Origin of the sequence: Bradyrhizobium sp. AZCC 1588, assembly GCF_036924735.1 — a bacterium.
Classification (GTDB): Bacteria; Pseudomonadota; Alphaproteobacteria; order Rhizobiales; family Xanthobacteraceae; genus Bradyrhizobium.
In genome coordinates this window covers 7272810-7384637 of sequence record NZ_JAZHSC010000001.1, presented here as the reverse complement: position 1 = coordinate 7384637, position 111828 = coordinate 7272810, and the positions used below count along the sequence as shown (strand labels likewise).

Annotated in this window: 112 protein-coding genes and 2 pseudogenes; 63 read left to right on the top strand and 51 right to left on the bottom strand. The window is 62.5% G+C overall.

Annotated features, from left to right (window positions below):
• Positions 1-23: 23 nt before the first annotated feature.
• The 3 genes from V1277_RS34720 to V1277_RS34710 all read right to left on the bottom strand — a co-directional run bounded on the left by V1277_RS34720 (position 24) and on the right by V1277_RS34710 (position 2691).
• Positions 24-863, bottom strand: coding sequence for a substrate-binding periplasmic protein (locus tag V1277_RS34720; RefSeq protein ID WP_334367549.1), 840 nt, complete (start codon positions 861-863; stop codon positions 24-26).
• A 372-nt stretch (positions 864-1235) separates the two neighbouring features.
• Entirely contained in the window at positions 1236-1889 is a 654-nt protein-coding gene (locus V1277_RS34715; protein ID WP_334420211.1) for a glycerophosphodiester phosphodiesterase, read from the bottom strand.
• Positions 1890-2112: 223 nt separating this feature from the next.
• The gene (locus V1277_RS34710; RefSeq protein WP_334420210.1) at positions 2113-2691 is read right to left on the bottom strand and encodes a putative glycolipid-binding domain-containing protein; all 579 of its coding nucleotides are present in this window, start codon (positions 2689-2691) and stop codon (positions 2113-2115) included.
• Positions 2692-3527: 836 nt separating this feature from the next.
• Here V1277_RS34710 and V1277_RS34705 point away from each other — a divergent pair.
• Together V1277_RS34705 and V1277_RS34700 are read left to right on the top strand one after the other, a co-directional pair.
• Positions 3528-3878: a Lin0512 family protein gene (locus tag V1277_RS34705; RefSeq protein ID WP_065729811.1), complete on the top strand. Its 351-nt coding sequence runs from the start codon at positions 3528-3530 to the stop codon at positions 3876-3878.
• Between the two features lie 69 nt (positions 3879-3947).
• Positions 3948-5669 (top strand): dihydroxy-acid dehydratase domain-containing protein, encoded by a 1722-nt coding sequence (locus V1277_RS34700; protein WP_334420209.1) that lies wholly within the window; start codon positions 3948-3950, stop codon positions 5667-5669.
• 51 nt (positions 5670-5720) lie between these two features.
• Here the strand turns inward: V1277_RS34700 and V1277_RS34695 are convergent, their stop codons facing one another.
• Both V1277_RS34695 and V1277_RS34690 read right to left on the bottom strand, forming a co-directional pair.
• Complete coding sequence (locus V1277_RS34695) at positions 5721-6227, bottom strand: GNAT family N-acetyltransferase (protein WP_334420208.1); 507 nt, start codon at positions 6225-6227, stop codon at positions 5721-5723.
• 3 nt (positions 6228-6230) lie between these two features.
• On the bottom strand, positions 6231-6533 hold the full coding sequence (locus V1277_RS34690) for a type II toxin-antitoxin system TacA family antitoxin (protein ID WP_334420207.1): 303 nt from the start codon (positions 6531-6533) through the stop codon (positions 6231-6233).
• A gap of 115 nt (positions 6534-6648) precedes the next feature.
• Here V1277_RS34690 and V1277_RS34685 point away from each other — a divergent pair, with 115 nt between their 5' ends.
• Complete coding sequence (locus V1277_RS34685; protein WP_334420206.1) at positions 6649-7191, top strand: 2'-5' RNA ligase family protein; 543 nt, start codon at positions 6649-6651, stop codon at positions 7189-7191.
• Between the two features lie 41 nt (positions 7192-7232).
• On the opposite strand, the gene V1277_RS34680 is transcribed toward V1277_RS34685, so the two are convergent.
• The gene (locus V1277_RS34680; protein ID WP_334420205.1) at positions 7233-7868 is read right to left on the bottom strand and encodes an HAD hydrolase-like protein; all 636 of its coding nucleotides are present in this window, start codon (positions 7866-7868) and stop codon (positions 7233-7235) included.
• A gap of 21 nt (positions 7869-7889) precedes the next feature.
• Positions 7890-8762, bottom strand: a complete 873-nt coding sequence (locus tag V1277_RS34675; protein WP_334420204.1) for an SDR family oxidoreductase — start codon at positions 8760-8762, stop codon at positions 7890-7892.
• Between the two features lie 78 nt (positions 8763-8840).
• On the opposite strand from V1277_RS34675, the gene V1277_RS34670 reads away from it, so the two are divergent.
• Positions 8841-9545: a glutathione S-transferase family protein gene (locus V1277_RS34670; RefSeq protein WP_334420202.1), complete on the top strand. Its 705-nt coding sequence runs from the start codon at positions 8841-8843 to the stop codon at positions 9543-9545.
• Here V1277_RS34670 and V1277_RS34665 read toward each other — a convergent pair.
• Together V1277_RS34665 and V1277_RS34660 are read right to left on the bottom strand one after the other, a co-directional pair.
• Positions 9542-10099 (bottom strand): disulfide bond formation protein B, encoded by a 558-nt coding sequence (locus V1277_RS34665; protein ID WP_334420201.1) that lies wholly within the window; start codon positions 10097-10099, stop codon positions 9542-9544. The genes V1277_RS34670 and V1277_RS34665 overlap by 4 nt on opposite strands.
• A 7-nt stretch (positions 10100-10106) precedes the next feature.
• Positions 10107-10265 (bottom strand): DUF5993 family protein, encoded by a 159-nt coding sequence (locus tag V1277_RS34660; protein WP_334375878.1) that lies wholly within the window; start codon positions 10263-10265, stop codon positions 10107-10109.
• A gap of 110 nt (positions 10266-10375) precedes the next feature.
• Between V1277_RS34660 and V1277_RS34655 the strand changes: the two genes are divergently transcribed.
• Positions 10376-10747 carry an ArsC family reductase gene (locus tag V1277_RS34655; protein ID WP_334420200.1) on the top strand — a complete coding sequence of 124 codons (372 nt, stop codon included), beginning with the start codon at positions 10376-10378 and terminating at the stop codon, positions 10745-10747.
• Here the strand turns inward: V1277_RS34655 and V1277_RS34650 are convergent.
• On the bottom strand, positions 10744-11346 hold the full coding sequence (locus V1277_RS34650) for a PAS domain-containing protein (protein ID WP_334420199.1): 603 nt from the start codon (positions 11344-11346) through the stop codon (positions 10744-10746). The two genes, V1277_RS34655 and V1277_RS34650, sit on opposite strands and share 4 nt — an antisense overlap.
• A gap of 371 nt (positions 11347-11717) precedes the next feature.
• On the opposite strand from V1277_RS34650, the gene V1277_RS34645 reads away from it, so the two are divergent.
• The 7 genes from V1277_RS34645 (at position 11718) to V1277_RS34615 (ending at position 18227) form a co-directional block, all read left to right on the top strand.
• Complete coding sequence (locus V1277_RS34645) at positions 11718-12473, top strand: ABC transporter ATP-binding protein (RefSeq protein ID WP_334420198.1); 756 nt, start codon at positions 11718-11720, stop codon at positions 12471-12473.
• Positions 12466-13209, top strand: a complete 744-nt coding sequence (locus V1277_RS34640) for an ABC transporter ATP-binding protein (RefSeq protein ID WP_334420197.1) — start codon at positions 12466-12468, stop codon at positions 13207-13209. Before V1277_RS34645 ends, V1277_RS34640 begins: the two co-directional genes overlap by 8 nt.
• Positions 13210-13246: 37 nt before the next feature.
• Positions 13247-14464 carry an ABC transporter substrate-binding protein gene (locus tag V1277_RS34635; RefSeq protein WP_028346540.1) on the top strand — a complete coding sequence of 406 codons (1218 nt, stop codon included), beginning with the start codon at positions 13247-13249 and terminating at the stop codon, positions 14462-14464.
• Between the two features lie 87 nt (positions 14465-14551).
• Positions 14552-15439 (top strand): branched-chain amino acid ABC transporter permease, encoded by an 888-nt coding sequence (locus V1277_RS34630; RefSeq protein WP_334420196.1) that lies wholly within the window; start codon positions 14552-14554, stop codon positions 15437-15439.
• 1 nt (position 15440) lies between these two features.
• Complete coding sequence (locus tag V1277_RS34625; RefSeq protein ID WP_334420195.1) at positions 15441-16409, top strand: branched-chain amino acid ABC transporter permease; 969 nt, start codon at positions 15441-15443, stop codon at positions 16407-16409.
• Between the two features lie 153 nt (positions 16410-16562).
• On the top strand, positions 16563-17207 hold the full coding sequence (locus tag V1277_RS34620; protein WP_065745101.1) for a DUF47 domain-containing protein: 645 nt from the start codon (positions 16563-16565) through the stop codon (positions 17205-17207).
• Between the two features lie 15 nt (positions 17208-17222).
• Complete coding sequence (locus V1277_RS34615) at positions 17223-18227, top strand: inorganic phosphate transporter (protein ID WP_334420194.1); 1005 nt, start codon at positions 17223-17225, stop codon at positions 18225-18227.
• On the opposite strand, the gene sugE is transcribed toward V1277_RS34615, so the two are convergent.
• Positions 18228-18542: a quaternary ammonium compound efflux SMR transporter SugE gene (sugE, locus tag V1277_RS34610; protein WP_334375871.1), complete on the bottom strand. Its 315-nt coding sequence runs from the start codon at positions 18540-18542 to the stop codon at positions 18228-18230.
• Between the two features lie 156 nt (positions 18543-18698).
• On the opposite strand from sugE, the gene V1277_RS34605 reads away from it, so the two are divergent.
• From V1277_RS34605 to V1277_RS34575, 7 genes are all read left to right on the top strand, one after another.
• On the top strand, positions 18699-20318 hold the full coding sequence (locus V1277_RS34605; RefSeq protein WP_334420193.1) for a peptide chain release factor 3: 1620 nt from the start codon (positions 18699-18701) through the stop codon (positions 20316-20318).
• Between the two features lie 274 nt (positions 20319-20592).
• Positions 20593-21318, top strand: coding sequence for a crotonase/enoyl-CoA hydratase family protein (locus V1277_RS34600; protein ID WP_334420192.1), 726 nt, complete (start codon positions 20593-20595; stop codon positions 21316-21318).
• Positions 21319-21377: 59 nt separating this feature from the next.
• Entirely contained in the window at positions 21378-21935 is a 558-nt protein-coding gene (locus V1277_RS34595) for a TetR/AcrR family transcriptional regulator (RefSeq protein ID WP_197427482.1), read from the top strand.
• 72 nt (positions 21936-22007) lie between these two features.
• Entirely contained in the window at positions 22008-22610 is a 603-nt protein-coding gene (locus tag V1277_RS34590; RefSeq protein WP_334420191.1) for a hypothetical protein, read from the top strand.
• Positions 22611-22694: 84 nt separating this feature from the next.
• A complete protein-coding gene (locus V1277_RS34585) occupies positions 22695-23279 on the top strand; it encodes an NnrU family protein (protein WP_334420190.1) in 585 nt (194 codons plus the stop codon).
• 1 nt (position 23280) lies between these two features.
• Positions 23281-24102 (top strand): 3-methyl-2-oxobutanoate hydroxymethyltransferase, encoded by an 822-nt coding sequence (gene panB, locus V1277_RS34580; RefSeq protein ID WP_334420189.1) that lies wholly within the window; start codon positions 23281-23283, stop codon positions 24100-24102.
• A 15-nt stretch (positions 24103-24117) separates the two neighbouring features.
• Entirely contained in the window at positions 24118-25743 is a 1626-nt protein-coding gene (locus tag V1277_RS34575; RefSeq protein ID WP_334420188.1) for a class I adenylate-forming enzyme family protein, read from the top strand.
• On the opposite strand, the gene V1277_RS34570 is transcribed toward V1277_RS34575, so the two are convergent.
• Both V1277_RS34570 and V1277_RS34565 read right to left on the bottom strand, forming a co-directional pair.
• The gene (locus V1277_RS34570) at positions 25744-26043 is read right to left on the bottom strand and encodes a hypothetical protein (RefSeq protein WP_334420187.1); all 300 of its coding nucleotides are present in this window, start codon (positions 26041-26043) and stop codon (positions 25744-25746) included.
• A 144-nt stretch (positions 26044-26187) separates the two neighbouring features.
• Entirely contained in the window at positions 26188-27045 is an 858-nt protein-coding gene (locus V1277_RS34565; protein ID WP_334420185.1) for a hypothetical protein, read from the bottom strand.
• 243 nt (positions 27046-27288) lie between these two features.
• Between V1277_RS34565 and V1277_RS34560 the strand changes: the two genes are divergently transcribed.
• The 4 genes from V1277_RS34560 to V1277_RS34545 are packed head-to-tail and all read left to right on the top strand — an operon-like array spanning position 27289 to position 31172.
• The gene (locus V1277_RS34560) at positions 27289-27942 is read left to right on the top strand and encodes a tetratricopeptide repeat protein (RefSeq protein ID WP_334375862.1); all 654 of its coding nucleotides are present in this window, start codon (positions 27289-27291) and stop codon (positions 27940-27942) included.
• A 29-nt stretch (positions 27943-27971) separates the two neighbouring features.
• The gene (locus tag V1277_RS34555) at positions 27972-28490 is read left to right on the top strand and encodes a hypothetical protein (RefSeq protein WP_334420183.1); all 519 of its coding nucleotides are present in this window, start codon (positions 27972-27974) and stop codon (positions 28488-28490) included.
• 55 nt (positions 28491-28545) lie between these two features.
• Positions 28546-29928, top strand: coding sequence for a ribosome biogenesis GTPase Der (der, locus tag V1277_RS34550; RefSeq protein WP_334420182.1), 1383 nt, complete (start codon positions 28546-28548; stop codon positions 29926-29928).
• Positions 29925-31172 carry a TCR/Tet family MFS transporter gene (locus V1277_RS34545; protein WP_334420181.1) on the top strand — a complete coding sequence of 416 codons (1248 nt, stop codon included), beginning with the start codon at positions 29925-29927 and terminating at the stop codon, positions 31170-31172. Before der ends, V1277_RS34545 begins: the two co-directional genes overlap by 4 nt.
• 109 nt (positions 31173-31281) lie before the next feature.
• On the opposite strand, the gene V1277_RS34540 is transcribed toward V1277_RS34545, so the two are convergent.
• From V1277_RS34540 to V1277_RS34500, 9 genes are all read right to left on the bottom strand, one after another.
• On the bottom strand, positions 31282-32508 hold the full coding sequence (locus V1277_RS34540; RefSeq protein WP_334420179.1) for an ABC transporter substrate-binding protein: 1227 nt from the start codon (positions 32506-32508) through the stop codon (positions 31282-31284).
• 93 nt (positions 32509-32601) lie between these two features.
• Positions 32602-32859: a hypothetical protein gene (locus V1277_RS34535; RefSeq protein ID WP_442894614.1), complete on the bottom strand. Its 258-nt coding sequence runs from the start codon at positions 32857-32859 to the stop codon at positions 32602-32604.
• 36 nt (positions 32860-32895) lie between these two features.
• Positions 32896-33636, bottom strand: a complete 741-nt coding sequence (locus tag V1277_RS34530; RefSeq protein ID WP_334420178.1) for an SDR family NAD(P)-dependent oxidoreductase — start codon at positions 33634-33636, stop codon at positions 32896-32898.
• Positions 33637-33793: 157 nt separating this feature from the next.
• Positions 33794-35299, bottom strand: a complete 1506-nt coding sequence (gene purF / locus V1277_RS34525; protein WP_334420543.1) for an amidophosphoribosyltransferase — start codon at positions 35297-35299, stop codon at positions 33794-33796.
• Positions 35300-35330: 31 nt separating this feature from the next.
• Positions 35331-35960: a CvpA family protein gene (locus V1277_RS34520; RefSeq protein ID WP_057846388.1), complete on the bottom strand. Its 630-nt coding sequence runs from the start codon at positions 35958-35960 to the stop codon at positions 35331-35333.
• A 165-nt stretch (positions 35961-36125) separates the two neighbouring features.
• Positions 36126-37589 (bottom strand): DNA repair protein RadA, encoded by a 1464-nt coding sequence (gene radA / locus V1277_RS34515; RefSeq protein WP_334420176.1) that lies wholly within the window; start codon positions 37587-37589, stop codon positions 36126-36128.
• 95 nt (positions 37590-37684) lie between these two features.
• On the bottom strand, positions 37685-39079 hold the full coding sequence (locus V1277_RS34510) for an adenylate/guanylate cyclase domain-containing protein (RefSeq protein WP_334420542.1): 1395 nt from the start codon (positions 39077-39079) through the stop codon (positions 37685-37687).
• Positions 39080-39346: 267 nt separating this feature from the next.
• On the bottom strand, positions 39347-40069 hold the full coding sequence (locus V1277_RS34505; RefSeq protein ID WP_334420175.1) for a sulfite exporter TauE/SafE family protein: 723 nt from the start codon (positions 40067-40069) through the stop codon (positions 39347-39349).
• A gap of 144 nt (positions 40070-40213) precedes the next feature.
• Entirely contained in the window at positions 40214-40942 is a 729-nt protein-coding gene (locus tag V1277_RS34500) for an adenylate/guanylate cyclase domain-containing protein (protein ID WP_334420541.1), read from the bottom strand.
• Positions 40943-41100: 158 nt separating this feature from the next.
• Between V1277_RS34500 and V1277_RS34495 the strand changes: the two genes are divergently transcribed.
• A complete protein-coding gene (locus V1277_RS34495; protein ID WP_028346515.1) occupies positions 41101-41550 on the top strand; it encodes a cupin domain-containing protein in 450 nt (149 codons plus the stop codon).
• Positions 41551-41701: 151 nt separating this feature from the next.
• Positions 41702-43969 (top strand): spermidine synthase, encoded by a 2268-nt coding sequence (locus V1277_RS34490; protein ID WP_334420173.1) that lies wholly within the window; start codon positions 41702-41704, stop codon positions 43967-43969.
• 16 nt (positions 43970-43985) lie between these two features.
• On the opposite strand, the gene V1277_RS34485 is transcribed toward V1277_RS34490, so the two are convergent.
• Positions 43986-44753 (bottom strand): exodeoxyribonuclease III, encoded by a 768-nt coding sequence (locus tag V1277_RS34485; protein ID WP_334420171.1) that lies wholly within the window; start codon positions 44751-44753, stop codon positions 43986-43988.
• A 48-nt stretch (positions 44754-44801) separates the two neighbouring features.
• Here V1277_RS34485 and V1277_RS34480 point away from each other — a divergent pair, with 48 nt between their 5' ends.
• A complete protein-coding gene (locus V1277_RS34480; RefSeq protein WP_334420170.1) occupies positions 44802-45023 on the top strand; it encodes a cysteine rich repeat-containing protein in 222 nt (73 codons plus the stop codon).
• Between the two features lie 217 nt (positions 45024-45240).
• Here V1277_RS34480 and alr read toward each other — a convergent pair whose 3' ends face one another.
• Both alr and V1277_RS34470 read right to left on the bottom strand, forming a co-directional pair.
• Positions 45241-46476: an alanine racemase gene (gene alr, locus V1277_RS34475; protein ID WP_334420169.1), complete on the bottom strand. Its 1236-nt coding sequence runs from the start codon at positions 46474-46476 to the stop codon at positions 45241-45243.
• A gap of 53 nt (positions 46477-46529) precedes the next feature.
• Positions 46530-48032: a replicative DNA helicase gene (locus tag V1277_RS34470; RefSeq protein ID WP_334420168.1), complete on the bottom strand. Its 1503-nt coding sequence runs from the start codon at positions 48030-48032 to the stop codon at positions 46530-46532.
• A gap of 579 nt (positions 48033-48611) precedes the next feature.
• Between V1277_RS34470 and V1277_RS34465 the strand changes: the two genes are divergently transcribed.
• Entirely contained in the window at positions 48612-48818 is a 207-nt protein-coding gene (locus V1277_RS34465; RefSeq protein ID WP_334375841.1) for a transcriptional regulator, read from the top strand.
• 18 nt (positions 48819-48836) lie between these two features.
• Here V1277_RS34465 and V1277_RS34460 read toward each other — a convergent pair whose 3' ends face one another.
• Positions 48837-50087: a cyclopropane-fatty-acyl-phospholipid synthase family protein gene (locus V1277_RS34460; RefSeq protein WP_334420167.1), complete on the bottom strand. Its 1251-nt coding sequence runs from the start codon at positions 50085-50087 to the stop codon at positions 48837-48839.
• Between the two features lie 255 nt (positions 50088-50342).
• Here V1277_RS34460 and V1277_RS34455 point away from each other — a divergent pair, with 255 nt between their 5' ends.
• The 3 genes from V1277_RS34455 (at position 50343) to V1277_RS34445 (ending at position 52594) form a co-directional block, all read left to right on the top strand.
• Positions 50343-51434 carry a hypothetical protein gene (locus tag V1277_RS34455; RefSeq protein WP_334420166.1) on the top strand — a complete coding sequence of 364 codons (1092 nt, stop codon included), beginning with the start codon at positions 50343-50345 and terminating at the stop codon, positions 51432-51434.
• 93 nt (positions 51435-51527) lie between these two features.
• Positions 51528-52133: a TetR/AcrR family transcriptional regulator gene (locus tag V1277_RS34450; RefSeq protein WP_334420165.1), complete on the top strand. Its 606-nt coding sequence runs from the start codon at positions 51528-51530 to the stop codon at positions 52131-52133.
• On the top strand, positions 52130-52594 hold the full coding sequence (locus V1277_RS34445) for a PaaI family thioesterase (protein WP_334420164.1): 465 nt from the start codon (positions 52130-52132) through the stop codon (positions 52592-52594). Before V1277_RS34450 ends, V1277_RS34445 begins: the two co-directional genes overlap by 4 nt.
• Before the next feature lie 46 nt (positions 52595-52640).
• Here the strand turns inward: V1277_RS34445 and rplI are convergent, their stop codons facing one another.
• The 4 genes from rplI to V1277_RS34425 all read right to left on the bottom strand — a co-directional run bounded on the left by rplI (position 52641) and on the right by V1277_RS34425 (position 57506).
• Positions 52641-53240 (bottom strand): 50S ribosomal protein L9, encoded by a 600-nt coding sequence (rplI, locus tag V1277_RS34440; protein WP_334420163.1) that lies wholly within the window; start codon positions 53238-53240, stop codon positions 52641-52643.
• 54 nt (positions 53241-53294) lie between these two features.
• Positions 53295-54266 carry a hypothetical protein gene (locus V1277_RS34435; RefSeq protein WP_334420162.1) on the bottom strand — a complete coding sequence of 324 codons (972 nt, stop codon included), beginning with the start codon at positions 54264-54266 and terminating at the stop codon, positions 53295-53297.
• A 356-nt stretch (positions 54267-54622) separates the two neighbouring features.
• On the bottom strand, positions 54623-56509 hold the full coding sequence (locus V1277_RS34430) for a TRAP transporter permease (RefSeq protein ID WP_334375834.1): 1887 nt from the start codon (positions 56507-56509) through the stop codon (positions 54623-54625).
• A gap of 10 nt (positions 56510-56519) precedes the next feature.
• On the bottom strand, positions 56520-57506 hold the full coding sequence (locus tag V1277_RS34425) for a TAXI family TRAP transporter solute-binding subunit (RefSeq protein ID WP_334420161.1): 987 nt from the start codon (positions 57504-57506) through the stop codon (positions 56520-56522).
• Between the two features lie 510 nt (positions 57507-58016).
• On the opposite strand from V1277_RS34425, the gene V1277_RS34420 reads away from it, so the two are divergent.
• Positions 58017-59246 (top strand): DUF1624 domain-containing protein, encoded by a 1230-nt coding sequence (locus tag V1277_RS34420; RefSeq protein WP_334420160.1) that lies wholly within the window; start codon positions 58017-58019, stop codon positions 59244-59246.
• A gap of 80 nt (positions 59247-59326) precedes the next feature.
• On the opposite strand, the pseudogene V1277_RS34415 reads toward V1277_RS34420, so the two are convergent.
• The 3 genes and pseudogenes from V1277_RS34415 to rpsF all read right to left on the bottom strand — a co-directional run.
• Positions 59327-59533: pseudogene (locus V1277_RS34415) on the bottom strand (transposase); the annotation flags it as partial.
• A gap of 217 nt (positions 59534-59750) precedes the next feature.
• On the bottom strand, positions 59751-59990 hold the full coding sequence (gene rpsR, locus V1277_RS34410) for a 30S ribosomal protein S18 (RefSeq protein WP_002711478.1): 240 nt from the start codon (positions 59988-59990) through the stop codon (positions 59751-59753).
• A gap of 5 nt (positions 59991-59995) precedes the next feature.
• Positions 59996-60466 (bottom strand): 30S ribosomal protein S6, encoded by a 471-nt coding sequence (rpsF, locus tag V1277_RS34405; protein WP_028346501.1) that lies wholly within the window; start codon positions 60464-60466, stop codon positions 59996-59998.
• Positions 60467-60806: 340 nt separating this feature from the next.
• Here rpsF and V1277_RS34400 point away from each other — a divergent pair, with 340 nt between their 5' ends.
• The 10 genes from V1277_RS34400 (at position 60807) to gmk (ending at position 70029) form a co-directional block, all read left to right on the top strand.
• Positions 60807-61514 carry a TetR/AcrR family transcriptional regulator C-terminal domain-containing protein gene (locus V1277_RS34400; RefSeq protein ID WP_334420159.1) on the top strand — a complete coding sequence of 236 codons (708 nt, stop codon included), beginning with the start codon at positions 60807-60809 and terminating at the stop codon, positions 61512-61514.
• The gene (locus tag V1277_RS34395) at positions 61511-62536 is read left to right on the top strand and encodes a fatty acid desaturase family protein (RefSeq protein WP_334420158.1); all 1026 of its coding nucleotides are present in this window, start codon (positions 61511-61513) and stop codon (positions 62534-62536) included. The genes V1277_RS34400 and V1277_RS34395 overlap by 4 nt, the downstream gene beginning before the upstream one ends.
• A gap of 53 nt (positions 62537-62589) precedes the next feature.
• Complete coding sequence (locus V1277_RS34390) at positions 62590-63216, top strand: LysE family translocator (RefSeq protein ID WP_334420157.1); 627 nt, start codon at positions 62590-62592, stop codon at positions 63214-63216.
• A gap of 112 nt (positions 63217-63328) precedes the next feature.
• Positions 63329-64282, top strand: a complete 954-nt coding sequence (fabD, locus tag V1277_RS34385; RefSeq protein ID WP_334420156.1) for an ACP S-malonyltransferase — start codon at positions 63329-63331, stop codon at positions 64280-64282.
• A gap of 22 nt (positions 64283-64304) precedes the next feature.
• The gene (gene fabG, locus V1277_RS34380; protein ID WP_065745066.1) at positions 64305-65042 is read left to right on the top strand and encodes a 3-oxoacyl-[acyl-carrier-protein] reductase; all 738 of its coding nucleotides are present in this window, start codon (positions 64305-64307) and stop codon (positions 65040-65042) included.
• Between the two features lie 303 nt (positions 65043-65345).
• Entirely contained in the window at positions 65346-65585 is a 240-nt protein-coding gene (locus V1277_RS34375; RefSeq protein WP_008969609.1) for an acyl carrier protein, read from the top strand.
• Between the two features lie 96 nt (positions 65586-65681).
• Positions 65682-66947, top strand: a complete 1266-nt coding sequence (gene fabF / locus V1277_RS34370) for a beta-ketoacyl-ACP synthase II (RefSeq protein ID WP_334420155.1) — start codon at positions 65682-65684, stop codon at positions 66945-66947.
• Positions 66948-67073: 126 nt separating this feature from the next.
• Positions 67074-68357 carry an endolytic transglycosylase MltG gene (gene mltG / locus V1277_RS34365; RefSeq protein ID WP_334420154.1) on the top strand — a complete coding sequence of 428 codons (1284 nt, stop codon included), beginning with the start codon at positions 67074-67076 and terminating at the stop codon, positions 68355-68357.
• Positions 68358-68484: 127 nt separating this feature from the next.
• Positions 68485-69372 (top strand): YicC/YloC family endoribonuclease, encoded by an 888-nt coding sequence (locus V1277_RS34360; RefSeq protein WP_334420153.1) that lies wholly within the window; start codon positions 68485-68487, stop codon positions 69370-69372.
• 3 nt (positions 69373-69375) lie between these two features.
• Entirely contained in the window at positions 69376-70029 is a 654-nt protein-coding gene (gene gmk, locus V1277_RS34355) for a guanylate kinase (protein WP_334420151.1), read from the top strand.
• Between the two features lie 18 nt (positions 70030-70047).
• Here gmk and V1277_RS34350 read toward each other — a convergent pair whose 3' ends face one another.
• Complete coding sequence (locus tag V1277_RS34350) at positions 70048-71157, bottom strand: hypothetical protein (RefSeq protein ID WP_334420149.1); 1110 nt, start codon at positions 71155-71157, stop codon at positions 70048-70050.
• 154 nt (positions 71158-71311) lie between these two features.
• Here V1277_RS34350 and V1277_RS34345 point away from each other — a divergent pair, with 154 nt between their 5' ends.
• On the top strand, positions 71312-71839 hold the full coding sequence (locus tag V1277_RS34345) for a hypothetical protein (protein ID WP_334420147.1): 528 nt from the start codon (positions 71312-71314) through the stop codon (positions 71837-71839).
• Positions 71840-71896: 57 nt separating this feature from the next.
• On the opposite strand, the gene V1277_RS34340 is transcribed toward V1277_RS34345, so the two are convergent.
• The 4 genes from V1277_RS34340 to V1277_RS34325 all read right to left on the bottom strand — a co-directional run bounded on the left by V1277_RS34340 (position 71897) and on the right by V1277_RS34325 (position 75856).
• Positions 71897-72400: a hypothetical protein gene (locus V1277_RS34340; protein WP_334420146.1), complete on the bottom strand. Its 504-nt coding sequence runs from the start codon at positions 72398-72400 to the stop codon at positions 71897-71899.
• Between the two features lie 34 nt (positions 72401-72434).
• Positions 72435-73787 carry a caspase family protein gene (locus V1277_RS34335; protein ID WP_442894613.1) on the bottom strand — a complete coding sequence of 451 codons (1353 nt, stop codon included), beginning with the start codon at positions 73785-73787 and terminating at the stop codon, positions 72435-72437.
• 824 nt (positions 73788-74611) lie between these two features.
• A complete protein-coding gene (locus V1277_RS34330) occupies positions 74612-74965 on the bottom strand; it encodes a hypothetical protein (RefSeq protein ID WP_334420145.1) in 354 nt (117 codons plus the stop codon).
• 336 nt (positions 74966-75301) lie between these two features.
• The gene (locus tag V1277_RS34325; protein WP_334420144.1) at positions 75302-75856 is read right to left on the bottom strand and encodes a thioredoxin family protein; all 555 of its coding nucleotides are present in this window, start codon (positions 75854-75856) and stop codon (positions 75302-75304) included.
• 410 nt (positions 75857-76266) lie between these two features.
• Between V1277_RS34325 and V1277_RS34320 the strand changes: the two genes are divergently transcribed.
• From V1277_RS34320 to V1277_RS34305, 4 genes are all read left to right on the top strand, one after another.
• Positions 76267-76758, top strand: a complete 492-nt coding sequence (locus V1277_RS34320; RefSeq protein ID WP_334420143.1) for a peptidoglycan-binding domain-containing protein — start codon at positions 76267-76269, stop codon at positions 76756-76758.
• Positions 76759-77053: 295 nt separating this feature from the next.
• Positions 77054-77533: a DUF5680 domain-containing protein gene (locus V1277_RS34315; RefSeq protein ID WP_334420142.1), complete on the top strand. Its 480-nt coding sequence runs from the start codon at positions 77054-77056 to the stop codon at positions 77531-77533.
• 208 nt (positions 77534-77741) lie between these two features.
• Positions 77742-78386 (top strand): LysE family translocator, encoded by a 645-nt coding sequence (locus V1277_RS34310; RefSeq protein WP_334420141.1) that lies wholly within the window; start codon positions 77742-77744, stop codon positions 78384-78386.
• Positions 78387-78652: 266 nt separating this feature from the next.
• Positions 78653-79174, top strand: a complete 522-nt coding sequence (locus V1277_RS34305; RefSeq protein ID WP_334420139.1) for a hypothetical protein — start codon at positions 78653-78655, stop codon at positions 79172-79174.
• A 551-nt stretch (positions 79175-79725) separates the two neighbouring features.
• Here the strand turns inward: V1277_RS34305 and V1277_RS34300 are convergent.
• A complete protein-coding gene (locus V1277_RS34300) occupies positions 79726-79947 on the bottom strand; it encodes a hypothetical protein (protein WP_213286105.1) in 222 nt (73 codons plus the stop codon).
• Between the two features lie 172 nt (positions 79948-80119).
• Between V1277_RS34300 and V1277_RS34295 the strand changes: the two genes are divergently transcribed.
• Positions 80120-80308, top strand: coding sequence for a hypothetical protein (locus V1277_RS34295; protein WP_334420138.1), 189 nt, complete (start codon positions 80120-80122; stop codon positions 80306-80308).
• 35 nt (positions 80309-80343) lie between these two features.
• Here V1277_RS34295 and V1277_RS34290 read toward each other — a convergent pair whose 3' ends face one another.
• Positions 80344-81282 (bottom strand): AEC family transporter, encoded by a 939-nt coding sequence (locus V1277_RS34290; protein WP_334420137.1) that lies wholly within the window; start codon positions 81280-81282, stop codon positions 80344-80346.
• A gap of 496 nt (positions 81283-81778) precedes the next feature.
• Here V1277_RS34290 and V1277_RS34285 point away from each other — a divergent pair, with 496 nt between their 5' ends.
• Positions 81779-83575, top strand: coding sequence for a vanadium-dependent haloperoxidase (locus V1277_RS34285; RefSeq protein WP_334420136.1), 1797 nt, complete (start codon positions 81779-81781; stop codon positions 83573-83575).
• Positions 83576-83945: 370 nt separating this feature from the next.
• Positions 83946-84974 (top strand): fatty acid desaturase, encoded by a 1029-nt coding sequence (locus V1277_RS34280; protein WP_334420539.1) that lies wholly within the window; start codon positions 83946-83948, stop codon positions 84972-84974.
• Between the two features lie 732 nt (positions 84975-85706).
• Here V1277_RS34280 and V1277_RS34275 read toward each other — a convergent pair.
• Positions 85707-86072 carry a LysR substrate-binding domain-containing protein gene (locus V1277_RS34275; protein WP_334420135.1) on the bottom strand — a complete coding sequence of 122 codons (366 nt, stop codon included), beginning with the start codon at positions 86070-86072 and terminating at the stop codon, positions 85707-85709.
• A 20-nt stretch (positions 86073-86092) separates the two neighbouring features.
• Between V1277_RS34275 and V1277_RS34270 the strand changes: the two are divergent.
• Both V1277_RS34270 and V1277_RS34265 read left to right on the top strand, forming a co-directional pair.
• Positions 86093-86326 (top strand): annotated as a pseudogene (locus V1277_RS34270) (carboxymuconolactone decarboxylase family protein); the annotation flags it as partial.
• Between the two features lie 175 nt (positions 86327-86501).
• Positions 86502-86714, top strand: a complete 213-nt coding sequence (locus V1277_RS34265) for a hypothetical protein (RefSeq protein WP_065729736.1) — start codon at positions 86502-86504, stop codon at positions 86712-86714.
• Positions 86715-86777: 63 nt separating this feature from the next.
• Here V1277_RS34265 and V1277_RS34260 read toward each other — a convergent pair whose 3' ends face one another.
• From V1277_RS34260 to lptF, 7 genes are all read right to left on the bottom strand, one after another.
• Positions 86778-87836 carry an alcohol dehydrogenase gene (locus V1277_RS34260; protein WP_334420134.1) on the bottom strand — a complete coding sequence of 353 codons (1059 nt, stop codon included), beginning with the start codon at positions 87834-87836 and terminating at the stop codon, positions 86778-86780.
• Positions 87837-87871: 35 nt separating this feature from the next.
• Complete coding sequence (gene rsmA / locus V1277_RS34255; protein ID WP_334420133.1) at positions 87872-88729, bottom strand: 16S rRNA (adenine(1518)-N(6)/adenine(1519)-N(6))-dimethyltransferase RsmA; 858 nt, start codon at positions 88727-88729, stop codon at positions 87872-87874.
• Complete coding sequence (gene pdxA / locus V1277_RS34250; RefSeq protein ID WP_334420132.1) at positions 88726-89730, bottom strand: 4-hydroxythreonine-4-phosphate dehydrogenase PdxA; 1005 nt, start codon at positions 89728-89730, stop codon at positions 88726-88728. Before pdxA ends, rsmA begins: the two co-directional genes overlap by 4 nt.
• Before the next feature lie 3 nt (positions 89731-89733).
• Positions 89734-90675, bottom strand: coding sequence for a SurA N-terminal domain-containing protein (locus tag V1277_RS34245; protein ID WP_334420131.1), 942 nt, complete (start codon positions 90673-90675; stop codon positions 89734-89736).
• A gap of 72 nt (positions 90676-90747) precedes the next feature.
• On the bottom strand, positions 90748-93144 hold the full coding sequence (locus tag V1277_RS34240; protein ID WP_334420538.1) for an LPS-assembly protein LptD: 2397 nt from the start codon (positions 93142-93144) through the stop codon (positions 90748-90750).
• Between the two features lie 98 nt (positions 93145-93242).
• Positions 93243-94340, bottom strand: a complete 1098-nt coding sequence (gene lptG, locus V1277_RS34235; protein ID WP_334375806.1) for an LPS export ABC transporter permease LptG — start codon at positions 94338-94340, stop codon at positions 93243-93245.
• Positions 94337-95506, bottom strand: coding sequence for an LPS export ABC transporter permease LptF (lptF, locus tag V1277_RS34230; protein WP_334420130.1), 1170 nt, complete (start codon positions 95504-95506; stop codon positions 94337-94339). The genes lptG and lptF overlap by 4 nt, the downstream gene beginning before the upstream one ends.
• 349 nt (positions 95507-95855) lie before the next feature.
• Here lptF and V1277_RS34225 point away from each other — a divergent pair, with 349 nt between their 5' ends.
• The 3 genes from V1277_RS34225 to V1277_RS34215 all read left to right on the top strand — a co-directional run bounded on the left by V1277_RS34225 (position 95856) and on the right by V1277_RS34215 (position 98485).
• Entirely contained in the window at positions 95856-97358 is a 1503-nt protein-coding gene (locus V1277_RS34225) for a leucyl aminopeptidase (protein ID WP_334420129.1), read from the top strand.
• Between the two features lie 14 nt (positions 97359-97372).
• The gene (locus tag V1277_RS34220; protein ID WP_334375803.1) at positions 97373-97825 is read left to right on the top strand and encodes a DNA polymerase III subunit chi; all 453 of its coding nucleotides are present in this window, start codon (positions 97373-97375) and stop codon (positions 97823-97825) included.
• Positions 97826-97948: 123 nt separating this feature from the next.
• Entirely contained in the window at positions 97949-98485 is a 537-nt protein-coding gene (locus tag V1277_RS34215) for a hypothetical protein (RefSeq protein WP_334420128.1), read from the top strand.
• Between the two features lie 20 nt (positions 98486-98505).
• On the opposite strand, the gene V1277_RS34210 is transcribed toward V1277_RS34215, so the two are convergent.
• Positions 98506-100368, bottom strand: a complete 1863-nt coding sequence (locus V1277_RS34210) for an ABC-F family ATP-binding cassette domain-containing protein (RefSeq protein ID WP_334420127.1) — start codon at positions 100366-100368, stop codon at positions 98506-98508.
• A gap of 462 nt (positions 100369-100830) precedes the next feature.
• Positions 100831-101106 carry a sulfur globule protein precursor gene (locus V1277_RS34205; RefSeq protein WP_334420126.1) on the bottom strand — a complete coding sequence of 92 codons (276 nt, stop codon included), beginning with the start codon at positions 101104-101106 and terminating at the stop codon, positions 100831-100833.
• A 325-nt stretch (positions 101107-101431) separates the two neighbouring features.
• Here V1277_RS34205 and ndk point away from each other — a divergent pair, with 325 nt between their 5' ends.
• The 6 genes from ndk to V1277_RS34175 all read left to right on the top strand — a co-directional run bounded on the left by ndk (position 101432) and on the right by V1277_RS34175 (position 106729).
• Entirely contained in the window at positions 101432-101854 is a 423-nt protein-coding gene (gene ndk, locus V1277_RS34200) for a nucleoside-diphosphate kinase (protein WP_057846437.1), read from the top strand.
• Positions 101855-101917: 63 nt separating this feature from the next.
• Positions 101918-102754 carry a TerC family protein gene (locus V1277_RS34195; RefSeq protein ID WP_334420125.1) on the top strand — a complete coding sequence of 279 codons (837 nt, stop codon included), beginning with the start codon at positions 101918-101920 and terminating at the stop codon, positions 102752-102754.
• Positions 102755-103024: 270 nt separating this feature from the next.
• Positions 103025-105373, top strand: coding sequence for a xanthine dehydrogenase family protein molybdopterin-binding subunit (locus V1277_RS34190; protein WP_334420124.1), 2349 nt, complete (start codon positions 103025-103027; stop codon positions 105371-105373).
• A gap of 117 nt (positions 105374-105490) precedes the next feature.
• On the top strand, positions 105491-105805 hold the full coding sequence (locus V1277_RS34185; RefSeq protein WP_334375796.1) for an ArsR/SmtB family transcription factor: 315 nt from the start codon (positions 105491-105493) through the stop codon (positions 105803-105805).
• A 2-nt stretch (positions 105806-105807) separates the two neighbouring features.
• Positions 105808-106272: an SRPBCC family protein gene (locus V1277_RS34180; RefSeq protein WP_334420122.1), complete on the top strand. Its 465-nt coding sequence runs from the start codon at positions 105808-105810 to the stop codon at positions 106270-106272.
• Between the two features lie 40 nt (positions 106273-106312).
• Positions 106313-106729 (top strand): GFA family protein, encoded by a 417-nt coding sequence (locus tag V1277_RS34175; protein ID WP_334420121.1) that lies wholly within the window; start codon positions 106313-106315, stop codon positions 106727-106729.
• 41 nt (positions 106730-106770) lie between these two features.
• Here the strand turns inward: V1277_RS34175 and V1277_RS34170 are convergent, their stop codons facing one another.
• Positions 106771-107727, bottom strand: a complete 957-nt coding sequence (locus tag V1277_RS34170) for a LysR family transcriptional regulator (RefSeq protein ID WP_334420119.1) — start codon at positions 107725-107727, stop codon at positions 106771-106773.
• A gap of 124 nt (positions 107728-107851) precedes the next feature.
• Between V1277_RS34170 and V1277_RS34165 the strand changes: the two genes are divergently transcribed.
• The 3 genes from V1277_RS34165 (at position 107852) to V1277_RS34155 (ending at position 111095) form a co-directional block, all read left to right on the top strand.
• Positions 107852-108808 (top strand): hydroxymethylglutaryl-CoA lyase, encoded by a 957-nt coding sequence (locus V1277_RS34165; protein WP_334420117.1) that lies wholly within the window; start codon positions 107852-107854, stop codon positions 108806-108808.
• Complete coding sequence (locus V1277_RS34160) at positions 108805-110022, top strand: CaiB/BaiF CoA transferase family protein (protein ID WP_334420116.1); 1218 nt, start codon at positions 108805-108807, stop codon at positions 110020-110022. The genes V1277_RS34165 and V1277_RS34160 overlap by 4 nt, the downstream gene beginning before the upstream one ends.
• Before the next feature lie 77 nt (positions 110023-110099).
• Positions 110100-111095, top strand: coding sequence for a Bug family tripartite tricarboxylate transporter substrate binding protein (locus V1277_RS34155; RefSeq protein ID WP_334420115.1), 996 nt, complete (start codon positions 110100-110102; stop codon positions 111093-111095).
• Positions 111096-111828: the final 733 nt, after the last annotated feature.

Genomic DNA, 111828 nt, shown 5'->3' with positions numbered 1-111828 from the left:
AGTCGCACCAGGCTTTGCATCCCTTACTGGAGACCTGCGCCGGAAGGGGGTAGATAAGTAATGCCATACTTCGCGTAGATCTGCGCTGGTATCCGCTGCTCGACAACTCGTGACACCGCAGCATCCACGGCTCCAAGCAGCGCATCGTCCGCTCTGCGAAGCCCGACTGAAACACTCCAGCGCAGTGCCGGTTCTGGCTCGTATCCGTCGGGTATCCTTACTGCCGTGCTGGGGTGTTCGTGCCGATACCAGCCGACAATCACGGGGTTGGTGGCGCCGACTTCGATTTCGCCTGTCTCGATCGCGGCAATTATGTCTTCTTGAGAGGCGAAGACCGAAACGCGGAAGCCGTTTTTGGCCAGCCACTCGTGCTCGACGGTGCCAACCATGACGCCAATCTTCTGACCGTGCAAATCCTCAAGCCGACGAACCGAAGATCGAGATGAAATGACGAGGACAACACCGCTGTCTGCGTAAGGTCTCGAAAAGCGAAGAGGTAGATGCGTTGTCAGCGGCCCGGTAAGTCCCTCCCGATCGTAGCTTGCTGCGGAGGCGACGACGCCCATCAAGACATCGCAATCCGAGTTCTTAATATCACCGGCATTTCGAACCCAGGTCACACCGAGCTCAAATCCCATCTCGTGCGCCAACACTTCCGCGAGTTCGACTTTGAACCCGGCAAGACCGCCTCTATCGGTGAGGTTCGAATAAGGGAGTGCGGATGGGTTGGCGCAGAGGCGTAGGATACCATTCTGCCGCACCTCTGCTAGTGATGCAGCGTCCGCACGGTGTGTTGTGCCTTGGGCGATGAGCGTCGCGAGTATGGCGATAGCAGCACTGCCAGGGATCAGACCATGATGCATCAACGAGGCTCCAGATTCCAAAGCCGCGCGCCGAGGCAAGTATTCACCCACCTTAAATAGTAGCGGTGTCGTCAGGCGACAACCCGAGTACTGCCGCCTGCCGTCAACGCGATCAGTTGCCCCGCTCCTCACATCTGAGGTTCGCATCTAGGCGCGCTCGGAAGCGCGCTGCCTAGGTCGCCTTAGGGTCATTCGCGTCATCCTCACCGCCGGCGCATCACTTCCGGTCTACCCTGATAAACAGACATTCTGGTGTCTCTCAAAGGGGCCAGAAGGCGACGTCACCGATAGAGCCGGTTTCCCACGCCAGATCAGGCCGATTCGTCAGCTGCTTTCGAATAGTTCAGGGGCGACGAACGGGTTTGCGCCGGCCTAATCAGGTCTGGCGCTGCGGCCGATAGTGCGACCGACGTCGGCAACCACCCCGTAGAGGCGCTGCCGCGAGAGCCAATGAAGGTCGTCCATGCGTTGCACGATTCCTACCACAACCGGCACGTGGTGGCGTCGCGCAAGCTGCTCAAGTGAGAAAACGGACCACCAGGCGCGAAAAGCGACTCGCGTCCAAGCGCGCGCGTCCCAGCCGAGCAGGAGGACATCCGGCGCATACCTGCGCACCGCACGATTCAGGTTCCACGGGTACATGACGATGATGCCCAGGCGCACCGGTCGCGCACCCTCCCACGGAAAGGATCTTGCGACGGCGGCAAAGGCAAATACGACCGAGCGATGGGCCACGTTGCTGGCAACCAGCCTCTCGATGACTCTAGAGACAAGTCCCGTCTCCTTCACCTCCACAAACAGGTCAAGGTCAGTCGGCGAAAGAAGCGACAGTGCCGCATCGAGGGTAAGCGCATTCTCGACATGACGCGGCGGCTCGTGTGACACCACCAATGTGTCGGAATCCGCTGCAAGGCAGACGTCGAATTCGACGCCAGATATTCTGCTGTCTCGGGCGGCACGTGCGAATGCGACGAGCGAGTTTTCACCCGGACCCGCGGACCATCCACGGTGCGCAATAAGCTTCATGACGAGGTCCGTACAGCCAAGCTGCGCGCGCCATGCAATCTCCCCGCAGAGAGAAATGTCAATCCGCAGCCCCGACGTTGACCCATGATTGGCGTCGGGCCAAGAGGCGACGTCACCGACAGCCGGCTTTGGGGCAAAGGCGCCGTCCGGAAAGTCGGACAGTCGCTTCCAGCCTACCCCTACAAGCCGACAATCTCAGAGCGCACCGGACTTCGCATTCGGGTCAAGAACGACAAAGCTCAGGGTGCACGCGTTCGAAAAGATGCTGATAGCGAAGCACCAGACCCCGATCATCCACCTCGAGCTCCGCCTCAAAGCCTGCCGAGACGCCGAGATCTACGTAACGCAGCCGATCCGGACCGAGACGGTCGTATCGTTGACGGGAGCGCTGTATCGTCATGGCCGCACCGTCCACGAAACAGGTATCGAGCGTGCGACTCTGTCGGGCTCCGGCTGGTGTCCGGCGGATAGGGAAGGTGTTGCAGAAGGGGGTGACCGAAAGGTCGGGCTCTTCCGCACCGTCGAGATCGGGACGTCGTTGGCCGTTAACGCACCACCCGCCACCCGTCCGCTCAAGGGTGAGGTGAGCGTGGCCGCCCGGGCCCCATTGGTCTACGTCCAGCGATTGAGCTCGCCAGTCAGGCGTCAGTCTCCATCGGTGGTCGAGGCGAAAGCCGCCGTCCTCCACGCAGATCACGGTCGATTCTGCCAAGACCGCGTCAGCGGAAATATGGAGCATCAATCGCTCCAGCCCGGCGACGTCCGTTCGGCGCCAGAACAGAATTTCGGAGTCGCTTTGCAAGACTGATCCTCGAATTGGACCCCGACCGAAAACGATTTTGGCCGATATCGGTTCCGCACGAATTGTGCTGACACCCGATGCGGCAAATCAATTCTGATTTTCAGAAATCACGTCAAGCCCTGGAATCAAAAATATTCCGCTTCGCGCCAGACCCAAATCACCGGTAAAACTCTGGCCATCCCGTCCCGAAGAAGAGGGGCGTTGGCCATCGTCACGAACGTTGGGGCGGGTTGCGGTGGACGCGGCAGCGTCGGGCGCGTGGATGCGGTCGCAGGGCGGTTTTGCCGTGAGCGAACACAGCGCGCAGGACGTACGGCGCTTAAACGCCTCCGTTAGGTCTTCGGCTGACAAGCACTTGGCTGGTCGAAGTCTCTGGCAGAGGAAGCTGCGTACGGCAAAACCGTGTGGTCCTGGCACCCGTTGCTGGTGTCAAGCCGGCGGAGGTTCTTCGAAACCCGACCGGGTTCGATGAATCGCTAATCTGTCGGCGATGGAGGCAAGAGGAATTCGTCTCCAGGGAGAGCACGGCATAAGCCGTAAACCCATCGCGCAGGGAATGCCGGGCTGCTCCGGCTGTACCTGTATGCTCGTGTGCGCATTTCTTAAGTGCATTTGCACACGAGACCGCGGGTGCAGCAAAGCACCCGGCATTCCCTGCGCCCTCTCATTTCGGGGCGCCGAGATTTCCGCATAGCTCGGGCGAAATCGCGCCGCGAGATGCATGCGCATGTCCGTCGCGCACTTCTGCGCCGCGGCTTGACGCCGTGGCCGTAAGCGAGGATTGAGAGAGGGCTTCGCCGAAAACGACAACGCGACAAACGATAAGAGGAAACCCGATGGCACGCGTTCGCTGTATCACCGAAATGGGCATGGGCGTCGACGTTCACGGACGCGATGCGACCAAAGCCGCCAAGCGCGCCGTCTCGGACGCTATCCGCCACTCCAGCCTCGGCTTCTTCCGGATGCTGGGAAAGACCGCCAACGATATGTTCGTGGAGGTTACCGTCGCGGTTCCAGACCCGAGCGGGGTCGATACTGCAGCCGTTGCAAAGGAGCTGCCGTACGGCACGGTGAATGTGACGGCGGTGAGGGGCGGGCTGGAAATTCCTGCTGAGAGTGGAAGCGACTCCATCATCATCGCCAATGCTGCGGTGATTGTCAGTTTTGACGACGGCAAGACCGGCTAAATTTGTTTCAGTGCCAATCAGGCCGGACGCCGACGTCCGTGCGATCAATCAGAAGACCTGGAGCTCCCGATGACAACGCAGGACAGCAGCACCTATTGGAAGCGGTCGCGTGTCGAGTTGCGCGCTGCCGGATTCGATCCGGACTGCGTCGCGGAGACCAGTGCAGTGGTGACCATCGCCAGCGCCTGGACCAATGCCCATCGCTGCAACAACCGCGTTCGCGCCATCACCGATCTCCTGGTGGAAATTCTTGCCGAGCGCGGCGGGCAGGGGCTGGTCGTCGGGGCGCCGGCAGTGTCGGATGCGTTGACACAGGGCACGCCGACGGCGGGCTATAGCCTCGCATCGCGCGATGTCGTTGCCGACTGTTTCGAGATCGGTCATTACGCGCACCACGGCGATGCGATGATCGTGATCTCCGGCTGCGACAAGACGGGAGCTGCCGCGCTGATGCCGCTGGCGCGGACGAATGCTTTCGGCCTCGTGCTCTATCCCGGCACCAGCACGCCGGGCCGCGTTTCGTTCGGCGCATGGGCGAGCAAAGGTAACAATCTGACGATCATGGATTACGCCGAGGCGCGCGCCGCCAATGAGTCCGGCCGCCTCTCCGGCGAGGAGCTGCTGGAAGTCGAGCGCAACGTGATGCCGGGCAGCGGCACCTGTGGCGCGATGTTTACGGCCAACACCATGAGCACGATCGCGGAATCGATCGGCATGATGCTGCCGCGCGGCGCCTCGCATTCCGCTGACTATAACGCCGGCAGCGATATTCACGCCGATGTTCGCGTGCAGGCCCGCGCCTCGGTCGACGCGCTGTATCGGCTGATGCAAGCGGGCATCCGGCCACGCGACATCATGACCGAGCGCGCCTTCGAAAATGCGATCGCGACCGTCTATGCGATGGGCGGCTCGACCAACATGTACCTGCATCTGCTGGCGGTCGCGCGCGAGGCCCAGGTGCCGATCACGATCGAACACATCCAGCAAGTCGGCGAGCGCGTCCCGCTGCTCGCCAATTTGCAGCCGCACGGCCCGTTCGCGATGGGCAGCCTGCATGCGATCGGCGGCGTGCCTGTGGTCATGAAGGAGCTGCTCAGCGCGGGCCTTTTGCATGGCGACGTCATGACGGTGACTGGCAAGACGCTGGCCGAAAATCTCGCCGATGTTCTGTCGCTGGAGCAGATGCCGCCGCAGGAGATCGTTTTTCCGGTGTCGAAACCGATCGCGCCGGCGAACAATCACATCAGCGTCTTGACGGGCAATCTCGCACCGGAGAGCTGCCTGCTCAAATTATCGGGCAAGACCCTCGAGAAGGGGCAATTTCGCGGCACCGCGCGCGTATTCGAGTCCGAGGCCGATACGATGGCCGCGATCCGCGCCGGCGCGATCGTGCCGCGCAACGTCATCGTCGTGCGCAATGTCGGCCCGGTGGGCGGTCCCGGTATGCCGGAAATGGTAATGCTGACCATTCAGTTGCAGGGACAGGGTCTCGGTGAGGACGTAGCCCTGATCACCGACGGGCGCTTTTCCGGCGTCTCGCATGGCATACTGATCGGCCACGTCTCGCCGGAAGCCGCGCGTGGCGGCCCGATCGCTGCGGTGCGCGACGGTGACACGATAGTCATCGACCCAGGCGCCCGCACCGTGAATCTCGAAGTGTCAGCGGAAGAGATCGCCCGCCGCATGGCCGACTGGCGCGCGCCGGCCTCGTTGGCCGCGGTGCGACCGGGATCGGTGCACGACAAGTACATCCGCCTGGTGTCGTCGGCGCATTACGGGTGTGTGTTGTAAGGCGCTATGAGAAGGGTTTGCTACGTGAATGCTGATGATCAGTTTCCGGCGTCAATCTGCAGACCGGATCGACGCTTCTATGTCGGCGATCGACCTGACCAGGATCAGCGGATGATCCTTTGAGGGAACAAAACCGCGCCGCTTCCAGAAATCCGCGGCCTCGATGTCGACCGCATTGACGATGAGCGCTCGGCCGCCAATCAGGGCGGCCGCTGTTACGCAACGTTGCAGCGCATGCTTAAGCAACCCGGTACCAATTCCTTTGCTCGCGTAATTTTGATCCGCCGCAAGCTGTCCCAGCAACAGGCAAGGAACAGGGTCGGGCGGCTGACCGGTGCGGATCGATCGTGGCAGCGTAGCAGGAAGCACCGCCGTCGGCGCGAGGCCATAATAGCCGACGACTCGATTGGCTTCATGCACGACCATAACGGCCGTGAAACCCTTCTCTTGATTGGAGAGCGCGCGTGTTTTCAACCATCGATCCAGAGACGGCTTGCCACAGGAAAACTCGGAGGCATCGTGATCGGCGGCAATCGGTTCGGGAGCCGAAATGACCACCTTCTATTTCTCGGCTTTTGTGTCCCTGGATTCCCACGGAGCCTTGCGTTGCAACAATTCCACCATTTCAGGTACCGGGCGCGCAGGTTGCGAAAGAACTTCGACAAAAGCCTTGAAGCCCGCCGGACTCATCCGAATGGGAGCAGTTTCCATTAAAATATCCTCAGCAGCGCGGACCGCTGCCTCGCGCACGAAATCGGTGCGCGAACGGCCGCGCAACGTAGCCGCACGATCGATGATCGCGATGTCCGTTTCGGGCAGTCGCATCGACAGTGGATGGTCTTTCCGTTTTACGACGCGCGCCATCAGGAATCTCCAGAGAAGCAAACAGTAATCGTTTGTAGTGTATTTTACAATACACTGATTTTTTCGCTCGATGCCCTTGTTAAGGCTCCAGGTTCATGATCCGTTCTATTCTACCATGGACAAGTTTGCAAGCACTAGTAGTGCCCGATTATTTCTTGCAGTCGTTCCCGACGCGGGCACAGCAGCGCGAATTCACCGGCTGGCGGGCGTGCTCAAGCGCGCCCATTGCTTCAACGGCAACCTCATCGCGCCAGACCGGCTGCACGTTTCGCTATTCTCGCTGGGTGGGTTGCCGGAACGCCAGCTTTGTGCCGCCTGCGAGGCGGCCACGGAATTGCGGACCGAACCGTTCGAGGTCTCGTTCGATCGAACGGCAAGTTTCCGCGGGGGGCCGGGCAATCGTCCGTTTGTCCTGATTGGCGAGAAGGGATTGTGCCGGTTGCAGGCGTTTCGGCAAATGCTTGGTGTCGCGATGGCGCGCAGAGGGTTAGGGCGGCTCGCCAATACGAATTTCACGCCGCATGTAACGTTGCTGTATGACGCGCGCAGCGTGGATGAGTATCCGATCGAACCGGTTGTCTGGACTGTGACGGAGTTTGTGCTCGTGCACAGCCAGCGGGGCCATCAGCATCTCGCGCGATGGTGCCTGTGCGGATGATGGCCAACGGCCGCGAGAAACAGCGGAAGCTCCGAGCGGCGTTATTTCGTCGCCGCAAGCCGCTGCACCATCTCCTCGATCGAGTTGAACAAATGCGTTGGCCCCGCCGCTTGCAGCGCGGCGGGGATGGCATAGCCCCACGCCACCGCGCCCGAATCCATGCCGGCCGCCTTGGCGGCTTCGATGTCGCGGATCTCGTCGCCGATGCAGATCGTTTCCTCGGGCCTTGCTTCCAGCCGTCGCGCGACCCGTCGAAACTTCCAGTGCTTTCCGAACACCGCGGCGCCACAGTCAAAGCGGCTGATCAGTGCGGTGGCAGGACCGAGCACCTGCCGGACGGATGCCTCGCTGTCGGAACTTACGATCGCGGTCTTGACACCAAGGCGCTGAAAGTCGGCGAGCATTTCGGGGATGCCGGCAAACAGCGATGTTTCGTTCGCCGCCGTAAGCTTGCGCTTTCGCATGTCGTTCACAATGGCCGGAAGCTGCCACGTGGACACGCCAAGCCGCGCCATGATTTCGCGCGCGGACAGCCCGCGCATTCCTTCCAACTCTTCCGGGGTGACCGGTTTGAGATTGAAACGCGCGATCACGTCCTGAAAGGAGGCGCGAAACCAGTCGATCGTATCGGCAAGCGTGCCGTCAAAGTCGAAGATGGCGAGGCGATAGCGTGTCATAAGAATCCGGCTTTTACCGTGTCACTTGTCATCGCCGCCGAAATACGCCGGCTTGCCGGTGGTCCAGGTTTCGCCCCAGAGCTGACCGCCACCGTCAACGGTCAGCGTTTCGCCGGTGACGAATTTGGCCGAAGGACCAGCGAGAAAGACAGTGGCTTCGGCGACGTCCCAGGGCGAGCCTGTGCGCATCATCGGGTTCGAGCGCGGGTAGGCGGCGCGGGCCTCCGGCGAATACACGTTCCAGCCTTCGGTTTCGATCGCGCCGGGCGCCACGCAATTGACCCGGATGTTCAGCGGCGCCCATTCGACTGCGACGGCGCGCGAGAGCCCGATGACGCCGCTCCGTGCAGCAATCGTGTGCGCGATGCCGTAGAGCCCATGCGTCGTCACGACCACGATGTTGACGATGCTGCCGGGATGGTTGTGGTCGCGCCAGCGTTGCGCGGCGGCCTGCATCATGTACCAGGTGCCGTTCAAATTGGTGTTGATGACGGCATTCCAGCCCTTCACCGAAAAATCGATCGCGGCTTGGGGAAATTGCCCTCCGGCGCTGTTGATAAGGCTGTCGACGCGGCCTTGCGCAGCCCAGATCGTATCGAACAAGGCGTTGACCGCGTCGGGCTCCCTGATGTCGGCGACATGCGCAGATGCCTTGAGGCCTCGGCCCGTCAATTGGGTGACGAGCGCGTCGAGCTTGCCGCCGTCGCGCCCGACCACGGCGACATGCGCGCCCAGCCGCGCGAACAGCCAGGCGATCGCCCGCCCGATGCCGCCGGCGCCGCCCGTTACGACGACGACCTGATCCTTCAGCGCATCGGCCGCGAACAGGGTCGGATGACCCGCAAGCTCCTCATCAGTCAGGCCGAGCTTCGCCGGAGACGGTTGATCGGTCATGAACGGCGCGGACCCTTGTGATATGCGGCATCAGCCGTACATTAGCCGCGCAGCAACGACCATGCAAAACGAGTTTTGATGTCCGATCTTTCCGCCTTCCCGATCAACAAACGCTGGCCAGCCAAACATCCCGACCGCCTTCAGCTCTATTCGTTGCCGACGCCGAATGGCGTGAAGGTTTCGATCATGCTCGAAGAGATTGGCTTGCCCTACGAGGTGCATCTGGTCGACTTCAACAAGGACGACCAGAAGACGCCGGAATTCCTGTCGCTGAATCCGAACGGCAAGATACCGGCCATCCTCGATCCGGATGGTCCCGGCGGCAGACCGCTGCCGCTGTTCGAGTCCGGCGCGATCCTGCAATATCTCGCCGAGAAGACCGGCAAGCTTCTGCCGGCCGATCCGGCGCGGCGATACCAGACCATCCAGTGGCTGCACTTCCAGATGGGCGGCATCGGCCCGATGTTCGGGCAGGTCGGATTCTTCCACAAGTTCGCCGGCAAGGAATATGAGGACAGGCGGCCGCTCGAGCGTTACGTCGCCGAGTCGAGACGCCTCCTTGAGGTAGTGGAGACGCGGCTTGCCGGACGGCAATGGATCATGGACGATGAGTATACCATCGCCGACATTTCCATGCTCGGCTGGGTGCGCAACCTGATCGGCTTCTACGGTGCGCGCGATCTCGTTGCGTTCGATATGCTGAAGCAGGTGCCGGCATGGCTGGAACGCGGGCTCGCCCGGCCGGCGGTGCAGCGCGGGCTCGACATACCCAAGCGGCCTTAAGCGGCGTGCCTGAGCAGTTCGTACACCACCGGGTTATCGGCGCAGGCGCCGAAGCCGCATTCGAGCAGCGTGGTCACCACATTGGCTGCCGTGAGCGCGATCACGAGCCATACCGCGGTTTGCGCGAAGGCGCTGCCGGTGGCCGGCAGCACGGCGCGGTCTTCCTCGAACTGGCGGTCGAACAGCAGGATCGCCGCAAGCAGGACGATGGCCGTAGTGAAGCCGATCAGCGCCCAGGTATAATAGTGATAGCCGAGCAACGCCGAACCGTAGCCGGCGTCGCCGGGCATGATATGCAGCAGTACCTGCCGGGTCGACGCGACAGCGCCTGCCATCGCCGCCAGCAGCGACATCGCATAATGGCTGGGACGGGGGCCGAAGCGGATATTGAGGATCGGGCCGACAGCGAGAGCCGCGAACAGGATGCGCTGCAGCAGGCAGAGCGGGCAGGGCAGCTCATGAAGAATGAACTGCGCCGCATAGGCCGCCGCCAGCACCAGCGCCACCGCGTAGAGGCTGAGTGCATTCAGCGTAATGGCACGCGCCTGGGTCATGCGTCCCTCAAAACGACAATTTCAGCGTATCGGTCGCGTGATGCAGATAGGTGGCGATGCACGCGATCAGCACGGCCCCGAACAGGCCGAGCGCCAGCGGACGCCGACCGCGCCAGGCGATCAGCATCACAATGACTATGGACAGAAACAATACGGTGAATTCCATCGGTTGGTCCCGGCACGGAATGATGCATCAATCTATGATAGATTCGCCGATCTGCTTAACTCTAATCCGGTCCGGCAGGACCAATAACGACATTTCGGAATGCAACGACAATGCCCATCACCATCTACGGTATCAAGAACTGCGATACGATGAAGAAGGCGCGCGCCTGGCTCGACGATCACGGCGTGGCCTACGACTTTCACGACTACAAGCTTGCCGGCGTCGGGAAGGACAAGCTCAAGGAATGGTCCGACGATGTTGGCTGGGAAACGCTGCTCAACCGCGCCGGCACGACGTTCAAGAAGCTGCCCGACGGCGACAAGGAAGGCCTCAACGAGCGCAAGGCGTTGGCGCTGATGCTGGCGCAGCCCTCGATGATCAAGCGACCGGTGCTCGATCTCGGCGGAAAATTGCTGGTCGGGTTCAAGCCGGATATCTACGCGAGCGAGGTAGCGTCGAAGCCGCGCGGGCGGAAGGCCTAGTCGAATTCGAGTTCATCGCCGGATGGAATGCGGCCGGGCGCGCGATGGAAGAGATCGCGGTCGATGATGGCGCGAAGCCTCGGCACCGGCAGTTGGTCGTTTCCGCGCATCAGATTCCTGATCTCGAAGCCGCCATCCTCGCTGATGGTTTTCAGCGAAGCGATGATATGGGTGACGCTGCCGTCATCCGAGAACGGCAGCAACAGCCGCTCATAGGCGACGATCCGCCCGTAGAGGTCGTCGATATTGGCAATGGTATAGGCAGGAAGGCGGCGCGCGATGCATTCGTAATAGACGGGCATCACGATCGGAGCGAGCCTTGCGCCTAGATACTCGTCGAGATAGCGGCCCTTGCCGGTATTCCCATAAGCTGTTGACATCCGCGTGCCGTCGCTCTGGATGGTCAGGCGCGGCGGCTGGGTGCTGGTATCGACGGTGTAGAGTACCAGGTCGGGAAGTTCGTCCTCGATCCGCGCCGGCTGGTATTCCGCCGTGCGCGGCATCGATTGGTCGCGGGTGTATAGCCGCAGCCAGGTGTTCAGCAGGTCGCGCTGCTTGATAGATTTGATGACCGACGGTCCGGCGCTTTCAAATTTCAAGGCGGCAATTCCTACGCGATCTAAATCGCGAGATGATGCGCCCGAGGGGGAAATATTGTGTGAAAGCGCGCCCGATTGCAGCAAAACACCGTTAACGATGGCTTGCCGGCGCGATTTGCGGTTGAGCATGGCTCGTGGCCCGGCCGAGCCGCGCCGCCGGACCATTCGACTTATGGCGCATCCGGAACCGCAAGCGCGCGGTCGGGCGTGGCAGCATTCCGCCTTGCCTAATCCATCGCGTTGACGGCATATTCCGGCCGGAGGCGGCGGGCTCGGGACGGTTTCCAGGACGTCCAGGAGAACCTGCCCGAACAGGGAAAAACTGGCCGCGCGCGGGCGAACTCGCGGAGACGGCTGAGGGGGAAATTTGTTTGGCTGATGAGTTCATTCTCGAAACCCACGGATTGACCAAGGAATTCGCGGGTTTCTTCGCCGTTCGCGATGTCGCCCTCAAGGTACGGCGCGGCAGCATTCATGCGTTGATCGGGCCGAATGGCGCCGGCAAGACGACCTGCTTCAACTTGTTGACCAAGTTTCTGAGGCCGTCTGCAGGGCAGATCCTGTACAAGGGGCAGGACATCACCGCGATGGCGCCGGCCGATGTGGCTCGCCTCGGGCTGGTGCGTTCGTTCCAGATTTCGGCAGTGTTTCCGCACCTGACGGCGCTGGAAAACGTTCGTGTCGCGCTACAGCGCCAGCATGGAAGCTCGTTCGATTTCTGGCGCTCCAAGCGCGTGCTCGACCGATTCAACGGCCGCGCCCTCGACTTGCTGAACGACGTGGGCTTGATCGAGTTCGCCAATACACCGGCGGTCGAGATGCCCTATGGACGCAAGCGCGCGCTGGAGATTGCGACGACGCTGGCGCTCGACCCGGAAATGATGCTGCTCGACGAGCCGATGGCGGGCATGGGTCATGAAGACATCGACAAGATCGCAGCCCTGATCAAGCGTATCTCGGCGAGGCACACCATCCTGATGGTCGAACATAATCTCTCCGTGGTAGCCAACCTGTCCGACATCATCACGGTGCTGACGCGCGGTCAGGTATTGGCGCAAGGCAATTACGCCGAATTGTCCAAGGACGAGCGCGTCAAGGAAGCCTATCTGGGGGCCGGTCATGCCTGAGTTGAAAATGGCCGAAGCCACCGCCAAACCGGCAGGCGCGGAGATTCTTTCCGTTGCCGACCTGCAGGCCTGGTACGGCGAATCGCATATCCTTCACGGCGTCAACTTCAATGTGAAGGCGGGCGAGGTGGTCACGCTGCTCGGCCGCAACGGCGCCGGCAAGACCACGACGCTGAAGTCGGTGATGGGAATTATCGGCAAGCGTACTGGTTCGATCCGCTTTAACGGTCAGGACATCACGCGCGCCTCGTCCGACAGGATCGCGCGCCTGGGCATCGCATTCTGTCCCGAGGAGCGGGGCATTTTCGCAAGCCTCGACGTGCGCGAAAACCTGCTGCTGCCGCCGATCGTGCGCAGTGGCGGGCTGTCGCTCGACCAGATCTTCGAATTGTTTCCGAACCTGAAGGAGCGCCTCAACAGCCAGGGCACCAAGCTTTCGGGCGGCGAGCAGCAAATGCTCGCGATCGCAAGAATCCTGCGCACCGGCGCGCGGTTTCTGATGCTGGACGAGCCGACCGAAGGTTTGGCGCCCGTCATCATCCAGCAGATCGGTCACACCATCGCGCGGCTGAAGTCGGAAGGCTTTACCATCCTGCTCGTCGAACAGAATTTCCGCTTCGCCTCCACGGTGGCCGACCGCTACTACATCGTCGAGCACGGTAAGGTCATCGACGGTTTTGCGAATTCGGAGTTGTCGGCCAATATGGACAAGCTCCACACCTATCTCGGCGTTTAATCGGTACTTTGCTGCACTCTGGAATAATGGAGATACTATGAAACATCGGATTTCAGCGCTCTTCCTCGGCACCGCTCTGGCACTTGCCGCAGGCAGCGCCGTGGCGCAAGACAAGACGGTCAAGATCGGTGTGCTCACCGACAATTCCGGACTTTACTCCGACCTCGGCGGCGCCGGCTCCACGGTCGCCGCCCAGATGGCAGTGGAGGATTCCGGGCTTGCGGCCAAGGGCTGGAAGATCGACATCGTCTCCGCCGACCACCAGAACAAGCCCGACATCGGCACCACCGTCGCCCGTCAATGGATCGACGTCGACAAGGTCGACATCTTCGTGGATGTGCTGAACTCCGGCGTGGCGCTGGCGGTCAACAATCTGGTGAAGGAAAAGAACGCCATCATGATCAACACCGGCGCGGCGACGTCGGATCTCACCAATACGCAGTGTTCGCCGAACACCATTCACTGGGTTTACGACACCTACATGCTCGCCAACTCTACCGGCCAGGCGCTGGTGAAGGCCGGCGGCGACACCTGGTACTTCCTGACCGCGGACTACGCGTTCGGCCACGCGCTGGAACGCGACACCTCCGCGGTGGTGACGAAGTCGGGCGGCAAGGTTATCGGCACCGTCAGGCACCCCCTGAATTCGTCGGACTTCTCCTCGTTCCTGCTGCAGGCACAGGCATCCAAGGCCAAGATCATCGGCATGGCGAACGCCGGCGGCGACACCACCAATACCATCAAGCAGGCTGCGGAGTTCGGCATCGTCTCGGGCGGCCAGAAGCTCGCGGGACTGCTGCTGTTCATCAATGACGTCCACTCCCTCGGCCTCAAGGTGGCGCAGGGCCTGAACTTCACGGAAACCTTCTACTGGGATCTGAATGACGGCACCCGCGCGTTTTCGAAGCGTTTCTCCGAGCGCATGAAGAACAAGGCGATGCCGTCGATGGTGCAGGCCGGCGTGTATTCAGGCCTGATCCACTATTTCAAGACGATCGATGCAATGGGCGGCAATCCGCACGATGGCGTCAAGGTGGTGGCGAAAATGAAGGAAACGCCCACCGATGATCCGCTGTTTGGCAAGGGTACGATCCGTGCCGACGGGCGCAAGCTTCATCCGGCCTACCTGTTCGAGGTCAAGAAGCCCTCCGAATCCAAGGGGCCGTGGGACTATTACAAGCTGATCGGCACCACGCCGGGCGAGCAGGCCTTCCGGCCGCTTTCGGAAAGCGCCTGTCCACTGGTAAAGAAGTAACAACGATGGCCCGTCGGCGTCATGCCGGCGGGCCTTCCCTCGCGGCCCAAGCTAACCCGCATCATAACGAGATTGAGTGCGAAACCGATGCAAGCTCTCTACGCCCAGCTTTTGGTGGGATTGATCAACGGATCGTTCTACGCGCTGCTCAGTCTCGGGCTCGCCGTGATCTTCGGCATGCTCAACATCATCAATTTCGCCCATGGCGCGCTCTACATGATGGGCGCGTTCTGCGCATATTTTCTGCTGCATCTCACGGGGATTGGATACTGGTGGGCTCTGATCATCGCGCCGATTGTCGTCGGCATCTTCGGCATGATCCTCGAACGGACCATGCTGCAATGGCTGGCCGGTCTCGACCACCTCTACGGGCTGTTGTTGACGTTCGGCATCGCGCTGATCGTGCAGGGAGTGTTCCAGAACTACTTCGGCTCGTCCGGCCTGCCGTACGCGATTCCTGATTATCCGGAGGTCGGCGGGTTCCGCGGATTACAGGGCGGCATGAACCTCGGATTCATGTTCCTGCCGATCTACCGCGGCTGGGTCGTCGTGTTCTCGCTCGTGGTGTGCCTTGCCACCTGGTTCCTGATCGAGAAGACCCGGCTCGGCGCCAATCTGCGTGCGGCGACTGAAAACCCGACCCTGGTGCGCGCATTCGGCATCAACGTGCCCAGGATGATCACGCTGACCTACGGCCTCGGCGTCGGCTTGGCGGCGCTGGCCGGCGTATTGTCCGCCCCGATCAACCAGGTGCGGCCGTTGATGGGCGCGGACCTGATCATCGTCGTGTTCGCGGTGGTGGTGATCGGCGGCATGGGATCGATCATGGGATCGATCATCACCGGATTTGCGCTCGGCGTGATCGAGGGACTGACCAAGTATTTTTATCCCGAAGCTTCCAACACCGTGGTGTTCGTCCTGATGGTGCTGGTGTTGCTGGTGAAGCCAACGGGACTGACTGGACGGACTGCCTGACATGAGCGCATTGACTGACGACACACTGCCGGTAACGCCGCAAGCGATGCGCGACGAAATGATCGTGTTCGCCGGGATGGCGGTGCTGCTGGGGCTCGTACCCATGACGGGCATCTATCCGTTCTTCGTGATGCAGGCGCTGTGCTTCGCGCTGCTTGCTTGCGCTTTCAACCTCCTGATCGGCTATGGCGGCCTGCTGTCGTTCGGCCACGCCATGTTCCTGGGGACCGCGGGCTACTGCTCGGCGCATGCGCTCAAGGTCTGGGGTGTAACGCCGGAAGTCGGAATTCTGGTCGGCGTCGCCGGCGCCGCCGCGCTTTCAGTCGTCACCGGCTTCATCTCGATCCGCCGCCAGGGCATCTACTTTTCGATGATCACGCTGGCGCTCTCGCAGCTCCTGTATTTCATCTATCTGCAGGCGCCGTTCACACATGGCGAGGACGGCATCCAGGGCATTCCGCAGGGCTACCTGTTTGGAATATTCGATCTCTCCAAGCCGACGGTGCTTTACTACGTGGTGCTCGCCGGGTTCCTCGGCGGCTTCCTCCTGATCTACCGCACCATCAACTCGCCGTTCGGAGAGGTGCTGAAGTCGATCCGGGAGAACGAGCAGCGCGCAATCTCGCTGGGCTACAAGACTGACCAGTACAAGCTGGTCGCTTTCATCCTCTCTGGAACGATTGCGGGCTTTGCCGGCTCGCTGAAGGTGTTCGTGGCGCAGAACGCCTCGCTCACCGACGTGCACTGGACGATGTCGGGTGAAATCGTGCTGATGACGTTGGTCGGCGGCCTCGGCACGGTGTTCGGTCCGGTCGTCGGGGCCTTCGTTATCATCGCCATGCAGCAATATCTGGCCGGTTTCGGCCAATGGGTGACGGTGATCCAGGGCGTCATCTTCGTCGCCTGCGTGTTGACGTTCCGCCGGGGCATCATCGGCGAGATCGCGCATTATTTCCGCCGATCCCTCTAAAAACGGCGGGGTTTTGGCGCAGTTTTCGGCGCCACAAAGCGGTGGATGATCCGGTTCCCGGGGCCCGACGTCGCGCGCTTTTCCCTCGAATGGTCTATGACAGTTTTGTGACAGCACGCTCCGTGGCTGTTTCTGAACGACGGAAGAATGCCCATGCTGCGCTGGTTTCGTGCCTTTTTGCCCAAGGAGGAGCGGTTTTTTGACTTATTTGCCCGCCACGCCCAGACGGTCGTGCAGGGCGCGCTGGCGTTGCAGGACATGATGCGCGGCGGCGAGGAGACGCCGGTATTCTGCCAGCGAGTCAATCAGTTCGAACACGACGCCGACGGCATCACCCGCGAGGTCCTGACCGCGGTCCGCCGCACCTTCATTACCCCGTTCGACCGCGGCGACATCAAGAATCTGATCACGTCGATGGACGACGCGATCGACCAGATGCAGCAGACCGCGAAGGCGGTGGTGCTGTTCGAGGTCCGAACGTTCGAGCCTCCGATGCGCGAAATAGCCACGCTGTTGGTCGAGTGCGCCAATCTGGTCAGCCGCGCGCTTCCCCTGATGAAGTCGATCGGGAGTAACGTCGCAATGCTGACCGCCATTACCGAGGAAATCGGAAAGCTGGAGGGCCGTATCGACGATCTCCACGACATCGGGTTGAAGGAGCTGTTTCTCAAGCACCGCAACGGCAATTCGATGGATTTCGTCGTCGGCGCCGAGATCTACAAGCATCTCGAAAAGGTGTCCGATCGCTTCGACGACGTCGCCAACGAGATCAACTCGATCGTGATCGAACAGGTATAGGGCAGGGCCAATTCAGTGGACGCCACCCTGGCTTTTCCAATTCTGGTCTTCTTGATTGGCGTCGCGCTGTTGTTCGATTTCCTCAACGGTCTGCACGACGCCGCCAACTCGATCGCCACGATCGTATCGACCCGCGTGCTGCGGCCGCATTATGCGGTGGCTTGGGCGGCGTTCTTCAATTTCATTGCCTTCCTCGTCTTTGGCCTGCACGTTGCGAATACCATCGGCAAGGGGATCATCGAACCCGATGTCGTGGACGCGACCGTCATCTTCGCTGCGCTGGTCGGCGCGATTGTCTGGAACCTGATCACCTGGGGGCTCGGCATTCCATCGTCGAGTTCTCACGCGTTGATCGGCGGACTGGTCGGCGCCGGCATGGCCAAAGCCGGCATTTCCGCGGCGGTCTGGAGCGGGCTGTCCAAGACGCTCTTGGCGATCGTGTTGTCGCCGCTGGTCGGATTTCTGTTGGCGCTGGTGCTGGTCGCGATCGTGTCCTGGCTGTCGGTGCGATCGACGCCGTTTGCGGTCGATCGCGCCTTCCGCATTCTGCAATTCGTCTCGGCGTCGTTCTATTCGCTCGGCCATGGCGGCAACGACGCGCAGAAGACCATGGGCATCATCGCGGTGCTTTTGTATTCGCAAGGCCACCTCGGGGCGGATTTCGCCATCCCGTTCTGGGTCGTGATTTCCTGCCAGGCGGCGATGGGGCTCGGCACGTTGATGGGGGGCTGGCGGATCGTCCGCACCATGGGATTGCGGATCACGAAATTGACGCCGATGCAGGGCTTTTGCGCCGAAACCGGTGGAGCTGCGACCCTGTTCATGGCGACCTATCTCGGGGTTCCCGTATCCACGACCCACACCATTACCGGCTCCATTGTCGGCGTCGGCGCGGCGCGGCGGGTCTCGGCGGTGCGCTGGAACGTGGCGAGCTCGATCGTCTACGCCTGGGTAATCACCATTCCGGCTTCAGGGTTCGTCGCGGCGCTGACCTATTGGGCGGTGCTGTTGCTGCGCTGATCAGGTGACCAGCTTGAGCCCGACAATGCCGGCCACGATCAGTCCGATGCAGGCGAGGCGAGCCGCGGTCGCAGGTTCGCCGAACAGAGCGATACCAAGGATTGCCGTTCCGACCGCACCGATGCCGGTCCATATGGCATAGGCGGTTCCGATCGGCAGCGCTTTCAAGGCAAGGCCGAGCAGGACGATGCTGCCTGCCATGCAGGCGAGCGTCAGGACGGATGGAACAAGTCGCGTGAAACCCTCGGTATATTTGAGGCCGATCGCCCAGCCTATTTCCATGAGCCCGGCGACGAACAATACGATCCACGCCATGACAACCCTCCAAACCTGGCAGGGTCGTCCCCGCGGATGAGCCCTGCGAATTGGAAGGCCGTCCTTCCGCGACCGATATGGGACTGGCCAGCAGCGTCCGCAATCACCAAATGAGGCTTGATTAGCCCGGTTTTCCCTGCCAAACGCTCGAGCCTCATGTCCGACATTGCCGTCACTGCCGAATCGCCGTCCCGCTCGCCGCTCTCAGATGAAGTGGCGCGGCGGCGCACGTTTGCGATCATCTCCCACCCGGACGCCGGCAAGACCACGCTGACCGAAAAGCTGCTGCTGTTCGGCGGCGCCATCAACCTGGCGGGCCAGGTCAAGGCCAAGGGCGAGCGGCGCAATACCCGTTCCGACTGGATGAAGATCGAGCGCGAGCGCGGCATCTCGGTCGTGACCTCGGTGATGACGTTCGAATTCGAAGGCCTCGTCTTCAACCTGCTGGACACGCCGGGCCACGAAGACTTCTCGGAAGACACCTACCGGACGCTGACCGCGGTCGATTCCGCCGTCATGGTGATCGACGCCGCCAAGGGCATCGAGGCCCGGACGCGAAAGCTGTTCGAGGTGTGCCGGCTGCGCGACATTCCGATCATCACCTTCATCAACAAGATGGACCGGGAGAGCCGCGACACGTTCGAACTGCTGGACGAGATCGAAAAGACGCTGGCGCTCGACACCACGCCGATGACCTGGCCAGTCGGCCGCGGCCGCGACTTCCTCGGCACCTACGACGTCGTGAACGGCGGCGTGCGCCTGCTCGAAGGCGGTGGCGCCAAGACCGGCGCGACCGAGCAGATCGATATCGCCGATCTCGCCGGCCGCAATCCCAATCTCGACGTCGGCGAGATCAAGGATGAGCTCGCGCTGGTGTCGGAAGCCTGCAAGCCGTTCGAGCTGGACGCGTTTCGCGAAGGCCATCTCACGCCGGTCTATTTCGGCAGCGCGCTGCGCAATTTCGGCGTCGGCGACTTGCTGGAAGGTCTTGGCAAGTTCGCGCCGGCGCCCCGCGCGCAGGACAGCAATTTGCGCAAGGTCGAAGCAGCCGAGCCGCGCATGAGCGCCTTCGTGTTCAAGATCCAGGCCAATATGGATCCGAACCACCGCGACCGCATCGCGTTCGCGCGGCTGTGTTCCGGCAAGCTCAGCCGCGGCATGAAAGCGAAGCTGGTGCGGACCGGCAAAAACATGTCGCTGTCGTCGCCGCAGTTCTTCTTCGCGCAGGATCGCTCGGTGGCCGATGAAGCGTTTGCCGGCGACGTCGTCGGCATTCCGAACCACGGTACCTTGCGGATCGGTGACACGCTGACGGAAGGTGAGGACATCACCTTCGTCGGCGTCCCGAGTTTTGCGCCGGAAATCGTCCGCCGCGTGCGGCTCACCGACGCGATGAAGGCCAAGAAGCTGAAAGAGGCGCTGCAGCAGATGTCGGAAGAGGGCGTGGTGCAGGTGTTCCGGCCCCGCGACGGCGCACCGGCGCTGGTCGGCGTCGTCGGTCCGCTGCAGCTCGACGTGCTGAAGGCGCGGTTAGACGCGGAATACTCGCTGCCGGTGGAATTCGAGGTGTCGGAATTCCAGCTCGCCCGCTGGGTCTCGTCCGACGACCGCAAGAAGCTCGACGCCTTCATCGCGGCCAACAATTCCGGCATCGCCGACGACGTCGACGGCGATCCCGTGTTCATGGCCAAGAACGAGTTTTACCTGGGCTATACCAGGGAGCGCGCCGAAGGGGTCACCTTCTCCAACGTCAAGGACGTGAAGAAGAAAGCGTAAGCGGCCCACGCTTCCTGCACCAATCTCCGCCGTCGTCCTCCGCGAAAGCGGGGGACCCAGTACGCCGCGGCCTTTCCGTCTATCGCTATCGTCTCTGGAATACTGGGTCACCCGCCTTCGCGGGTGACGACGGTTGAGGATTTGGCCAAATCCTCAACCCAGTTTATGCATCCAGTGGATGCCTCTATGCATTCCAGGCCCGGATAAACCCCTTGCGTCAGCCGGGCTTCCGTAAAAGTATCCATTGGATGCTTTTTAAAAAGGGAGACCGCGCATGACTGATCTCGCAACCTATTCCCGTTCCGGCCCGGTCGGCACCATCATGATCGACGATGGCAAGGCCAATGTGATGTCGCTTGCCATGCTCAACGCCCTGCATGCGGCCTTCGACCGGGCGGAAAAGGACAAGACGGTGGTGATCCTGAAGGCCCGCGGCAAGCATTTTTCAGGAGGATTCGACCTCAACGTCTTCGCCAAGGGCGGCGCCCAGGACCAATATCTGATGGTGAAAGCGGGCGCGGAACTGGCCTTGCGCATCCTCTCGTTTCCGACGCCGGTGGTGGCGGCCTGCCAGGGCAACGCCTACCCGATGGGGGCTTTCCTCATCATGTCCAGCGACCACCGCATTGCCGCCGAGGGCGACTACCGGATCGGCATGAACGAGGTCGCGATCGGGCTCACGGTGCCGCGTTTTGCAATCGAAATCGCACGGCAGCGGCTGACGCCGGCCTATTTCAGCAGAGCGGTAGTGACCGCGGAAATGTTCGGCCCAACGGAGGCTGTCACCGCAGGCTTCTTTGACCGGGTCGTCCCGGCGGATGCGCTGGAGCCCTGCGCCGAGGAGACCGCACAGGCGCTCGCCACGCTCAACATGGCCGCCCATGCCGCCACCAAGGCGCGGGCGCGCGGAGATGTGATCAAGATGATCCGCGCCATGATCGACGAGGACATTACGCCGCAGTATGGCGAGGACCGCGTTGCCAAACGAGTATCGGCCTGACGGAAAGCTTCGGCCGCCCGGCAGTGGCGTTGCGTCTCATGCCTTTGTATGAAGGGGACATGACCGCAAAGCCGCGCCGGGCGACCTATCGCCATGGCAATCTGAAATCCGAAGCGCTGAAGGCCGCCACCCGCCTGGTGGCCGCGGCCGGCCATGAGCAATTGAGCCTGCGCGAGGTCGCGGAGGCCGTCGGCGTCGCGCATCGATCGCTGTACAATCATTTCGCTGACCGCGAAGCGCTGCTCGACGCGGTCGCGGCCGAGGCCTACACGCGGCTCGCCGCCATCCTCGTCAAGGCAGAGACGCCACAGGACTACACCGCGAAATATGTCCGCTTCGCGCTCGCCAACCGCGCGCTGTACGCCCTGATGACCAGCCGCCCGCACGCCACCATGAAGCACAATCCGCCGCTGCAGGCCGCGGTTCATAAGGTCATCGCCCAGGCCATGCGGATATTCTGTCAGGATATCGAGAGCCCGGCCGAGCGTCGCCGCGCGGTGATGAAGGTCTACATTACGCTCTATGGCGGCATCTCGCTCTATACCGCCGGCGTCCTCGACCAGCCCAGCGAGAAGGCCCTGATTGCGGAACTGTCCGCCATGAACGCAGGGATGTGAACATGGTCCGCCTTGCTACGGGACGAAGCGCGCATCAACTTAGTTGAGTCGCCTTTTAGGACTTAGGGCCGCATGTTCCGGAGCATCATCGTCTGCCTGATCACCACATTCGTCGGGATGAGCGCCGCCGACGCCCAGTCGAGGCGCCAGATCGACGCCACGCCGTTTTCGCACGCGCCCTGCAGCGTGCTCGACGGCCAGCCGTGCACGCCGTCATTTTGCAGCGTGTTCAACGAAGGTCCCTGTATTCCCGAGATCGATTATCCGTACGGCCAGAATCTGCAACTCACGATCGAAAGCGTGCCGCCACAGGATCAGGCCGCGAAATACCGGAAGCCGGATCATGATCTCGATACGATCGGCGACCTCTTTGCGGCGTTGCGCTCCTGTTGGTCGCCACCGCCTTCCGACATCGCGCGCCAGGGTATGCAGATGTCGATTCGGTTCAGCTTCAAGCGCTCGGGCGAGATCATCGCTACACCCCGCGTGACCTATGCCACGGCAGGCGTTCCGGCCGACACCCGCGCTACTTATTTGAAAGCGATCAACGCGTCGCTTGCAGGCTGCACGCCGCTCAAGTTCACGTCCGGGCTTGGCGGCGCCCTTGCCGGGCGGCCGATCGCGATCCGCTACGTCGACAACCGCGATCTAGGCAAGCAGGCGGAGAAGCCGTAACGGCCGCGTGGCGCATTGCGCACCAAGCCCTTAAAATGATACCCGGATAATCCGGAAAACCAGCCGCGCAACGGGAGGCACGTCATGGGACTGCTGGTGTTGATCCTGGGCCTGATCCTGTTCTTCGGCGTCCACACGCTCACCACGCAGCGCAAGCTGCGCGCGCAGGTGATCTCCGCGACGGGCGAGAGCGGCTACAAGATTGGCTATGCGCTGGCTTCGATCGCTGGTCTGGCGCTGATCATCTGGGGCTTTGCGCTTTATCGCGCGACGGGCTGGTACAACGTCTGGAACCCGCCAGTGGCGCTCAAGCACATCACCACGGCGCTGATGCTGCCCGCGGTCATCATGGTTGTCGCGTCCTACATCCGCGGCCGGATCTATACGACGCTGAAACATCCGATGCTGACGGGCATCAAGCTGTGGGCGGCGGCGCATCTGCTCGCCAATGGCGATCTCGGCTCGATCATCCTGTTCGGCTCGTTTCTCGCGTGGGCGGTGTATGATCGCATTTCGCTGAAATATCGTTCCGACGCCGGCGCCCCGCCGATTCCCGTCGGTGGTCCCGGCAACGATTTGATCGCGATCGCGGTCGGTCTCGTCGCCTATCTGGCGCTCGCCTTCGCGTTCCATCCGGTCGTGATCGGCGTCCCCGTGGTTGGAGCCTAATATGTCCGTGCAATCTGCCATCAAGCGCAAAACGGCGCCGGATATCCGTGCGCGCAAGAACGGCGAGCCGATCGTGATGCTGACGTCCTACCATGCGCATACCGCGGCGCTGGTCGATCGCCACTGCGACGTCATTCTGGTCGGCGATTCCCTCGGCAACGTCATGCACGGTTTCGAGACCACGGTGCCGGTGACGCTCGACATGATGATCCTGCAGGGCCATGCGGTGATGCGCGGCTCGAAACATGCCCTCGTCGTGGTGGACATGCCGTTCGGCTCCTATGAGGCCTCGAAGGAGCAGGCATTTCATTCCGCGGTGCGGATATTGAAGGAAACCCATTGCGGCGCGGTGAAGCTCGAAGGCGGCGCCCGGATGGCGGAAACCGTCGCGTTCCTGTCCGAGCGCGGCGTGCCGGTCATGGGCCACATCGGACTGACGCCGCAATCGATCAACACGCTCGGCTCGTTTCGCGCACAGGGCCGCGACGAGGGCAGTTGGGATCCGATCCTGAAAGACGCCCAGGCGATCTCGGACGCCGGAGCGTTTTCGGTCGTGGTCGAGGCGGTCGCCGAGCCGCTGGCGCGCAAGATCACGGAGACCATCTCCATTCCGACCATTGGCATCGGCGCCAGTGCGGCCTGCGACGGCCAGGTGCTGGTGCTCGAAGACATGCTGGGCTTGTCGCCGCGGACGCCGAAATTCGTGCGCCGCTATGGCAATCTCGGCCCCGCGATCGAAGCGGCGATCCAGGGCTACGCCAGCGACGTGCGCTCGCGCGCTTTCCCGGGACCCGAGCACGTCTACGAGATGAAGAAGAGCTAACGGGGCGCGCCATCCATGGACTGGTCGCAGCACTCTATCCCGGCGATGCGGCTCGAGCCGCGCTTTGGCGACCGAATCGTTCCGGTCTTTTGTGAACGGCCCAAGAGCATTCCGGCGATGGTGGCCGAAGCGGTTGCGACCAACCCGGACGGCGAGGCGCTGGTCTGCGGCTCCACGCAAATGACATGGCGAGAGGTCGCGCAGCAATCGGCGCAAATCGCAGCAGGATTTCAAAAACTCGGCCTGCAGCGCGGCGACCGCGTCGCGCTACTGCTCGGCAATAGAATCGAATTCGTGCTGACGATGCTGGGTGCGGCCCATGCCGGGCTGGTGACGGTGCTGCTTTCGATCCGCCAGCAAAAGCCCGAGATCGCCTATGTGCTCACCGATTGCGGCGCAAAGCTCTTGATCCACGAGGCCACGCTGGCCGACCGCGTGCCCGATGCGGGCGATATCCCTGAAGTCACGCATCGGATCGTAGTCGACGACGATCCGCGGCTCTCGCGCTTTACCGAGCTCTCGGAAAACGCGCCGCTGGCCGCACCAATCGACGTCGGCGAAGAGGACACTGCCATGATCCTCTATACGTCGGGCACCACGGGGCGGCCAAAGGGCGCGATGCTCGCCCATTGCACCATCATTCATTCGGCCATGGTGTTCGTCTCGTGCCTGAAGCTCACTGCCGTGGATCGCTCGATCGCCGCGGTGCCGCTCGGGCATGTCACCGGCGTGGTCGCCAATGTCATGACCATGGTCCGTTGCGCCGGCGCGCTGATCATCATGGCGGAGTTCAAGGCCGCGGAATATTTGAAGTTGGCGGCGCGCGAGCGGGTCACCTACACCGTGATGGTGCCGGCAATGTACAATCTCTGCCTGCTGCAGCCGGATTTCGACAGTTACGATCTGTCGAGCTGGCGGATCGGCGGCTTTGGTGGCGCGCCGATGCCAATCGCCACCATCGAGAAGTTGGCAGCGAAAATTCCGGGGCTGAGACTCGCCAATTGCTACGGCGCGACCGAGACCACTTCGCCGTCGACCATGATGCCTGCAGAATTCGTCGTGAGCCATATCGACAGTGTCGGTTTGCCCTGTCCCGGCGCGCAGATCGTCGTGGTGGATGCCGAGGGCCGCGAACTGCCGCGCGGCGAGATCGGCGAAATCTGGATTCACGGCGGGTCCGTCATCAAAGGCTACTGGAACAATCCGAAGGCGACGGCGGAGAGTTTTACCGCCGGCTTCTGGCATTCCGGCGATCTCGGCTCGATCGACGAAGAGAATTTCGTGCGCGTGTTCGATCGTCAGAAGGACATGATCAACCGTGGCGGGCTCAAGATCTATTCCGCCGAGGTCGAGTCGGTGCTTTCAGGCCATCCCGACGTGGTCGAGAGCGCGATCATCGCAAAGCCGTGCCCGGTGCTCGGCGAGCGCGTGCATGCCGTCGTCGTGACGCGGAATGCCGTCAGCGGCGAGGTGCTGCGCGCCTGGTGCGCCGAGCGGCTGTCGGACTACAAGGTGCCGGAAACCATGGATGTGCGCGCGGACCCGCTGCCGCGAAATGCCAACGGCAAGGTGATGAAGCGGCAGTTGCGCGAGGCTTCCGCTACGGACTCGGCTGCGGCGCAGGCATCGGCTAACCGCTAGTCAACCGACACGGCTGCCTACAAAGTCTTCCAGATAATCCGGGACTTTCTGCCCTTCGATATCGCAGCGGCACTGGATTTCGCGTGCGACATCTTTCGATAAGTCTTCGCTCCAATGTTCGAGCGTGTTGAAGGCGACGACCTCGATCGGGTCGCGGAATTGGCCCGACAAAAGGTCGGTAACGATCGTTTCGAAATCAGTCCGTTCGACCTTCCGGACGATGGCGTCCGGCCCCGCTTCGAGGACCAAATAGATGGTCTGATCGGCACCATACGGCACAATCGGCGGAAATCCGCGCATTGCCTGATCTCCACGTAACAGAGATTCAATTACAGCGCGGGGGAAAGGTTCCTGCTACGCGGCGACGTTTCAAAAAGGCCTGGCCGACGGCAACGATGAGCGCCGTGCCGTCCCAAATCGCCGCTCGCTGGCGCCGCGACAGGGCTAGAGTTTCGGCGCGCTGCCCTTGGGCATCGCGCTCTCGCTCAGCCCGGCCGCGAGTGCGGCGCTGTCGATCGCGGCGGCGCTGACGAGCTGCTTGACATCAAGCAGCGTGAATTGCGCGATGCCGACACGGTCGGCCAGCGTGCCCGGAACGAGCTGCACACTCAATACGCCATCGCAGTTCGCGCCCTTGGCCTCGGTCAGCATGGCGCTCGGTTCTTTCGCCTTGGTCTGGGCGCGCTTGACGACCGCCACGCAACTGCCGCGCACGGTGTCGCCGTTGAGCTTGACGGCGGCCCTCGGGTCGAGCGGCTTGCCGATTGCCTCGAGCGCAGTCGCTTCCTTGTACTTGCCGCCGACCGACATGATCGAGCCCTTGCGGTAGATGTAGTACAGATGCTGGTCGCCAACGATGGTCGGCACGCCGTATTTGCCCATGATCTCCTTGATCATGTCCGCCTTCGATGGCTGCTGGTCCGGTGCGAAGGTCAGGTTGCGGGCGACGAAATAGGCGCGGTTGGCGCTCGCGGGCGAGGAGAAGCTGGTCGAGAGCATCTCGCCGTTCTGTTTCGAACCGGCAGGAAGGCTGAAGTTCAAGGCGGCGACGTAGCTGGCACCGCCGAACTTGTGCTGCTGGATGTCGGTCTTGGTGTCGGTCCGGCTCTTGAACAGCGAATCAAAAATGGCGCGCGCGGATTCGGCGTTCGATTCGGTCGAGATACCCAAAATGTCGGGGCGCAGTTTGCCCGAGAATGCCGTCTCGGGCGCCTTCGGCTTGAAGTCGTCGGCCAGTGACGCTGCGGCCAGGGATACCAGGCCGAGGGCAAGCAGCATCGAAACCAGCGCGTGGCGAGGCATGAAACACCTGAAAAATCGGGTACGGATCGACAATGGAAGCGGCCGGGATTACGCCAAACTTTGAACCGCGATGTCAACATTGCCAGCCGATTTCGGAGGCGGTTGGGGGCCACTGTTAACGCTTTGATCCGCCTCGCTTTGCCTTGCCACCGCCATATCGATAGGCTACGCCCCGGCCATGCGGGATTGGGCGCGCGATACTGCCGCCGAAGCTGCGGTTCCCCGGGGATGGGATATCTTTAAGTGTCTGAATTATTTGATGAAGTAGACGAGGAGGTCCGTCGCGAGCAGCTCAAAAGGCTGTGGGACCGGTATTCGCTTCTGATCATCGCCGGCCTGATTTTAATCATCGCCGCCGTGGGTGGCTGGCGCGGCTACCAGTATCTGGAGTCCAAGAAGGCGGCCGAGGCGGGGGCGGCGTTCGACAAGGCGGTCGAGCTTTCGGAAGCCAACAAGCACGCCGAGGCCGAAGCGGCGTTCGCCGATCTCGTTGCGAAGGCGCCGTTCGGCTACCGCGTGCTGGCACGGTTGCGCATGGCGGCGGAAGTCGCCAACCGCGATCCGCAGGCTGCGGCAAAGCTGTTCGACGAGATTGCCGCTGACCGCAGCGTCGGTGTCGCCGAGCAGGATCTCGCGCGGATTCGCGCGGCCCAGTTGCTGTTGGAAAGCACCAGCTATCCCAACATGAAAGAACGCCTCGAAGCCGCTGCTGCGCCGGGCGCCACGTTCCGCCATAGCGCGCGCGAATTGCTGGCGCTGTCGGCCTGGCGTGCCAATGATGCCGCCGCGACGCGGCAATGGCTGGATACGATCGCCAATGACGGCGAGACGCCGCCGAGCCTGCGTTCGCGTGCCGAAGCGCTGCAGGCCTTGCTGCCGCCGGTCGCCAAGAGCTGACGCCAGCAAAACGAGTTGGGAAACCCGATATGCGCCGCCCGCAACGTTTGATCGCAACCGCCGTCCTCATCGCGCTTTCGGGCGCGCTGGCAGGCTGCGGCGGTGGCGGCTTGGGCAATTTCGATCCCACCGACATGCTCGACTTCCTCGACACCAAGAAGAAATTGCCCGGTGAGCGCAAGCCGGTGTTCCCCGAAGGTGTGCCGGGCCTTGAGCAGGGCGTGCCGAAGGATCTCTACAGGGGCGCCAATCAGCAAGTTGATGATCCTAACGCGGTCGCGGCTGCAGCACCTCTGCCCGAAGAGCCCAAGTCGAAGCGTGGCGCGAAATCCAAGGGCAAGCAGGCCGCCGCACCCGCCGCTGCGGACCCCGACGTCGCTCCCGAGGAGGAGGGCAGCACAGCCGCTGCGCCGCCTGCGCCCAAGCCGGCCAAGATCGTGCGCAAGCGCACCACGGCTCCACCGCCCGATCAATCGGCCGCGCCCGCGCAATCCTCGCAACAATCGGCTTTCCCGGCTCCGATGCCGAGCGGCAGTTTCTCGCGCTAATTTGTTGTTTTCGTTCGATTGACACGCCCTTCAAAAAAGGGCGTTTGGGTCATTTATGTCCTTTACGATCGCCATCATCGGCCGGCCCAACGTCGGCAAGTCGACGCTGTTCAACCGGCTGGTCGGGCAGAAGCTCGCGCTGGTGGACGACGAGCCCGGCGTCACCCGCGATCGCCGCGAGGGAAGCGCACGTCTAGGCGATCTCGAATTCACTGTGATCGACACCGCAGGCCTCGACGAGGGCGCCAAGGGCTCGCTCACGGCACGAATGCAGGAGCAGACCGAAGCCGCGATCGGCCTGGCCGATGCGCTGATGTTCGTGATCGACGCCCGTGCGGGCCTGACGCCGAACGATCGCGCCTTTGCCGATTTCGCGCGCCGCGCCAACAAGCCGGTGGTGCTGGTCGCCAACAAGAGCGAGGGCAAGCACGGCGAAATCGGCGCGATGGAATCCTACGCGCTGGGGCTCGGCGATCCCGTGCAGATTTCGGCCGAGCATGGCGAGGGCTTGACCGATCTCTACGACGCGCTCGCCGCACTGATGCCGGAGCCGGCTGAAGAGCGGGAAGAGTTCGACGACGACGATATCGTATCGGACGAGGATCTCGCCCAGCGTCCGATCCGCGTCGCCATCGTCGGCCGTCCCAATGCCGGCAAGTCGACGCTGATCAATCATCTGCTCGGCGAGGAGCGGCTGTTGACCAGCGCCGAAGCCGGCACCACGCGCGATTCCATTTCGGTGGAGATCACCTGGCAGGGACGCGATTTCCGCGTGTTCGATACTGCGGGCTTAAGGCGGCGATCGCGGATCGAGGAGAAGCTGGAAAAATTGTCGGTGGCGGACGCGCTGCGCGCCGTGCGCTTTGCCGAAGTCGTCGTGATGATGATGGATGCGCAGAACCGGTTCGAGGAACAGGATCTGCGCATCGCCGATCTGATCGAGCGCGAGGGGCGGGCGATCGTGCTCGCGGTCAACAAATGGGATTTGATGGAGCGCAAGCCCCATCTCATCTCGGCGCTGCGCAGCGATGCCGACCACTGGTTGCCGCAGGTGAAAGGTGCCCCCATCGTCGCCGTATCCGGCTTGCTGGGCGAGGGCATCGACCGCCTGATGACCGCAATCCAGGATGCCTACGCGGTCTGGAACAAGCGCGTGCCCACGGCCGCGCTCAATCGCTGGTTCGAGCAGGCAGTCGATGCCAACCCGCCGCCCGCAGTGTCGGGCCGCCGGCTGAAGCTGAACTATATCACGCAGACCAAGGGACGTCCGCCGAGCTTCGTGCTGTTCTGCTCGCGCGCGGACGCCGTGCCGCAATCCTACTTGCGCTATCTCACCAACAGCCTGCGCGAGGCTTTTGACCTGCCGGGCACGCCGATCCGCATCACGCTGCGCGAAAAGGCCAATCCGTTCGCGCATAAGCGCAAGCGGCCCTCATGAGCGAACAGGCGTCCACCGCTGCTGCCGACGATAGGCCGCCGGTGCGCAGCGGCGCGGCGGCCTTTATCTTCGTCACCATCCTGCTCGACATGCTCGCGCTCGGCCTGATCCTGCCGATCCTGCCCAAGATCGTGGAGAGCTTTGTCGACAACGACACCGCGACGGCGGCGCGGATCTTCGGCCTGTTCGGCACGGCCTGGGCGCTGATGCAGTTCCTGTTCTCGCCGATCCTTGGCGCGCTCTCGGACCGCTTCGGCCGCCGGCCGGTGGTGTTGCTGTCGAATTTCGGACTGGCGCTGGATTACGTGCTGATGGCGCTGGCGCCGTCGCTGACCTGGCTGTTCATCGGCCGGGTGATCTCAGGCATCACCTCGGCCAGCATTTCCACGGCCTTTGCCTATATCGCCGATGTGACGCCGCCGGAACGGCGGGCCGCGGTGTTCGGCAAGATCGGCGCGGCCTTTGGCGCCGGATTCATTCTCGGTCCCGCCATCGGCGGCCTGCTCGGCGGCATGGATCCGCGTCTGCCGTTCTGGGTCGCGGCGGGCCTGAGCTTTGCGAACGCGCTATACGGCTGGCTGATCCTCCCCGAGTCGCTGCCGCAGGATCGGCGCGCGCCGTTCCACTGGAAGAGCGCCAGTCCACTCGGCGCATTGCATCTGTTGCGCTCGAGCCGGATTCTCGCTGGCCTGTCGCTGGCGAATTTCTTTGGCCAGGTCGCGCATGTGGTGCTGCCTTCCACCTTCGTGCTCTACGCCACCTATCGGTACGGCTGGGACACGACAACAGTTGGGCTCACGCTGGCTCTGGTGGGCGTGTGCGCCATGGTGGTGCAGGGCTTGGGCGTCGGGCCGATCGTCACGCGTCTCGGCGAACGCCGCGCGCTGCTGCTCGGGCTCGCTTGTGGAGCGCTGGGATTTTTCATCTATGGCGCGGCGCCGACCGGACCACTGTTCTGGACCGGCATTCCGGTCATGGCGCTGTGGGGCGTGGCAGGCGCGGCGATCCAGGCCCTGACGACGCAGCTCGTTGCGCCGGATCAGCAGGGCCAGTTGCAGGGCGCGACCAACAGCGTCAACAGCATCGCGCAGATGGCGGGGCCGTTCCTGTTCACGCTGACCTTTGCCTATTTCATTAGCGATCAGGCGCCGGCGAAATTGCCGGGCGCGCCGTTCCTGCTGGCGGCGGCGCTGCTGGGGCTCGCGCTGCTGATTGCGTGGCGCACGCTGAAAAAGACAAAGTAGAAGGAGTAGGGTGGGCAAAGCGCAGCGTGCCCACCATTCATGAGGATAATGCGGAGAGATGGTGGGCACGGCGCAAGTGCGCCTTTGCCCACCCTACGGCCCTACGCCGTCACTTCTTCACCAGCGGACACTCGCTGGCTTCGAGCGGCTTGGCGGCGTCTTCCGCCGAGATCGTAGCGATCTGCTTGTAGTAGTCCCACGGTCCCTTCGACTCTTCCGGCTTCTTCACTTCGAACAGATAAGCCGGAATGAGACGGCGGCCATCGGCACGCAGTGGGCCCTTGCCGAACAGCGGATCGTCGGTCGGCAATTCCTTCATCTTGGCGACCACCTTGGCGCCGTCATGCGGATTGCCGCCCATCGTGTCGAGCGTCTTGAGATAGTGCAGCACCACTGCATAAACCCCGGCCACCGTCATCGAGGGCATCGTGCCTTTCGGTGACACTTTCTGGAAGCGCTTGGACCATTCGCGCGTCTTGTCGTTCAGGTCCCAGTAAAACGATTCCGTGAACGTCAGACCTTGCGCGGTCTTCAAGCCCAACGAGTGAACGTCGTTAATGAAGAGCAGGAGCGCCGCAAGCTTCTGGCCGCCCGCAACGATGCCGAATTCGGACGCCTGCTTGATCGCATTGGTGGTGTCGCCGCCAGCGTTGGCAAGGCCAACCACCTTTGCCTTCGAGGACTGCGCCTGCAACAGGAACGACGAGAAGTCCGACGTATTCAGCGGATGCCTGACTCCGCCCAGCACCTTGCCGCCGCTGGCGGTGACGACCGCCGAGGTATCGCGCTCCAGCGCATGTCCGAACGCGTAGTCTGCGGTCAGGAAGAACCAGCTATCGCCACCGGCCTTTGTCAGCGCCTTGCCGGTTCCGTTGGCTAGCATGTAGGTGTCGTAGGTGAAGGAAATCGTGTTCGGCGTGCAGGCCTTGCCGGTGAGATCGGCTGTGGCTGCGCCCGAATTGAGCAGGACGACGTTCTTGTCCTTGACGAGGTTGCTCACCGCGAGCGCGACGCCGGAGTTCGGCGTGTCGGCGATGACGTCGACCTTGTCGTTGTCGATCCACTGCCTGGCGATGTTGACGCCAACGTCAGGCTTGTTCTGGTGATCGCCACTGACCAGATCGATCTTCCAACCCTTGGCGGCGAGGCCGGAATCTTCAATCGCCATCTTCGCTGCAGCCACCGAATTGGGGCCGCCAATGTCGGCATAGAGGCTCGACATGTCGTTCAGTACGCCGATCTTGACGGTCTTGTCCTGGGCCAGTGCTGGCGTCGCCAGCCCGAATGCGGCAAGCACCACGGAAGCGGCGAAGCGCCGCGCAATTCTCGTCGTCATGGGTATTCCTCCAGAAATGTTGTTCGCCGGCTCTCTTTTCGGAACCTGCCAGCGGTCCTGCGATAGTCCTTCTCGAAACCGCGGGCAATGCACCTATCGTCGCGCGCCCGACGTCAGCTCGGGCCAGATCGCGATGTCCCACACCGCACCGTTGCCCCGGGTATTCTTTTCGTAAAACCATTCCTTAACGAAGGTTCCATTTTTTCTGAGCACGCGGTTGTTCGCGCGATCGCAGACATAGAGCAACCCGTCATTGGCGAGCTTCACGCAAGGCACGGGGTTGGCGAATTCATGTCTCGACAAGCGACGAAATGGATTGCTTTCCGCCTTCGCTAAAGCTTCGGCGGACAAGTCGCTGCGCTTACAATGAGAGAGCTCGTAAGATGCTCAAGCCGGCGGATGAAAACTCATCAGTGTGCGAGTCTTGTAGTCATAGAGCTTGCCGGTCTCGGTCCATTCCGGCGCGCACATCGGCACGATGAATTCCGCGGCCTGTTCCGGCGTATCCAGCGTCATCGGGTCTTCGCCGGGAAAGACGCTGGCGCGCATGCGGGTGCGGATCGGGCCGGGGCTGAACAGGTTGACGCGCAATTTCGTGCTCACGGTCTCGTTGGCCCAGGAGCGCACCAGCGTGTCCAGCGCCGCTTTCGAGGCCGCGTAGGGCCCCTGATAGGCGTTCGCCTTGCTGGCGGCGCCGGAGGTCACGAAGACGGCGCGGCCGGCGTCCGAGACCTTGAGCAGCGGATCCATGCAGCGGATGAGCTGGAAGTTCGCGGTGACGTTTACGGCGAACACGTCGTTCCACGGCTTCAGCTCGATATGCCCGAGCGGCGAGGAGGGGCCGGCAACCCCGGCATTGCCGACGAGAATGTCGAGCTTGCCGTGGCGTTCATGCAGCGCCGCGCCAAGCCGCGCGATGCCGTCGAAATCGGTGAGGTTGAGCGGCACCAGCGTGGCGCTGCCGCCGTCGTTCCTGATCTCGTCGTCGAGTTCCTCCAACCCGCCTTGTGTGCGCGCGACGGCGACGATGTGCGCGCCGGCCTTTGCCAGCGCGAGCGCCGTGGCATAGCCGATGCCGCGCGAGGCGCCAGTCACGAGCGCAATGCGGGAGGCGAGTGGTTTGGTCATTGAACTAGCTCGATCATCGTCGTCCCTGCGAAAGCAGGGACCCATACGCCGCGGCGCTCATGAGGTGAGGAGGTGTCAATAACTGATGGCATCCGGAAAAACGAAGGCCTGTGGTTATGGGTCCCTGCTTTCGCAGGGACGACACCGTTGAGTGTTCTCAGCTCGCTTCCGCCAAGAGCGAGAGCTGGCGCGGCTGCGGTTCGACCTGAGTCTGGTCAGTAAGGTGCGTCGGATAGGCACCCGTGAAGCAATGGTCGGAGAATTTCGGATTGGCCGGGTCGCGCCCCGGTTCGCCCATCGCGCGGTACAGGCCGTCGATCGACAGGAACGCCAGCGAATCCGCGCCGATGATGTCGCGCATCTCTTCCAGCGAATGGGTGGCCGCAAGAAGTCCGCCGCGGTCCGGCAGGTCGATGCCGTAATAGTCGGGATAGAGGATCGGCGGCGAAGCGAGCCGGAAATGGACCTCGCGCGCACCGGCGTCGCGCATCATGCGCACGATCTTCTTCGACGTGGTGCCGCGCACCAGTGAATCGTCGATCAGGATGATCCGCTTGCCTTCGATCGCGGCGCGATTGGCCGAGTGCTTCATGCGCACGCCGAGCTCGCGCACGCTCTGCGTCGGCTGGATGAAGGTGCGGCCGACATAGTGGTTGCGGATGATGCCGAGTTCGAACGGCACGCCGGAGTGCTGGCTGTAGCCGACCGCCGCCGGCACGCCGGAATCCGGCACCGGCACCACGACGTCGACCTCGACATGGCTTTCGCGGGCGAGCTGCGCGCCGAAGGCCTTTCGGACCTCATAAACCGAACGGCCGCCGACGATCGAATCCGGCCGTGAGAAGTAGATGTATTCGAAGATGCAGGGCCGCGGCGGTTTCGGCGGAAACGGCTTGTGGCTGTTGGCGCCCTTCTCATCGAACACGATGATCTCGCCGGGCTCGACGTCGCGGACATATTTGGCGCCGATCATGTCGAGCGCGCAGGTCTCCGAGGTCAGGATCGGACAGCCGTCGAGATCGCCGAGCACCAGCGGTCGGATGCCGAGCGGATCGCGCGCGCCGATCAGTTTCTTGTTGGTCAGGGACACCAGCGAGTAGGCGCCCTCGATCGCACGCAGCGCCTCGACGAAACGATCGATGAAACGGTTGCGCTTGGACTGCGCGACCAGATGCAGGATGACCTCGGTATCGGTGGTCGACTGCATCATGGCGCCGCCCTTGACCAGTTCGCGGCGCAACGTCAGCCCGTTGGTGAGGTTGCCGTTGTGGCCGACGGCGAAGCCGCCGGCATTGAGTTCGGCGAACAGCGGCTGCACGTTGCGCAGGATGGTGGCGCCGGTGGTGGAATAACGGACGTGGCCGACCGCCATGCTGCCGGGCAGGCGCTCGATCACCTCGCGGCGGGAGAAGGTATCGCCGACGAGGCCAAGGCGGCGTTCGGAATGGAAGCGGCTGCCATCGAAGGAGACGATGCCGGCGGCCTCCTGGCCGCGATGCTGGAGGGCGTGTAGTCCGAGCGCCGTGATGGCAGCGGCCTCGGGGTGGCCGAAGATGCCGAACACGCCGCACTCCTCGCGTAACGTGTCGCCTTCGAGATCGTCCTGCAACTCGATGCCACGGTTTAGATCGAGTTGCCCGGCGGGATCGGAAGGGTTTTGCATCGCGTCCATCGCCTCTCTATTTTGGCCAGAATTAGCGGCCCGCGGGTTTTTCGATCAGCTTTTTAAGGCTGTCGCGGGCAGGTTTGCTGTAGCCATCGCCGGACGCAGGGGCTGCCTGGTCGGCGTCAGTTTGATCGTCTTCCGGTTTATTCTTCTTGAATCTCTTTAAAATGGTGTTCTCGGGGTCGTCCGGCAAGAGCGACATTAACCAATCCCCGGTTCCCTGCAGCACCACCCGCGATTTTGCACCGGTGATCCAGTCCGGCCGCTGCTTGTCCGGGACCAGCCAGCTAAAGAACAGGAAGGCGACCACCACGATCAAAAGGCCGCGACCCAACCCAAACAGGAATCCAAGCGTGCGATCCAGCGCGCCGATCCGGGAATCCAGGATCATATCCGAAATCCGCACCGTGATCACGGAGACCACGATCAGTGTGCCGATGAAGGTGCCGGCCACCACCGCCACGGCTGCCACGGTATCATTGTTGAAATAGGCCTTGGCGGTCGGCAGCAGCTTCGAGAAGGCATAAAGCGTCACCAGAGCCGCCGCGCCCCAGGCCGCGATCGACAGGATCTCGCGCATGAAGCCACGCACCATGGCGAGCAGCCCCGAAATCAGCATCACTCCGAGCAGGACGAGATCGAGTATCGTTATCGGCATCGGCTGGTCAGGTCCGCTCGTAAGTCCTTTAGGCAGCGAATCGGCGGCTCAGGGTCACCCCAAGTGAGGGGCAGACGGCGTATCCCGCAAGGCCGGATATCGTGCCATCCCGCCCGCCTTTCGCGCGCGTTGTATAGCGGCGAGGGGCGGGCGCGTCACGCCGCTTTAGCTGTTTTCACGACGGAATCGCGTTGGTGTGGCATTTTTCTCTGCCGCACCCTCGCGACTGGTGTCGCGGTTGCCTCTCGGGCTGCCGCGCGCCGCGATTTCGGCCACCAGGCTGGTTAGTCCACCGATGCTGTTCAGCGCAAGCCCGCCATCGCCGCCGACCTCGCCGCGCGCCGATTCGGGCAAAACGGCGCGGCCAAAGCCCAGTTTCGCGGCCTCCTTCAATCGGGCGGCGGTCTGCGCCACCGGCCGGACCGCGCCCGAGAGCGAAATCTCGCCGAAATAGACCGCGTCTGTCGGTAACGGCGCGTTCACCAACGAGGACACCAGGGCGGCGGCCGCCGCGAGGTCGGCCGCGGGCTCCTGGATCCGCAGGCCTCCCGCCACGTTCAGATAGACGTCGTAGCCGGACAATTTGACCCCGCAATGGGCCTCCAGCACCGCCAACACCATCGACAGCCGGCTCGGATCCCAACCCACCACGGCCCGCCGGGGGGTGCCGAGCGTGGTCGGCGCGACCAATGCCTGCAATTCCACCAGCACCGGGCGGGTGCCTTCGATCCCGGCGAAAACTGCGGTTCCCGGGCTGCCCAGATCGCGTTCCGAGAGGAACAATTCCGAGGGGTTGGAGACCTCGCGAAGGCCTAGCCCCGTCATCTCGAACACGCCGATTTCATCGGTCGGGCCAAAACGATTCTTCATCGCGCGCAAAATGCGGAAATGCTGCGAGCCTTCGCCCTCGAACGACAGTACCGCGTCGACCATGTGCTCGACCACGCGAGGGCCTGCGATCTGGCCATCTTTGGTGACGTGCCCGACCAGAATGATCGCAGCACCGGTTTTCTTGGCGAAACGAATGAGCGCCTGCGCCGAGGCGCGGACCTGCGTCACCGTTCCCGGCGCCGACTCCACCGTGTCGGTCCACATGGTCTGGATCGAATCGATCACGATCAGGCGCGGCACCGCGCCCTCCGACAGGGTCGAGACGATGTCCTCGACCGAGGTTTCGGCGGCGAGCTGCACCGGCGCGTCCGCCAATCCGAGCCGCTCGGCACGCAGCCGCACCTGCGCCACTGCCTCTTCGCCCGAAATATAGACCGCGCGGTGGCCCGCACGCGCCAGCATGCTGGTGGCCTGCGTGAGCAGCGTCGATTTGCCGATGCCGGGATCGCCGCCGACCAACAGCACCGAGCCGCGGACAAAACCGCCGCCGGTGACACGATCGAGCTCAGTCATCCCGGAAGGCAGGCGGGGGGCGTCGTTGCTTTTTCCTGTCAGCGATTCCAGCGCAAACGTTCGGCCCTTGCGCCGGGAGCGGACCGAGACCGGCATCGAGGTCGCGCCGGTCGTGTCTTCCTCGGCAAGCGTGTTCCACTCGCCGCAGGAATCGCATTTGCCCTGCCAGCGGTTATACGCCGCCCCGCAGTTCTGGCAGACGAAGGAGAGCGTGGATTTGGCCATGATCGGGAAATTGCAGACTCGATGGAATGGGCAGGGCTTCTTAGCATGAAAAGAAGCCGTGGGGGCGCGATGCATTCATCGCGTGCTTCAGGGTATCAGGAAACGACGTCGGCGCACGTCCAGATGCCCACCGGTTGCTCGAGACCACGAATGATCTGCGCCGGCTGCTCGACAAGCAATGCGAAGTCGGCGCTCGAATGGCTCGATTCCGCCCGGGCCTGCCGCACCAGGTCGTCACTGACGACGATGGCGCATCCGAATTCGCGGGTGAGAGCCTCGAGGCGGCTCGCCGCATTGACGGTGGTGCCTATCACGGCGAATTCGAGCCGATTGAGGCCGATATCTCCCAGCACGACCTGACCATAGTGCAATCCGACACTGACCTGGATCGGCGGCTCGTTGCGGTCCTGCCGTTCTCTGTTCAACTCGGCAATCGAGGCGATCATACCGCGCGCGCAACGCAAGGCGTTCAGCGCGTCGGAATCGCCGGCGAACGGCGTGCCGAACGTCGCCATCAAACCATCGCCGAGGTATTTGTCGAGTGTTCCGCCGTGCTGGAACACTTGTCTTTCCATTTGTTCATGGAATTGCCGCAGCGTGTCGATGACCTCTTTCGGGTCTCGTCCATCGGCGTAGGCGGTGAATCCCACGATATCGGCGAACAACACCGCGACGTCTTGCGTGCGAACCCGCGTGAGCGGCTCGTCGTTGCCGGAGAGTTCATTGACGACATTGGGTGAAAAATAACGCGCCAAATTGGCGCGCTCGCGTTCGATCCCGGCGTGGCTGATCAGAAGCGCATTCGAACGGCGCACCGCTAGCGCCAGGATCGCGGCCACGATGATGAACACCGTCACTTCCTGGAAACGGGCGCCGAAGCCGATCGACGAAGGATCGATGATCTCGAACATGCGGATATCTGCGCCAACAGCTTCCCTGACGCGCTGCGACAGCGCGGCATGGGTTTCGGGCTGCAGATAGGCCCAACCGACGGCAATGGCCCACAGGGCAGTGGTCCATCCGCCCATCGCGACAACCGTTCGCCACGAATAGGCGAGTGTGGCGGTGGCAAGGAAAATGAAGAAATAGATGAAACTGTCGAACCGGAATTGCATTCCGATTGGCCAGTGCTCGGTGCTCCAGGGATTGGGTACGACGCTGAGGAAGGTCAGCAGCGCGAGGTCGCAAATGATCAGGAAAACCTCGAGCGGGGAACGTCCGACCTTGCCGACTTTGAGCTGGGCCCAGCCGATCAGGGCAAACAAGCCCAGCATCAGGACGTAATAGATCACGTCCCAATTCGGATTGATGATCGGCAGCGTAACGGCAGTGATGGCCAGCGCGACCCAGCGCGCCCGGACGGCGAGCAGCAGGCCTTCGCGCTTGCTCTCGACAAGGGCAGCTTCCGCAAACTTCAGGGTGTCTTGCCGGGCTTCGGTTCGTCCGGGTCGCTGGTCTCCGATATCGGCGAGATCAGCCGTTTCCGTCATCACACTCAAGACACATTCTCCCATGTCGAGAATCAGATCGCGCAAGGAGCACGCTAATCACCGACCAAATTGGCACGCCTGAAGGCCAACGGCTACATGGATGCGGAGCGCATTGCTCCGATGGGGATTGTAGCAGAAAGAAACTGGCCGGAAGCGCGTTTCTGCGCTTCGGAAATCCAGACGGCGCCGCGCAATACGTGCGCGGGCGTCGCCCTTCTGAATTTGCGATAGTTATGGGGAATGGTTCAGGCGGCGCGTGCCGAATGCTTACGAAAATGCCGTCCATAGCAGGGTGAGACCGGCGGCCAGCATGATGCCGTCCATCAACAGCCGAAAGACATCGGGCTGAAGACGCAGCACGAAGCCTTTGGCGATGAAGGCGCCAAACATGAGGGAACAGCCCGCAATCAGGCCTTTCAGAGCGATATCCGGCGTCAGGGCGCCGAAGCGTTCGAACGTGACCGACTTGCTCAGATAGAGCCCGAGCGAGCTTGCGGCCTCGGTGGCGAGGAAGGCACCTTTCGTCAGTCCGTAAAACAGAAACAGCGGCACGCTGAGCGGTCCGGTCGAAACCACGATGCCGGTGAGAAAGCCGATAACGGCGCCGCCGACCGCCAGATGCCAGAGGCGTGCCGTTAGCTGATGTCGGGCCAGCCAATGCCGAACCGGCACCATCGCGATGAGAAACAGGCCGATCGCGATGTCGACGGCACGTGAGGGCAGGGCGAGCAACGTCCGCGCGCCGAGGGCTGCGGCCGGGATGCCCGTAACCGAATAGGCGATGCAGGCGCGCCAGTCGACCTCGCGCCACCAGGCGAGAATGCGCGACAGGTTCGCCATCACCGCCGCGACCGCCATGATCGGCACCGCTTCTTTCGGCCCGTATTGATAGACCAACACCGGCATCAGCATGATCGACGAGCCCGTGCCGACAATGCCTGAGATGGTGCCGGCGAGCAGGCCGACAATGAGGACAAAAAGGAAGCCCACGCTGCAGTCTTTCGCGATTCCCTGATGCCGACATCATGGTGCCGGCAGCCTCGGGTTACGAGGCCAAAATATCACTCCGAAGGAGCCGATCGTGCCGAAGGGAAGCTGCTATGCGATGACAGCAGAGCCGCCAGCTCACTCACGCTAGGCGACGTACAGCTCAATCGGGACGTCAAATCCCTTGAGCTGGAATGCCTTTGATTGGCTGTCTTTCATGTCCGGTTGGGCGCGCTCGAAGACGGCTTTAGTCACGAGTATCTGGTCGGCTTCGGCGACCGACTGGGCCCGGGAAGCGGTGTTGACGACGGTACCGATCGCCGTCAGGTCGCGATGCGAGTGACCGAATTCGCCAAAGCTGAGTTCGCCGGAATGGATGCCGATGCCGATCCCCAGTTGGTCCGCGGTGAGGCCATGCGCTTCAACAAGAGTTTCACGCCGCTCGCGCCAGTTCGTCTGAATTTGTCGCGCCGCGAGGACGGCGTTTTTGGCATGCTCCTCCCGCTGCAGGGGAAAGTTGAAGACGGCCATGACGGCGTCGCCGATCGTCTTGTTGAGGAGCCCGTCATGCTCCCAGATCGCGTTGGCGCATTCATCGTAGAATGCATCGAGCAGTCCTGAGACGGCATCGGCTGACTGCGACTGCGACAGGCTGGTGTAGCCGCGCAGATCGGCAAACATGATGGTTGCGTCGATGGTGATCTTGCGGGCCCGCATCACCTTCGTGAACATCAGCTCGCAGATGGTGCAGGTATTGGGATTCATCCGGCTCGGACGAATGCCGAACGCGCGGAATGGCGCCGAGATCACGCCGCGAAGCGGCACCGGAACATGCATCTGCTCCCAGCACCCCTTGCAGATTCTTGCCTGTTGCAGAGCCGCCATTATTCATCCGTCCATTGCGTTCGGCTGGCCGGTCGATCCTACAGTTGGCCGCAGGTGCGGGCAAGGACGCCGCAGCGCACACCGGCCGTCTGGCGGCCCAAGACAAAGCTGCTAGGATCGCGTCAAAATAAGCAGAACGGAGGATCGCCATGGACGCTGCGACGCCGGCAAATGCGCAGACTGCAGACACGCATTCCCATCTGGTTCGACCCGACAGCATGGAATGGCAGAAGACCCGCTTTCCCGGCTGCGAGGCCAAGACGCTGCTGTTCGATCGCAAGACCGGCCTGATGACCGCGCTGATGCGGTTCGCGCCGGGTGCGGTGCTCCCCGACCACGAACACGTCAACATCGAGCAGACCTATGTGCTCGAAGGCTCGCTCGTCGACAAGGAAGGTCCGGCGCAGGGCATCGAATGCAAGGCCGGCGAATTCATCTGGCGCGAAGAGGGCAGCCGGCACGTCGCGTGGTGTCCACAAGGCGGGCTGATGCTCGCAATCTTCCAGGTGCCGAACAAGTTCTTCGAGGCCGATGGCCGCGTCATCGATGCTGCGGGCGAAGACTGGGACGCGGCGTGGGGTCACACGCGAAAGGGCTGATATCCGTTATTAACCTGAGGCGGAGATCAAGAGGGCGTTTACCATGGCGCATGTCTGCCGTTTTCGACGATAAGATGATGATAAGATTAAGCCTTGCTTAGGTGTCGCTGGCTACCGTGCAACCCAAAATTGACGGTGCCAGGGAATATCAATGTCGCTCTTCAATGCTTCGGATCGGGTATCGCCGGTCATCGATCAGCAAGCAGTGGCCGCTCGACTGACGCCATGGCTTTATGCCGCGACCCTGTTTGTCTCGGCGCTGCTTCTGTTCTCGATCCAGCCGATGTTTGCGAAGATGGTGCTTCCGAAACTCGGAGGCGCGCCGGCGGTCTGGTCCGTCGCGATGGTGTTCTTTCAGACCACATTGCTGGCTGGTTATGTCTACGCCCATCTGTTGAACCGTGTGTTGCGCCCCCGGTGGGCGGTCATGTCCCATCTCCTGTTGGTCGGTATCACCGCGATGCTGCTGCCGATCGCGATTGCGCCGGGATGGGGTGCCTCGCCACTGGATGGAACAGCGCTTTGGCTGTTCGGCCTATTCGCGGCTTCCATCGGCCTACCGTTCTTCACCCTGTCAGCCAGCGCGCCATTGCTGCAAAGCTGGTTTGCCGTGAGCGGACACAGACAGGCGAGCAATCCATATGTGCTCTATGCCGCATCCAATCTTGGTTCGTTCGCCGCGCTGTTCACCTATCCCGTCATCATCGAGCCGATCCTGACCCTGAAGACGCAGACGTCGATTTGGTCCGTCGGATTTGCCCTCCTGGCCGTTCTGTTGAGCTTCGTCGGACTGTTCGCGGTGCGCGCGGTACCTGCCGTCGCCGTGCAGACCGAGCTTCAGGATGATGTTCGCGTGAATGCCGGTGAGCGGCTGCGATGGATCGCGCTTTCGGCGCTTCCGTCGGGCCTGGTCATCGCGGTCACCGCCTATCTGGCGACGGATGTCGCCGCGGCGCCGTTCCTGTGGGTGGTTCCACTGGCGATTTACCTGCTCACTTTCGTGGCCGTTTTTCGCGAGCGACCATGGATCGCGCATGCCAGTGTGGTTCGGTTTGTCCCGTTTGCGGTCGCGCCGCTCGCGGTGAGCCTGATCGGCGGGGAAAAGGTCTTTTTGCTGACGACGATTGCGCTCAATCTCGTGGCGTTCGCGCTGTTGACGCTGATGTGCCACGGCGAGCTCTATGCGCACCGTCCGAGGCCGTCGCGGCTGACGGAGTTTTACCTTTGCACCTCGTTTGGCGGGGTGATCGGTGGCGCCTTTGCAGGGCTCATCGCACCGCAAATATTCAACGGCAATTACGAATATCCGATCCTGGTCGCCCTGGCGCTGCTGGGCAGTCCCGGCCTTTTCGCCGGAGGCATACGCAAAGCGTCGATGGCAGTGTTACCATGGCTCCTGCTCAGCGCAACGCTGGCGCTGATCTGGTACATTACCCGCTTTCAGCCGCCGGCTACACTGGAGCTGCCGTTCCAGGTGCTGCTGGCCCTGATGGCGGCCACGATGCTGTTTCAACGACAGCGGCCGATGCGTTTCTTCGGCCTTGTCGTCCTGAGTTTTACAGTGACGGCTCTGTGGCGACCCGGAATAGCGCCGATCGAAACGGCACGCAGTTTCTTTGGCGTCCATAAGGTCGCCGAGGTTGCTGACGGCAAAGCCCGCGTCCTCTATCATGGCACCACGGTTCACGGCGCGCAGCGGCTACGAAACGATGATGGCACGCCGGTCAGTGGCCCCCTGCTGCCGCAGACCTACTACTATCCGGGCGGTCCATACGCGGAAGCCATCGACGCCGCCCGTGCCGCCCATGGTGGCCGCCTGGATCGCGTCGCAGTCGTCGGGCTTGGTACCGGCACGCTTGCCTGTCATCGCAAAGCCCAGGAGCTGTGGACGTTCTTCGAGATCGACCCGGAAGTGATCCGCATCGCGCGTGATCCGCATCGCTTCGAATTCCTGTCAAGGTGCGCGCCCGAAGCGCCGGTTGTCGCCGGAGACGCGCGGCTCACCCTGGAAGGCTCACCCGATCGCTACGATATGATTGTGCTGGATGCGTTTTCGTCCGATAGCATTCCAGTGCATTTGCTTACGCGCGAGGCCTTTGCGGGTTATCTCTCGAAACTTTCGCCGCATGGTGTGATCCTCGCGCACATCTCCAACCGGTACCTCGACCTCGCGCCCGTTGTCGCAAATGTCGCTCAGTCGCATTCGCTGGCAGCGTTCCTGCGGGAGGACGACAGCGCCGGCGATCTCATGACGACACTCAAGGCCAATGCCCGCCTCGTGGTGCTGGCGCGCGAGCCGGGCGACGCCGGAAGCGTCGCGCGCAATTGGATGGCGCTACGTCCGGACTCGAGCACATCGTGGACCGACGACTACTCCAACATTCTGGGTGTCATGCTGCGCAAGAAATTCGGTGGGTAGGAGACCTGCGGCCGCGTTAGCGCAACACGATCCACGCCGGCGCATGATCGCTGGCGCCTTCTTCCCCACGGATCTTTCGATCGACGCCGGCCTTGATCAGGCGCGGCGCAATGGTGGGGCTGAGCAACAGATGATCGAGCCGCAGCCCGGCATCGCGTGGCCAGCGGTTGCGCTTGTAGTCCCAGAACGTGAACATCGGTTTAGACGGATAAAGCGTCCGGATCGCGTCGGTCCAGCCTTGATCCACCAGCGCCTTGAACGCGGCGCGGCTCTTCGGCTGGATCAGCGCGTCCTTGTCCCAGGACTTTGTCGGGTAGATATCGAACTCGGTCGGCGCGACATTGTAATCGCCGGCCAGCACCACGGGGATGTCCTGCTTTAGCAGCTTGCCGGCGTGGGACCGCAGTCGTTTGAACCAGTCGAGCTTGTAATCGAATTTGGGTCCCGGCTGCGGATTGCCGTTCGGGAGATAGATGCTGGTGACGAGGATGCCGTTAATTGCGGCTTCGATATAGCGGGCCTCGACATCCCCATCGCCGGGGAGCGCGGTCCGGGTCAATACCGGCTCGGCATTCCACGCCAGGATGGCGACGCCATTCCAAGTTTTTTGTCCGCGCCACACCGCGCCGTAGCCGGCTTTCTCGATTGCCAGAATCGGGAACTCGGCGTCGGTCGATTTCAATTCCTGCAAGGCAACGACGTCGGGCTTCGCCGCGCGCAGCCAGCGCAGCAGGTTCGGCAGGCGGCGGTTGACATTATTAATGTTGAAGGTCGCGATCTTCATGTAGAGCTGGCTGGCATCACTGTGCTTCGCCCGACACTTGGAGAATCCATGTCGAAACTACGCTTCGCCTTTCTCGTGCTCGCCATCGGATACTCCGGATCCGCAGTCGCTCAAGCCACCGACCAGCGCGGCGCCTGCAAGGCCGACTATGACAAATATTGCGCCGGCACGCTGCCCGGCGGCGGCCGTGTCGTCGCATGTCTGAACAAGCAGCATCACCAACTCAGCGACGCCTGCAAGCAAGTGTTGGCTAGCCGGAAGAAACAGTAGGACCGGGCAACGCTCCAGCGTCGGATTTCGCCGTTATGCTTTGATGGTCGCGTCCTCGGCAACTTGCGGCCTCCAAGTCTGACTTCGGCAAATCGTTCGGCGGCCCGGTACTGTCCGCCGAACGGCGTTTTGTGAATTGTCGGATCAGCGACGCCTGAAAAAGGCCGCGGATGGCATCGACAGGAAACGCCGCGAAGGAGCACTCGGAACGAAGACTTTAAGTGGGTGAGGCGGCCACCTCCGCTGGAGGCGGAGCAGAGGGCTCTGCAGTGGCATTGCCGCCCTTGTAAACCCGCGCGTAGCGCTTGCCGAGGCTGGTGAGCACTTCGTAGCCGATGGTGCCGAAATGATGGGCGAGTTCGTCGGCTGTGATGCCTTCGCCCATCAGCGTCGCCCAATGGCCGCGCCGCACCGCATTCTTGTCGAGATCGGTGACGTCGACCGCCGTCAGGTCCATCGAAATCCGTCCTGCGATCGGGCACCGCTTGCCGGCGACTATCACCTCGGCGCCTCGGGTGCCGTCATTGGCGCTGGCCGCGCGGAAATAGCCGTCGGCATAGCCCGCGGAAACGACCGCTATTCTGGTTGGACGCCGCGCCGTCCAGGTGCCGCCATAGCCGACGGTATCGCCGCGCTCGACGTTGCGGATCTGCACGATGCGCGCCTTCAGCTCGACGACCGGCTGCATCGGGTTGTCGGCTTCGGGCGTCGGGTTGATGCCATAGAGGGCGCAGCCCGGCCGCACCAGATCGAACTGGAACTGGGCGCCCAGGAAGATGCCGGACGAGTTTGCCAGCGAGGCCGGGACGCCGGAGAACAGGCTCGCGATCTCGCGGAAGGCCGCGAGTTGTCTGGCGTTGGCGGGATTGTTGAGCATTTCCGCGGAGGCGAGATGGCTCATCACGAGCGTGATGCCGTGATCTCCGGCATTGATGCGCGGGATGATGCCCTGCGCCTCGGTGACGGTGAGGCCGAGCCGGTTCATGCCAGTGTCGATGTGAATGGCGGCGCCGCCGGACCAGCCGGAACGGCGACAGAACACGTCCCATTCGGCGAGTTCGTTGAGGTCGCCGATGACGGGCTTGCAATCAAACTTGGCGTAGGCGTCGCCGGTGTTCTGGAAGAAGCCGCCGAGCACGTAGATCGCGGCGGCAGGCGCCGCGGCGCGAACCACGCGGGCCTCGTCGAGGGTGGCGACGAAGAACGTCTTGCAGCCGGCGCTCGCGAGGGCACGCGAGACCTGTTCGGCGCCGCAGCCATAGCCGTCTGCCTTGACGACGGCCGCGCATTCGGCCGGCACGGCCGTCTTCTCGAGCTTGCGCCAGTTGGCGATAATGGCGTCGAGATCGACCGTCAGCACGCCGGTTGCGGTCGCGAGCGCGGCAGCCTTGTTCGCCTCGGGCGAGAGCAGGGTGCCTTGCGGGATGGACTTGGGATCAGGGGCCACGTTCATGCCACAGTTCTACGCGGCGGAACGCCGCGGTTCAACTGCGCTGAAAGCCAGAATTACGGCACGCGGTAGGGCAAGTTGTCCTCTTCCGTGAAATCACTGAATCGAGTGTATTGCCCTTCAAATTGTAGTGGCACCGTACCCGTTGGTCCGTGGCGCTGCTTGGCGATGATGACCTCGGCCTTGCCGTGCGCGAGCTCCATGTCGAGTTTCCACTTCTCGTGCTCGGGCGTGCCGAGCTTGGGTTCCTTGTTCTGCAGATAATATTCTTCGCGGTACACGAACAGCACGACGTCTGCGTCCTGCTCGATCGAACCGGACTCACGCAGGTCCGACAATTGCGGATGCTTATCGTCGCGATTCTCGACTTGACGTGAAAGTTGTGAAAGCGCGATCACGGGAACATTGAGCTCTTTCGCGAGCGCCTTCAGGCTGGTGGTGATTTCTGTGACTTCCTGGACGCGGTTGTCGTTGCCGCGCTTGCCCGAGCCTTGAAGCAGCTGGATGTAGTCGACCACAATGACGTCGAGGCCCTTCTGGCGCTTTAGCCGCCGGGCGCGCGCCGTCAATTGCGAAATTGAAAGGCCACCGGTCTCGTCAACATATAGCGGTAAGTGCTCCAGCTCGACCGTGTAGTCGCGAATCTTGTCGAACTCTTCCTGGTTGATGCCGCCGCGGCGGATCATGCTTGAGGCGATGCGGGTTTGCTCTGCGAGAATTCGGGTGGCGAGCTGTTCTGCCGACATTTCGCAAGAGTAGAAGCCGACAACGCCGCCATTGACGGCCGTCGTGGTGCCGTCGGCCTTGGTTTCCGGTTGGTATGCTTTAGCAATATTGTAAGCAATATTGGTTGCAAGCGAGGTCTTGCCCATGCCGGGACGACCGGCCAGGATGATCAAATCGGATCGCTGCAGGCCGCCCATCTTCGAGTCCAGATCACGTAGGCCAGTCGAGATACCGGACAGCTTACCGTCGCGTTGGTACGCATTGGCAGCCATGTCGAGAGCGATTTTCATCGCCTGCGCAAAGCGCTGGAAGCCGCCGTCATAGCGGCCGGATTCGGCGAGTTCATAGAGCTGGCGCTCGGCGTCCTCGATCTGCGCGCGCGGTGCAAAATCCACCGGCGCATCGAAGGCGACGTTGACCATGTCCTCGCCGATCCGGATCAGGTCGCGGCGCAGCGACATGTCGTAGACCGTGCGGCCATAGTCCTGCGCATTGATGATCGTGGTGGCCTCGGCCGCGAGACGCGCGAGGTACTGACCAACCGTCATGCCGCCGATATCGGTATCGGCCGGCAGGAAGGTCTTCAACGTCACGGGCGTTGCGACCTTGCCCATCCGGATCAGGCTGCCGGCGGTCTCGAAAATGGTCTGGTGGATCGGCTCGAAGAAGTGCTTCGGTTCCAGGAAGTCGGAAACCCGGTAGAACGCGTCATTGTTGACTAGAATTGCGCCCAGCAAACTCTGTTCCGCCTCGATATTGTGCGGCGCGCTCCGGTAGGCCGGAGTTCCCGGGTCCGGGGCGAGCTTGAGGACATTCGAATCAGTCAGAGCCATAGTTTGTAATGTTCTTTAGGTTTTTGGTTTTTGTCAGATCGCTTGCGGAAGTGGGGGCAGCGATAAAGCGCCACGTGCAGGCGATCCGAAAGTCCGACTAGGCCTTATGCCCGATTCACACAATGCCATGTGTGAATCCTGAGCTGGCCCCTTGACGGATTTGGACCAAAAAGCAGCCCGCCGTCCGGCGGTACCGGAGTGGCTTTTGTGAAAATGCCAGGCAAGAACTTAGGGGAATCTGAACCTTGCCGCGACTTGCGCCGACATATCCGAAGGCAGGAGGCGTTTTTGCGCCCTGATCTTAAGCGTTGATCAAACCAGCATCAGATAGACGAACGCGAACAGGGCGGCAGCTACGCCGATTGCGATCAAGGCGTAGTCGATCCTGATGTCGGAATCGAACGGGGCTGGGTAGGTCTGCCGGCTCATGGGTGGAGATGTACGACGGGCCGCCGAGGGGCTCTGTGAAGTAGATCACATCGGATGTGATTTTCTTCGCTCAGGATGGATTGGTTACGAAATCGGGAACGGGCCGGCGATTTTCGAGTTGCCAGTTGCACCGACCAAAAGGAACAGGCGATGGGTCAGCAACTCCAGGGATGGCGATCGGCAAGCGCCCAGCGTTTGTGGCTGTCGATGCTGATCGACGCCATGGAAGAGATTTCGCGCCCGGAACGGCGTGATGAACCCTGTGATGCCCAGTTGCTTGCCGCGCTGCGAGCCCAACTCGCCCGCCCGGCATCGGCCCGCACGCCTTACGCCTCGGCCTATAGCCTGAGAAACTGACTCCACCGCCTTTGCGGCCTATTCGCCGGCCAACTGCAGCCGCGGCTGTTTTCCGATTTCCATCCCGCGCAGCCTTGCTTCTTCCCGGGTGATGTAATCGCGCGTCATCGGCACAATTCCCTGGCGCCTGGTGAGCTGGATCTGGAAATTCATCAGGTTCTGCTTCCGGAACGACATTTCCGACGCCGCCAGATAAAATTCCCACATCCGGGCAAAACGCTCGTCATAGAGGCGCACCGCCTCTTCGCGCCGCGCCATGAAGCGCTCCCGCCAGGCCTTCAGCGTTTCCGCATAATGCAGCCGCAGGATTTCGATGTCGCAAACCAGAAGGCCGGCTTTCTCGATCGCGGGGATGACCTCTGACAGGGCGGGGATATAGCCGCCCGGGAAGATGTATTTCGTGATCCATGGGCTCGTCACATCAGGCCCCGTGGAGCGGCCGATCGAGTGCAGCACCATGATGCCGTCGTCGCTGAGGAGTTCGGCGCAGCGCCGGAAGTAGGTTTCATAGAAGTCGATGCCGACATGCTCGAACATGCCGACGGACACGATCCGATCGAACGGGCCGGCAATATCGCGGTAGTCGCTCAGCAGGAATCTTGCCGAACCCGTCAGGTTCTTCTCGGTGGCGCGGGCATTCGAGGCCTGCAATTGTTCCGACGACAGCGTGATTCCGGTGACATTGGCGTCCGTCATTTCGGCCAGGTAGAGGCCAAGGCCACCCCAGCCTGAGCCGATGTCGAGCACGCGGTCGCCGGGCCCAACGAGAAGCTTGGCAGCAAGGTGACGCTTTTTGGCGAGCTGGGCGTCGTCGAGCGTCATATCCAGCGCTTCGAAATACGCGCAGCTATATTGCCGGTCGGCGTCGAGGAAGAGGGAATAGAGCCGACCGTCCAGATCATAGTGGTGGGCGACATTGTTTTTCGCCCGGCCCCGCCAATTGAATTGTCTCGCGTGCCTGCTGAAATAGCGCAGCCACCATTGCAGCTTGGCCCAGCGTGGCAGCATTTCGGGCTGGCCGAGCAGGATTTCCAGCGCGTCGGCGATCGAGCCGTCCTCGACCACGAACGAGCCGTCCATATAGGCTTCGCCAAGCGCCAGTTCGGGGTTGAGGAGAATCCGGAGTTGCGTCCGCTTACTCAGGAACCGCGCCGACACCGGGCGGCCGGTTCCGTCCCCGCAGATAAATCTCGCCCCACTGGCGGTCGTGAAATTCATCGTGCCGCGGCGAATGAACTGACCCAGGAAATAACGCAACAAACGATCCATCGAAGCACCAATGGAACGACCAGCCCGTTACACCAATGCACCGCGGAACAGAGAGTTCCATGTGCACCAGGAACATCGTAAGTATGATGATGCCGCAGTGCTACTGCGTTGGCGTGAAAGTGGATATTCTCAAATGTCACAGTCACGCAGATGCGTAGTAAGCCCGCTTCCATTCGCGTCATAATCGGCTAAAAGGTGACCCCTCCGTCAGCGACGTTGTGCGTCGCAGGCAGATTCCACGTGGAGAAGTAGGGAATGTTGAGCCGAGCGCTCAGTTTAGCGACGGTGACGCTCCTGATCGGCTGCCTCACAGCAGACGTGGTGTGGGCGGTAGAAAATCTCGACGCCGGCAAGAGCCCTTCCCAGATATTTTCGAGCACCTGCAGCGCCTGCCACAGGAGCCCGCGTGGCCTGTTGAAGAACACGCCGGCTTCATCGTTGCCGGGCTTTCTGCGTCAGCATTATACCACCGGCTCCTCCATGGCCTCGGTGCTTTCTTCCTACTTGATATCCAATGGGGCTGCAGATCCCCGGTATCAAGCTAAGGATCAGTCCAAACAGAAGGACGCCAAGCAGGATGGAAGGTCGGATCAGCCCGACCGATTCGGTCGCCGGCAGCCGTCCGCCGCACCGGCCCAGGAGGCTTCCCGGCCGGATGCCGATGGCGCACCGTCGCAAGGCGAGGGCGCGCGCCCGGGCCGCGACGCGAAGCGGCTCGCACGGCCGCACACGGCGCCCGAGGCTGCTAAGCCCGCAGATGATGGGCCGGCCGCTACCGACAGCAAATCGGGTGTCAGGCAGAAGCAGGGCAGGCGTGGCAGGCCCGCCGCCGAAGAACCGCCGAAAGCCGACCAGGCCCGCGGCGACGCCGCAAAGGAAGATGCGTCTCGGGATGCAGCCAAATCCGAAGCTGCGAAGCCCGGAACTGCCGAGCCTGATCTTGCCAAGCCTGATCCTACCAAGCCTGATCCCACCAAAACCGATTCTGGCGGGCCCGATCCTGCCAAGCCTGATACCGACAGGACCGACTCCGCCAAGGGTGAGGCTGACAAGCCGGCCACGGAGGCCGCGAAGCCGGCCGGCGAGTCGGAAAAGCCGGCCAGCGAGGGCGGGTCCGAAAGCGCCAAGGTCAATGCGCCCAAGGAGAGCGCCGACAGCGAGCCGACCGCGCCCCGGCCCGACCCGGTGACGCCTGCGCCGCCAGCTCCCGCCGCGACTGCCCCTGAGCCGGCCGCGAGCCCCCAGGCGGAGGCACCCGCCACGTCTCCGCCGGTGACAGCTACTGCGGCGCCCGCAACGCCGCCGGCCGGGCCCGTCGGCCCTCCCGCGCCACCCATCTCGCGATAGGATGCAGATTTCCAAATGCCTGCCGGCGACGCGCTTGACCGTTTCTAGAGTAACACTCTAGAGTGACGATCTAATGGACCGAAGGGCGCGCAGGTGGCTACGGCACGGGACGATCTGCTGGCGGCGGGGTTGGCGGTGTTCGATCGCGACGGTTTCGAGGGCGCCACGGTGGCCGCCATCAGAACTCGCGCGCGAGCGTCCAACGGCAGCTTCTTCCATTTCTTCGGATCGAAGAAGGAACTGGCCGGCGCGCTGTTCCTGGAAATCCTCGCCCGCTATCACGCTGCCGTCGTAGCGGCGGTCGATGAATCCTGCGGCGCCCGGGAAGGCGTGGCGCGGCTGATCCGCGCGCATCTGGACTGGGTCGTCAATTCCCGGCGCGAGGCGCGCTATCTCTTCGAGATTTCCCGCAGTGAATGGACCGAGGCGATCCGCGGCGCGCAGCGCGCGCAGAATTCGCGCCTTGCGGAAGCCGTCGAACGATGGCGCGCGCCGCTGGTTGAGCGCGGCGAATTGCTGCCTATGACTTCGTCGGTTTTCTTCAGCCAGATCATCGGACCGGCGCAGATTTTTTGCCGCGCATGGCTGTCGGGCCGCGACCGCGCCGATCCGCGAGAACAGGCCGAAATCATGATCGCCTGTGCCATCCGCGCGGTGGTCGCGCCCGATATGATCCACAAGCCCGGAGAAACAGTATGAGTGCGAACAACGATGCCGACTTCGCGCCGATCGCGACCCGCATCCGCGACAATGTCGGCCGCCAGGGCTTCATGACCCATATCGGTGCAGAACTATCCGAGCTGACGCGCGGCGCGTGTACGCTTGCGGTCGACCGCCGGCCGGAACTGTTGCAGCAACATGGCTTGTTTCACGGCGGCGTCACGGCCTTTCTCGTCGACAACGCCACCACGATCGCGGCCGCGACATCGCGCGGGCAACCGGCGCTGACGGCGGAATACAAATTGAATCTGCTGTCGCCGGCGATCGGTGAGCGATTGATCTGCCGGGCGCGCGTGATCAAGCCCGGACGTCAGGTCGCCGTGGTTGCGGCCGACGTGTTTTGCGTAACCGATGGCGTCGAGAAGCATACCGCAACCGCGCTGGCCTCAATCGCAATGCTCGACGAGAAGGCGGCCGCTAGAATCCCAAGCCCGGCCTGATTGAGGCCGGGCTTGAAGGTCGTCAAAGCGTTTGGAACGAAGCGCCTTACTTTTCGGTCGCAGCCGGCGCCGGCGCGGCTTCCTCGTGCTGGGCTTCCGGATCGAAGAATTCGCCGGCGGCGGCGAGCGCCTCGGCGGCGGCGTCCTGGTCTTCCTGACGGGTCGAGATGTCCTCGCCGCGGTTGATGCGCTCGGCTTCATCGGCGCTGCGCGCGACGGTGACGCTGACGCTGACTTCGACTTCCGGGTGCACGGCGATGTTGATCTCGTGCTTGCCGATGGTCTTGATCGGCGCGTCCAGCATGACCTGGCTGCGGCTGATGATGACGCCATCGGCTTCGAACGAGGCAATGATATCGCGCACGCTTACCGATCCGAACAACTGCCCGGATTCTGACGCCTGGCGCAGCACGACCACGTTACGGCCGTTGATCTTCTCGGCGACCTTGGTTGCTTCACCCTTGGCCTTGAGGTTGTTGGCCTCGAGCTCGGCCTTCATGCCGTCGAACTTGGCGCGGTTGTCGGCGGTGGCGCGCAGTGCCTTGCCGCGCTTGAGCAGAAAGTTGCGGGCATACCCGTCCCTGACGCGGACGACTTCGCCCATCTGACCAAGCTTGGCAACGCGTTCCAGCAAGATGACTTCCATTTTCGTTCTCCTTATTTCGTGTTCGGTCTCGAGTTTAGGTGAATGGTTGGATTTTCAGGCTGCGGGCAAAGGCGGCGGCTTTCCGCGCAGATAACGTTGGCGCAATCCGAAAATTGCGTCCGTAAGGCCGAGGGCGATCATCAGAACGACCGTCCATGGCAACAACACCAGGATCCCGTAGGTGCAACTCAGCAAAAACGCGCGGCTCTTCAACGCCAGTGTCAGCGTGTGAACGGCGGCAAGGCCGACGAGCGCGTAAGCCATGAAGAGCGCGGCTGTCATGATCTGCGCCGCTATCGAAAACGCTCCGCCAGCGAAACAAAATGCCAAGGTCCCGCAGAGTGCTACGAGTGTCATCGGCGGCAACGCTGTGCTCTTCAAGTCTGGCCAGGGGCGGCGCAGCCGGCCCGACATCGCTGAAATCTTCGCGGCAAGCCAGAGGTTGAGCGTAAGAGTCGTCACGACGAGCATTGCCGACAAGCCGCGAAAGATCGTTACGAGCGCGTCAGCCAACCTCTCGATGTCGCCAGACGATAGCCCTTCACGGTCAGAAAGAACCTTCGTCAGCCCGCTTCGCAGGGCCGCAGCGATGGCGTCGGCATCCTTGCCGAAGACCAGCCACGACGCGAGGGAAGACAGGATGGCAAAGCCGGCGATCCAAAGCAGGATCCGTCCAGTCGGATACCACTCGAGATTCTCTGCCGTAGGATTCGTGCTGTTGTCGGTTTCGACAGTAGCCGTTGACCGTCCCAGCAACGCGAGATGGCCAAGCCACCAGGCCGGCAGCGCCACCGAAACCGCAAAAGCGAGGCAGAAGCGCAGACCGAAAATTGCACCGAAGGCGGAAGCCGCCGCGATGCCGCCAATGGTTGCGCTGAGTGGTCCCCAACTGAGCGCCGTCACCATCAGCGGTAGCGGCGCCAACAGAGACAGCACCAACGAGATTGGCGCGCCCGAGACGATCGAGACGAACATCAGCGCCGACGCGCAGCCGGCCGCAAGACCAATGAGGATAATCGCGATCATAAGCTGTCCCGCTCCTTTCGAGCGGTTAGATAGAGGTCAGCAAAAATGCCGCCTTTACCAACTAGTTAGAGATCCGAGGGCTTATCGGTACCAAGGTACCGAGCGCAGTTAGGCCCTCAAACGTTCACGGCCCCGCCGGGGGGCCGTGATGACTGGCGGCCTTTTAGATCAGGAGCCTCACCCGATCAAGGGTGTTTGGCCGAAGCCTGCCAGCACAAGTTCCCGGCGTTTCCTGCCATAGGGGCGTGATGTGACGCCCCGCCTGGCTTAGGCGTATATCCGCAAAACACCGAAAGCCACGGTGCCAACGAGGAGGGCGGCAGCGATAAGCGTCAACGCGGCGAACTGTGTGCGGGTCATGTGCTGGTTTCCGGCGCTATCGTTGGTCGTATCGTCCATACCTTCTGCACCAACAGGCCGATGGCAAGCAGGCCCAAGCCGATGACGTCGGTGATGGCATTGGGGTCAATCAGCAGCATTGCGGCCACAAAGAACAGCGCCCGCTCGAACCACGTAGCAACACGCAGGAAGTAGCCTTCAAGACTGGCTGCGAGCGCAATCACTCCGATCGTGCCGGTCAGCACCGCGCGAAGGATGTCGGGCCATGGGCCCTCGAACAGCAGCGCAGGGTTGTAGATAAAGAAGAACGGCACGATGAAGCCGGCGGCGGCAAACTTCATCGCCTGCACGCCCGAAGCCCAGAGGCCGGCCCCGCCGATTGACGCCGCAGCATACACCGCCAGCGCCACGGGCGGCGTCACTGCCGACAGGCAGGAGAAGTAGAACGCGAACATATGCGCCGCCATCGGCTCCACACCGAGCTTCATGATCGCGGGCACGAGCAGCGCCGCCTGCATGATGTAGGCGGGAGTGGTCGGCATGCCCATGCCGAGAATGACGCCGGCGACCATCGTGATGAGCAGTGCGGGCAGCAATGAGCCATAGGTGAAGTCGATGAGAAAGGCCGTGAACCGCAGCGCCAGCCCGGTTTGCAGCACGATTCCGATCACGATACCGGCGGACGCACAGGCCATCGCCACCGGCACGGTTTGCACCGCCCCGTCGCGCAAGCCCTCAAGGCACGCGCGCCAACCCAACGCCGTGGAAGGACGAAGCCACGAGATGGCGACCAGCGCGAAAGTGGCGATGATCGCGCCATAGGTCGGCGTGAAGCCGAATAGAAGCAGCGCCAGAAGCACGATGACCGGCAGGAACAGGTGCCCCTGGCGCAGCATGATGTGGCCCAGGACGGGCAGTTCTTCGCGCGGCAAGCCCTTGAGCCCCGAGCGCACGGCGTTGAAGTGGATCGCAGCGAACAGCGCCCCATAGTAGAAGAGCGCGGGTATCGCCGCCGCGATCATCACCTGCGTGTAGCTGACGCCCTGAAACTCGGCCATCACGAACGCCGCCGCGCCCATGATCGGCGGCATGATCTGCCCGCCGGTGGAGGCAACCGCCTCGATGGCCGCTGCCGCCTCCGGCTTGAAGCCGGTCTTCTTCATCATCGGAATCGTCAGCCAGCCGTCGACCATGACGTTGGCGACCGCGGAGCCGGAGATCGTGCCGAACAGGCTGGAGGAGACGACCGAAACCTTGCCGGGACCGCCGCGCGCGCCGCCGGCGATCGCGTTTGCGAAGTTCATGAAGAACTGACCTGCCCCGGATTTCTCGAGGAACGTGCCGAAGATGATGAAAAGAATGACGTAGGTCGCGGCCACCGTCATCGGCACTCCGAAAATGCCCTCCGTGGTGAAATAGGTCTGATCAATGGTGAGCTCGAGGCTGAGACCTCTGTGGTAAAGCCAGCCATACAGCCATGGGCCCGCGAACCCGTAGAGCAGGAAGACGATTGCCACGATCGGCAGCGACGCGCCGATTGTGCGTCGCGTCGCCTCCAGAACCAGCAGGGTGGCGGTAATTCCAACCGCCATGTCCATTCGGGTCAGGGAATCGGCGGTGGGAAAACGGTTTACGATGTAGTCGTAGTTCGCGAACATGTAGCCAATGCAGGCGAGCGAAAGACCTGCCAGCGCGAGATCTTCCCACGGCACGCGACCGAGTGTCGCGTTCTTGCTGCGAGGCCACAACAGGAACGACAGCACCAGGCTGAAGGCGAGCGTTATGTAGAGCAGGGCCTGCTGATCGGGAGCGTATACCGTCAGCCGCGCGTAGACGTGGTACACGGACATTGCGACCGCAACCACTCCGACGACCAGGCCCGCGTAGCCGGAGAGTTTGCGCACGGCACGCCCTCTACTGTTTGAGCAATCCAGCTTCGCGGTAGTACTTCTCCGCGCCGGGGTGATACGGCATGCCCAGGCTCTCAGCCATGTCGGACGCCTTCACGCCTTTCATGTCGCTGGTGACGTTACCGAACTCCTCGCGCCCTTCGACAATGGCCTTGGTGATCTTGTAGATCACGTCGGGAGACGTCTTGGAGGACGCAATGAGCACGGTGGGCGACTGGAAGGTTTGAACGGCCTCGGTCACGCCCTGGTCCTTGTAGATGCCGGCCTTGATGGTGTAGCGCACAAAGCCCGCATTGAGCTTGCGCAGTGCGGCGAACTCCTCGTCGGTGACCGGAAGCACCCGCAGCGGCATTGCTGAGCCAAGGTCCAGGACGAAAGATGCCGGCACCACGGTGAACCATCCGGCCGCCATCGCCTGCCGGTTCTTCACGGCCTCGGCATTGGACGACACCGGACCGTAGCTCTTCGCGCCCAAGTCATTCAGCGTCATGCCGTTCACCTTGAGCAGGTACTCCCAGCCGGCCGCCAGGCTGGTGTTGCCGCGTGCCGGCAGCGCCACTGGCTGCCCCTTCAGATCCTTGACGCTCTTGATGTCGCTGTTCGCGGGCACCACCAACTGCCAGACGTTGGGATAGAAGTTGGCTACGAAAAGGCCCTTGTCGGTCGCCTTGCCGGCGAACTGACCTTCGCCCTTCTGCGCATCGGCCATGACGGTCGTCATCGACCAGCCGATATCTGCCTTGTCGTTGCGGATCTTCTCCATGTTGACGAGGGCGGCACCCGGCTCAACCTGCACGTTCAGCTCGGGATATCGCTTGTTCACGACCTGCGACGCTGCTGCCGCCATCGGCGTCCAACTGCCGCCCGTCGGGCCGGCACTGAAGATGACATCGGTTTTCTGGGCATGGGCTGCGCCTGCTGCAGCGGCGGTCAGTGCTGAAATAACGGCCAGACGTACAATTCGCCGTAGACCACGGATGTGGACGGACATCGTTTGCACTCCCTTTGGCGGTTGCGCTCGTTGGCGCCGCTTATTGGGGCTCGTGTCCGCACGTAATCGGCGGCAACTTCGATACCCGTAGCATGCGGGAATTTGGCATCCGTCCTGCTATCGGGCAGCGTACGTGCCCGCCGCAGCGATTGTCAACGAGGTGTGCTCCCTTCATGTGCAGGGAGCGGCGGTTAGGTAGTAAGGTGCGGGCGAGGATTTATCAGGGGGAGGGCGCACCGGTTACGTACTAGTACCGCTGCACAGGGACTATGACAGGTTGAACCGGGGATCAAAGTAGCTCTGGCAGGTGTTTCGGATCAACGAGCAGTTCGATGCTGCGGGGGCTGCGCGGTTGCCTTTTGATGAATCCCTCGCGCTCGAGCGTTAACACCATCGGCGTTCACTACCTGAAGATCCCGGTGAAGCTGGCGAGCTGAGGCGCCGGCGCGGCAGCCGGACTGAAACTCCCGCAGCACCTTTGCCGTACTTGTGCGCTGGGAGGATCAAATCATGAATGCGAGCCTCGAAGCCGGGCAACGGGGAGGCCTGTCCTGGACCGGCCAGGCGAGGAACGGAATCGCCGGGCAGACGGCGGCGCGCACGCGCATCGATTCCATCGACCTCGTGCGCGGCCTCGTGATGGTATTGATGGCGCTCGACCATGTGCGCGATTTCTTCGCCCCGGGTGGATTCAACCCGCGCGACGTGACCGATCCCGCGCTGTTCATGACGCGCTGGATCACGCATTTCTGTGCACCCGCCTTCGTCTTTCTCGCAGGTGTGTCGGCATTCCTCTACGGTGAGCGCGGCCGCAGCACGCGGCAGCTCAGCCGCTTCCTGCTCACGCGCGGGATTTGGCTCGTACTGATCGAGCTCACGCTCGTCCGCCTTGCATGGACCTTCAGCTTCGATCTCGGCTACTTCTTCAGCCAGGTCATCTTCGCTATCGGCGCGTCGATGATTGCGCTCTCAGTGCTGGTCTTTCTGCCGCGCAGTGCGGTCGCGGCCATCGCGCTCGTCTTGATCGCCTGGCACAATCTACTCGATCCCATCGAGGCAGAGGCCTTCGGCCCGGCCGCGCCGATCTGGAATTTCCTGCATGAGCCGGCCTTGCTGCAGTTCGGCGTCACCGTGAAGTGGTTCGCGGTCTACCCGTTGATCCCATGGATCGGCGTGATGGCGGCGGGCTACGCGCTCGGTCCGGTCTTCACGCTCGATCGTGCGAAGCGGACGCGCTGGCTCGTTGGATGGGGCACCGTCGCGGTGGTCGGTTTCGTCCTGCTGCGGGCGAGCAACGTCTACGGCGACCCCGCGCCCTGGAGCGTTCAAGCCGGTGCAATTGCGACGTTGCTGTCCTTCATTAACTGCGAAAAATATCCGCCATCGCTGCTGTATCTGGCCATGACGATCGGGCCGGCATTGCTGCTGCTTGCTGCGGTTGAGAACGCGCGCGGCCGGTTCGCGGCGTGGGTCACCACCTTCGGCCGCGTTCCATTCTTCTATTATGTGGTTCATGTTTTTGTCATCCACGCGCTCGCGGTGATCTTCGCGTGGGCGAGCGGTGCGGAGACCGGCTGGCTGTTTGGTCCATTCCCTGCCGACAAGCCGAACGGATACGGCGTCGGCCTCCTGGGCGTCTTTTCCGTCTGGCTTGCGGTTGTGGTGGCGCTCTATCCGCTTTGCAACTGGTTTGCCGGCATCAAAAAACGTCGCAGCGACTGGTGGCTATCCTACCTCTAGTATCGCTGCACGGTGATTATGACTCATTGGCCGAGGGCGTTTGTGGGCCGCCTGCCAAGGGGTAGGCGCGGCCCATTTTGGCGCGAGCTTTCGCGGTTGTGAACATCGGCGAGTTCGCGCATGCAGGCAGCGAAGTCCACTGCGGCACGGCTGTCGGTGACTTTGACCCTGCGCCAGGGCCGATGGACGTCGAGGAAGATGAACAGGTTGGCCGTGCCATTGCGCTTATACTCGCAGTCGTAGCGCTCGATCTGTCCCGGCTCGGCCGGGATCGGCTGGCGGACTTCATCCCTGTGCAGCGGTACTAGAACTAAAGGCGTACCGGAAAGCCGTACACGATGCGAACAGGCGGCATCGGACGCATTGAAATGGGAGAAAAAAACTTGCGGGTTCGACAGCCGGCCAGAGGTTGTTTCGACCAACCATCGGCGACCAGAGCCTTATGAAGAATAACGACCGGTGAAGAATAACGACCGGCGGCGCGGACGCCGCCGGTCGAAGATATTAGCGAATGACGTAGGGCAGCAGGCCGAGGAAACGCGAGCGCTTGATGGCGCGCGCGAGTTCACGCTGCTTCTTGGCGGAGACCGCGGTGATGCGGCTCGGCACGATCTTGCCGCGCTCGGAGACGTAACGCATCAACAGCTTGGAATCCTTATAGTCGATCTTCGGCGCATTCGGACCCGTGAACGGGCAGGTCTTGCGGCGACGGAAAAACGGACGGCGTGCACCAGCTTCAGCCATAATTCTTACTCCTCTACCGCTGCAGCTTCGTCTTCACGCGGACGGCGCGGGCCACGGTCGCCGCGGAAGCCGCCGCCTTCACGATCGCCACGGAAGCCGCCTTCGCGGTCGCCGCGGAAACCGCCGCCGCGATCGTCGCGCTCGCGGTCACGATCGGCCTTGCGCATCATCGCCGAGGGACCTTCCTCGTGCTCTTCGACGCGGACGGTGAGATAGCGGATGACGTCTTCAGAGATCCGCTCCTGCCGCTCGATCTCGGTGACCGCAGCAGACGGCGCATCGATGTTCATCAGCACGAAATGTGCTTTGCGATTCTTGTTCATGCGATAGGTGAGGGAGCGTACGCCCCAGTTCTCGGTCTTGGTGACCTTGCCGCCGAGCCCTTCGACGATGCCCGTCATCTGGGTGGTCAGCTCTTCGACCTGCTGGGTGCTCGCATCCTGACGCGCGAGAAAAACATGCTCGTAAAGAGGCATGGGTGTCCTTTCCTAGTGTTGGCGCGGTCCCCGGCGGCAAGCCCTTCGAGGCCTTCGGAAAGGACTCGGGGATAAGCTCAGAAGGCGGAAGCACGGGACGACGGGCCGACTGGCCCTGCCACATCAATAACGCCTGCAAAGGTGAGATTGCTGAGACCGTCCGTTCAGCTCCCGGCCGGGATCCACGGATGCGCGGTTTATAAGGATTTTCAGCGTGCTGGCAAGGCTTCTTGAGCAGGCCTGAAAGGGTCCTGGCGTCAGCACGGGGAGGCGGTAGGCCCAATGAATGGTTGACGTATTTGTTTGTACGTCATACAAATAACGGATCGGAGGGCAAGCGATGGCTCCAAAGTCCGTCCAGACAGCGCCAAAAACGCCCAGCGATCCCAAGCACGCCGCCCGCGCCACGCGTACGGCCGGGCGCCAGATGCGCTCGCGGCTGCTCGACGGCGCCAGCCGGCTGTTCAAGGAGCAGGGCCTCGCCGGAACGTCGATCTCGGACATCGCGGCGGCGGCCGACGCCTTTCCGAGCCAAATCACCTACTACTTCCGCACCAAGGAAGCCCTGTTCGTCGAAGCTGCCTGCCGCGATATGCTGTACGTGGCGCGTGCGGCCGAGGAGGCCGCGTTGCAGGCCCGTACGCCGCGCGACTACACGCGCGCGCTGGTCGAGACCGTCACGGCGACGGATTCGGTCGCCTTCTTCACCGAAGCCCTGACGCTCACCCGCCGCCGCCAGGATCTCGCGCCGCTGGTGGAACGCACCATCGAGCGGCTGCACGGCGAGGGGATGCGCGCCTATGCCGGCCAGATCGAGCGGCACGGCTGGAAAAGCCTGCGCGATCCCGACGCGAGCTCACGGCGATTCTGGGCGCTGGCCATCGGCGTGATGGTGGAGGGCTACGCCATGGGCCGTTCGGCCGAGGAATTGTGCAGCGAGATGCTGCGCGTGCTGGGCGATCAGGCCACGACAACATCCGCGGCCGACAGCGCTAGGCTGCGCCTGGTTGCCGACAACGATAAACCCGACGGGGAGACATCAGCATGACCGCGCTTCGCATGCGTGCCCGCGACTTTCTGACCGAAGATCAACTGGTCGCCGTGCGCCAGCGTGTGACGTGGAAGGGGGCAGCCCTGATCGCACATGCGTGGGCGCTGATATTGGGTTCGATTGCGCTGGTGGCGTGGTGGCCCAATCCACTGACCTTTCTGCTAGCGGTCGGCATCATCGGCTCGCGCCAGCTCGGGCTTGCGATCCTGATGCATGACGGGGCGCATGGATGCCTGTCGGCCAACGAGAAAATCAACCTGACGCTCAGCCAATGGTTCTGCGCCTATCCGATCTTCGCCGAGACCCGCGCCTATCGGCGTTATCATCTGCAACATCATGCGCGCACCCAGCAGGACGACGATCCCGACCTGATTTTGTCGGCGCCATTCCCGATCACCAAGATGAGCTACCGCCGCAAATTCTTCCGCGATATCACTGGGCAGACCGGCTATCAGCAGCGCAAGGCGCAATTGTTGAACGCGCTTGGCCCAAAGGAATGGCCGCTTGCGCAACGCGCCGCGCATTTCTGGGAAAAGCTCGGCCCGCAATTTGCGGCCAACGCGGTGTTGTTTGCCGGCCTCGCCGCCGCCGGCATATGGTGGGCCTATCCGCTATTGTGGCTATTGCCGCTGCTCACCTGGCAGATGGTCATCACCCGCATTCGCAACATCGCTGAACACGCCGTCGTTCCCGATTCAAGCGATCCCTTGCGCAACACCCGCACGACGCGCGCGGGTTTTCTCGAGCGGTTGTTCATTGCACCGTATTACGTCAACTACCACCTCGAGCATCATCTGTTGTTCTACGTGCCCTGCTACAACCTGCCGCGCGTCCACCGCATCCTTTCTGAAAGCCGATATGCGGATCGGATGGAAGTACAGCCGAGCTACGCCGCCGTGCTGCGGCTCGCGACCGCCAGGCCCGACCACGAGGACCGGCCCGGCAAGCTTGTCAGCAGCGTACGCCGCGCGCGGGCCGGCGCCGAAGTCGGTGGCGACCAGGCGGCGGGCGGCTTCTAGTGCGGTGATCGACCGTGGTGTAGCTTCCGTCGGCGACCAAGCGGAGCCAACCAATGATCGATCCGGCCACATTGATTACGTATGTTGCGGTTGTGCTTGGCTTTGTGTTCATTCCGGGCCCCGCGACGCTTCTCACGGTTGCGCGGGCAACGAGTTCGGGCACGACGGTCGGCATCGCCACGGGTGCCGGGATCGCGGCCGGCGACATGATTCACACCTTTATGGCGATCGTCGGCATCTCGGCGATCATTGCCGCTTCGGCAATGCTGTTCAGCATCATCAAGTACCTCGGCGCGGCCTATCTGGTTTACCTCGGCATCCGCGCCGTCCTCGAAAGGACGCCAGCAAATCTCGCGACCGGCGCACTGCCGATTTCAGCAGGAAAGGCATTTCGGCAAGCGATTTTGGCCGAGGTGCTAAACCCGAAGACGGCGCTTTTCTTCCTCGCGTTTCTCCCCCAGTTCGTACGGCCCGAAAATGGTTCGGTCATGCTTCAGCTCACGGTTCTGGGAATCATCTTCGTTTTATTGGGGTTCGTCAGTACGGCGGTTTTTGCAGTAGGCGCCGGAGGTCTCGGGGCCTTCCTCCGCCGCAATCCTGCTGTTCTGAAATGGCAGGGGAAGGCAATCGGCGGTCTCTACTGCGCTTTGGGTATCCGGCTGGCGCTGCAAGAACGCTGATCCGCTCTTGCCCATTGATGACCCCGGCAACGGCCTGGCGATACCGCACCGCGGCTTGACATCCCGGCCCGCGTCAGTGTCTTACGGCCCCAATCTTACGAGGGAGCACCGGATGACGGCTGCATTTACATTTCCGGGGCAGGGTTCCCAGGCGGTCGGCATGGGCAAGGCCCTGGCGGAGGCCTTTCCGGCCGCGCGGGCGGTGTTCGACGAGGTTGATTCGGCGCTCGGCGAAAAGCTGACCGCGATCATCTGGGATGGCCCGGCCGAAACCCTCCAGCTCACTGAAAATGCCCAGCCGGCCCTGATGGCGGTTTCGATTGCCACGCTGCGCGTGCTGGAGACCGAAGCGGGCTTTTCCGTCGGGCGGGATGCGGCCTTTGTCGCCGGCCATTCGCTCGGCGAATATTCCGCGCTGGCCGCGGCCGGCAGCCTCAGCATCAGCGATACCGCCCGCCTGCTGCGCACCCGTGGTCTTGCAATGCAAAAGGCGGTGCCGGTCGGCGCCGGCGCGATGGCGGCACTGCTCGGGCTCGACTATGAGGCGGCAATGGCCGTCGCCAACGAAGCCGCGCAAGGGCAGGTCTGCCAGGCCGCCAACGACAATGGCGGCGGGCAGGTGGTGGTGTCCGGCGACAAGGCGGCTGTCGACCGCGCCGTGGAAATCGCCAAAGCCAAAGGCGCCAAGCGTGCAATGCTGCTGCCGGTCTCCGCGCCATTCCATTGCAAGCTGATGCAGCCCGCCGCCGATGCGATGGCAGAGGCGCTTGCAGGTGTGACGATCAAGGCGCCGGCCTCGCCGCTGGTGGCGAACGTGCTGGCCGCGCCGATCACCGATCCCGACGAGATTCGCCGCCGCCTGATCGAGCAGGTCACCGGCACCGTGCGCTGGCGCGAGTCGGTGGCCTACATGGCAGCGCACGGCGTCACGCGGTTCTTCGAAATCGGTGCCGGCAAGGTGCTGAGCGGGCTGGTCAAGCGGATCGCCGACGGCGCGGTCGGCGTGGCGATCGGGGGACCCAACGATATTGCCGCCGCGAAGGACGCATTGGCGGCGTCGGCCTAAAAGCTCCCGGAAGGAGACATTGATGTTCGATTTAACTGGCAGGACGGCGCTGGTGACCGGCGCGACCGGCGGCATCGGCGGTGCGATCGCGCAGGCGTTGCATGGTCAGGGCGCGACGGTCGCAATTTCCGGCACGCGTCGAGAGGTGCTGGATTCGTTTGCCGGCAAGCTTGGCGAACGCGTCCACGTGCTGCCGTGCAACCTTTCCGACAGCGCGGAGGTCGAGGCGCTGGTGCCGGCGGCGGAAGCCGCGATGGGGCAGGTCGATATCCTGATCGCCAATGCGGGCATTACGCGCGACAATCTTTTCGTCCAGTTGCGTGACGAGGATTGGGACGACGTCATCAACGTCAACCTGACTGCGACCTTCCGTCTTGCCCGCGCCGCAACCAAACTGATGATGCGCAAACGCTTCGGCCGGATCATAGCGATCACCTCGATCGTCGGCGTGACCGGCAACCCCGGCCAGGCCAACTACACCGCGTCAAAGGCTGGAATCATCGGCCTGATCAAGACGCTGGGCGCGGAGTACGCCAAGCGCAACGTGACCGCCAATTGCATCGCGCCGGGATTTATCAAGACGCCGATGACCGACGCGCTCAACGACAAGCAGCGCGAGACCATCCTGGCGAAGGTTCCTGCGGCGCGGCTGGGGACACCGGAGGACATCGCGGCGGCAGCCGTCTATCTCGCCTCCAACGAGGCGGCCTATGTCACCGGCCAGACGATTCACGTCAACGGTGGAATGGCCATGATTTGAGCGAGTTATTGCCCCGATCTATGCGGCCAAAGGCCGTTGTCCGGGGCGGGTGAGGCTTGTAGTCAAGGCTTGGGAAGTATGGTAACCGAACCCCCGACGGATGGGCAAACAAGGCCATTGCAGGATTTTGAAACCCTGTATATTGGCGTGGCGACGCCTGCCGTTCGCCGGGGCTTTGTCGGCTACCACCGGGCCGAATCAAGACTATGCGCGATAGCGAAGGAAGTTTAACGACCACGATAGCTCGTAGCGTCTCTGTAGCGTCTTGGGGTCGGGTCCAATAGAACAAGCACGAGGTTAAAGATGAGTGAGATTGGCGAGCGGGTTAAGAAGATTGTGGTCGAACACCTCGGTGTTGAACCCGATAAGGTTGTCGACAACGCAAGTTTCATCGACGACCTCGGCGCCGACAGCCTCGACACCGTCGAGCTTGTGATGGCATTTGAAGAAGAGTTCGGCTGTGAGATCCCCGATGACGCCGCTGAGACGATTTTGACCGTCGGCGACGCGACGAAGTTTCTCGAGAAGAACGCTAAAAGCTGACGTCCCGGGCGGGTAGAGACAGAGCCGGACGGGCCGTCATCAAACGGTCCCCCGGTTTCTTGTTTTGGGCCATCGGTTTCGGGCTGGAGTTTTGACATGAGACGGGTTGTCGTCACGGGGCTGGGCATGGTTACGCCGCTCGGCTGCGGCGTTGACACAACGTGGGCGCGTATCATCAACGGCCAGAGCGGCGCCAAGAAGATCGACACGTTCGAAGTCGCTGATCTCGCCAGCCAGATCGCCTGTGTGATTCCGCGTGGCGACGGTTCTGATGGTACTTTCAATCCCGACCAGTGGATGGAGCCAAAGGAACAGCGCAAGGTCGACGACTTCATCATCTTTGCGATGGCTGCGGCACGCCAGGCGCTCGACGACGCCAACTGGCATCCGGCGACCGAAGAAGACAAATGCGCCAGCGGCACCCTGATCGGTTCGGGGATCGGGGGCCTGTCCGGCATCGCCGAGACGTCGCTGCTGCTAAAGGAACGCGGGCCGCGCAGGGTGTCGCCGTTCTTCATTCCGGGGCGGCTGATCAATCTCGCTTCCGGTTATGTATCGATCGAGCATGGCCTCAAGGGCCCCAATCATTCCGTGGTCACGGCCTGTTCGACCGGCGCGCATGCGATCGGCGATGGTGCCCGCCTCATTGCGCTCGGCGACGCCGACGTGATGGTCGCGGGCGGCACGGAATCGCCGATCTGCCGGCTGGGGATGGCCGGATTCTGCGCGGCGCGCGCGCTCTCGACCGGCTTCAACGACGCGCCGCAAAAGGCCTCGCGGCCCTACGACAAGGACCGCGACGGATTCGTGATGGGCGAAGGCGCCGGCGTCGTGGTGCTCGAGGAATATGAGCACGCGAAAAAGCGCGGTGCGCGAATCTATTGCGAAGTGATCGGCTATGGCCTGTCGGGCGACGCCTATCACATCACCTCGCCGTCGCCGGATGGCGATGGCGGCTTCCGCAGTATGAGCGCGGCGCTCAAGCGCGCCGGCATCGCCGTATCGGATATCGACTACATCAACGCCCACGGAACTTCGACGCAGATCGGCGACGAGATCGAACTCGGTGCGGTGGAGCGGCTGCTCGGCAACGCCGCCTCCAAGGTGTCGATGTCGTCGACCAAGTCGTCGACCGGGCACCTGCTCGGCGCTGCCGGTGCGATCGAGGCCATTTTCAGTATTCTTGCGATTCGCGATAACATTGCTCCACCCACCATCAATTTGGAAAATCCGTCGGTGCAAACGGCGATCGATCTGGTGCCGCAGACCGCGCGCAAGCGCGAGATTAACGTCGCGCTGTCGAATTCCTTCGGTTTCGGGGGGACCAACGCCTCCGTGATCGTTCGGCGGCTGGCCGACTAACAAGTGTTTAGAACGACTCCACCGTTTTGCCGTATTCGGCGATGATTTCTACATGCGGGCGTATGCTATCGGCTGGGCAAGGGATTGCCGAGTCGCGATTGAACCGACAGGATTCAGGTTGCATCGATGAGTGAGAGGCCGCCCATTTCACCACGAAGCCCGCGCGCTGCGTTGGAGCCCGAGCAGGTGCCGCCGCCGCCGAAGCGGTCGGAGCGCGCCCGCAATCCATTCGTGGTGGTCGGCAATGCCATCTTCACTCTCCTGATCATTCTGATGATCGGGGTGGGAGCGGTGTACTATTACGGCAGACAAATCCTGGAGACGCCCGGCCCGCTGAAGGAAGACAAGATCGTCAACATTCCCTCGCGTGCCGGAAAGCGCGACATCGCCGACGCGCTGCTGCGCGAAGGTGTGATCAACGTCAATCCCTGGGTATTCATCGGCGGCGTATTTGCGCTGAAGGCGAGCTCCGACCTCAAGCCCGGCGAATATTCCTTCCAGAAGAGCGCCAGCCTGCGCGACGTCATCGCCACCATCGTCGAGGGCAAGGTGGTGCAGCACGCCGTCACGATTCCGGAGGGTCTGACCTCCGAGCAAATCGTGACGCGACTCCTCGACAACGACATCTTCGCCGGCTCGGTGCGGGAAATACCTCGCGAAGGCACGTTGCTGCCCGAAACCTACAAGTTTCCGCGCGGCACCACGCGCGAGCAGGTGATCCAGCGCATGCAGCAGACCCAGAAGCGGGTGCTCGGGGAAATCTGGGAGCGCCGCAATCCGGACGTCCCGGTCAGGTCGTTGGATCAGCTCATCACGCTGGCCTCCATCATCGAGAAGGAAACCGGCCGGGCCGACGAGCGCAGCCGCGTGGCGGCGGTATTCGCCAATCGCCTGCGGCAAAGAATCAAGCTGCAGTCGGATCCGACGATCATCTACGGCCTGGTCGGCGGCAAGGGAACGCTGGGCCGGCCTATCAAGCGCTCCGAGATTACGCAGCCGTCGCCCTACAACACCTATGTGGTCGATGGTTTGCCGCCCGGGCCGATCGCCAATCCGGGCCGTGCGTCGCTCGAAGCTGCCGCCAACCCGGCACGCACGCGCGACCTGTTCTTCGTGGCTGATGGAACGGGTGGGCACGCCTTTACCGAGACCTACGACCAGCACCAGAAGAACGTCGCCAAGCTGCGTGCGCTGGAAAAACAGATTCAGAACGACACTGTCGAACCATCGGAGGACCTGCCGCCGCCGACGGCGGCCGGAGCACCGGCCGATACCAATCCAACCGCGACGACGCCGCGGCCGGCAGCGCCGGCTAAAAGGCCGCCGGCCCGTCCTCCGGCACCTGCAACCGCGCCGGCCCGCCAGGGCGCCGCGCAATCGACCACGACGCCGCCGGTGGTTCAGCGCTGACGCCCGCCGGTCGAGAAGGCGTTCCAGGCTGCAGCCGGAACGCAATTCCACTTTGGCGGAAATCGGCTTATGGTCCCGCCGTTCATTTCGAGTCTCGAAATCCCTGTCTTTTGGAGAGTGTTACGCGATGGCGCTATCGAGCATGACCGGTTTTGCCCGGAGCCACGGCGCCAGCGGCCCCTACACGTTCGAATGGGAACTGAAGTCCGTCAACGCCAAGGGCTTTGACCTGCGTCTGCGCCTGCCGCCCGGTTGGGACGAACTCGAGGCCTTTGCCAAGAAACGCGCCGGCGAGGTGCTGTCGCGGGGCACGGTGTACGCCAACCTCAACGTCAAGCGCGCCAACGCGGTCTCGACCGTGCGCATCAATGAAGACGTGCTCTCCTCGATCGTGAAGGTCGCGGGCGTGCTCGCCGGCAAGATCGACGCGGTGGCGCCCAGCATCGACGGACTGCTCGGCATCAAGGGCGTCATCGAGGTGGTCGAACCCGAAAGCGACGAGGCGGAGGACAAGGCGGCAAAGGATGCGGCGGCGGCCGCCTTCGAGCAGGCGCTTGGCCATCTCGTCGAGATGCGCCGCCGCGAGGGCGTGACGCTCGGGAAAATCCTGATCCAGCGCATGGACGAAATCGAGAGGTTGACGAAAAAGGCCGAGGCCGCGCCCGGCCGCAAGCCGGAGGCGATCAGGGCGCGGCTGGCCGAACAGATCACAGCGCTGCTGGAAACGTCCGAACGCTTCGATCCTGACCGGCTCAATCAGGAAGCCATTCTGATTGCGACCAAGGCCGACATTCGCGAAGAGCTCGACCGCATCGCCTCGCATGTCGCGCAGGCGCGCGAGATGATCGGCAAGGGCGGACCGGTCGGGCGGCGGCTCGACTTCCTCGCCCAGGAATTCAACCGCGAGGTCAACACCTGCTGCTCCAAATCGAACGATCTGGAATTGACCCAGACCGGGCTCGAGATGAAAAACGTGGTCGAGCAATTCCGCGAGCAGGTCCAGAATCTGGAGTGACCGATGACGGCTGGTGGTTTCGACGGAGTTGAACGGCGCGGGCTGATGTTCGTGCTCTCCTCGCCCTCGGGCGCGGGCAAAACCACGCTGTCGCGCCTTCTGATCGAGCGGATGCCGGGTTTGAAAATGTCGGTATCCGCCACCACGCGGCCGATGCGGCCGGGTGAAGTCGATGGCCGTGATTATTTCTTCGTCGACAAGCCCAGGTTCGAAGCGATGGTCGCGCAGGGCGAATTGCTGGAGTGGGCGACCGTGTTCGACAACCGCTACGGCACGCCGCGTGCGCTGGTCGAGGCCGCCTTGTCGGCCGGGCAGGACGTGCTGTTCGACATTGACTGGCAGGGCACGCAGCAATTGCGGGAAAAGGCCCGCGCCGACGTCGTCAGCGTATTTATCCTGCCACCCTCGGCAGCCGACCTCGAGAAACGGCTGCACACGCGTGCGCAGGATTCCGACGAGGTCATTCGCGGGCGCATGAGCCGCGCCACCCATGAACTCAGTCACTGGGCGGAATACGACTATATCGTCGTCAACCAGAACGTCGATGACGCGTTCGCCGAAGTGCAGTCGATCCTCAAGGCCGAGCGGCTCAAGCGCGAGCGCCGCACCGGCCTGACCGAGTTCGTTCGCAAGCTGCAGCGCCAGTTGGAAAAATAACTGCCGCGTAGGCTTCGGTTACGTCTGCGCGCTGCGGGCGAGCCGGGCCAGCATTTCCGTAACCTGCTGATCGCGCTCTCGCTCCTGAGGGACGTGTGCTCGTTCCTGCGGTGCCCGCACTTGCTCCTGGGGTACGCGCACTCGTTCTTGCGGCACGCGTACGCGTTCCTGGGGTACACGGGCGCGCTCTTGCGGCACGCGGGGCCGCTCCTTGGGCACGCGGGTATGCTGCACAGCGCCGGTGCGCCGCAGCCGGGCGTCTTCATCGTGGAACACCGGCGGCGCGGGACGTTTGGTGCGGGCGGCATCCCACATCGCGCGCCGTTTGCGGCGCATGGCGCGGCGCGCCCGCATGCGCCCGATCCTGACGATCGCGCTGACCGTGAGGCCGGCCAGCGCGAGCGCGGCCGCCATCACCAAAAGCAGCTTCTGCAGTGAGGCCGTCGGCTTTACCGCCGCCGGTTCTGCCGCGAGAGGCGCAACCTGATCTGCTGCGGGCTGCTGCACTTCATCAGCCTGCGGCGGCTGGTTTGCGGGCGTGGCGGCGGCAGCGACTTGGAGATTGGCCGGATTGGTCGAAGCGCTCGCGGCGGGCGCGTCGTTCCACCGCATCGTCGCCAGCGGCGCTGGTGCCAGCACGTTCGGCATGGTTGCGCGTGGGCCGTTCTGATCGGCGGACGCAGGCCCTGCGCCAGCCGTTCGCGACTCGGCTTTGGCGGGCGGATTTGGTTCGGCGCGGTTTTGCTGGGCAACCCATTCGGCGCGCGCGTCGTCGAACGACTTGCGCGTCTCGGTTTGCTGCGGCACTTCGGCCGAAGACCCCGCCGGCGCCGACTGCGGCGGCGCGGCACGCGCGAACTTGTCGTCGGCCTTCTCGTTCTCCTCGCGCAGATACCAGCATTGACGTTTTGTCGTGCGGTCGATGCGATAGTACCAATGGCTGCCCGAGGGGGTGGCCCCCTTCGGCGCGGATAGGCAGTTGTCTGCCGCGGCCTGGTTCGCTCGCGTGCCGGCTTCCGCTACCTGCTCGGCCGACCGCGCCCGGAGATCCGTCACGGTGGCCAGATTTGTACCTGCCACAATGCTGGCAAGGAGAGCCGGGGCGAATTTCACGGAACGGTACGACATCTACATCCCCGGCAACGCTACGCTACACGACGCTTGATGCCCCCAATCTGGTCAGAGACTTGGGTCGCAATGAGCCGCAATTTCGGAGCGGATGGGGTATAATTGCGGCTTGCGCGCCGCCTCACATGTGGCGGGCTAACCTCATGAAAAATATGTGGAAAACAACGGCCTTTCTGCTGGCGGGAAGCGTTATTGTTTAGAAGCTGTCCAGCGTCCGGTGCATCCGTCAGATCGGACGAATGAACCGGAGCCGCTGCGGCCTGAAAAACGGCCGGTGCTGGTCCAACTCAAACCCTGGACCGATCCGCCGCTCCGCGTGGAGCCATTGGGGCTGACTGACCCGGAGCTCAGGTCGCCCGAAATCCTGCCGCCGGAGATGACAAATCTCTCGGTGCTGCTGCCGCAAGGCGTGCCCACGGCGACGGCAACCCATGAGCCATCGAAGTCGCCGCCGCCACCTCCGCCGTTTTTTCGCGACGCGCGGCGCGGCTCTTCCGCTTCAGGCTTGTTGCGTCGCGCAGGCTTTGAAGATTCGACCGCGCGCGGCGTCTCGCGTGAACCGGACAGCGACTTCTCGTCATTGCCGATGCTGCCTCCGGCGCTGCCGGACTGCGCCACGGCCGCGCCGCTTGTGACGGCCGAGATCGCGAGCGAGAGGAGGCCAATTCCGATCGAATGTTGAGCCGGGTACTTCATAATCAAGTCTTCCAATATTTCCCGGCTGTGGTGAGCAGCCGCGCTATTGCTTCGACGCCGTCCATGTCCCGGTGCAGCCATCCGATTGCCGGAACGTCCCGCCGCCGCTGCGACCGGACAGGCGGCCCGTGGTGATGACCGTAATGCCGTTGCCGCTCGAGGTGCCGTACACCCGGCCCTCGGGACTGACGGTGCCTCGGGCGTTCTGACCGATGATCTTGCCGCTGGTGACGATGACCGCGTTGCTGCTGGTGCCCTGACAGGTGACGCCGCGGGAGTGGACGACCCAGGCGCCATCAAAACTGTTGCCGCCGCCTCCGCCGCTCTTGCGTCCGGCGCGGCGCGGCTCATCTGTATCGGATTGGTTACGTCGCGAGGATTCAGCCTGTCGCGGCGCTTCGCGCGAACCGGACAGCGATTTTTCATCGTTGCCGATGCTGCCGCCGGCACTACCGGATTGCGCGTGCGCGAGGCCATGCCCGAACGCGAGCGTGATCAATATCGCGAGGAAGACGGTCCGGTTCAAACGTCGGGCGGCGTTTAGCATCAGCAGGTTAATCCAATATCGCGAACAACAAATTTCAGCGGCCCGAGCCATCGGCACAGACCGCACCAATAATCCGGCAAGATTTGCCAGTCTTGCCGCACTCGGCAAGCGCGGCCTCCCTGGCGCGCTGAACGGTATCGCGCTGGACCAGCGACCAGGATTTTCCCGAGATCGCAAACGCGCCGCAGCGCGAGCCGTAGAAGCTCAACTCGATCGGACATTTGCTGCTGCCGCAATTCTGGAGCGCGTCGTCGATCGCCGCCCGCCGCGAAGAATGATTCCAGGACATTCCCCATTTGTCGCTCTCGGGTCCGTAGACGATCGAGCCCCACGGCTTCAAGTCTTCCATCTTGCGCAGCCGCGTCAGCACGCCTTCGGTGGCTTCACCGGTCGGCGTCATCCTGGCCTTCTCCTGAAACTTGCTGATCGCGAGCCGCATGCCGTTCTTGCTGTCGAGCGGCTCCGGATCGTAATTGAGCTCGAACAGGCGGTCGCTCAATTCGCGCAGCAGCATGGGATCCTTGATCGGAATGCGATCGGGATCGCGGCGCAGCGTCGAGGCCAGCGGTTCGGGCTGCGGCGCGACCGCGACCTGTTGCGGTGCCGGGGCAGGGGGCACGAAATAGAAATTGCCGTCGATCGGCGAGGACGACACCCAGGGCTGTTGCGATCCGCCGGTCTGGCGTTTCACGGCGAGGCCGACCTGGTTGAAGGTCTGGAAGATGTCGAGCCCGGCCTGCTTGATCGTCGCGGCCAGCGCCTTGGTATAGGGGCTGTGGCCGTCGGTGCCGTCCTGCGCAATATTGCCGGGCTGCGTCGCGTAGGAGATCAGCGTCCCCTCCGGCGCGCGCATCTGCGCGAGACCACCGTCGGAGGCGCGCAATCCGCGCGCGCCGAACGGATTGTTTCGGCAGGCATCGAGGATCACCATGTTGAGGCGCGTGCCCGAGCCTTGCATCTGGCGCAGCACGAGGTTGACGTCCACCATCTGGAAATCGACGTCGGCCTCGCGCGTCGGATTGGCGCTGACCGGAACGAGATAGTTCGAGCCGGAGACCTGCACGCCATGCCCCGCGTAATAGAACAGCGCGACGTCGGCGCCCTGCACTTGGCGGCCGAAATTCTGCACGGCGATGTCCATCGCCGGCTTGTCGAGATCGAGCTGGGCGCGGCCACCGATCAGCGTGAAGCCGAGGCTTGCGAGCGTCTCGGCCATTAGCGCCGCATCGTTGCGCGGGTTCTCGAGCCGGGTGACATTTTGATAGGTGGAGTTGCCGATCACAAGCGCGACGCGCTTTTCGGCGGCGGCAGGCGCGGTCTGGGTGAGCGCCAGCAATGACGCCAGCGCTGCGATTTTCCAGATCTTCCCGCCCAAAGCCCCGCACATCATTAATAAAAACCCATAATGAAATGACGGCAGATTATCAGGCAGCGCGCGCTGCGAAAAGCGGTCCGGCGTCGCAAGCAGGGGCAGGGAGGGCCGCGTTACGCCGGTGCTCGGATACGTATGGTTGTATTCGACAGAGGCGGCCAACGCTGGATGTGACATTGCGATCTCGCGGCGCGCAGCGCCCGAAGTTATGCGATCTGCGATGCCCTCTTAAGATAGAGGGCGCAGGGAAAGCCGGGTGCCCATGACACCCGCAGTCGTGCGCAAGAATGCACACGGTGGACCGCAGGTGCGCCGGATCACCCGGCTTTCCCTGCGCAGTGGTTTTAACGGCTTATGCCGCGATCTCCCCGGAGCCGAATTCCTCTGGCCTCCGTCGCCGACGGATTGGCGATTGATCGAAGGCCCGGTTGGGCCCGACAATCTCCATCGGCTTGACACCAGCAACGGGTGCCAGGACCGCGCGGTTTTGCCGTCCGCAGCTTCCTCGGCCGAAGCGCTTCAACCGGCCCGTATGCTGCCGGAAGAAGTTTTGGCCGAGGCGCTTAAGCGCCGGTCGTCTGCGCGCCGTGTGGTCGCTCACGAGGCAAAGCCCGCCCTGCAATCACGAAGCGCGCCTGACGCTGCTGCGTCCACCGCATTCCATGCCCAACGTCCGTGACGTTCGCGATACGCCCCTCTTGGCGGGCCGGAACGGGCGAAGTTGTACGGCTGATTTGGGGGCGGCGAGAAGCGGAATATTTTTGATTCCTGGGCTTGACACGATTTCGGAAAATCAGAAGTGATTTGCCTGTCGCGACCGGTTGGTCGCAGCCAGCTTATCAGCCGCAATTCCAGATCGGCCCGATCGGCGTGCGCGTCCAGCAAGGGCCGAAGCTGCCGCCATTGTAGCGACCGCCGAAAAAGCCGGGCCGACCGAAATAGTGCCAGTCGCCATCGTACCCGTAATAACGCGGGACAGGATCGATATACCAAGGGCGCCGGTTGGAACGCGCCATGCGCGAAATCGAATCTTTCCGAGTGTAAGCTGGAAGGCTGTTGTTCGGCGGCTGTTGATAGCCCGGCAGGAAGCCGTAGCCGTGCCAGCGTGGCGCCGGCCGTTTATGAGGTGGCGCAGCCGCCGCGACGACGGGCAGCAGCGATAGGATGATAGCGATCGAAACGAGGCGCAACATAAGCACACCATAGACGGCCAGTTCGGGCGTGTACTCATTAAGCGACTGACTGATGTCCGCTCAACTGTCAACAGCGGCCGAATAGCGGACATAGCCCGATGTCGCAGAAGGGCCAGTTCCGGACTCATGCATTGCAGCAAAGAGCCTCATTCGATCACGCGATCGGCGCGTGCGAGCAACCTAACCTCCTCGCTGAATGGATTGCAAAGTATGCACCAGTTGCTTCCGAGCCTGTCGCCATTGCGACTGTCGCCTTCAAATCCCAGCGCGAGCGAGATGCTTTTGACTGGGTTTCCAACCGCGTAGCTGGTGGGACGCTAGGACAACGGCTCGGCCTTATGCGTCCTTCCATTTGATCGAGCAGCCGATAGACGCCTTTTGGTCAGCCGGCGCCACACCGGTGGTCGCAATCGCACGCATGGCCTCGACAAGCTCTCGGGACGCCCCCGCGCGAGGCGGATTTGTGCGGCCTTCGTCGAGTCGGCCGCGATACTTGAGCTTGCGGTCGGCATTGTAACCGAAGAAGTCCGGCGTACAGACCGCCCCATACGCCCCAGCGACTGTCTGGGTCTCGTCGTGGAGATATGGAAACGGGAAATCATGAGCCTTCGCGAAACGCTTCATATTCTCAAATGAGTCTTCGGGATAGCTCGCCGCATCGTTCGAGCAAATCGCCGCAAAGCCTATGCTCTCCGACATCAGCACGCGGGCGTCCGAAACCATGCGGTCGATCACCGCTTTAACATAGGGACAATGGTTGCAGATGAAGACGACGACGGTACCTTTTTCGCCCGCAACGTCGTCCAGTGCGTAAGTCTTGCCGTCGGTGGCCGGGAGTCGAAACTCCGCCGCAGGCGTATCAAGAACGACTTGGGTAGCTGTTGTCGCCATATCGCACCTCCTTGTGTCCAAATATATGCTGACAACGGCCTGCCGGGGCACATTTTCCAAAGCCTGCTCGCCAGTTGCGTCGTTTTGGCCATACGTCAGGCATTTCCGGTCGACCCTTAACAGCCGACATTTGGACGAGCGCGGGATTTCGTCGGTGTGGGCCAGAAGCTGACCTCGGCGGCGCTTGCTCTAGACGTCTCTAAGCTCCAAGGGCGATGCGCCGATCCCATGCCCCCGCGTGCAATGCGGCGTAGCAATCGGCGCGAGGCTAGGGAACCGTGTGCCGCGGGCAACAGTTACCCCTGCGACGAAGCGAGTGGCGCCGTCGGACGTTGATAGTTCAGGACGGCGCGGTGTATCTTTACTTTCTAGACCGAACCATCGGCAGACTTGAGGGCGAAGGAAGGGCCATGCGCGCCTTGATCCTAGCATTGTGTGTCCTAGCGATCGTCGACAGCGCGCACTTTGCTAAGGCTGGTCTGAGCAGCACGCCTCGCGAAACGTTGGCACCCGCCGAAACGGCAATCGCTACCGACGAAGCGACTCAGGAGACCGAGGAGCAGATCGGCCTCACCAAGGCAAAGCGTCGTGGAGTGCAACGTGGGCTAACCAAGCTCGGGTTCAAGACCAAGGTCAATGGGAAGTTCGACGAATCGACTCGCGCCGTCATCGCGCGCTGGCAGGAGGAGCATGGCTACCCTACGACTGGCTTCCTCAACGCCGCCCAGCACAGGGTACTAACGGACGCCGCGGCAGAGGCTAGCAAATCTGGCCATCAAGACCGTCGTCGCGCTGGGAGCCGTACTCGCCATTCGCGTGGTGTCGGCGGTCCAATCGGCGCGATCGGCGGTGCGGTGCACGGCGTTGTGGGGGGTGTGGTGGGCGGGCTATTCCGCAGGTGACTCGTCCAGCCTCAAGATAGTTGGAAATGCGCCTGCGCAGCCTAGCACTTTGTTGGACGGCTGTGACGATCGAATCGCCTCGGGCGAACTCAGGGCATGCGCGTGGCTAGAGGCCGGAGGGTGATGTCGGAGATGGGTCGAAAGCGTCGTTTTCACCGTCCGACGAAGACTTCCGGTATACCCCGGTGAACGGACATCGCCAGGGCCGGTTGGCATGTCTCAAAAGGGCAAGTAAGGGACATTGAGAGATTCGGCGCTCCTAGTTAATAATAGGCCCAAACTACTGGGGCGGAGCATGTCGAGTGAGTTGGACGACCTTGCTGCATTTCTGTTGGAGGCTAAACGGCGCACATACGCCGGTTTGGATGACGACGCGAGTGTGACAGCACCATTGCTCAATGGGTCTAAGCAGCTAGAACACCAAGCATGTCCGTATGCATATCGAGACATTTATTTCGGTATGGGGTTCTTCGTTGGACAAGAGACGGTGTCGAAGGATGGCAAAGTCGTTTGGTCAATGTGTTACAGTGGCGGCGTCGATCCGGATATCGGGGATCGAGATACTCTTCTAGTGATCTACAATTTCCTTCGTCGAGCCTTGCTCGCGGGACGCATTGATATGCCATATCGCGGCCCCGCTTCATTCGAGGTCGATGACATGAGCTATCGCAATAGCGTCGATGGAACCTTGGCACGCTTTCATGGTGTAGAAGAAATCTCGCGGCGCGGCGAGACGCTGTACGAGTTGCGCTACAGCGGCGGACTGCTGCTGTAGGCGCGTCCGCGGAGGGCCCGAAATGGGTCAAGATCGGCGGTCTAGGTCTTTTGCAAGGCGCTCCCAATCTAGACCCGACAGCGACCTTGGACGATCGTCAAGTCTCGGAGATGCGGGCTACGCAGGGTCGATATATCAGCGCACGAGTGGTCGCAGAACCAGAAATGTGCAGTATCAAGGTTTCGCATATCCCTCTCAGGTTGCTGGCATGATTGACACGGAAGTTCTCTGGCGGTTCTTTGTTCTTTGGCTTGTGACGGTGCCTACTCCGGGCGCTAATTCACTGATGGTAACGCACCTGTCACTGACGCGTCCCGCGAAACATGTTGGTTTCGCGCTCATCGGCCACATTGTTGCAGTGATGCTGCTCGCTCTCTGTGCACTGCTTGGCTGGGCTGCACTGCTCGAGCTGTTCCCGAGCTTACGCACCATAGTGGGTGTGCTCGGAGGCGCTTACCTGATCTATTGTGGCTGGCTACTGTCGAGGCGGGCTCGTTCAGCCAATATCGCGCCTTCCCTAGCGCGCGATGACACCGACAACAACGGGACGGAGCCTTCCAAAGCTTTTTTTGTCGGCTTCGCCACGGCGCTTTCGAACGCCCAAGCGATTTTGTTTATCACGAGTATCTTTGCCGTCACGGGAGTGCTCACCGCAAACCTGCCGACAGCGGGTTCGGTGCTCGGCATCATCATCGTGTGCAATTTGAGCTATCTCAGTTTCCTCGGGTGGATATTTCGCCGTCCAACCATTCGAGCCGGGTACCAACGTTTTCGGCATTGCATCGAGGGAGTAGTTGGGGCGTTGTTCGTGGTTTTCGGTCTACGGTTGATCATACGGGAAGTGTGGCGCTGAAACGCTCGCATTGATCCGTGCGGGTTCTCTTGTGTTGCCCGAGATCACTGGCGGCGACCAACAAAACGTCTGGTCCGGGTCAGCAGGCGAAGAACTCAACCTGAGCAAATCTAGTCCGCTATGCCCCACGGAGCAGATCTCAATGAGAGCTGCGGCCACTTCGCTGATGGGCCATGAACAGATATCAAAGGCTCTGGCACAAATAAAGGGACCGTTAGAGATGTTGGATTAGCGTAAGCCCGTGTCGCCTGAACCGGGCGCAGCTCATGGGCGAAGCTAAAATGAAGGTGATACTTGCAACTATTGTAATTCTCATCTCGGCGGCAGATCAGCCCTGCCGAGCGTATTCTTTAGAACCCAGAAATGCATCGTTTTATTGTAGGGTCGAATTCTCAGGCGGGATCAGTATCAACGAAATATCGAAAAGATGGGATTCGGTTCACTTTGTGCCTGTTCAAAGGTTTACCTTAAAGCTTCAGTTCATCTCCAGCGATGTTCGGAAAGACGGTCAAGGCAACGACGAAAGCGTAACAAATTTCAAGGCGACAATCATCAGGGACGATCCATCACACATGCCCGCTAGTTGGTTCCCGAGCGGATGCGAAACCAACATCACCGTCAAGTTAGATGACCCGTGGTTTTCTTGTTCGTCGGGTGTATCAAGCTACAATATAAACTTAGGCCTATACCGCTTCCTTTCATCGTACATGGCGGGGTACGTCGACGGCTCTGAAACCAATGATGCCAAGCCGTCCATGTCTGGCGGGACGTGCTATCCAATCGAATGATGTGAAGCCGGCGAAGGAGGCGAAGGGGAAATGCCCGCTGAAAAAATCCGCCGGCCTGTAGAGCCCGCGCTAAAGACCGAATCCAGATTTTAGAGAAACCGCTTGGCTGTCGTGCAGGCACTCTGCGGCAATTGATGTCTGTTTCGGGTCAAGAACGACAAAGCTCAGGGTGAGCATAATAGGTCCGCTTTCGGGTGCATAGCGTCCGACCCGCTCCTTGGCAGGGCACATTGAGCCGGACTTTGCTGGCATCTGGCGCAAAGAAAATTCTATCCGAAGATTATCCCTAAATCGCGGAAGGCTCGCCCACGTCTTGCAACGATTGCGTTCTGCAACCGCCATCACGAAGATTTTCGGCAGAGTGTGCGATGCTTGATCTCGACTGACAGTATCCAAGAAACGCAAGAAGGGCTTCAGCGGCGCTGAGGCCCTCCTTTTGCGGGAACGGTGTCGCAGGCGAGATGCGACACCGCACCAATTTCTCAGTTACCGATCGGTCCAGCGTCCCAGCCGGACCCTGATCTGATCGTCGCTAACCGTCGATTGCGTGTTTAGTCGCAGATGCGCTCGCGGATCCTGACGCGTTCACCAAAGCGGTTGGTGCGTTCGCGGATCACGATCCGGCAGTCATCTCTGTAATCACGGTAGTAGGGGCGATCATAGCCGGGACCAACGTAAACGCCGCCAGGCCCGACGCCAAACTCGATAGCGTTGGCCGAAGCGATGGTTCCGACCGTAAGCAGTGTCGCAATCGCCAAGACAGATAGCTTCATAGATACCTCCTCTTGTCGATCAAAACCAAAGGCTTCGGACGGCATTCGTTCCGCTCTGCGGAGATTTTGATAGCGCGCTCATCTTGGGTTCCGCCAGGAACTTGACGCCTTTCCGAATGGTTGATCGAGTTGTTCTACGGCTCCTCCAGTTCCGTACTCGGGCGAGGACACCATGACTTCACTTGCGAAACTTCTCACTCAAAAGGAACAACTGCTAGGCAGGCTGGAGGAGAACCCAGGGCCCAACGAGCGCGCCGAACTGGAACGCCTTTTGGAGAAAGTCGATGCAGCGTTGAGTTCGCTGGAGCCTGCGCTCGGCGACATGGCCGAGGATCCTGACCGCCGTTCGAAACCGACTTGATCTTGTTCGCCCGACCGCTTGTCCTCTTGGCGCTTTTAGCCCGCCTGTGCAGCGAGGGCGTAGAGCCAGCCCATCAGCGTCGCTACCGACACCAGCGTTGTGATCGAGACTGTGGCCGCGACCAGAGGTTCTTCCACCTTGTACTCGCCTGCCAGGATATACACCGTCTTGGCGGTCGGCACGGCGGCACAGATGACGGCGGCGATCGTGTAGAGCGGATTGAGGCCCGACGCCAAACAAAGCCCGTAGACGATCAGCGGCATGATTACGAGCTTCACGACCGCGAGGGCGACGGATGCCATGACGTTCGAGCGTATTGCTTCAACTGACAGGCTTAGCCCAATGGCGAAGAGCGCGCACGGCGTTAGAGCAGCCGCCAAGATGTTCATATAGGCCGCGAGTAAGGCCGGCATTGGCAGGCCTGTGGTCGACCACGCAAGACCGATCAGAGTCGATAGTACCATCGGATTGAGAACGATCTGCTTCACCAGCATTACCAAACCTGCCGTCCTCGCGTGCGCGCCGCGTCCCTCGCTTTCCAGGAGAATAACCGTCGCGGGGAACATCACCCCCGCCACGAACAAGGTTGCGATGGCGGCGGGCAGAACGGCAGGCTGTCCGTAGATGGAGTGCAGGATTGGCAGCGCTACGAATCCAGTATTGGTCATCGCCGCGGCCATTCCATAGAGCGTGCTGCTGGCGCGGTCGCGTCCCCACCGGAGGTGGACTGTCAGAAAGACCACCGCGAAGCACAAAATGGAGCCACCGCCGAACGCCAGCAGAAAGCGCCATTCGAGAAGATTACGCGCCGGCTCCTGCGCGATGGTGACGAATAGCAGCGCCGGCATCGCGACGTTATAGGCGAAGTGCACAAGCCCGTCGGCCAACGACCGCGAAATGTAGCCGAGCCAACCGGCCAGCCAACCCGTGACGATAATCGCAAACACAGGAAGGACCAGGTCGGCGACTGCCATCTTGCTTTCCCCTTGACGGTCCTTTGATCAGGCGCGTTGTGAACACATGGCAAGGCAGAGTCGCGCCAAGTTAAGCTGATTGGCCACGGAAGCCAATTGACCGAATGGCCGCTTCTGGTTGAGACATGCCCGCCTATTCTGAGAATGTCCGCTGAAGGGGTAGACCGAAGCGGCTGGCAGATCGTCAAACCGACGCGAATGAACCCAAAGCGGAAGTCGTCCAAAGATCAGACGTCTTTTCAGGACGCACGAGATCGTGTACTCTTTGAATAGCTGTCGTCGCAGGCGGGAAATGCCGAATTCCTCGCGGGACTGAACGGACAGCAGTCGTGCCATCGGCAAGCATTGCACTCAAATCACCGACTCCCTTTTTCGCCGGTCCTTCAGCATTCGCATTCCAACGCGGGTGCGCGTAAGCGCGCCCGGATGCCATTTGAATCCTGTGAATCCTGAAAGCGCGGGCCCCGGAGCGGTGCCTGCGAGGGAGGAGATCTCCATGGCTGACCACCCCACCATTTCGACTGAATCTGACCTGGCATCGCCGGCCCTGCCGGCCACCGCGGTCACGCGCCGCTCGCTGCTCGGCGGGGCCAGCATCGCAGTTGGCGCCGCCGTGCTTGCGTCGCCGCCGGGCATGCCCGGAGTAACCCCGGCCGCGGCGCAGACTGTGGGCGTGAGCGTGGACGTGCGACCGCTCGACGCGGCGTTCAAGCGCCGCGCCTTCGAAGTCCGAGAGGCCTGCGCGAGAAACAACGAGAAAATTCCCATCCCGCCCCACCCGGCGAATGGCGATGAGGCGCGCTACACCAACAAGATCGGTTCGGATTCACGGGGCCTGCCGCACGATAAACGCGGCGAGGTAGAGCAAGCGGCATGGCAGGCTTTCTCTACCGCTTGCCAGTCGGGCGATCCCGCTGATTTCGAGAAAATCCCGCTTGGCGGCACGCGCAAGCTGGTCAATCCCGTAGGCACACAAGCCGTCAGTCTCAGCGGCTTGAATGCTACTCAGATTGCGATACCGCCGGCACCGGCCCTTGCAAGTGCGGAGCGCGGCGGCGAGGCTGTCGAGGTATATTGGCAATCGCTGCTTCGTGATGTTCCGCTTACCGAGTTACGTGACGACACCTCCAATCGCGACGTGCTTGCAGCTACCGAGGAACTCAACAAGCTCGCCGATTTCCGGGGGCCGAAGTCTGGTGGGCGGGTCACACCCGGTACGCTGTTCCGTGCCAATGCGCTTTATTTCGACCCAACTGACCCGAAGGGCCGCTCCGTCACGCCTCCAGGCGTTCTGGACGGCCCGCTGATCTCGCAATTCCTGCTCCGGGACGTGCCCTACGCCTCACAGTGGATCAGTGCTCAAATTCGCACCGCGTTGCCCGCGAGCGAATTCCTGACCGAATACGAGGAGTGGCTGGCGATCCAGAACGGCGCCGCAGCGAAACGCCGGTTGCAGTTCGACGCGACACTGCGATACATCACGACAGGAAGAGATCTTGCGGAGTATGTCCGCGCTGGTCCCGCACTCGGGTGGGCGGCAGCGCTGATGCTTGCAACCCCCGGCGGTGGAACGGATCAGCGGTACTCCGGGATGTATCCACTGGCGGAGCCCATATCCTACCCGTCTAACCCGTATCGGAAATCGAAAACACAGGGACCTGCGGGTGCCACCTTCGGATTGGCCTATGTGCAGGCACTACTCACCACGGGGATCAGCAACTCCGTCCGCGCGGCCTACTGGCAGAAGTATTTCGTGCACCGGGCTGTGCGACCTGAAGCCTACGGCGGTCTGGCGCACCATCGCCTCGCCAATGGCGTGAGCGACTACCCGTTGCACGATAGCTTCCTGAAATCGGAAGCGCTTGATCGCAGTAAAGCCAAATACGGCACCTATCTTTTGTCGCAAACCTATCCGGAGGCCGCGCCCCTTCACTCCACCTATCCCGGCGGCGCCACGGGCGTTGGTGCCGTCACGGCTACCATCTTGAAAGCGTTTTTCGACGAGAGCCGCGTCATCATCAACCCGGTACAGCCCGATCCGGCCGACCCGACTAGGCTCGTGCCCTATACCGGGCCGCCGCTCACGGTTGGTGGAGAGTTGAACAAGCTCGCGGTGAATTTCGGTTTCGGACGGAATTGGGCGGGCATCCACTGGCGTTCCGACGCTTCTGCCTCAATGGCGATCGGCGAAGAAGTGGCTATCGGCATGTTGCGGGACGAGCGCATTGCCCTCCGCGAACCCTTCGACGGCTTCTCCTTCACGCGCTTCGACGGCAGCCGCGTGACGATCTGACAGCAGCCGGGCGACGCCCCTGCCGTGGGGCGCCGGCCCGTGTCCGTTTCCTGCGGAAGACCGGAAGTAGTCGGCCGACGACCAAATTGACGCGATTGGACCCATGGGGCACGGGTAACGCGGAGCTGCGGTCCTTGACGTTCCCCCAATTTGTGTCCATATGCGGGTCAATCGACACTTGGCCGAACGACTGGGCCCGCTTTGCCTCGCTGCTGACAGGCACGCACGTTTCAGACCCTTCTCCAAAAATCGATCAACGGACGTAGGTGCCGATCCATCGGTGCCTCGATCTTACGTGCACTGTCAGAAGGGGATATCTGTGCATAAGAGAACTGTGCAGGGGTCTAATGGGCCAAAAGACTTTGGCTTCATTCAGACTCCCATTGGCAGCGATGACGTCCCCGACGCTCGGCGTTGGAAGCGCATTTTGGGCAACTACAGCACCCCAAGTCGGCCGCGGAGCCTGGCCGAGTTAGCGATCACGGCTTTGCCGCTCGTCATGCTGTGGACCGCGGCCTGGTTCACGTTCTCCCTTGGCTATGCCTGGGCTTCATTGCTTATCGCGGTTCCGGCCGCTGGCTTTCTCTTACGCCTGTTCATGATCCAGCACGACTGCGGCCATGGCACCTTTTTTGCCGGCCGCCTGGCGAATGACTGGGTCGGCCGCGTCATTGGCGTGCTCACGCTCACGCCTTACGACTATTGGCGCCGCACGCATGCGATTCATCACGCCACCACCGGCAACATCGATCGCCGCGGCATCGGCGATGTCGATACGCTGACTGTGCGCGAATACCGGGCCCTTTCCTGGTGGGGTCGTCTGAAATACCGTCTTTATCGCCACCCGCTGATCATGTTCGGGCTCGGACCGGCCTATCTGTTTCTTTTGCAACAGAGGATTCCGGTCGGCCTCATGCGCCATGGTTGGCAGCCTTGGGCCAGCACAATGGCAACCAATCTCGCGATTGCCGTCATCGTCGCTGTGCTCACATGGTTTATCGGGATCAAGGCGTTCCTGCTCGTGCATCTTCCGATTACGCTGCTGGCCGCCACGGCCGGCGTATGGCTGTTCTACGTGCAGCATCAATTTGAGCACACGACGTGGGATCGGGACGAGAGCTGGAACCTGCATCAAGCCGCGCTGTACGGCAGCTCGCATTACGAACTGCCGGCGCTGCTGCGCTGGTTCACAGCCAACATCGGTATTCACCACGTGCATCACCTCTCCAGCCGAATTCCCTATTACCGGCTGCCGCACGTGCTGCGTGACCACCCGGAGCTGCGCGATGTCGGCCACATAACGCTCCTGCGGAGCTTTCGGTGTGTACGACTTGTGTTATGGGACGAGGCGCAGCGCCGTTTGGTGTCGTTCCGGGAAATCAGAGCCCGGGACTTTTAGGAAGCAGCGCCAACTCTCGCAGCACCATCGCTACAGCGGTCGCGGCTTCTCGATCCGGACAGCCGCCATAGGCGTACCAGTGTCGATGGGAGGTCACGGGGTCCGACGTCGCCCTTTGGCCAGCGCGGACTGCGGCAAGCCGCCATTGGGCGACTGCGTTCAAGCTTGCGAAGCTTGAAAAAACTGACATTGATCCCGGGATACAGGTACGCGCAGAGCGGCGGGAATGGCGGATCAACTTGCACTTGCTAGGCTTCATCGGGGCGGCAGCACCAGTCCTTTGAAACAGGAGAGGTACACATTTGACTTTGTCGTCAATGGAGCATCCCTCTTCAAGGCTACTCAGGCGTCCAGCCTTGATATGTGCGGGTGCCTTTCGGACCCGCGATTAGAGCCTGAGGTGGCCGGTCGCCTCAACGGTGGAATAGCAAGCATATTGACCTCGGATGTCCCCGTCGGCGGAGGTCACCGTGTGTCTCTGTTTGTTTGCCCCGAGTGTGGCGATCTCGCTTGTGGAGCTATCACCGTTCTTGTCTCGCGGAACGACCTTGTCGTGCAATGGTCTGACTTCGCATATGATAACGGATACGAGGCCGGAACCAAGCTTACGCATGTGGGGCCCTTTGAGTTCGAGTGGGCCGCGTACTTGGCAGCAATCAGACGGGCCGATGCCGACAGAGTCGGCTTTTGAGCATTGCGGTGATCGCATTGTCACCCTAAGTCAGTACTCGTTCATCTAAATGGAGGACCCAGCTCGCCCTCGCGGGGCGCGTTTCGGCAGGTCGGCGATGCGTGCTTTGAGGGCGGTAGCGCGAAGTCCAGGAACGCGCGCAACTTGACCGGCATGAAGCGATTGGGCGGATAGACAAGGCTGACGGGTATCGGCGGCGGCTCGAAATCCTGCAGCAGCAACGCAAGCTCTCCGGATTTGACCGATTCTGCGACTTGATAGGAGAACACCGTTGCGATGCCCATGCCGCAGCGCGCGGCTTCGCACGTCGATTCAAGATGGTTCAACACCAGCCGCGACCGCACCGGCACGACATAATCGGTCTGGTCTTTCTTGAACGTCCATTCGGCTGGTGACTGCAACGGCACGAAACTGATGCAGTCGCGCTTACCCGCGAATTTCCCAGATCAACAACTGCGCCTATTGCCTCGACATGCACACGCGCGACCTGCTGACGCGCGTCGCCGATACCGGCGTGCCTGATCAAGCATGTCAGGCCGCCCGCGCCGTGTTCGAGGAGCGCGACCTCGTGGACCTCACGATCGCGATCGGCCTGATGAACGCCTACAACCGCATGGCAATCAGCTTTCGCAACACTCCGCAGGCGGCGCTCGGGAAGTAGGCATTAGGCATGCCATGGCCGTGATCGTCCCGAGAAGTTTGCAGGAGACGGCGCGTCGCCTCCCGGCGAGGTGCCATCCTCTATTCCGCTTTTTCCCGAAAGTGCTATCATTCAATGATCGCTGTACTCGGAAGGGAATGTCGGTTGGCTTTGTTCACCCCGGGGAGGTGACGTCGTGGCTAAATTGGATGACCGCACGATTGCAAACATGGAAGTTGCGCTGGAAAAAGCCTGCCGCCGTTTTCCCAACGGCGGCGATCATGAAAGCCGCAAGTATGTCGCCCGAAAGCTGATGCAGAGTGCGGAGGAGGGAAACACCACCTTGGGCGGATTGGACGTTGTCGCGCACCGGGCGGTTCAAGAACTGTCGAAGCCAAAGTCGGCATAACGATCGCGTCGCGAGCGGTGCTGCCTCAGCGCAGCAATGCCGCCGATAGCCGCGCGTGCTGCCTCAGTTCTTCAGCACGATACGCCCCACGACCTTGCCGGCGCGCAGCTGGTCGATCCATTTCTGGACGTCGGCCATCGGCTCTTCCTTCATCGGCGTCGGCTTGATCTTGCCGGCGCGGGCGAGGGCCATCAATTCCATGGCCTCGGCGAGTATGCCGACCATGAAGCCCTCGATGGTCATGCGCTTGTAGACCCATTGCACCATCGGCAGGCTGAAATTGCCGCCCATCAGCCCGGACACCACGATCTTGCCGCCGCGTGCGACGGTTGCAACGGCGAACGCCATCGATTTCTCATTGCCTGCAAAATCGACGACGCCGTCGAAGCCGCCTTCGGTCTCTTTCAGGATGCGCCTGATAACCTCGGGCTCGGCCGGATCGTAGGCAACCGCTGCGCCGTTCTGCAGCGCAGTCTCGCGCGCGGCAGGAGAGAGGTCGGCGACCGTGATGTTCTGCTTGAACATCGCCTGCGCGAACGAAAGCCCCATCATGCCGACGCCGCCGAGCCCGATCAGCAAAAGGTTGCGCTGCCGCGGACGGTCGACCAGCCGCTTCAGCGCGCCATAGGCGGTGACGCCCGAGCACATCAGCGTCGCCGCCTGATTGACCGGCAGCGGATCGTAATCCAGCAGATATTTGGCGTCGGGCACCAGCACGTGAGTGGCAAAGCCGCCATCGATGGAGACGCCGAGGAAGCGCTGCTTGACGCAGAGGTTTTCGTCGCCATTGGCGCAGTCGCGGCACTGGCCGCAGCCGATCCAGGGGAATACCGCCTGCTTCCTTCCGATCAGCTCTTTCGAGACATCGGGACCGACTTCATCGACGACGCCGGCAATCTCGTGCCCGAGCGTGAACGGCAGCGTCATGCCGCGCGTGGTGTCGAGCCTTTTGCCGCCGCCGAGATCGGCGTAGCCGTCCTGGATGTGCAGGTCGGAATGGCAGAGACCGCAGCGCTCGATGCGGACGAGGACTTCGCTGCCTTTCGGCTTCGGCGTGTCGACGATGGTTTCGCACAACGGCGCATCGAACTTGACCAGCGACTGGCGACGCATCAGCGCCATGGCATCATCTCCTCGAGCAGTTTCTTCGGGGCGTTTTAAGTTTTTATGCTTCGTATATCGGTCAATTCGCGGGCCATGGCAACAAAGCCGGAGATTGGAATGGTTTCGGCGCGCCTGGTCGCGTCGATATGCGCGGCTTCGGCCAGCCGGGCGGGATCGACCGAGAGCGATTTGAGGCTCTGCCGCAGCATTTTGCGGCGCTGGCCGAAGGCCGCGGCCGCCACCTGTTCGAGGGCGCGGCGGTCACACGGCTCGGGCGCCTCACGCGGCACCAGTCGCACCACCGAGGAGGTCACTTTCGGCTGCGGCACGAACGCGGCGGGGGAAATGTCGAACAGGATTTTGGTCTCCGAGCGCCAGTTGGCGAGCACCGCGAGCCGGCCGTAGGCCTCGTCGTTCTCCTTGGCGACGATCCGCTCGGCGACCTCGCGCTGAAACATCAGCACCATCATGTCGTACCAGGGCGGCCATGGCTCGATCGAGAGCCAGTCCACCAGAAGCGCGGTTGCGATATTGTAGGGCAGGTTGGCGACGATTTTTGCCCGCTCGCCGCCCAGCATCGGGCGGGGATCGAAGCGCTGCGCGTCGGCGTGAACGATCTCCAGCCGGCCAGGATAGCGCTTGGCGATGTAATCGAGCGGCGCCAGCGCGCGCTCGTCGCGCTCGACCGCGATGACGCGTTTGGCGCCGAGCGCCAGCAGCGCGCGCGTCAGGCCGCCGGGGCCGGGACCGACCTCGATGATGGTGGCGCCTTCGAGCGGGCCAGCGGCGCGTGCAATCCGCGCGGTGAGGTTGAGGTCGAGCAGAAAATTCTGGCCGAGCGATTTACGGGCCGACAGGGAATGTTCGCGGATGACCTCGCGCAGCGGCGGCAGATCGTCGATCGCGCTCATGCAGGTTTCGTCGCCGCCATGCGCGCGGCGAGCCGCAACGCCGCGGCGAGACTCGACGGGTTGGCCTTGCCGGTGCCGGCAATGTCGAAGGCGGTGCCGTGGTCCGGCGAAGTGCGGATGAAGGGCAATCCGAGCGTGACGTTGACGGCGTCGTCGAACGCAATGGTCTTGATCGGGATCAGCGCCTGGTCGTGATACATGCAGATCGCGCAGTCATAGGTCTTGCGCGCCGCGGGGTGGAACATGGTGTCCGCCGGCAGCGGGCCCCGGGCATCGATGCCTTCCTTGCGCAGCATTTCGACGGCGGGTGCTACGATGTCGATGTCTTCGCTGCCGAGCGAGCCGTCTTCGCCGGCATGCGGATTGAGGCCCGATATCGCAAGGCGTGGCTGAGCAAGGCCGAAATGCGCTTTCAGATCCGCAACTGCAATCCGGGCTGTCGTGACGATCAGCTCGGCTGAGAGCTGGGCCAGCGCCTCGCGCAGCGAAAGATGGATGGTCACGGGAACGACGGCGAGCGCCGGCGACCACAGCATCATCACCGGCTGCGGCACGCGGCCGCCATCGGCGGCAAGCTCGGCGAGATACTCGGTATGGCCGGGATGGCGGAATCCGGCGCGGTAGAGCACGCTCTTGGCGATCGGGTTGGTGACGACGGCGCCGGCGCGTCCGGCCCTGACGTGGTCGACCGCATGGCGAATCGAGGCAAGCGCCGCGGTCGCGCTGGTCTGGTCGGGCTGTCCGGGGGGCGCGGTCGCGACGTCGCCGGTCGTGACCACGGGCAGGGCCTTCGCAAATGCCGCGCTCGCTTCCTCGGGCACGGCGTCGGCGAGGTCGATCGACAATCCCAGGATTTTCGCGCGCTCGGCGAAGAACGCGCGATCGCCGAGCAGATAGAACGGCGGGAGGTCCAGCTCACCGCGCCGCCGCCACGCTTCAAGGGCGATGTCGGGGCCGATGCCCGCAGGTTCGCCCGATGTCAGCGCGAGGGGCTTTGCCATGCATCAACGATATTCGATCATCGCAGCTTTGCGGATGTCGGCCAGGTAAGCCTTCGACTTTGCCTCGTACTTCTGCGCGTACATCTTTTCCCGGATCTCCCGCTTCTTCGGCGTATCGATCTTGGTCGGCTTGCGGTCGCACAACGCCACCATCTCGACGCCCTGTTTGGTGATTTCGGGCGGGGTCAGGCGACCGACCGGCGTCTTGTCCAGGAGCTCGCGAAGCGGGCCGGGTATGTCGGCCGAAGTCTTGGTGACGATGCCGCGGATCGCGGCATTCTGCATCGACTTGAAGTAGGAGTTGGCCTGCTCGCAACTCTGCACGCGCTCGCGCAAGGACTCTGCCTCCTTGCGCCGCAAGTCGATCGCGCTTTGCGCCGAGCCGCGCGGCACGATCAGCACGATTGGCTGCAGCCTGTATTCGAACGCGTCGGCCTGGGTCGCTTCGCCGCTTTGCTGGGCGGCGTCGGCAACGTCCTTCTCGCCGACCTGGAGGCTCTCCTTGAAACGGCCGCGCACCAGGCTGCCCCAGACCATCTCGGCCTTGAGGCGGGCCTTCAGCGTTTCCGGCCGGACCCCCTGGCTCTCCAGGGACTTGGTCAACTGTTCGGGCGAGATACGCATCCGCTGGCTCATTCCCGCATAGGCCTGATCCATATCGCTTGCGCTAGGATCGACGCCGAACCGCTTGCCCTCCTTGATCTTCACCTTTTCGTCGATCAGTTCCTCGATCACCTCCTTCCGCGGCATCTGCTTCCGCGTGGTCAGGAAGTTGAGCTTGGTGCGCTGCTCGATATCGAGAGTGGTGATGGGCTCACCGTTCACCATCACCGCTACGGACTGCGCTTGCAGCGGTGAAGCGCCGCCGGCCAGCACGGCAAGCGCAACGGCGCCGCCGGCGATCAGGGACCAAAATCGGCGAGGAAAGAACGTAATGGTCGTCATGGTCATATCAGTCGTATCAGCCAATTCGTACCGCGCAGCGCTGTGTACTCTCCGGCAAGGTCGGGCCTCACGCTACTGAATGCCACTGCTGCCAGACGACGAGGACGTATTCGCAATGGTCCGTAGGCCGATCTGCACCATGAAAGCGTGATTGAGCACCGGCGGCGTCGTCCCGGCGGAGTAGGTATAGGACGTGACGTAGTTGGCGGCCAGCACGAAGCAATCGTCCACATAGCCGGCGCCGATGATGTACTGGTTCAGCTTGTTGGCTTCAAGATCCCAGCGAGCGGCTCCCGAAACGACCCAGTTCGACGCCACCTTGATGGATGCGCTGCCGAGCAAGCCTTCGCGCCGGGTCAGGTACCCGAGTTCCGGCTGGGCGGCATAGTTGCCATACATCATGCTGACCGACCAGCGGTCGAACGAGGCGCGTCCTTCGGCTTCGAAGCGGTTGACGTTCGCCGTTGCTTCGTCCATGCGCGAGCGCACGCTGAACGTATAGGTCCGGTTCGGCGAATAGTTGACGCGGGCGACGTAGTCGGAGCGGGTGTTCTGCAGGCCGGAATTCAGCGCCGAGTTGGTCGGGTCCGCCACGGCGAACGAGTTCAGGCCGAACAACTGGTAGGATTGGCCGAACAGCACATTGACGCTGCCGCCGCGATCGAACTGCGTGGTCGCCTGCACGCCGACATTGGCGCGGCCGCCGCCCTCGACGCGGTCGTAGCCGGAGAACTTGTCGATCGCGAACAGGTTGCTGGCGTCGAACACCATGCTCTGCGCGTCTTCGTTCGGCAGCCGGCCGGCGAAGGTCTCGTTCGGACGAGCGATGATCTGCGCAATCGGCTCGATCGTGGTGGTGCCCCAGGGCTGAACGTTGATGAAGGGGTAGCGATATTCGAGGCCGACCGTCGGCATCAGGCGGACCGCCTGCGTGTCGCCCACGGGCAGGAAGTTCGAAACGCCCGGCTGGTTCGAGATCGAGGCGTCGATGGCGTCGGCGCGCATGATCGCAAACGGCGTCCAGATCTGACCGATCGGATCGGTGTACGAGCGCCGCCACTGCGCTTCGGCCGTCAGCCGTGTGTAGGTGCCGGGCATGCCGCGCAGCAGGCACTGCGAGGGAATCCGGGCCAGCGGATCGGCCGATGCGTTGAGGCACAGGCCGTTGGTGTTGGCCAGCGTCGTAATCGGGTCGAACGCCGCGGTCGTGCGCGACAGGCTGGTGAAGTTCGTCTTGTAGCTGACCTCACCGCCGAGGATCGGGTGGTTGATCACGTTGGAATAGTCGACGACCGGATGGATCACCGGGACCTTGTCCTGGTTCCCGGAGAAGGAGAGGTAATGGATCGTGCGCGCATCGAAGAAGCTGCGATTGCCAACACCGGTCAGATAGAGCTGCGAAATCGCTTCCGTCGGCAGGCTCAGGAACGAGCCCAGCGGATCCTTGTATTGGGCCAGCCGGTAGTCAGAGAAGAAGTAGTAGTCCGACAGCAGGACACCGTCCCATCCCCAGACCCATTTGTCGTTGATGGCGAACTGGCCCTTGGTGTCGACGCCGCCGCGGAAGTCACGATCGCCGGGCAGGCCGGCGAACGCGCCGGGATCGAGCTGATTGATGCCGTAGCCGCGGATCTGGTACGAGCCGTTGATCAGGCGCTGGCGGAATTCGCCCTGGAACAGCACGCCTTGCCGCGTCGTGAAGCGCGGACTGAACGTCGCGTCATAGTCCGGCGCGATCGCCCAGTAGAACGGGGTCTCGACGGCGTAGCCATAAGTCGAGTTGTTGCTGTAGGCGGGCATCAGGAAGCCCGTCTTGCGCTTGACGGTCGGATCGGGCGTCGAAAAATACGGCAGATACGCCATCGGCACGCCGAAGAATTCGAGCTGCGCGTTCTCAAAGTACAGCATCTTGTCGGTCTGGTCGTGGATGATGCGCGCACCCTTGACCTGCCACAGCGGCGGCTTCTTCGGATTGTCCTTGCACGGCGCGCAGGCGGTATAGACGCCGTTTTCGAACACGGTGTAATTGCCGGCGGAACGGTCGGCGCGCGTCGCCGCCATGCGCGTATCGTCAGCCGTATCGACGCGCAGCGAATCGACGAAACCGTCACGGTAGTCGTCGCTCAGATCCATAATGTTGGCGTAGGTGACTTTGCCTTCCGCATCCGTCAGGCGGATGTTGCCTTCCGCATGCAGCCGCTTGGTCTTCTGGTCGTAAATGACCTTGTCGGCCTCCACGCTGGTGCCGTTGTAGAACATCTGCACGTTGCCGACCGCCGACACGCGCTGGTTGTTATAGTCGTAATCCACCTCGACGGCTTGCACGAGCATCTTGCCGTCGTTGTTGGTGGGCCGTGGCGGCGGCTTGGGCGGCCGCGGATTATAGGTGAAGCTTTGCGCCGCGGCGGGAGCCGTCAGGGCAAGCTCGATCATGCCGCCGAAAACCAGTCCGGCGAGCAGGGCAAACATAGGTACGCCAACGGCGGCCAAGCGGGCTCGATAGCGGCGCACGGTGGTGCGCCGCCTGAACGCAGGCGACCTCAACTGGCGGGCGGCGACAACGGCCACTACCCGTCCTCCTGGTACAGCAAGGCTAAGAAGCCGGTGAGGCCGCCCACACAGACAGGCAACCACGCCGCAGCGATGGGATGCATCAACTCAGCCTTGCTCAAATCCTCAGTAACTTTCGATAGAACGTAGAGCAGAAACCCTGCGCCCACGCCACTTAAAACCATCTTTTGCACGCCGCCCATCCGGAAGAAGCGAAGGCTGACGGAAGCCGCCAACATCACCATTGCAGCCAGCAAAAATGGCTGTGCGATGAGCTTATGGTACTGCAGACGGTAGCCTGCGGTCGCGAAGCCGGAGCTTTCGGAAGAGCGGATATAGCCGGGCAGTTGCCAAAAAGACACGGTTTCGGGGGTCGAGAAACTGTTGCGAACCTGGGCCGGGGTCAGGGTGGTTGAGAGGTAGTAGGTCTCCTGATCAACCGGAGGTTTATCCAGGGAGTATCGACGTACCGATTTGAAGGCCCAGCGGCCCTCTTCGAGTGAGGCTTCGCGCGCCTCGATTCGCTCCTTGAACTGGAGATCTGTATCGAACCGGAACACGGTCAGCCCCGTCAGCCGGACACCCTGCTGCTCGCTGCGCGCCGCATTGATGATCGACTGGCCGTCGCTGTTGATCTGGTTGAGCCAGAAGCCGGATGCATCCTGAATGCCGCCGCCGGGCGCCGAGCCGAACAGTTCGGCCTCCATCCGCTTGGACAGTTCGCGCAGGTTCGCCGACATCGGGTTGTAGGCAACCGTTGCCAGGGTGCCGAGGATGATCGAGCTTGCCAGTGCCGGTGAAATGAACTGCCAGGCGGATACGCCGGCCGCGCGTGCCACCACCAGCTCAAGCCGCCGCGATAGCGCGAGATAGCAGGTCATCGCGCCGATCAAGACGCAGAACGGCATCAGCTTTTCGAGCAGTTGCGGCACCCGGTACAGCGACGTCTGCGCCACCGTGATCGCCGATGCCGATACCAGCCCGGAGGTCTTGCGGACCATTTCGATGTAGTCGACCAGCACGAGCAGCACGAAAATGCTCGCAAACACGCCCACCGCCGAGATCAGGAAGCGGCCGGCAAAGTATCGCCCGAGCGTGTTGGTCATCATGCTCATGCGGTGGCGGGCCGTCCAAAGAGCCGAGCGAGGCGTGCGTTCGACCTGTTGATGGCCTCCATCAGCGCGGCCGGCGGCTCCACCACGATGCCGCCGATGATCATCCACAGCCCGACGCCGATCGCGCCGAACAGCATCGAATACTGCACGAGAGCCATGCTTGGTGTTTTCACCGTCATTACCGAGCAGGCGAATCCCGCCATGCGCAGGCCAAACACCGCCAGGATCGACCCGCCGATCGAAAAATTGCGGCTTTGGCGCGTGGTGCGCGGCGTGCCGAGGAAGGCAAACGTCAGCACTGCGAAGGCGAAGGGATAGACCGGCGCCAGGAAGCGGTCATGCAGCTCGGCGTGAAACTGCCCGGAAAGCTGCTTGAAAACCGGATCGTCCCCCGAGGGCGAGATCAGCTCCCAAAGATAGCGTTCGCGAATCCCCAGTGCGACGTCGCGGCCGCGATTGGAGAATTTCGACATGTCGAAAGCGTAACGAACGAACGCCACAAAGGCCGGATCGCGCTTTCCCGTCTCGAAACGTTCGAGATTGCCGTCTTCGAGCACCAGATAGGAGCCGTTCTCGTTCTTCAGTACCGTGCCGTGGTCGGCGATGATGGTGACACGCTCCTTGGGATCGCGGCGGTCGTCGACGAAAATGCCGGCGAGCACGCCGCCCGGCTGGCGCTCGCGGATCCGAATCGTCAGGTTCTGGTCGAGCTGGGCGAAGCGGCCGGGCTGCAGGATATTGGTCAGCACGTCGGCCGTGATTTCGGCATCCCATTGCTTGATCCGGCGCATGCCGTCGGGCGCGAGATAGGAGCCGATGAAGGCAACCATCAGCGCCACCACGCAGGTGGCATAGAAAAATGGGCGGAACAGCCGGAAAGGCGAGAAGCCGGCGGCGTTCATCACGATGATTTCAGAATCGGTGGCGAGCTTGTTCAGCGTGTGGGAGATCGCGATCATCAACGCGATCGGGGCGATGATCAAAACCAGCGCCGGAATCACCAGGCTGGTGATGCCGAGAAAGGTGATGATGGTCTGGCCCTGGCTGGTCATCAGGTCGATGCCGCGCAACGCCTGCGTAATCCAGATCACGCCGGTGAGGCTGACCAGGACCAGCGCAAACGACGCGAGCGTCGTGCGGAAAATGTACCTGTCGATCGACCCCATCGTTACCGCACGATCCCACCCTTGCACGCCCAAAGGGCAGCTTCCGACCAATCCCTGTTTGAGGGTTCCCCATTGGTCGGGCCGCCAATCGTCAGCCGTCTACATTCTCACTACCATCCCTTTGATCCGTCAACAAAATGGCCGGGCCGTGGCGTCCCCTCGACACGGTTATTAATTCGCCTCATGTGGCGTTCCAGCCACTGCGGCGCTTGGCAGTGGCGCGGCAGACAGGCCATAGTGCCGAAAACATCAGGTCCCGAGCGATTTGGGCCGTTACCGAAGAGAACATTCCATAATGCGGACCGATTCTGGCCGCGCAAGACAGCCCTGAATTCTGGAGGATTTACCTATGACCGACGCCGTCAAGGTCGGCTTTGTCGCTTTTTCCACTGCCCCCCGCGCCGTTCTCGTGGTGTTTTGCGACGAGGCATTGAAGTTCGGCGAGGCGACGCGGAAGGCGCTGGGGAAGGCTGCCGATACGGTCAAGCGGGCGGCGGCGGCCAATCAGTTCAAGGGCAAGAGCGGATCGACGCTCGACATCCCGGCGCCGGATGGAATCAAGGCAGAGCGCCTGATCGTCGTTGGTGTCGGCAAGCCGGCCGATATCAAGGAGAAGGATTTTCTCAAGTTCGGCGGGGTGACGGCGGGCAGGCTCAACACCGCCAGCACAGCGGTCACCGTGATCGCCGAACTGCCTGAGGGGGCGATGCAGCCCGATTCGGCCGCCGCGATCGCGTCGGGCATCCGGCTGCGCGCGTATAAGTTCGACCGCTACAAGACCAAGAAGAAGGACGGCGAGAACGGCGCGCTTCGCGCCGACGTTTCGATTGCCGTTGACGATGTCGCCGCCGCGCGAAAGGCGCTCGCGATCGCGTCCCATGTCGTCGACGGCGTGATCATTGCGCGCGAACTCGTCAACGAACCGCCGAACGTACTCTACCCCGTGGAATTCGCGCGCCGTGCGAGCCAGCTCAAGAAGCTCGGCGTCGATGTCGAGGTGCTCGACGTCAAGGCGATGAAGAAGCTCGGCATGGGCGCCTTGCTCGGCGTCGCACAGGGCTCGACCCAGCCCGGCCGCACCGTGATCATGCGCTGGAACGGCGGCAAGAAGGGCGATCAGCCCGTTGCTTTCGTCGGCAAGGGCGTCTGCTTCGATACCGGCGGCATCTCCATCAAGGGCGCCGCCAGCATGGAGGACATGAAGGGCGACATGGGAGGCGCGGCCTGCGTGGTCGGGCTGATGCATGCGCTCGCGGCACGCAAAGCGAAGGTCAACGCGGTCGGCGCCATCGGCCTGGTCGAGAACATGCCCGACGGCAACGCCCAACGCCCCGGCGATATCGTCACCTCGATGTCAGGGCAGACCATCGAAATCATCAACACTGATGCCGAAGGCCGGCTCGTATTGGCCGACGTGCTCTGGCACGTGGCGAAGAAGTTCAAACCCAAATTCATGGTCGATCTCGCAACGCTCACCGGCGCGATCATGGTCGCGCTCGGAACCGAGTATTCCGGCATGTTCTCCAACAATGACGAACTGGCGGAACGGCTGAGCAAGATCGGAAATGAAACCGGCGAGCGCGTCTGGCGCATGCCGCTTGGTCCTGAATACGACAAGCTGATCGATTCGCAGTTTGCCGACATGAAGAATACCGGCGGGCGCCACGGCGGCTCGATCACCGCCGCACAGTTCCTGCAGCGATTCGTCGACAACACGCCGTGGGCGCATCTCGACGTCGCGGGAACCGCGATGGGCGCGCCGAAAACCGACATCAACCACAGTTGGGGATCCGGCTACGGCGTTCGCCTGCTGGACCGGCTGGTCGCGGAATATTACGAAGCCACGAAATAGTTCGGTTGCAGGCGATGACGGAAGTCCTGTTCTACCATTTGCAGGCCATGTCGCTCGAAAGCGTATTGCCGCCGCTGTTGGAAAAATCGCTCGAGCGAGGCTGGCGCGTGGTCGTGCAATCGACATCGCCGGAGCGCACCGAGGCGCTCGATGCGCATTTGTGGACCTACAGCGACGATTCGTTCCTGCCGCACGCCACATGGCGCGCCGGCGATGCCCACGACCAGCCCATCATTCTCTCGATCGAGGAGAACAATCCGAACGGGGCCAATGTCAGGTTCCTGATCGACAACGCGGCGTTGCCGGCCGACTGCGACAGCTACGAGCGGGTGGTGCTGGTCTTCAACGGCGACGATGCCGATGCGCTAACGGCTGCGCGCGGGGCCTGGGCGGATTGCAAGGCGCGGGGATTCGAGGTGACCTACTGGCAGGCCGACGAGCGGGGCCGGTGGCAGCGGCGGCAATAGCGATCCACAGGAATTAATGATAATCAGCGGTTTCTGCGCCGGACCTTGCGGGCAGCCATGGTCGTGCCGCAAAGTGATGGTCGGACAAATGGTTACAGTAAGGGTGGGGGCCTGGGGTTTAGCGTGCGACGCGGAACAATCGATCGAAAGCCACTGCTGACGTTGTTGCTGCTCGGACCTGCGCTTGCGGGCTGCTCGGGTGGAGCAGACCTGCTGTCGAAGGATGCGGACTGGTTTTCGCGCTCCGGACGCGTGTTCATCCGTAATGTCTCGATCGAAACGCCTCCGCTCACCCCGACCAAAGCGGTGACGCCGGATGAACTCGTCAGTGCCGACGGCGCTTGTCCCGGAATGGCAGCGCCGGGCACCGACGCCAATGCGCTGGCGAATGGCGCTGCAGGCGGCCCGCCTCCATCGACGACGGGAACGGTGGCGCTGGGCCATACCGAATGCGACGTCGTGCGCGGCATCGGTGCGCCCGACAATGTCGGCCTTTCCAACAACCCGCGCGGCGATCGCGTGGCGGTCGTCAGCTATTCGCGCGGCCAGCGGGCCGGCATCTACACCTTCACCGCCGGACGCCTGACGTCGATCGAGCGTGCACCGGAGCCGGCGGCGCCGGCAAAGGGCGCCAAGCCGAAGAAGAAGCCGGCGGCGTAAGCCCGCGACAAAAGCTGTTTTCAGCCCGTCGCTTCGTCAAATTGCGAACTGGCCTCCAGCCAGTCTTCCTCGGCGCGGCGCAGCGCGCTTTCGGCGCCGGCGCGCGCCTTGCTGAGCTGGGCGGCCTGCTTGGGATCGCGCGTGAACAGATCCGGCAAGGCAAGCGCAGTGTCGATCTTGGCGATGATGCCGCTGATGCGCTCGATTTCGGCCTCGGCTTCGACGATCCGCTGCTTCAGCGGCGTTCGCCTTTCGCTCCTGGCGCGCTCGGGCTTCACGCTTTCCCTGACACGCTCGCTGCCGCGCTCGCGCTTATCCCCGATCGACAATACCATTCGCCTGTAATCGTCGAGGTCGCCGTCGTAGGTCGTTACCGTCTTGTTGGCGACGACCCACAATTGATCGGCGCAGGCTTCGATCAAGTAGCGGTCGTGCGAGACCATGATGACGGCGCCGGGGAAATCGTTGATCGCTTCGGCCAGCGCCGCGCGGCTGTCGATGTCGAGGTGGTTGGTCGGCTCGTCGAGGATGATCATATTCGGGCCGAAGAAGGTGGCGAGCCCGAGCAGCAGCCGCGCCTTCTCGCCGCCTGACAGGCTCTTTACCAGGGTATCGCCGGCCTTTCCGGAAAATCCGATCGCGCCGGTGCGCCCGCGCACCTTGGTTTCCGGCGCATCGAGCATCAGCCTGCGGACATGGTCGTAGGGCGAGGCATCGAGGTTGAGCTCGTCGACCTGATGCTGCGCGAAATAGCCGACCGAGAGCTTTTCCGCCCGTGTGATCCGGCCCGAGAAAGGTTGCAGCTTGTTTGCCAACAGCTTGACCAGCGTCGACTTGCCGTTGCCGTTGGAGCCGAGCAGGGCGATGCGGTCGTCGGTGTCGACGCGCAGCGTGACGCGGTTGAGCACCGGCTTTTTCGCGTCGTAGCCGACCGAGACGTCGTCGACGGCGATGATCGGCGGCGACAGCATCTTCTCCGGCGTCGGGAAGGTGATTTCACGCACATCCTGGGTCACCAGCGCGGTAACCGGCTTCATCCGTTCCAGCATCTTGACGCGGGATTGCGCCTGTCGGGCTTTCGAGGCTTTTGCCTTGAAGCGATCGACGAAGGCCTGCAGCCGCTTGCGCTCGTCGGCCTGGCGCTTGGCGTGCTTGGCGTCCAGCATCTCGCGCATGGCGCGCTGTTCCTCGAAGGAGGAGTAGGTCCCCTTGTAGAGGGTCAGCTTGCCGCGATCGAGGTGCAGGATCTGGTCGACCGAAGTGTCGAGCAGGTCACGGTCGTGGCTGATGACGATGACGGTGCGTGGATAGTTCGCAAGATGGTCTTCCAGCCACAGCGTGCCTTCGAGGTCGAGATAGTTGGTCGGTTCGTCCAGCAGCAGCAAATCCGGCGCCGAGAACAGCGTCGCCGCCAGCGCCACCCGCATGCGCCAGCCCCCGGAGAATTCCGAGCACGGCCGCGCCTGATCCGCGGCGGAAAATCCGAGGCCGCTAAGGATTGCCGCGGCGCGCGCCGGCGCGGAGTGCGCGTCGATGTCGACCAGCCGGGTCTGGATTTCGGCGATGCGGTGCGGATCGGTGGCAGTTTCGGCCTCACGGAGCAGCGCATCGCGCTCCAGATCGGCCTTCAGTACGACATTGATGAGACTCTCCGGGCCGTCCGGCGCCTCCTGCGCCAGGCTGCCGACGCGCCAGCGCGGCGGTAGCGTAATGCTGCCGGACTCGGTCGGCAGGTCGCCCCGGATCGCATGAAACAGCGTCGATTTGCCGACGCCGTTGCGTCCGACAAAACCGACGCGAGCACCCGGCACGATCTGCACCGTGCTGTCGTCGATCAGGAGGCGCCCGGCAATCCGGATCGAAATATCTGTGATGGAAAGCATGCGGCGTTGTCACCGGAGCCGGTGCCAAACGCAACTCATTTATCGGTAAGATCAGCTACCCATCGGCCCTCAATGCAACTCGTTGTCGCGGCGGCGCAACTCGTTGACGAGTTCTCGTAGACGCGGTGGGAGTTCAGTTTCGGGGCGCAAGTTTTGCTGAAGCCGTTCGCCGATGGCGTCGCAGATCCATACGCACGTCTTGTGATCGAGTTGTTCGAAATCTCTAATGATTCGGCCATCCATCGGCGGTCTCTTCGCGAGTTCCACCTCGCGGCGTTCGCAAGGCTTGAGTGATAACAATGATGATAGATCAAGTCACAACCGCGAAATTTGTTTCCCGTGCAGAGCCCCATGCGTTCGCGTGCAAGTGGTCTGGTCGAATCACCACTGGCTGTTCGCTTCCGCACAAAAAAGCCCCGGCGCGGCGGCCGGGGCGTCAGTCAGGGAGAAGCTCAAATCAGCTCAGTAGCAGCGGTTCACCAACCGCCAGCGCGGGCCCCATGGGGTCGGAACCAGACGCCGCACGTAACAGCCGCCATAGCCACCGAAATAGGCCGGGCCGCCGATGACGACGCGCGGGCCCCAGCCCCAGCCGTGATGGCGATGATGCCAGCCGTGATGGTGATGATGATGGTGCCAGCCGTGACGCCAGCCGCCGGCCGAGGCCGATGTCGGCGCCAGCGCAGCCGCGCCCAGCGAAGCCGCTGCCACTGCAACGAGCGAGAGTTTGCGTAACATGATCGTCTCCTCAAGGTTCAGGCGCGAAAATGCGCGCCATCGGTGAGATCGCCTCCCGTAACGCCCCGGGCCGCGGATGCGCGCCCGGTGTCCGATCGTCCGGAAAGTCTACGGCCGCGAAGCTGAATGGCGGCGTGACGGAGGTTACAGAGTGGGTTCACCTCCCTGAAATTGCGGCAATGTTCGCCCCTACGGAGTGACGTGCCGCACGAAAAGGCGGCCAAAATGGCGGGCAGGCGCGTCACCGGGTCGCTTGCCGTCGCGAGGTGGCGCCGATATAAGCCCCCGCAACTCTCCAATCAGCGTGCTTTGAAGGACGTAAACAATGGCGATTGAACGCACTTTCTCGATCATCAAGCCGGACGCGACCGCGCGTAATCTGACCGGCGCCGTCAACGCGTTGATCGAGAAGGCCGGCTTGCGGATCGTCGCCCAGAAGCGCATTCGCATGACCCGCGAACAGGCGGAAACCTTCTATGCCGTTCACAAGGCGCGTCCATTCTTCGGCGAACTGGTCGACTTCATGACCTCCGGCCCGGTCGTCGTGCAGGTGCTGGAAGGCGAGGGCGCTATCGCCAAATACCGCGACGTCATGGGGGCCACCGATCCGTCGAAGGCGGCGGAAGGTACGATCCGCAAGGTCCATGCGAAGTCGATCGGCGAGAACTCGGTGCATGGTTCGGACGCGCCGGAGACCGCCGCGATCGAAATCGCGCAGTTCTTTTCCGGTAACGAAATCGTCGGCTAATCGATTGGAAGAGCGGCCGTGGTAGCCGCGCGCAACGGCTGAAGAGGCCTGGGGGGAAACGCTGTGAACTGGCTCTTGCAAATCTTCGATCCTGCGACGATTTCTGCGTTCTTCACCCAATTCCACGCCGAGATGCAGACGCCGGCCTTCTGGGTCGCGCTCGGCAAGATCATGTGGATCAACATCCTGCTGTCGGGTGACAACGCGCTTGTCATCGCGATGGCCTGCCGCAGCTTGCCGCCGCGCCAGAAGTTCTGGGGCATGATCCTTGGCGCCGGCGTTGCCGTGCTGCTGCGCATCATCTTCACCGGCATCGTCGTGACGCTGATGGGGCTGCCATTCCTCAAGCTGGTTGGCGGCCTGGCGCTGCTCTTCATCGCGGCAAAGCTTCTGGTGCCTGAACACGAGGATGAGGGCGACGTCGACGCGGCTGCGCACCTATGGGCAGCGGTGCAGATCGTGGCGATCGCCGACATCGTCATGAGTCTCGACAACGTCATCGCGGTTGCCGCGGCCGCCAATGGCAGCATCCCGCTGCTCGTCATCGGCCTTGCCATCAGCGTTCCCCTGATCGTCGCGGGCGCTGCGCTGATCATGGCGTTGCTGACGCGTCTTCCCGCGCTGGTGTGGGCCGGCGCAGGCTTGCTGGGCTGGGTCGCGGGCGAGGTGATGGCGACAGACCCGGCGCTGCAACCGTCTCTGCACGCATTCTTCAACGGCCCGGTCGGCGTCGGCCTCGATGGGGTCCTCAAATCGATCGGCATGGCGCCGCAGTTCGCCAATGGCGGCCATGGCGGCGAGGTGATCCTTGGACTCATCGGCATCGCCGTGGTGCTTTTGGTGGGCTCGGTCTGGCGCAAGCGCAGGCTGCAGGGCGCGGAGCACTCGGCGACTGCGTAAAGCAAGACCTGCGATCTCGCGGCATGGATGGCGAGGTCGGCACGGTCATTGTATCAGATGAGAACAGAAGGCTGCCGGGTGCACGGTGCACCCGCAGCCCGTAAGCAGGCGGTCGTCATTGTGGTCGCGCCGGAGCGCGCGGCATTTCCACGCAATGGTCCTGACGGATTGCCTTGATTTCATTGACGATTTTTAATTTGGACCGATGCCGGGCGGGATGACGAGGGCTTCCGATTGCCTTTGTCGCTGCCTAATTCCATACAGCTTCACATGACCGAACCGTTATTGGGGCGCAGCCTCGACCGCCTTGAAGACGCGCGCTTCGTGCAGGGGCGCGGGCGCTACGTCGCAGATCTCGTGGCGCCGGACGCGCTTCATGGCGTCGTCGTTCGCTCGCCGCACGCGCATGCACGCATCACCGCGATCGGCGTCGAGGCGGCGCGCAGGATGCCCGGCGTCGCGGCCGTGCTCACGAGGGCCGAATTGGCATCCGACGATATCGGCCCGTTGCCGTGCGCGGTGACCAGCATCCCGATGACCACGCCGCTCGTGGTGCCGCCCTGTCACGCGCTGGCGTGCGGCGTGGTGCGCCATGTCGGCGAGCCGGTCGCGTTCGTGGTTGCGGAAACCGCCGAAGCCGCGCGCGATGCCGCCGAGGCTATCGCCGTCGACTATGAGCCGCTGCCGCCGGTGGTCGCGATCGCAGCGGCGATTCTGCCGGATGCCCCGTCGATCTGGCCGGAGGCTACTGGCAACATCGCGTTCCAGTTCAACCGCGGCGAGATCGGCCCGGTGGAAGCGGCGATCCGCGCCGCCGCGCACGTCGTGGAATGCGAGCTGGTCAACAACCGCGTCGTCGCCGCGCCGCTGGAGACACGCGGCGCGATAGGGCAGTTCGATGCCGCGAACGGCCGGCTGCACCTGACTGCCTCCGCCGCCGGCGCGCACGCCATCCGCGACCTGCTCGCCGACCGTGTCTTTCGCATCGGCCGCGAAAAACTTCGCGTCAGCATTCCCGATGTCGGCGGCGGCTTCGGGATGAAGAACGTGCTCTATCCGGAATGGGTGCTGGTGCTGTGGGCGGCGCGCCGGCTCGGCCGTCCCGTCACGTGGATCGGCGATCGCAGCGAGGATTTTACCGGCTCCGCGCATGGCCGCGACAGCATCGTCCGAGCCCGCCTGGCGCTCGATCGCGATGGCCGCTTCCTGGCGCTCGACACCAATGTGTTCGCCAATCTCGGCGCCTATGTCTCGACGGTGGCGCCGGCCGTGCCGACCATGGCGATGGCGAGCGCGATGGGCGGTGTCTACGACATTCCGTTGATCGCATTCGAGACCAAGGGCGTGTTCACCAATACGACGCCGATCGATGCCTATCGCGGCGCCGGCAAGCCGGAGGCGAATTATCTGATCGAGCGATGCATCGATATCGCGGCCCACCAGCTCGGGATGGATGCGCTGAAGCTGCGGCGCAAGAACATCATGCGTCGTTTTCCCTACAGCAGCGCGATGGGACTTTCGGTCGAGCAGGGCAGCTTTGCCCACGCCATCGATCACGCCGCCACTGCCGCGGAAGGCTTCAAGGCGCGCCAGAGAATTTCACGCAAGCTGGGCCGGCTGCGTGGCCTCGGGCTTGCCTGCTTTCTCGAGACCGCGCGCGGCCAGCCCAATGAAGTGGCGGAAGTGCAGTTCGGTGAGGACGGCCTGATCGACCTGAAGGTCGGCACGCATTCCAGCGGCCAGGGCCATGAGACCACCTATGCGCAGATCGCGGCCGACGCGCTCGGCCTGCCGCTGGAGCGCTTCCGGTTTCGGCAGGGCGATACGGACGATCTCGATTCAGGCGGCGGCCATGGCGGGGCGCGCTCGATGCACCAGGGCGGCACCGCGCTGTTGATGGCGGCGGAAGGCCTGATCGAGAATGCGCGGCGGCTTGCCGCGCGCCTGCTGCAGGCCGGCGTGGATGCGGTTCAGTATGAAGCAGGCCAGTTGCGCGTGGCCGCGACCGGGCAGGAGATCAGCCTCGATGAGGTGGCGCGCACCTCGTATCAGCTTGCCGGCGACGACGTCGCGCCCGGCCTGCCGCACAGGGCGACTCATCTGTGCGACCGCTACACCTTTCCCAACGGCTGCCATGTCGCGGAAGTCGAGATCGACCCTGAGACCGGCGAGGTGAGGCTCGACCGTTACGTCATCTTTGATGATTACGGCCGCCTGCTCGATCCCCGCCAGACGCTGGGGCAGGTGCATGGCGGCGTGGTGCAAGGCATTGGGCAGGCGCTGTTCGAGCACGCGCTGTTCGATGCGGAGACAGGACAGATTCTGTCCGGCTCGCTGATGGATTATGCGCTGCCGCGCGCAGGCGATCTTCCCGCGTTCGAAGGCGATCTCACGCCTGATTTTCCAAGCCGTGCCAACCGGCTCGGCGTCAAGGGGAGCGGTCAGGCCGGCGCCATCGCAGCACCCGCCACGATCATGAACGCCGTGATGAACGCGCTCGCGCCGCTCGGTGTGCAGCATCTCGACATGCCCGCAACGCCCTCGCGCATCTGGCACGCGATCAAGACGGCAGAAGCGCGATCGCGTCAGCGCACGGACACGACGTCCGCCGATCAATAGTCCTGATCTTCCGTTCCTAATCACAGCAAGGTGACGAATGACCTGATGGACGGGCTTGGCTATTGCTTGACATGCAGGTATTTACCTGCATGTTATGATCTTCATAGAGTGAGACCGATGCAGGCCGATAAGGTTTTCAAAGCGCTGGGCGACCCGACACGCAGAAAGCTGCTTGATCTTCTCTGTGAGAAGAACGGGCAGACGCTCGGTCAGCTTTGCGAAAACCTGGAGATGGCCCGGCAATCCGCCACGCAGCACCTCGAAATCCTGGAGGCGGCCAATCTGGTGAGCACGGTCAGGCGCGGCCGGGAAAAGCTGCATTTCATCAACCCCGTGCCGCTTCATGAGGTCTACGAGCGGTGGGTGCGGAAATTCGAACGACAGCGGCTCAGCCTGCTGCACGATCTGAAGAAAGAACTCGAAGGAGAATAGCAATGACCAAAGAGACAACCAGCTTTGTCTACGTGACCTATATTCGCTCGACGCCGGAAAAGGTGTTCGAGGCCATCACGAAGCCCGACATCGCAAGGCGCTACTGGGGCCACGAGAACGTCTCCGACTGGAATCCCGGGTCGAAATGGGAGCACGTCCGCGCCAATGATCAACGGAGCGTCGAACTGGTCGGCAAGGTCATCGAAGTCTCGCCGCCGACCCGTCTCGTCATCACCTGGGCGAATGCGTCGCAGGCCTCCGATCCTTCCGCCTACAGCCGGGTGACGTTCGAGACCGAGGAATACGAGGACATGGTCCGGCTGACGGTCACCCATGACGAACTCGAAGCCGGCAGCGGGATGGCGAACGGGATCAAGAAAGGTTGGCCGGTCGTGCTCGCCAGCCTGAAATCCTTGCTGGAAACCGGCCACGGCCTCGACGTTTTCGCCAAGCCGAAATCGGCCTGATCCCTTGCCGTGTCAATCAATCAGAAGCGGGAGAATGACCATGACCAAGCCCTTTATCGGCGGGTGTGCGTGCGGCGCGATCCGTTTTGAGACGAGCAGCGAACCGCTCGTCGAGAGCCACTGCCAATGCCGCGATTGCCAGAAACGAAGTGGCACGGGCCATGGATCCTACCTGGTCTTCCCCCGGCGAGCCGATGTGGCAATTACGGGCGAAGCGAAAGAATGGCGGGTGGCGGACGACAATGGGAATGAAAAGGTCCACGCCTTCTGCCCGACCTGTGGAACGCCGGTCTACCTGACATTCGTCGCCAATCCGGAACCGATAGCGGTCCACGCGGCCAGCCTGGACGACCCAAGCCAATTCAATCCGCAACTAATCACGTACGGCGTCCGCGGCCATGCGTGGGACATAATGGATTCCTCGTTGCAGAAATTCGAGCGAATGCCGCCCAGATAATTTCGCGGGAAGAAGCACGCGTGTTGCAGAGTGTCGTGAACCTAGATCGCGGCGCGCTTGCTCCGCCGGCTGTTTCCCTTTGCCGGCCATCGACCCGCGCTGACCGCTGAGCGGACCACCTCGACCATTGTCTTGCGTACCTCGAGAAAGGCTTTTGTTTGCGGACGGTCCGCGAGCGAAACCAGCGCGCACGAGCGCGTCAGCGGCGGATCGATGATACGTCGGGCGTGATATTTCTCCGCCGCCAAATCGGCGAGGACGGTTGCGCGGGAGAGGATCGCGCATCCTAAACCAGCCTCGAGCGCCATTCGCAATGCCGACAACGAATCGACTTCGAGCGTTTCGCTTGGCGTGATCTGATTGCGCAGAACCTGGGTCTGGATGATCGCCCGCGAAGCCGGCATCGGCGTCAGTCCAACCACGCTTCGTTGCGGGATGGCGGAGAAGGCGATCGGACTGCACGATCGGCCGATCAGGCTCGGATGTCCGACGAGATAGAGATCTTCGTCCTGTAGCCACTCGACGTCCAGGCGGGCATCCCGGGGAGGATTATAGGTGAGTGCGAGATCGACCGTCCCTGAGAAGACGCGTTCGATCAGCGCCGGCGACAACGCCTCGACGACGGTCAGGTGTACGCCTGGGGAATTTTTTCGCACCGCCTTCATGACGTCGAGCGCGACCATGGAGATCGCGGTATGGCTGAGGCCGAGGCAAACCGGACCGGTCACGGCCTCATTGAAAGTCCTGACATCCTCTTCCGCCTTGCCGAGTGCCGAAAGGACGGCGCTGGCGTGCTCGTAAAGCCGCCGGCCGGCCGCAGTCAGCGCGATCCCGCGCGACCTGCGCTCCAGCAACTTCACGCCCAGATCGGTTTCGAGCGCGGCGACGTGATGGCTCAGCGCCGACTGGGCGACATTGAGCGCCTCCGCAGCCCGCGACAGTACGCCGGCGTCGGCGATGGCGATGAAATAGCGAAGCTGCCGCAATCCGAGCGCCATAGAACCGCTCCTTGCCATCGAATTTTTAGAACATAATGATCTTCATATTATATTTGTCAGATACCGATGCGCACGGCAAGCTCGCCCGCAATCAAACAAGGACGGCCCGGAGGAGCGTCGACGCATGGACCTGCCTGATAGCGTCGTCATCAGCGAGGAGGGGCCGCGCGAAGGCTTTCAGATCGAGCCGGGCCCGATCGCCACCGTCGACAAGATCGCGCTGATCGACGCGCTCTCCGCATGCGGGCTTCGCCGGATCCAGATCGCTTCCTTCGTCAATCCCAAGCACGTCCCGGGTTGGGCCGACGCCGAGGCCGTGATTGAAGGGTTCACTTCGCATGAAGGCGTCGAATACTCCGCATTGTGGTTCAACGAGAGCGGCTTGCAGCGCGCGCTGGCGTTCAAGGGGAAGCTGACCCTAGCCGGGTTCATCTCGCTGAGCGCATCCGAGCCGTTCGCGATCAGGAATCTCAACCGTGACCGCGCCGGACAGGTCGAAGCCATGCGCAAATATCTCCGCGTGCACCGGGAAGCTGGCGTGCCGATTGCCAAGATCATCATCATGGCCGCGTTCGGCTGCAACTTTGCAGGCGACGTCTCACCGGCAGAGGTCGTCTCGACAGTTTCGGACGGGCTCGCCATTGCGCGCGAAGCCGACGTCGAGGTGCGCGACGTTGCGCTGGCAGATTCCATGGGCTGGGCCACGCCGAGGAGGGTTGCAGCAGCGGTCGGTGCCGTTCGCGAGCGCTGGGACGATTTGCGGATCGCGCTTCACCTCCACGATACGCGCGGGCAGGGCATCGCCTGCGCCTATGAGGGCCTGCGGCTCGGAGTCACGGCTTTCGATGCGGCGGTAGCAGGGCTCGGCGGCTGTCCGTTTGCCGGCCAGCCGGGCGCGCCGGGTAACATCGCCACCGAAGAGCTCGCGTTGCTGTGCGAGGAGATGGGCATCTCTACCGGCCTGAATATCGAGGCGTTGATCGAGGCCGGGCGTCTTGCCGAGCGGATCGTCGGACACCGGCTGCCGAGCGCGGCGCTGCGATCGGGGACGCTTGCCGCATTCAGGAGACCGGCTGCATGACGACTTCTTCCAAACCGCTTGCAGGGCTGAAGGTGCTCGACTTCGGTCACACCATCATGGGCCCGTGCGCGGGCGTCCTGTTTGCCGATCTCGGCGCCGACGTGGTGAAGATCGAGCCGGCCGACGGCGATCCGACGCGGCGGTTGCCGGGTTTCGCCGCCGGCTTTTTCGCGACCTACAACCGCAACAAGCGCTCGATCGCGATCGACCTGAAGCGGCCCGAGGGACAGGCGATCGTGCATCGGCTCGTGAAGGATACCGATGTCGTGTTGGAGAATTTCGGCCCGGGAACGATCGAGCGGCTGAAGTGCAGTTGGGAGGATCTGCGCCGGATCAACCCGCGTCTTGTGTACCTCTCGATGAAAGGATTTCTGAAGGGACCGTACGAGAGCCGCGGCGCGCTCGATGAAGTGGTGCAGATGCAGTCCGGGCTTGCCTATATGACCGGCCCGCCGGGGCGGCCGCTGCGCGCGGGCGCGCCGGTCATCGACATTCTCGGCGGCGTGTTCGGCGTGGTAGCCGCGCTGGCCGCGCTGCGCGAGCGCGACGTCACCGGCGTGGGGCAGAAGGTCGCGAGTTCGCTGTTTGAAAGCGCAACCTTCATGCTCGGCGCGGTCGTCGTCGGCAGCGCGGTTACCGGCGGACCGATGCCGCCGATGCCGGCACGGAAAAACGCCTGGGGCGTGTACGACGTTTTCACCGCTTCCGACGGCGGCCAGGTCTTCATCGGCTGCACGTCGGACGGACACTGGCAGCGCTTCTGCGACGCGTTCGGCTTCGATGACTGGTGCGATGATCCGAGGCTCGTCGGCAACGCCAATCGTTGCGAGGCGCGCGCGTGGATGCTCCCCGAACTGGAGCGGCGGATCACGAAACTGCCGCTGAACGAAATCCTCGAAAAGTGCGAGGCGGCGCGGGTCGCCTATTCGCGCGTGGGGCGGCCCGACGAATTGTCGACCGATCCGCACCTGCTTGCCAATGGCGGCCTGCTCGCAACCGCTGTGTCGGCTTTCGGCGGCGGACCGCTGGTCGGAATTCCGGCGCTGCCGGTGGAATTCGGCGAGGCCCGCGAACGGCCGGGCCTTGCGCGCCAGCCGCCGCGGGTCGGCGAGCACGCCGATGAAATTCTGCAAGCGGCCGGATATTCGGCGCACGAGATTGCCGATCTGCGCTCGGCCGGCGTTCTTGGCGCGGCTGCGAGTATGCCTGCATAGAAGCGAACAACACGAAGCGAACAATGAAAAGAGCGGTCCAACCGCCATAACGCCAATGGTCAGGGAGGAGGCGGAACATGATTTCCGACAGACTGTTTCGAGCGAAGGCATTCATTCTCGGCGTGGCGGTCGTCGCGATGGCGCTGGTTGCGATGGTGCCAAGCGCCACGGCGCAGCCATACCCGTCGCGGGCGATCACCATCCTGGTCGGCTATTCCGCGGGCGGACAGGCCGACGCGCTGGCCCGGACCATCGGCAAGCAGCTCGGCGAGAACCTCAAAGTATCCGTCGTCATCGAGAACAAGACGGGCGCCAACGGCATGATCGCGGCGCAGGCGGCGGCTCGTGCCGAGCCTGACGGATACACGATCCTGATGGTGACGGATGCGATGGTCACCATCGATCCGCACCTTGCCACCAGCAACCATTTCGACCTTTCGGCGGCGATGGAGCCGGTCGTCAACGTCGCGTGGTCGCCGCTCTTGCTTGCCGCGGCCAACAATGTGCCGGCGAATTCGGTTGCCGAGTTGGTCGCTTTGGGCAAGCATAAAACGCAGAATTTGAGTTTCGGCAGCTCCGGCAGCTCCACGCCGCACCGCCTCGCCGGCGAGATGCTGCAGAAATACGGCGGCTTCACCATGACCCACATTCCCTACAAGGGAACGGCGGCGTCGGTGAATGATCTCCTGGGCGGGCAGATTCCACTGCTGTTCGGCGCACCCACGGCGGTGGAGCCGCTGGCTGCGGCCGGCAAGATCAAGCTGCTCGGCGTCACGTCGGAGAAGCGCTTCCCGTCGCTACCCAACGTTCCCGCCATCAGCGAAACCTTCGAGGGGTTCAAGATCATCAGCTATATCGGCTTCATGCTGCCGAAGAAGACCCCGACGGCTGTCATCGCGACCTTGAACAAGGAGGTGAATGCGGTGCTTGCCACTGACACGATGCGCGCATGGCTGGACAAGCAGGGCATGGTCGCCGTCGGTGGCACGCCTGATGATTTCAAGCGCCAGATCGGGGTCGACTATCAAGCGCGAGGTGAGCTCGTCCGCGCTCTCGGCATCACCGCCGAGTGAGCGCGGGAGCGCCGCAGCGCGCGGAGCTGTGAGGAGAACGGCGACGGCTTCCTGCGCTGATCGGGCCGTGGCTAGGGCGTGTACTCATTAAGCGACTGACTGATGTCCGCTCAACCCTCAACAGCGGCGGAATAGCGGACATAGCCCGATGTCGCAGAAGGGCCAACAGGCGACATTTGAAAATGAAAGAGGCCGCCAACTGAGGCGGCCCCTTTTCGACTAGCAAATCGTGCACTTCTTTGATTCGTGCTTCGATGGCTATTTCTGTGTAGGCGCGGGCGGCGTTGCAGGCGGCGAGGGCGTGGTCGCGGCTGGAGGTGTTGATGTTGTCGTAGTCGTACCGGATCCGCCGTAAATATAAATGAGCACTCCAGCAAGAATAGCCACCACGGCAGCGATCAGTATGTTTCTATTGAGAGGCGTCATGACAAGTTGCTCCGCCGTAAGTTAACCGTCGCCTCCAGGCTTAGATTACTCGCTTCTGGGCAATCACCCAAACTGGGCCACCCCGAAATTCAAACTGGGCCAACAGTGCCAAAATCTGGCACGGCAGACTGTTCCTTATCCTGCATTCGCCGCTGGAATCCGATTGACGTGAGCCGACGCTGTTTCCTGGCTGAGATGAGGCATTCAAGTCGCTGATCGCCCGCTTGTTCAAAGCCTGCTTCGCGAGTTGCATTGCGGTCAATGCGCAGCGCTCAAGCCGTCGGCAAGTGCCGACCGAAAACTGATC

What these genes read in the sequence shown, in the direction of transcription:
- V1277_RS34585 (WP_334420190.1), top strand. Translation starts at nt 22,695, where the DNA reads ATGGGACTGCTGGTGTTGATCCTGGGCCTGATCCTGTTCTTCGGCGTC.
- V1277_RS34400 (WP_334420159.1), top strand. Translation starts at nt 60,807, where the DNA reads ATGGCTCCAAAGTCCGTCCAGACAGCGCCAAAAACGCCCAGCGATCCC.
- V1277_RS34295 (WP_334420138.1), top strand. Translation starts at nt 80,120, where the DNA reads ATGACTTCACTTGCGAAACTTCTCACTCAAAAGGAACAACTGCTAGGC.
- V1277_RS34220 (WP_334375803.1), top strand. Translation starts at nt 97,373, where the DNA reads ATGACGGAAGTCCTGTTCTACCATTTGCAGGCCATGTCGCTCGAAAGC.
- V1277_RS34180 (WP_334420122.1), top strand. Translation starts at nt 105,808, where the DNA reads ATGACCAAAGAGACAACCAGCTTTGTCTACGTGACCTATATTCGCTCG.
- V1277_RS34485 (WP_334420171.1), bottom strand. Translation starts at nt 44,753, where the DNA reads ATGAAGATCGCGACCTTCAACATTAATAATGTCAACCGCCGCCTGCCG.
- V1277_RS34330 (WP_334420145.1), bottom strand. Translation starts at nt 74,965, where the DNA reads ATGTTGCGCCTCGTTTCGATCGCTATCATCCTATCGCTGCTGCCCGTC.
- V1277_RS34635 (WP_028346540.1), top strand. Translation starts at nt 13,247, where the DNA reads ATGAAACATCGGATTTCAGCGCTCTTCCTCGGCACCGCTCTGGCACTT.
- V1277_RS34590 (WP_334420191.1), top strand. Translation starts at nt 22,008, where the DNA reads ATGTTCCGGAGCATCATCGTCTGCCTGATCACCACATTCGTCGGGATG.
- V1277_RS34510 (WP_334420542.1), bottom strand. Translation starts at nt 39,079, where the DNA reads ATGACGGAAACGGCTGATCTCGCCGATATCGGAGACCAGCGACCCGGA.
- rpsR (WP_002711478.1), bottom strand. Translation starts at nt 59,990, where the DNA reads ATGGCTGAAGCTGGTGCACGCCGTCCGTTTTTCCGTCGCCGCAAGACC.
- V1277_RS34555 (WP_334420183.1), top strand. Translation starts at nt 27,972, where the DNA reads ATGCGCCGCCCGCAACGTTTGATCGCAACCGCCGTCCTCATCGCGCTT.
- V1277_RS34225 (WP_334420129.1), top strand. Translation starts at nt 95,856, where the DNA reads ATGACCGACGCCGTCAAGGTCGGCTTTGTCGCTTTTTCCACTGCCCCC.
- V1277_RS34455 (WP_334420166.1), top strand. Translation starts at nt 50,343, where the DNA reads ATGTTGAGCCGAGCGCTCAGTTTAGCGACGGTGACGCTCCTGATCGGC.
- V1277_RS34340 (WP_334420146.1), bottom strand. Translation starts at nt 72,400, where the DNA reads ATGCTAAACGCCGCCCGACGTTTGAACCGGACCGTCTTCCTCGCGATA.
- sugE (WP_334375871.1), bottom strand. Translation starts at nt 18,542, where the DNA reads ATGGCGTGGATCGTATTGTTCGTCGCCGGGCTCATGGAAATAGGCTGG.
- V1277_RS34480 (WP_334420170.1), top strand. Translation starts at nt 44,802, where the DNA reads ATGTCGAAACTACGCTTCGCCTTTCTCGTGCTCGCCATCGGATACTCC.
- V1277_RS34720 (WP_334367549.1), bottom strand. Translation starts at nt 863, where the DNA reads ATGCATCATGGTCTGATCCCTGGCAGTGCTGCTATCGCCATACTCGCG.
- V1277_RS34335 (WP_442894613.1), bottom strand. Translation starts at nt 73,787, where the DNA reads ATGTGCGGGGCTTTGGGCGGGAAGATCTGGAAAATCGCAGCGCTGGCG.
- V1277_RS34245 (WP_334420131.1), bottom strand. Translation starts at nt 90,675, where the DNA reads ATGACGACCATTACGTTCTTTCCTCGCCGATTTTGGTCCCTGATCGCC.
- V1277_RS34360 (WP_334420153.1), top strand. Translation starts at nt 68,485, where the DNA reads ATGGCGCTATCGAGCATGACCGGTTTTGCCCGGAGCCACGGCGCCAGC.
- lptF (WP_334420130.1), bottom strand. Translation starts at nt 95,506, where the DNA reads ATGGGGTCGATCGACAGGTACATTTTCCGCACGACGCTCGCGTCGTTT.
- V1277_RS34205 (WP_334420126.1), bottom strand. Translation starts at nt 101,106, where the DNA reads ATGTTACGCAAACTCTCGCTCGTTGCAGTGGCAGCGGCTTCGCTGGGC.
- ndk (WP_057846437.1), top strand. Translation starts at nt 101,432, where the DNA reads ATGGCGATTGAACGCACTTTCTCGATCATCAAGCCGGACGCGACCGCG.
- V1277_RS34715 (WP_334420211.1), bottom strand. Translation starts at nt 1,889, where the DNA reads ATGAAGCTTATTGCGCACCGTGGATGGTCCGCGGGTCCGGGTGAAAAC.
- fabG (WP_065745066.1), top strand. Translation starts at nt 64,305, where the DNA reads ATGTTCGATTTAACTGGCAGGACGGCGCTGGTGACCGGCGCGACCGGC.
- V1277_RS34320 (WP_334420143.1), top strand. Translation starts at nt 76,267, where the DNA reads ATGCGCGCCTTGATCCTAGCATTGTGTGTCCTAGCGATCGTCGACAGC.
- lptG (WP_334375806.1), bottom strand. Translation starts at nt 94,340, where the DNA reads ATGAGCATGATGACCAACACGCTCGGGCGATACTTTGCCGGCCGCTTC.
- fabD (WP_334420156.1), top strand. Translation starts at nt 63,329, where the DNA reads ATGACGGCTGCATTTACATTTCCGGGGCAGGGTTCCCAGGCGGTCGGC.
- V1277_RS34260 (WP_334420134.1), bottom strand. Translation starts at nt 87,836, where the DNA reads ATGGCGCTGATGCGTCGCCAGTCGCTGGTCAAGTTCGATGCGCCGTTG.
- V1277_RS34190 (WP_334420124.1), top strand. Translation starts at nt 103,025, where the DNA reads ATGACCGAACCGTTATTGGGGCGCAGCCTCGACCGCCTTGAAGACGCG.
- V1277_RS34395 (WP_334420158.1), top strand. Translation starts at nt 61,511, where the DNA reads ATGACCGCGCTTCGCATGCGTGCCCGCGACTTTCTGACCGAAGATCAA.
- panB (WP_334420189.1), top strand. Translation starts at nt 23,281, where the DNA reads ATGTCCGTGCAATCTGCCATCAAGCGCAAAACGGCGCCGGATATCCGT.
- V1277_RS34435 (WP_334420162.1), bottom strand. Translation starts at nt 54,266, where the DNA reads ATGATCGCGATTATCCTCATTGGTCTTGCGGCCGGCTGCGCGTCGGCG.
- V1277_RS34425 (WP_334420161.1), bottom strand. Translation starts at nt 57,506, where the DNA reads ATGTCCGTCCACATCCGTGGTCTACGGCGAATTGTACGTCTGGCCGTT.
- pdxA (WP_334420132.1), bottom strand. Translation starts at nt 89,730, where the DNA reads ATGGCAAAGCCCCTCGCGCTGACATCGGGCGAACCTGCGGGCATCGGC.
- alr (WP_334420169.1), bottom strand. Translation starts at nt 46,476, where the DNA reads ATGAACGTGGCCCCTGATCCCAAGTCCATCCCGCAAGGCACCCTGCTC.
- V1277_RS34600 (WP_334420192.1), top strand. Translation starts at nt 20,593, where the DNA reads ATGACTGATCTCGCAACCTATTCCCGTTCCGGCCCGGTCGGCACCATC.
- V1277_RS34315 (WP_334420142.1), top strand. Translation starts at nt 77,054, where the DNA reads ATGTCGAGTGAGTTGGACGACCTTGCTGCATTTCTGTTGGAGGCTAAA.
- V1277_RS34690 (WP_334420207.1), bottom strand. Translation starts at nt 6,533, where the DNA reads ATGGCGCGCGTCGTAAAACGGAAAGACCATCCACTGTCGATGCGACTG.
- V1277_RS34290 (WP_334420137.1), bottom strand. Translation starts at nt 81,282, where the DNA reads ATGGCAGTCGCCGACCTGGTCCTTCCTGTGTTTGCGATTATCGTCACG.
- V1277_RS34520 (WP_057846388.1), bottom strand. Translation starts at nt 35,960, where the DNA reads ATGCCGATAACGATACTCGATCTCGTCCTGCTCGGAGTGATGCTGATT.
- V1277_RS34175 (WP_334420121.1), top strand. Translation starts at nt 106,313, where the DNA reads ATGACCAAGCCCTTTATCGGCGGGTGTGCGTGCGGCGCGATCCGTTTT.
- V1277_RS34545 (WP_334420181.1), top strand. Translation starts at nt 29,925, where the DNA reads ATGAGCGAACAGGCGTCCACCGCTGCTGCCGACGATAGGCCGCCGGTG.
- mltG (WP_334420154.1), top strand. Translation starts at nt 67,074, where the DNA reads ATGAGTGAGAGGCCGCCCATTTCACCACGAAGCCCGCGCGCTGCGTTG.
- gmk (WP_334420151.1), top strand. Translation starts at nt 69,376, where the DNA reads ATGACGGCTGGTGGTTTCGACGGAGTTGAACGGCGCGGGCTGATGTTC.
- V1277_RS34625 (WP_334420195.1), top strand. Translation starts at nt 15,441, where the DNA reads ATGAGCGCATTGACTGACGACACACTGCCGGTAACGCCGCAAGCGATG.
- V1277_RS34490 (WP_334420173.1), top strand. Translation starts at nt 41,702, where the DNA reads ATGTCGCTCTTCAATGCTTCGGATCGGGTATCGCCGGTCATCGATCAG.
- V1277_RS34350 (WP_334420149.1), bottom strand. Translation starts at nt 71,157, where the DNA reads ATGTCGTACCGTTCCGTGAAATTCGCCCCGGCTCTCCTTGCCAGCATT.
- V1277_RS34640 (WP_334420197.1), top strand. Translation starts at nt 12,466, where the DNA reads ATGCCTGAGTTGAAAATGGCCGAAGCCACCGCCAAACCGGCAGGCGCG.
- purF (WP_334420543.1), bottom strand. Translation starts at nt 35,299, where the DNA reads ATGCAAAACCCTTCCGATCCCGCCGGGCAACTCGATCTAAACCGTGGC.
- V1277_RS34565 (WP_334420185.1), bottom strand. Translation starts at nt 27,045, where the DNA reads ATGCCTCGCCACGCGCTGGTTTCGATGCTGCTTGCCCTCGGCCTGGTA.
- V1277_RS34185 (WP_334375796.1), top strand. Translation starts at nt 105,491, where the DNA reads ATGCAGGCCGATAAGGTTTTCAAAGCGCTGGGCGACCCGACACGCAGA.
- radA (WP_334420176.1), bottom strand. Translation starts at nt 37,589, where the DNA reads ATGGCCAAATCCACGCTCTCCTTCGTCTGCCAGAACTGCGGGGCGGCG.
- V1277_RS34470 (WP_334420168.1), bottom strand. Translation starts at nt 48,032, where the DNA reads ATGGCTCTGACTGATTCGAATGTCCTCAAGCTCGCCCCGGACCCGGGA.
- V1277_RS34310 (WP_334420141.1), top strand. Translation starts at nt 77,742, where the DNA reads ATGATTGACACGGAAGTTCTCTGGCGGTTCTTTGTTCTTTGGCTTGTG.
- rplI (WP_334420163.1), bottom strand. Translation starts at nt 53,240, where the DNA reads ATGGAAGTCATCTTGCTGGAACGCGTTGCCAAGCTTGGTCAGATGGGC.
- V1277_RS34620 (WP_065745101.1), top strand. Translation starts at nt 16,563, where the DNA reads ATGCTGCGCTGGTTTCGTGCCTTTTTGCCCAAGGAGGAGCGGTTTTTT.
- V1277_RS34540 (WP_334420179.1), bottom strand. Translation starts at nt 32,508, where the DNA reads ATGACGACGAGAATTGCGCGGCGCTTCGCCGCTTCCGTGGTGCTTGCC.
- V1277_RS34675 (WP_334420204.1), bottom strand. Translation starts at nt 8,762, where the DNA reads ATGACCGATCAACCGTCTCCGGCGAAGCTCGGCCTGACTGATGAGGAG.
- V1277_RS34210 (WP_334420127.1), bottom strand. Translation starts at nt 100,368, where the DNA reads ATGCTTTCCATCACAGATATTTCGATCCGGATTGCCGGGCGCCTCCTG.
- V1277_RS34530 (WP_334420178.1), bottom strand. Translation starts at nt 33,636, where the DNA reads ATGACCAAACCACTCGCCTCCCGCATTGCGCTCGTGACTGGCGCCTCG.
- V1277_RS34445 (WP_334420164.1), top strand. Translation starts at nt 52,130, where the DNA reads ATGAGTGCGAACAACGATGCCGACTTCGCGCCGATCGCGACCCGCATC.
- V1277_RS34375 (WP_008969609.1), top strand. Translation starts at nt 65,346, where the DNA reads ATGAGTGAGATTGGCGAGCGGGTTAAGAAGATTGTGGTCGAACACCTC.
- V1277_RS34655 (WP_334420200.1), top strand. Translation starts at nt 10,376, where the DNA reads ATGCCCATCACCATCTACGGTATCAAGAACTGCGATACGATGAAGAAG.
- V1277_RS34495 (WP_028346515.1), top strand. Translation starts at nt 41,101, where the DNA reads ATGGACGCTGCGACGCCGGCAAATGCGCAGACTGCAGACACGCATTCC.
- V1277_RS34700 (WP_334420209.1), top strand. Translation starts at nt 3,948, where the DNA reads ATGACAACGCAGGACAGCAGCACCTATTGGAAGCGGTCGCGTGTCGAG.
- rsmA (WP_334420133.1), bottom strand. Translation starts at nt 88,729, where the DNA reads ATGAGCGCGATCGACGATCTGCCGCCGCTGCGCGAGGTCATCCGCGAA.
- V1277_RS34570 (WP_334420187.1), bottom strand. Translation starts at nt 26,043, where the DNA reads ATGCGCGGATTTCCGCCGATTGTGCCGTATGGTGCCGATCAGACCATC.
- fabF (WP_334420155.1), top strand. Translation starts at nt 65,682, where the DNA reads ATGAGACGGGTTGTCGTCACGGGGCTGGGCATGGTTACGCCGCTCGGC.
- V1277_RS34705 (WP_065729811.1), top strand. Translation starts at nt 3,528, where the DNA reads ATGGCACGCGTTCGCTGTATCACCGAAATGGGCATGGGCGTCGACGTT.
- V1277_RS34685 (WP_334420206.1), top strand. Translation starts at nt 6,649, where the DNA reads ATGGACAAGTTTGCAAGCACTAGTAGTGCCCGATTATTTCTTGCAGTC.
- V1277_RS34240 (WP_334420538.1), bottom strand. Translation starts at nt 93,144, where the DNA reads ATGTTTGCCCTGCTCGCCGGACTGGTTTTCGGCGGCATGATCGAGCTT.
- V1277_RS34285 (WP_334420136.1), top strand. Translation starts at nt 81,779, where the DNA reads ATGGCTGACCACCCCACCATTTCGACTGAATCTGACCTGGCATCGCCG.
- V1277_RS34420 (WP_334420160.1), top strand. Translation starts at nt 58,017, where the DNA reads ATGAATGCGAGCCTCGAAGCCGGGCAACGGGGAGGCCTGTCCTGGACC.
- V1277_RS34460 (WP_334420167.1), bottom strand. Translation starts at nt 50,087, where the DNA reads ATGGATCGTTTGTTGCGTTATTTCCTGGGTCAGTTCATTCGCCGCGGC.
- V1277_RS34575 (WP_334420188.1), top strand. Translation starts at nt 24,118, where the DNA reads ATGGACTGGTCGCAGCACTCTATCCCGGCGATGCGGCTCGAGCCGCGC.
- V1277_RS34595 (WP_197427482.1), top strand. Translation starts at nt 21,378, where the DNA reads ATGACCGCAAAGCCGCGCCGGGCGACCTATCGCCATGGCAATCTGAAA.
- V1277_RS34665 (WP_334420201.1), bottom strand. Translation starts at nt 10,099, where the DNA reads ATGACCCAGGCGCGTGCCATTACGCTGAATGCACTCAGCCTCTACGCG.
- V1277_RS34605 (WP_334420193.1), top strand. Translation starts at nt 18,699, where the DNA reads ATGTCCGACATTGCCGTCACTGCCGAATCGCCGTCCCGCTCGCCGCTC.
- V1277_RS34165 (WP_334420117.1), top strand. Translation starts at nt 107,852, where the DNA reads ATGGACCTGCCTGATAGCGTCGTCATCAGCGAGGAGGGGCCGCGCGAA.
- V1277_RS34305 (WP_334420139.1), top strand. Translation starts at nt 78,653, where the DNA reads ATGGGCGAAGCTAAAATGAAGGTGATACTTGCAACTATTGTAATTCTC.
- V1277_RS34160 (WP_334420116.1), top strand. Translation starts at nt 108,805, where the DNA reads ATGACGACTTCTTCCAAACCGCTTGCAGGGCTGAAGGTGCTCGACTTC.
- V1277_RS34170 (WP_334420119.1), bottom strand. Translation starts at nt 107,727, where the DNA reads ATGGCGCTCGGATTGCGGCAGCTTCGCTATTTCATCGCCATCGCCGAC.
- V1277_RS34670 (WP_334420202.1), top strand. Translation starts at nt 8,841, where the DNA reads ATGTCCGATCTTTCCGCCTTCCCGATCAACAAACGCTGGCCAGCCAAA.
- V1277_RS34630 (WP_334420196.1), top strand. Translation starts at nt 14,552, where the DNA reads ATGCAAGCTCTCTACGCCCAGCTTTTGGTGGGATTGATCAACGGATCG.
- der (WP_334420182.1), top strand. Translation starts at nt 28,546, where the DNA reads ATGTCCTTTACGATCGCCATCATCGGCCGGCCCAACGTCGGCAAGTCG.
- V1277_RS34155 (WP_334420115.1), top strand. Translation starts at nt 110,100, where the DNA reads ATGATTTCCGACAGACTGTTTCGAGCGAAGGCATTCATTCTCGGCGTG.
- V1277_RS34390 (WP_334420157.1), top strand. Translation starts at nt 62,590, where the DNA reads ATGATCGATCCGGCCACATTGATTACGTATGTTGCGGTTGTGCTTGGC.
- rpsF (WP_028346501.1), bottom strand. Translation starts at nt 60,466, where the DNA reads ATGCCTCTTTACGAGCATGTTTTTCTCGCGCGTCAGGATGCGAGCACC.
- V1277_RS34325 (WP_334420144.1), bottom strand. Translation starts at nt 75,856, where the DNA reads ATGGCGACAACAGCTACCCAAGTCGTTCTTGATACGCCTGCGGCGGAG.
- V1277_RS34660 (WP_334375878.1), bottom strand. Translation starts at nt 10,265, where the DNA reads ATGGAATTCACCGTATTGTTTCTGTCCATAGTCATTGTGATGCTGATC.
- V1277_RS34680 (WP_334420205.1), bottom strand. Translation starts at nt 7,868, where the DNA reads ATGACACGCTATCGCCTCGCCATCTTCGACTTTGACGGCACGCTTGCC.
- V1277_RS34465 (WP_334375841.1), top strand. Translation starts at nt 48,612, where the DNA reads ATGGGTCAGCAACTCCAGGGATGGCGATCGGCAAGCGCCCAGCGTTTG.
- V1277_RS34300 (WP_213286105.1), bottom strand. Translation starts at nt 79,947, where the DNA reads ATGAAGCTATCTGTCTTGGCGATTGCGACACTGCTTACGGTCGGAACC.